Annotated in this window: 99 protein-coding genes, 1 pseudogene and 3 riboswitches (1 of these 103 only partly in view); of the genes and pseudogenes, 76 read left to right on the forward strand and 24 right to left on the reverse strand. The window is 50.5% G+C overall.

The annotated features are described in order from the left end of the window. Positions 1-179: 179 nt before the first annotated feature. From SY83_RS11915 to SY83_RS11945, 7 genes are all read left to right on the forward strand, one after another. Positions 180-947 carry a hypothetical protein gene (locus tag SY83_RS11915; protein ID WP_068606755.1) on the forward strand — a complete coding sequence of 256 codons (768 nt, stop codon included), beginning with the start codon at positions 180-182 and terminating at the stop codon, positions 945-947. A 316-nt stretch (positions 948-1,263) separates the two neighbouring features. Continuing rightward, complete coding sequence (locus SY83_RS11920) at positions 1,264-2,097, forward strand: helix-turn-helix transcriptional regulator (RefSeq protein WP_197479844.1); 834 nt, start codon at positions 1,264-1,266, stop codon at positions 2,095-2,097. A 94-nt stretch (positions 2,098-2,191) separates the two neighbouring features. Further along, positions 2,192-3,667 (forward strand): sugar ABC transporter ATP-binding protein, encoded by a 1,476-nt coding sequence (locus tag SY83_RS11925; RefSeq protein WP_068606759.1) that lies wholly within the window; start codon positions 2,192-2,194, stop codon positions 3,665-3,667. Between the two features lie 128 nt (positions 3,668-3,795). Next, a complete protein-coding gene (locus SY83_RS11930) occupies positions 3,796-4,758 on the forward strand; it encodes a substrate-binding domain-containing protein (protein WP_068606761.1) in 963 nt (320 codons plus the stop codon). Between the two features lie 3 nt (positions 4,759-4,761). Next, complete coding sequence (locus tag SY83_RS11935; protein ID WP_231891240.1) at positions 4,762-6,345, forward strand: sugar ABC transporter ATP-binding protein; 1,584 nt, start codon at positions 4,762-4,764, stop codon at positions 6,343-6,345. Beyond that, the gene (locus tag SY83_RS11940) at positions 6,342-7,307 is read left to right on the forward strand and encodes an ABC transporter permease (RefSeq protein ID WP_068606764.1); all 966 of its coding nucleotides are present in this window, start codon (positions 6,342-6,344) and stop codon (positions 7,305-7,307) included. Before SY83_RS11935 ends, SY83_RS11940 begins: the two co-directional genes overlap by 4 nt. 252 nt (positions 7,308-7,559) lie before the next feature. Next, the gene (locus tag SY83_RS11945) at positions 7,560-8,342 is read left to right on the forward strand and encodes an FkbM family methyltransferase (protein WP_068606766.1); all 783 of its coding nucleotides are present in this window, start codon (positions 7,560-7,562) and stop codon (positions 8,340-8,342) included. A 103-nt stretch (positions 8,343-8,445) separates the two neighbouring features. Here SY83_RS11945 and SY83_RS11950 read toward each other — a convergent pair whose 3' ends face one another. Continuing rightward, positions 8,446-9,339 (reverse strand): hypothetical protein, encoded by an 894-nt coding sequence (locus tag SY83_RS11950; protein ID WP_068606769.1) that lies wholly within the window; start codon positions 9,337-9,339, stop codon positions 8,446-8,448. A 223-nt stretch (positions 9,340-9,562) separates the two neighbouring features. Here SY83_RS11950 and SY83_RS11955 point away from each other — a divergent pair, with 223 nt between their 5' ends. The 6 genes from SY83_RS11955 to SY83_RS11980 all read left to right on the forward strand — a co-directional run bounded on the left by SY83_RS11955 (position 9,563) and on the right by SY83_RS11980 (position 13,049). Further along, positions 9,563-9,985, forward strand: a complete 423-nt coding sequence (locus SY83_RS11955; RefSeq protein WP_231891241.1) for a hypothetical protein — start codon at positions 9,563-9,565, stop codon at positions 9,983-9,985. Beyond that, positions 9,978-10,199: a type II toxin-antitoxin system HicA family toxin gene (locus SY83_RS11960; RefSeq protein ID WP_068606773.1), complete on the forward strand. Its 222-nt coding sequence runs from the start codon at positions 9,978-9,980 to the stop codon at positions 10,197-10,199. The genes SY83_RS11955 and SY83_RS11960 overlap by 8 nt, the downstream gene beginning before the upstream one ends. Before the next feature lie 102 nt (positions 10,200-10,301). After that, positions 10,302-10,673 carry an iron chaperone gene (locus SY83_RS11965; RefSeq protein WP_068606775.1) on the forward strand — a complete coding sequence of 124 codons (372 nt, stop codon included), beginning with the start codon at positions 10,302-10,304 and terminating at the stop codon, positions 10,671-10,673. A gap of 41 nt (positions 10,674-10,714) precedes the next feature. After that, positions 10,715-11,860, forward strand: a complete 1,146-nt coding sequence (locus SY83_RS11970; RefSeq protein WP_068606777.1) for an MFS transporter — start codon at positions 10,715-10,717, stop codon at positions 11,858-11,860. A gap of 111 nt (positions 11,861-11,971) precedes the next feature. After that, the gene (locus SY83_RS11975; protein ID WP_068606778.1) at positions 11,972-12,412 is read left to right on the forward strand and encodes a DoxX family protein; all 441 of its coding nucleotides are present in this window, start codon (positions 11,972-11,974) and stop codon (positions 12,410-12,412) included. A 40-nt stretch (positions 12,413-12,452) separates the two neighbouring features. Next, the gene (locus SY83_RS11980) at positions 12,453-13,049 is read left to right on the forward strand and encodes a TetR/AcrR family transcriptional regulator (RefSeq protein ID WP_068606781.1); all 597 of its coding nucleotides are present in this window, start codon (positions 12,453-12,455) and stop codon (positions 13,047-13,049) included. A 16-nt stretch (positions 13,050-13,065) separates the two neighbouring features. Here SY83_RS11980 and SY83_RS11985 read toward each other — a convergent pair whose 3' ends face one another. Next, positions 13,066-13,860 carry a M48 family metallopeptidase gene (locus SY83_RS11985; RefSeq protein WP_068606783.1) on the reverse strand — a complete coding sequence of 265 codons (795 nt, stop codon included), beginning with the start codon at positions 13,858-13,860 and terminating at the stop codon, positions 13,066-13,068. Positions 13,861-13,989: 129 nt separating this feature from the next. Between SY83_RS11985 and SY83_RS11990 the strand changes: the two genes are divergently transcribed. After that, positions 13,990-14,301 carry a hypothetical protein gene (locus tag SY83_RS11990; protein ID WP_068606785.1) on the forward strand — a complete coding sequence of 104 codons (312 nt, stop codon included), beginning with the start codon at positions 13,990-13,992 and terminating at the stop codon, positions 14,299-14,301. 43 nt (positions 14,302-14,344) lie between these two features. Here SY83_RS11990 and SY83_RS11995 read toward each other — a convergent pair whose 3' ends face one another. Next, positions 14,345-15,052 carry a DsbA family oxidoreductase gene (locus tag SY83_RS11995; RefSeq protein ID WP_068606787.1) on the reverse strand — a complete coding sequence of 236 codons (708 nt, stop codon included), beginning with the start codon at positions 15,050-15,052 and terminating at the stop codon, positions 14,345-14,347. Between the two features lie 21 nt (positions 15,053-15,073). Continuing rightward, a complete protein-coding gene (locus SY83_RS12000; RefSeq protein ID WP_068606789.1) occupies positions 15,074-15,715 on the reverse strand; it encodes an NAD(P)-dependent oxidoreductase in 642 nt (213 codons plus the stop codon). A 142-nt stretch (positions 15,716-15,857) separates the two neighbouring features. On the opposite strand from SY83_RS12000, the gene SY83_RS12005 reads away from it, so the two are divergent. Beyond that, positions 15,858-16,214: a winged helix-turn-helix transcriptional regulator gene (locus SY83_RS12005; RefSeq protein ID WP_068606791.1), complete on the forward strand. Its 357-nt coding sequence runs from the start codon at positions 15,858-15,860 to the stop codon at positions 16,212-16,214. Between the two features lie 157 nt (positions 16,215-16,371). Here SY83_RS12005 and SY83_RS12010 read toward each other — a convergent pair whose 3' ends face one another. From SY83_RS12010 to SY83_RS12020, 3 genes are all read right to left on the reverse strand, one after another. Next, positions 16,372-17,460 (reverse strand): cell adhesion domain-containing protein, encoded by a 1,089-nt coding sequence (locus SY83_RS12010; RefSeq protein WP_068606794.1) that lies wholly within the window; start codon positions 17,458-17,460, stop codon positions 16,372-16,374. 509 nt (positions 17,461-17,969) lie between these two features. After that, positions 17,970-19,241 carry a GTPase HflX gene (hflX, locus tag SY83_RS12015; RefSeq protein WP_068606795.1) on the reverse strand — a complete coding sequence of 424 codons (1,272 nt, stop codon included), beginning with the start codon at positions 19,239-19,241 and terminating at the stop codon, positions 17,970-17,972. Between the two features lie 374 nt (positions 19,242-19,615). Then, the gene (locus SY83_RS12020) at positions 19,616-20,065 is read right to left on the reverse strand and encodes an SRPBCC domain-containing protein (RefSeq protein WP_068606797.1); all 450 of its coding nucleotides are present in this window, start codon (positions 20,063-20,065) and stop codon (positions 19,616-19,618) included. Positions 20,066-20,202: 137 nt separating this feature from the next. Here SY83_RS12020 and SY83_RS12025 point away from each other — a divergent pair, with 137 nt between their 5' ends. The 13 genes from SY83_RS12025 (at position 20,203) to SY83_RS12085 (ending at position 33,476) form a co-directional block, all read left to right on the forward strand. Continuing rightward, positions 20,203-21,012: a helix-turn-helix domain-containing protein gene (locus tag SY83_RS12025; protein ID WP_068606799.1), complete on the forward strand. Its 810-nt coding sequence runs from the start codon at positions 20,203-20,205 to the stop codon at positions 21,010-21,012. Between the two features lie 168 nt (positions 21,013-21,180). Further along, positions 21,181-21,813, forward strand: a complete 633-nt coding sequence (locus SY83_RS12030; RefSeq protein ID WP_331709939.1) for a response regulator transcription factor — start codon at positions 21,181-21,183, stop codon at positions 21,811-21,813. Between the two features lie 337 nt (positions 21,814-22,150). Next, positions 22,151-23,089 carry a hypothetical protein gene (locus SY83_RS12035; protein WP_068606800.1) on the forward strand — a complete coding sequence of 313 codons (939 nt, stop codon included), beginning with the start codon at positions 22,151-22,153 and terminating at the stop codon, positions 23,087-23,089. Position 23,090: 1 nt separating this feature from the next. Then, a complete protein-coding gene (gene sipW / locus SY83_RS12040) occupies positions 23,091-23,708 on the forward strand; it encodes a signal peptidase I SipW (RefSeq protein ID WP_068606802.1) in 618 nt (205 codons plus the stop codon). A gap of 98 nt (positions 23,709-23,806) precedes the next feature. Then, positions 23,807-24,304, forward strand: coding sequence for a TasA family protein (locus SY83_RS12045; protein ID WP_068606804.1), 498 nt, complete (start codon positions 23,807-23,809; stop codon positions 24,302-24,304). Between the two features lie 59 nt (positions 24,305-24,363). Then, entirely contained in the window at positions 24,364-25,185 is an 822-nt protein-coding gene (locus SY83_RS12050; protein WP_068606806.1) for a TasA family protein, read from the forward strand. 165 nt (positions 25,186-25,350) lie between these two features. After that, a complete protein-coding gene (gene efeO / locus SY83_RS12055; protein WP_068606808.1) occupies positions 25,351-26,235 on the forward strand; it encodes an iron uptake system protein EfeO in 885 nt (294 codons plus the stop codon). A 5-nt stretch (positions 26,236-26,240) separates the two neighbouring features. Next, entirely contained in the window at positions 26,241-27,527 is a 1,287-nt protein-coding gene (gene efeB / locus SY83_RS12060) for an iron uptake transporter deferrochelatase/peroxidase subunit (RefSeq protein WP_082882490.1), read from the forward strand. Between the two features lie 18 nt (positions 27,528-27,545). Further along, the gene (locus tag SY83_RS12065; RefSeq protein WP_082882491.1) at positions 27,546-29,345 is read left to right on the forward strand and encodes an FTR1 family iron permease; all 1,800 of its coding nucleotides are present in this window, start codon (positions 27,546-27,548) and stop codon (positions 29,343-29,345) included. Between the two features lie 299 nt (positions 29,346-29,644). Next, positions 29,645-30,661: a sulfonate ABC transporter substrate-binding protein gene (locus SY83_RS12070; RefSeq protein ID WP_068606810.1), complete on the forward strand. Its 1,017-nt coding sequence runs from the start codon at positions 29,645-29,647 to the stop codon at positions 30,659-30,661. Positions 30,662-30,664: 3 nt separating this feature from the next. Next, entirely contained in the window at positions 30,665-31,813 is a 1,149-nt protein-coding gene (gene ssuD, locus SY83_RS12075) for an FMNH2-dependent alkanesulfonate monooxygenase (RefSeq protein ID WP_068606813.1), read from the forward strand. Positions 31,814-31,827: 14 nt separating this feature from the next. Beyond that, entirely contained in the window at positions 31,828-32,643 is an 816-nt protein-coding gene (gene ssuC / locus SY83_RS12080) for an aliphatic sulfonate ABC transporter permease SsuC (protein WP_068606814.1), read from the forward strand. A gap of 74 nt (positions 32,644-32,717) precedes the next feature. After that, positions 32,718-33,476: an ATP-binding cassette domain-containing protein gene (locus SY83_RS12085; protein WP_068611067.1), complete on the forward strand. Its 759-nt coding sequence runs from the start codon at positions 32,718-32,720 to the stop codon at positions 33,474-33,476. Between the two features lie 53 nt (positions 33,477-33,529). Here SY83_RS12085 and SY83_RS12090 read toward each other — a convergent pair whose 3' ends face one another. Continuing rightward, a complete protein-coding gene (locus tag SY83_RS12090; protein ID WP_068606816.1) occupies positions 33,530-33,733 on the reverse strand; it encodes a hypothetical protein in 204 nt (67 codons plus the stop codon). 183 nt (positions 33,734-33,916) lie between these two features. Here SY83_RS12090 and SY83_RS12095 point away from each other — a divergent pair, with 183 nt between their 5' ends. The 10 genes from SY83_RS12095 to SY83_RS12140 all read left to right on the forward strand — a co-directional run bounded on the left by SY83_RS12095 (position 33,917) and on the right by SY83_RS12140 (position 52,806). Further along, on the forward strand, positions 33,917-35,971 hold the full coding sequence (locus tag SY83_RS12095; protein WP_068606818.1) for a glycoside hydrolase family 65 protein: 2,055 nt from the start codon (positions 33,917-33,919) through the stop codon (positions 35,969-35,971). Positions 35,972-36,002: 31 nt separating this feature from the next. Then, entirely contained in the window at positions 36,003-36,827 is an 825-nt protein-coding gene (locus SY83_RS12100) for a helix-turn-helix domain-containing protein (protein WP_068606820.1), read from the forward strand. 73 nt (positions 36,828-36,900) lie between these two features. Further along, complete coding sequence (locus SY83_RS12105; RefSeq protein WP_068606822.1) at positions 36,901-37,782, forward strand: phytanoyl-CoA dioxygenase family protein; 882 nt, start codon at positions 36,901-36,903, stop codon at positions 37,780-37,782. Between the two features lie 154 nt (positions 37,783-37,936). Further along, positions 37,937-39,823 carry a glycoside hydrolase family 36 protein gene (locus tag SY83_RS12110; protein ID WP_068606824.1) on the forward strand — a complete coding sequence of 629 codons (1,887 nt, stop codon included), beginning with the start codon at positions 37,937-37,939 and terminating at the stop codon, positions 39,821-39,823. Positions 39,824-39,866: 43 nt separating this feature from the next. Further along, a complete protein-coding gene (locus SY83_RS12115; RefSeq protein ID WP_068606826.1) occupies positions 39,867-41,636 on the forward strand; it encodes a sensor histidine kinase in 1,770 nt (589 codons plus the stop codon). Between the two features lie 34 nt (positions 41,637-41,670). Further along, positions 41,671-43,284, forward strand: coding sequence for a response regulator (locus SY83_RS12120; protein WP_068606828.1), 1,614 nt, complete (start codon positions 41,671-41,673; stop codon positions 43,282-43,284). 199 nt (positions 43,285-43,483) lie between these two features. Then, on the forward strand, positions 43,484-49,015 hold the full coding sequence (locus SY83_RS23650) for a discoidin domain-containing protein (RefSeq protein WP_068606830.1): 5,532 nt from the start codon (positions 43,484-43,486) through the stop codon (positions 49,013-49,015). A 201-nt stretch (positions 49,016-49,216) separates the two neighbouring features. Next, positions 49,217-50,215, forward strand: a complete 999-nt coding sequence (locus SY83_RS12130) for an ABC transporter permease (protein WP_231891242.1) — start codon at positions 49,217-49,219, stop codon at positions 50,213-50,215. A 12-nt stretch (positions 50,216-50,227) separates the two neighbouring features. Beyond that, positions 50,228-51,148, forward strand: coding sequence for a carbohydrate ABC transporter permease (locus SY83_RS12135; protein ID WP_082882494.1), 921 nt, complete (start codon positions 50,228-50,230; stop codon positions 51,146-51,148). Between the two features lie 56 nt (positions 51,149-51,204). Beyond that, complete coding sequence (locus SY83_RS12140; protein WP_068606832.1) at positions 51,205-52,806, forward strand: ABC transporter substrate-binding protein; 1,602 nt, start codon at positions 51,205-51,207, stop codon at positions 52,804-52,806. A 369-nt stretch (positions 52,807-53,175) separates the two neighbouring features. Here SY83_RS12140 and SY83_RS12145 read toward each other — a convergent pair whose 3' ends face one another. Next, entirely contained in the window at positions 53,176-54,462 is a 1,287-nt protein-coding gene (locus SY83_RS12145) for a M14 family metallopeptidase (protein ID WP_068606833.1), read from the reverse strand. A gap of 133 nt (positions 54,463-54,595) precedes the next feature. Here SY83_RS12145 and SY83_RS12150 point away from each other — a divergent pair, with 133 nt between their 5' ends. The 17 genes and pseudogenes from SY83_RS12150 to SY83_RS12225 all read left to right on the forward strand — a co-directional run bounded on the left by SY83_RS12150 (position 54,596) and on the right by SY83_RS12225 (position 72,590). After that, on the forward strand, positions 54,596-56,113 hold the full coding sequence (locus tag SY83_RS12150; protein ID WP_068606835.1) for a methyl-accepting chemotaxis protein: 1,518 nt from the start codon (positions 54,596-54,598) through the stop codon (positions 56,111-56,113). Between the two features lie 136 nt (positions 56,114-56,249). Next, positions 56,250-56,486: a DUF6953 family protein gene (locus SY83_RS12155; RefSeq protein WP_068606837.1), complete on the forward strand. Its 237-nt coding sequence runs from the start codon at positions 56,250-56,252 to the stop codon at positions 56,484-56,486. Between the two features lie 193 nt (positions 56,487-56,679). Continuing rightward, positions 56,680-58,914 carry a YhgE/Pip family protein gene (locus SY83_RS12160; RefSeq protein ID WP_157279845.1) on the forward strand — a complete coding sequence of 745 codons (2,235 nt, stop codon included), beginning with the start codon at positions 56,680-56,682 and terminating at the stop codon, positions 58,912-58,914. A 764-nt stretch (positions 58,915-59,678) separates the two neighbouring features. Continuing rightward, the gene (locus tag SY83_RS12165) at positions 59,679-61,010 is read left to right on the forward strand and encodes a cytochrome P450 (protein ID WP_068606839.1); all 1,332 of its coding nucleotides are present in this window, start codon (positions 59,679-59,681) and stop codon (positions 61,008-61,010) included. 136 nt (positions 61,011-61,146) lie between these two features. Next, positions 61,147-62,292, forward strand: a complete 1,146-nt coding sequence (locus SY83_RS12170; protein ID WP_231891243.1) for a site-2 protease family protein — start codon at positions 61,147-61,149, stop codon at positions 62,290-62,292. Between the two features lie 198 nt (positions 62,293-62,490). Then, a complete protein-coding gene (locus SY83_RS12175; protein ID WP_068606842.1) occupies positions 62,491-63,093 on the forward strand; it encodes a TerD family protein in 603 nt (200 codons plus the stop codon). Between the two features lie 33 nt (positions 63,094-63,126). After that, the gene (locus SY83_RS12180; RefSeq protein ID WP_068606844.1) at positions 63,127-63,708 is read left to right on the forward strand and encodes a TerD family protein; all 582 of its coding nucleotides are present in this window, start codon (positions 63,127-63,129) and stop codon (positions 63,706-63,708) included. Positions 63,709-63,738: 30 nt separating this feature from the next. Next, positions 63,739-64,317 (forward strand): TerD family protein, encoded by a 579-nt coding sequence (locus tag SY83_RS12185; RefSeq protein WP_068606847.1) that lies wholly within the window; start codon positions 63,739-63,741, stop codon positions 64,315-64,317. A 77-nt stretch (positions 64,318-64,394) separates the two neighbouring features. Continuing rightward, positions 64,395-65,600, forward strand: a complete 1,206-nt coding sequence (locus tag SY83_RS12190) for an HpcH/HpaI aldolase/citrate lyase family protein (protein ID WP_269453448.1) — start codon at positions 64,395-64,397, stop codon at positions 65,598-65,600. A gap of 88 nt (positions 65,601-65,688) precedes the next feature. Next, positions 65,689-66,804 (forward strand): annotated as a pseudogene (locus SY83_RS23330) (phosphoribosyltransferase family protein); the annotation flags it as partial. Between the two features lie 42 nt (positions 66,805-66,846). After that, positions 66,847-68,067 (forward strand): cysteine protease StiP family protein, encoded by a 1,221-nt coding sequence (locus SY83_RS23560; protein ID WP_407944630.1) that lies wholly within the window; start codon positions 66,847-66,849, stop codon positions 68,065-68,067. Beyond that, entirely contained in the window at positions 68,064-68,873 is an 810-nt protein-coding gene (locus SY83_RS12200; protein ID WP_068606850.1) for an HAD family hydrolase, read from the forward strand. The genes SY83_RS23560 and SY83_RS12200 overlap by 4 nt, the downstream gene beginning before the upstream one ends. Before the next feature lie 38 nt (positions 68,874-68,911). Continuing rightward, positions 68,912-69,916 (forward strand): ATP-grasp domain-containing protein, encoded by a 1,005-nt coding sequence (locus tag SY83_RS12205; RefSeq protein WP_231891244.1) that lies wholly within the window; start codon positions 68,912-68,914, stop codon positions 69,914-69,916. A 19-nt stretch (positions 69,917-69,935) separates the two neighbouring features. Beyond that, positions 69,936-70,739, forward strand: coding sequence for a hypothetical protein (locus tag SY83_RS12210; protein WP_068606854.1), 804 nt, complete (start codon positions 69,936-69,938; stop codon positions 70,737-70,739). An 18-nt stretch (positions 70,740-70,757) separates the two neighbouring features. Further along, entirely contained in the window at positions 70,758-71,846 is a 1,089-nt protein-coding gene (locus SY83_RS12215; protein ID WP_068606856.1) for a toxic anion resistance protein, read from the forward strand. Positions 71,847-72,092: 246 nt separating this feature from the next. After that, a complete protein-coding gene (locus SY83_RS12220; RefSeq protein WP_068606857.1) occupies positions 72,093-72,293 on the forward strand; it encodes a cold-shock protein in 201 nt (66 codons plus the stop codon). Between the two features lie 81 nt (positions 72,294-72,374). Then, positions 72,375-72,590 carry a cold-shock protein gene (locus SY83_RS12225; protein ID WP_068606859.1) on the forward strand — a complete coding sequence of 72 codons (216 nt, stop codon included), beginning with the start codon at positions 72,375-72,377 and terminating at the stop codon, positions 72,588-72,590. A 78-nt stretch (positions 72,591-72,668) separates the two neighbouring features. Here SY83_RS12225 and SY83_RS12230 read toward each other — a convergent pair whose 3' ends face one another. From SY83_RS12230 to SY83_RS12250, 5 genes are all read right to left on the reverse strand, one after another. Next, positions 72,669-73,730, reverse strand: a complete 1,062-nt coding sequence (locus SY83_RS12230; protein WP_068611072.1) for a BtaManbiosPhlase — start codon at positions 73,728-73,730, stop codon at positions 72,669-72,671. A gap of 69 nt (positions 73,731-73,799) precedes the next feature. Next, positions 73,800-74,744, reverse strand: coding sequence for an MTP-1 family protein (locus tag SY83_RS12235; RefSeq protein ID WP_068606861.1), 945 nt, complete (start codon positions 74,742-74,744; stop codon positions 73,800-73,802). A 30-nt stretch (positions 74,745-74,774) separates the two neighbouring features. Next, complete coding sequence (locus tag SY83_RS12240; protein ID WP_068606863.1) at positions 74,775-75,614, reverse strand: carbohydrate ABC transporter permease; 840 nt, start codon at positions 75,612-75,614, stop codon at positions 74,775-74,777. Then, positions 75,601-76,476 carry a carbohydrate ABC transporter permease gene (locus tag SY83_RS12245; RefSeq protein ID WP_068606865.1) on the reverse strand — a complete coding sequence of 292 codons (876 nt, stop codon included), beginning with the start codon at positions 76,474-76,476 and terminating at the stop codon, positions 75,601-75,603. Before SY83_RS12245 ends, SY83_RS12240 begins: the two co-directional genes overlap by 14 nt. 15 nt (positions 76,477-76,491) lie before the next feature. Continuing rightward, positions 76,492-77,811 carry an ABC transporter substrate-binding protein gene (locus SY83_RS12250; RefSeq protein ID WP_068606867.1) on the reverse strand — a complete coding sequence of 440 codons (1,320 nt, stop codon included), beginning with the start codon at positions 77,809-77,811 and terminating at the stop codon, positions 76,492-76,494. 241 nt (positions 77,812-78,052) lie between these two features. On the opposite strand from SY83_RS12250, the gene SY83_RS12255 reads away from it, so the two are divergent. Then, positions 78,053-79,075 (forward strand): LacI family DNA-binding transcriptional regulator, encoded by a 1,023-nt coding sequence (locus tag SY83_RS12255; RefSeq protein ID WP_068606869.1) that lies wholly within the window; start codon positions 78,053-78,055, stop codon positions 79,073-79,075. 54 nt (positions 79,076-79,129) lie between these two features. Continuing rightward, positions 79,130-79,633 (forward strand): hypothetical protein, encoded by a 504-nt coding sequence (locus SY83_RS12260; protein ID WP_068606871.1) that lies wholly within the window; start codon positions 79,130-79,132, stop codon positions 79,631-79,633. Positions 79,634-80,132: 499 nt separating this feature from the next. Here the strand turns inward: SY83_RS12260 and SY83_RS12265 are convergent, their stop codons facing one another. Beyond that, complete coding sequence (locus tag SY83_RS12265; protein WP_068606873.1) at positions 80,133-81,044, reverse strand: transposase; 912 nt, start codon at positions 81,042-81,044, stop codon at positions 80,133-80,135. Positions 81,045-81,370: 326 nt separating this feature from the next. Here SY83_RS12265 and SY83_RS12270 point away from each other — a divergent pair, with 326 nt between their 5' ends. Both SY83_RS12270 and SY83_RS12275 read left to right on the forward strand, forming a co-directional pair. Next, complete coding sequence (locus SY83_RS12270) at positions 81,371-81,892, forward strand: ADP-heptose synthase (protein ID WP_068606875.1); 522 nt, start codon at positions 81,371-81,373, stop codon at positions 81,890-81,892. A 243-nt stretch (positions 81,893-82,135) separates the two neighbouring features. Then, positions 82,136-83,377, forward strand: coding sequence for a DUF445 domain-containing protein (locus tag SY83_RS12275; protein ID WP_082882496.1), 1,242 nt, complete (start codon positions 82,136-82,138; stop codon positions 83,375-83,377). A gap of 126 nt (positions 83,378-83,503) precedes the next feature. On the opposite strand, the gene SY83_RS12280 is transcribed toward SY83_RS12275, so the two are convergent. The 4 genes from SY83_RS12280 to SY83_RS12295 all read right to left on the reverse strand — a co-directional run bounded on the left by SY83_RS12280 (position 83,504) and on the right by SY83_RS12295 (position 88,683). Next, positions 83,504-83,716 (reverse strand): DUF378 domain-containing protein, encoded by a 213-nt coding sequence (locus SY83_RS12280; protein ID WP_068606877.1) that lies wholly within the window; start codon positions 83,714-83,716, stop codon positions 83,504-83,506. A gap of 177 nt (positions 83,717-83,893) precedes the next feature. Then, positions 83,894-85,156, reverse strand: coding sequence for a 2-oxoglutarate dehydrogenase complex dihydrolipoyllysine-residue succinyltransferase (gene odhB / locus SY83_RS12285; RefSeq protein ID WP_068606879.1), 1,263 nt, complete (start codon positions 85,154-85,156; stop codon positions 83,894-83,896). A 5-nt stretch (positions 85,157-85,161) separates the two neighbouring features. After that, on the reverse strand, positions 85,162-88,059 hold the full coding sequence (locus SY83_RS12290) for a 2-oxoglutarate dehydrogenase E1 component (protein ID WP_068606881.1): 2,898 nt from the start codon (positions 88,057-88,059) through the stop codon (positions 85,162-85,164). Between the two features lie 249 nt (positions 88,060-88,308). Next, the gene (locus SY83_RS12295) at positions 88,309-88,683 is read right to left on the reverse strand and encodes an antibiotic biosynthesis monooxygenase (RefSeq protein WP_068606883.1); all 375 of its coding nucleotides are present in this window, start codon (positions 88,681-88,683) and stop codon (positions 88,309-88,311) included. Positions 88,684-88,837: 154 nt separating this feature from the next. Between SY83_RS12295 and SY83_RS12300 the strand changes: the two genes are divergently transcribed. Beyond that, positions 88,838-89,308 carry an SRPBCC family protein gene (locus SY83_RS12300; RefSeq protein ID WP_068606885.1) on the forward strand — a complete coding sequence of 157 codons (471 nt, stop codon included), beginning with the start codon at positions 88,838-88,840 and terminating at the stop codon, positions 89,306-89,308. 208 nt (positions 89,309-89,516) lie between these two features. Continuing rightward, complete coding sequence (gene rnhA, locus SY83_RS12305) at positions 89,517-90,140, forward strand: ribonuclease H (RefSeq protein WP_068606887.1); 624 nt, start codon at positions 89,517-89,519, stop codon at positions 90,138-90,140. On the opposite strand, the gene SY83_RS12310 is transcribed toward rnhA, so the two are convergent. Continuing rightward, a complete protein-coding gene (locus tag SY83_RS12310; RefSeq protein WP_068606888.1) occupies positions 90,115-90,930 on the reverse strand; it encodes an alpha/beta fold hydrolase in 816 nt (271 codons plus the stop codon). The genes rnhA and SY83_RS12310 overlap by 26 nt on opposite strands. Before the next feature lie 303 nt (positions 90,931-91,233). Between SY83_RS12310 and SY83_RS12315 the strand changes: the two genes are divergently transcribed. Then, positions 91,234-93,105, forward strand: a complete 1,872-nt coding sequence (locus SY83_RS12315; protein WP_157279846.1) for an LTA synthase family protein — start codon at positions 91,234-91,236, stop codon at positions 93,103-93,105. Positions 93,106-93,184: 79 nt separating this feature from the next. On the opposite strand, the gene SY83_RS12320 is transcribed toward SY83_RS12315, so the two are convergent. Further along, positions 93,185-93,427: a hypothetical protein gene (locus SY83_RS12320; RefSeq protein WP_068606889.1), complete on the reverse strand. Its 243-nt coding sequence runs from the start codon at positions 93,425-93,427 to the stop codon at positions 93,185-93,187. Between the two features lie 191 nt (positions 93,428-93,618). On the opposite strand from SY83_RS12320, the gene fumC reads away from it, so the two are divergent. Then, positions 93,619-95,004 (forward strand): class II fumarate hydratase, encoded by a 1,386-nt coding sequence (fumC, locus tag SY83_RS12325; RefSeq protein WP_068606891.1) that lies wholly within the window; start codon positions 93,619-93,621, stop codon positions 95,002-95,004. Positions 95,005-95,145: 141 nt separating this feature from the next. Beyond that, entirely contained in the window at positions 95,146-97,077 is a 1,932-nt protein-coding gene (locus SY83_RS12330; RefSeq protein WP_082882497.1) for an ATP-binding response regulator, read from the forward strand. A 2-nt stretch (positions 97,078-97,079) separates the two neighbouring features. Here SY83_RS12330 and SY83_RS12340 read toward each other — a convergent pair whose 3' ends face one another. Next, positions 97,080-98,180 (reverse strand): nitric oxide synthase oxygenase, encoded by a 1,101-nt coding sequence (locus SY83_RS12340; RefSeq protein WP_068606894.1) that lies wholly within the window; start codon positions 98,178-98,180, stop codon positions 97,080-97,082. Positions 98,181-98,367: 187 nt separating this feature from the next. Between SY83_RS12340 and SY83_RS12345 the strand changes: the two genes are divergently transcribed. The 3 genes from SY83_RS12345 to SY83_RS12355 are packed head-to-tail and all read left to right on the forward strand — an operon-like array spanning position 98,368 to position 101,687. Further along, a complete protein-coding gene (locus tag SY83_RS12345; protein ID WP_068606896.1) occupies positions 98,368-99,828 on the forward strand; it encodes a circularly permuted type 2 ATP-grasp protein in 1,461 nt (486 codons plus the stop codon). A 42-nt stretch (positions 99,829-99,870) separates the two neighbouring features. After that, entirely contained in the window at positions 99,871-100,824 is a 954-nt protein-coding gene (locus SY83_RS12350) for an alpha-E domain-containing protein (protein ID WP_068606898.1), read from the forward strand. Then, positions 100,821-101,687: a transglutaminase family protein gene (locus SY83_RS12355; RefSeq protein ID WP_068606900.1), complete on the forward strand. Its 867-nt coding sequence runs from the start codon at positions 100,821-100,823 to the stop codon at positions 101,685-101,687. The genes SY83_RS12350 and SY83_RS12355 overlap by 4 nt, the downstream gene beginning before the upstream one ends. Before the next feature lie 456 nt (positions 101,688-102,143). On the opposite strand, the gene SY83_RS23090 is transcribed toward SY83_RS12355, so the two are convergent. Continuing rightward, a complete protein-coding gene (locus SY83_RS23090) occupies positions 102,144-102,404 on the reverse strand; it encodes a hypothetical protein (RefSeq protein ID WP_157279847.1) in 261 nt (86 codons plus the stop codon). After that, on the reverse strand, positions 102,389-102,661 hold the full coding sequence (locus SY83_RS12360) for a hypothetical protein (RefSeq protein ID WP_197479845.1): 273 nt from the start codon (positions 102,659-102,661) through the stop codon (positions 102,389-102,391). The genes SY83_RS23090 and SY83_RS12360 overlap by 16 nt, the downstream gene beginning before the upstream one ends. A 261-nt stretch (positions 102,662-102,922) precedes the next feature. Further along, positions 102,923-103,081, reverse strand: a riboswitch (cyclic di-AMP (ydaO/yuaA leader). A 408-nt stretch (positions 103,082-103,489) separates the two neighbouring features. Further along, a riboswitch (cyclic di-AMP (ydaO/yuaA leader) is annotated at positions 103,490-103,683 on the forward strand. A 171-nt stretch (positions 103,684-103,854) separates the two neighbouring features. Continuing rightward, positions 103,855-104,045: riboswitch (cyclic di-AMP (ydaO/yuaA leader) on the forward strand. Between the two features lie 310 nt (positions 104,046-104,355). Between SY83_RS12360 and kdpF the strand changes: the two genes are divergently transcribed. From kdpF to SY83_RS12400, 9 genes are all read left to right on the forward strand, one after another. Beyond that, a complete protein-coding gene (gene kdpF, locus SY83_RS23795) occupies positions 104,356-104,433 on the forward strand; it encodes a K(+)-transporting ATPase subunit F (RefSeq protein WP_082882753.1) in 78 nt (25 codons plus the stop codon). A gap of 33 nt (positions 104,434-104,466) precedes the next feature. Next, on the forward strand, positions 104,467-106,146 hold the full coding sequence (gene kdpA, locus SY83_RS12365; protein ID WP_068606904.1) for a potassium-transporting ATPase subunit KdpA: 1,680 nt from the start codon (positions 104,467-104,469) through the stop codon (positions 106,144-106,146). A gap of 18 nt (positions 106,147-106,164) precedes the next feature. Continuing rightward, on the forward strand, positions 106,165-108,210 hold the full coding sequence (kdpB, locus tag SY83_RS12370; protein ID WP_068606906.1) for a potassium-transporting ATPase subunit KdpB: 2,046 nt from the start codon (positions 106,165-106,167) through the stop codon (positions 108,208-108,210). Positions 108,211-108,236: 26 nt separating this feature from the next. Then, positions 108,237-108,839: a potassium-transporting ATPase subunit KdpC gene (kdpC, locus tag SY83_RS12375; RefSeq protein ID WP_068606908.1), complete on the forward strand. Its 603-nt coding sequence runs from the start codon at positions 108,237-108,239 to the stop codon at positions 108,837-108,839. 34 nt (positions 108,840-108,873) lie between these two features. After that, positions 108,874-111,237: a universal stress protein gene (locus tag SY83_RS12380; RefSeq protein WP_068606910.1), complete on the forward strand. Its 2,364-nt coding sequence runs from the start codon at positions 108,874-108,876 to the stop codon at positions 111,235-111,237. Between the two features lie 82 nt (positions 111,238-111,319). After that, entirely contained in the window at positions 111,320-111,829 is a 510-nt protein-coding gene (locus tag SY83_RS12385; RefSeq protein ID WP_068606912.1) for a general stress protein, read from the forward strand. 513 nt (positions 111,830-112,342) lie between these two features. Further along, entirely contained in the window at positions 112,343-113,743 is a 1,401-nt protein-coding gene (locus SY83_RS12390) for an extracellular solute-binding protein (protein WP_068606914.1), read from the forward strand. A 90-nt stretch (positions 113,744-113,833) separates the two neighbouring features. Next, positions 113,834-114,715, forward strand: coding sequence for a carbohydrate ABC transporter permease (locus SY83_RS12395; protein ID WP_068606916.1), 882 nt, complete (start codon positions 113,834-113,836; stop codon positions 114,713-114,715). Next, on the forward strand, positions 114,715-115,343 hold the 5' portion of the coding sequence (locus tag SY83_RS12400) for a carbohydrate ABC transporter permease (RefSeq protein ID WP_068606918.1). Its footprint extends 202 nt past the window's final position; 629 of the gene's 831 nt are visible here — the first part of the coding sequence; it begins with the start codon at positions 114,715-114,717; its stop codon lies beyond the right edge, outside the window. Before SY83_RS12395 ends, SY83_RS12400 begins: the two co-directional genes overlap by 1 nt.

Genomic DNA, 115,343 nt, shown 5'->3' on the forward strand with positions numbered 1-115,343 from the left:
AACACTTGTGCATAATCTAATCAATCAGAGTTGCAATAGATACCAAAGGCAAAAATGGGAGTCGTTTATTAGCCCTTTTTGTCTTTGGTATTTTTATTAGACTACAAAACTTAGAACTGCTCCTTTCGCCAACCGGATGGTACGATGGATGCAAGAGTTACAGAAGGAGTTGCATCAGCATGTTGACGAAATTACCAAGGTCCCGTCTAGCCGCCTATGCGGCATCCAAGCTGGGCGCTGCAGGAGTTGTGTTCTTAGGTTTCCTAATGATTATGAGCCGGTTCCAATTATACGAAATGTGGGAGCTGACGCGGCAGTTGCGGCTGTGGCTGTTTATCTATGTTTATGCGATTTTGTTCTCGGTCGCGGTGGACGTGCTACTCCGGAAGCGGAAGGCAGGGTCTTCACGGACGGCACGAATCATAATGTTATATACCCTAGGGGGGTATATCCCCTTCTTGATCTGGTTTCGCGAAGAATGGATTTGGGGTCTGTATGCCGGCTTTTTCGGGGTATGTTGCTCGCTAACCTTCCTCTGTGCGACAAGACTGTTCCGCGGGCGATGGCCTTACAGCGCAATTACTGCCATCCTCTTGCTTGCGGGTGCCGTATATGTCTCTGTCACTGATTTCACCGTGACGAAAGAGTGGACGGATCGCCGAACGACAGACGGATATGAGGCTGAATTCGTTTACTTCCATGGACATAGAACCATTCCGGTCAAGCTCGAAGCGGGTCAAACGTTATCGTATAGGATTGATTGGCAAATTAAGCATGGCGGATATGGGACTCACCTGGATGCGGAAGGCGGAGCGTATACGAACGTGAAGCGGGACGGGGAAGGGTGGATTGCCTATTCGGTTAACGCACCAACCACCGTTAACATTGTTGTAACGGGTAAACGGGCGCAAGGCGCGTTGGATGTTAGGTGGAATATTACCGAGTAGGTACAAATATGCAACTTCCGAAGAGCAGGCGGTGTTAGCCGTCCTGTATTTTTGGAGTAAGGATTGAGGTGTTTACGGGTTGTGAATTGGCTCTTTTTGGAATAAAATACTTTTGTAAGCATTTACATCTCGGAGCACAACCGCATCGCATGAGACCGGAATGGAGGGGAGTTCCCTGCACAATCTTGTTGATCTCATTCATGGCACCCCCACGCTCCTCGCTCTGGAACGTCTGCATGCCTGTGCCGATTTGCCCCATACAATGAACGTTGATGAAGGATACGCTTTACTGTATATCTATAATGGGCAGTGTAGCATGACAAGGAACCTGCTCCCCTATGAGCTGATGACCGGTCATGCCCTGTTCCTTCGACCCCCGGAGATCATTCGAATTGTAACGGGAACTTCGTCATTTCAAGGCATAATCCTCAGCTTCAATATTCAACTTCATGATTCTGTGAGAGTTAGCTTGGATCGCAATGTAACTTCAACGATTCAATTGTCGGAACCCGAGCGCCAACGTCTTGAATATGCTCTGGATGTCCTGCAACAAGAAGTTAAACACCCTCAATTAGGTTCAAAAGAAATGATCAGCAGCTATCTCCAAACCATTGTCATCATGTTACTACGCCAGATCCAGCAGACCGCACAATCAGCATATTCACCAGCATCGCATGCATCGGCATCACATCCAGTACCGCATTTATCCTCACCTCATACGTCATCCATACATAGTTCCTCACACGAGCCCAAGCCGATTATTTCCACGGACTACGCGCCGCCGTTATACGAATCTGCACATCCCCCTTGGCCAAATGTCGCCGCATCCTCCGAGCCAACGATCGGTCAACACATCCAAAAATACATTGAAGCCAACTTCGAGCGCGAGCTCTCCCTGGCGGATCTAGCGAGGCTGGTGCATGTCAGTCCGCATCACCTGGCGCACGTGTTCAAGGATGAGACGGGGATGGCCCCGATCCGTTACGTCATTCATTGCCGCATGGAGAAGGCGAAGAGCCTGCTGCTCGAAACGAACCTGAAAGTCTATGAAATCGCCGAGCGCATCGGCTATCCGAACCTGACCCATTTTAATCAGATTTTCAAAAAGCTTTCAGGCGTCTCCCCCGGAGAATACCGCAAAAAGCGATGAATCGAATCGCTAACCCGCTAACTTGTTGACTCGCTAACTTTCTAAATTACTAAGTCGCTAGCTTACCAATCGCTACATCGCGAAAGGAGTGCCCATGCTCAAACTTAACGCAATCCGCAAACGCTTCCTCAACGTTGTCGCACTCGACGGGGTCGATTTGGAACTCCGGCCGGGCGAGATTCACGCGCTGATCGGTCCGAACGGAGCCGGTAAATCGACGCTGATGCACATCCTGGCGGGACTGCTCCATCCTGATGAGGGCTCGATTGAGCTCGACGGAACGAATGTCCAATTCAAGTCCGTCCAGGACGCCGGCCGGCACGGCATCGCCATGCTGCATCAAGATCCGGTGCTCGTGCCGGATTTGAGCGTGTGCGAGAACATCTTCCTGGGAGCGGAGCCGACGATCGCCGGGTTTATCCCCCGCATCGGTTACATGAAGGCGGAGTCCCGGCGGTTGCTAAAGCAGCTAGGCTATGCCGTCCATCCGGACACGCCGGTCCGCAGTCTGACCTACAGTCAGCAATCCATTGTGGCGATTGCCAAAGCGTTGGCGCGCAAATCCCGCATTCTTATCATGGATGAGCCCACCTCCTACCTGTCCGGTGTGGAAAGCGCGCGCCTGTTCGACATCATGCGAAGACTGAGGGAGGAAGGCGTCACGATCGTATTCATCTCTCATCGGATGAAGGAAGTGATTGACATATGCGACCGGGTCACCGTCGTTCGGGACGGCAAGCATGTCCTGACCTCCGAAGTGGGCGCCGTCACACAGGAACAACTCATTCGCCACATGCTCGGACACAGTCCTCAGCATTGGTTCCCGCCGATCCTGAATTCGCCGGGGCGGGCGTTGTTCGAAGTCCGGGGACTAACGCAGCATCCGGACTTTCGTGATATTCACCTCAAGCTTCATGAGGGTGAAATTCTCGGCATTGCCGGGCTGGTCGGCTCTGGTAAATCGGAGCTGGCCCGCGCTCTGTTCGCTCAAGCCCGAGGCAACGGCGGGAGTCTAGGGAGTCTAGGAAGTCTAGGGAACCTGCTGAAATCGCGTAACGTGCGTGTCGGTCTGGTCCATTCCAATCGCGTGGAAGAGGGGTTGTTTATGGAACTTGGGGTGAAGTCGAACCTGACGATATCCTCCCTGGACGTCATGGAGCAGAGGCACTTGCTGAACGCGGAACGCGAGGTGGGCGCGGCTTTGGATACAGTAATGGATTTGGATATTAAAGTGGAACATTTAAATCAGGAGGTTCGCTTTTTAAGCGGAGGAAGTCAACAGAAGGTGGCACTGGGCAAATGGCTCGTGTCGAATTGCGATTTATTCCTGCTGGATGAGCCAACCCGGGGAATCGATCTCGGCAGCAAGGGTGAGATGTACGCGACAATGCATGAGTTGGTGGAACGGGGGAAGGGCATGATTGTGTTTTCCTCCGATGTATCGGAACTGCTGGGGCTGTGTACGCGAATCGCGGTCATGTACGAAGGAGCCATTGTGGCGGAGTTGCATCATTCGGAAGCGACTGAGGAGCGAATCTACGCGCTGGCGACAGGCTCGGAGATGGTGTAGAGAGAAGTGAAATCGCAAGAAACCATAATATTTTGCACAAAATACCGGATAGTATCCTCGCCCCATTTCATGGAAAATAGTAACTGTAAGCGCTTTATATCACTCAGAAACAATGGGGAGGGTGTTTAATGAAAGCATGGAGAAGAGGTTTTACCGCTTGTTTGGCTGTTGTGATGGTACTGGTGTTGGCCGCATGCAACACGAACAACGGCGAGGGCGGATCGAATGACGGCAAGAAGGTAATCGGCATGTCATTTCCGGCGGCGGACCATGGCTGGTTGGGCGCGATTATCAGTAATGCGGAGGACGAGGCGAAAGCGCAAGGTGTGGAGTATGTCATTACGACGGCGGACGACCCAAATAAGCAGACGAACGATATTGAGGATCTCATCTCCAAAAAAGTGGACGCCATCGTCATGCTGCCTATTGAAACCGACGCGATGACCCCGGTTGCCGCGAAGGTCAAGAAAGCGGATATTCCGCTTATTATCGTCGATCGGGAGATCAACAGCGACGACTTTACAGCCCTTATTAAAGGCGACAACAAGGGCATCGGACTCGGCGCCGGCGATTATCTGGCGGATGTGTTGGGCGGCAAAGGGAATATTGTCGAAATTATCGGTGTACCGGCCAGTGTAACGACTATGCGCAGCGAAGGTTTCAAGGAAGCGATTGGAAAGCATCCGGACATGAAGATCATCGCAAGCCAGGCGGGCGATTTCCAAAAGGAGAAATCGTTGACGGTCATGCAGAACATTCTGCAGGCGAATCCGCAGATTGACGCGGTCTACACGCATGACGACGAGATGGCGCTCGGCGTTCTGCAAGCCATCAAGGAAGCTAACCGCACGGATATTCAGGTGGTGACGGGCGCCGGCGGGAACAAGGAAGTGTATAAGTTAATCCAGGAGGGCAGCGGGTTGATGAAGGCGACGTTTGAATACTCCCCGCTGATGGTAAAGGCCGCGGTGAAGACGGCGGTAGACATTGTGAACGGCAAGGAACCTGCCGAGAAAGTGATTACATTGGACGCGAAGAGAGTGACGAAGGATAACGTAGGCGAGATGTATGATGAGAACGCCAATTATTAAGGAATGACAAGCTGCAAGCCGCGGAGGGGCGAAACCTTTGCGGCTTGCCATTACAGGTATAGAAGCGGGGAGAAGGGTATGGAGGGCTATGTGCTGCAAATGCAGGGAATCAACAAGGCGTTCAACCAGGTACCCGTGTTGAAGGGTGTGAATCTGCAAGTCCGTCCCGGCGAAATCCACGCACTGCTCGGGGAGAACGGAGCGGGTAAATCCACGCTGATGAATATCCTCGGCGGCGTCCATCGACCGGATGCGGGCGAGTTGACCGTAATGGGCGAGAGCGTCCGCTTCGACAGTCCTCGCTCTTCGAAAGCGAAGGGCATCTCGTTCATCCATCAGGAACTGAATGTGGTTACGGATCTAACGGTGTATGCGAATCTGTATCTTGGACGTGAAAAGACAAACCGATATGGTTTTTTGAATACGGCAATGATGTGTGAGGGAGCTTCGAACGTGTTGAACCGAATGGGCTTGGAACTTGACCCCCGGAGGTACGTCAGGGATCTTGGCCCTTCCTACAAGCAGATGGTGGAAATTGCCCGCGCCCTGATGGAGGACGCCAAAGTCATCATTATGGATGAGCCGACAACTTCGTTATCCGAGCATGAAGTCGAGCGATTGATGAGTCTGATGCGCACCTTGAAGGAAAGCGGGGTCAGCATCATCTACATCTCCCACAAGTTGAAGGAAGTGCTGCGGATCTGCGATCGGTACACCGTGCTTCGCGACGGTACGGTAGCGGGCAACGGGGAGGTGCGGGACACCGATGAAGAGCAATTGACGAAGCTGATGGTAGGCCGAAGTGTAAGCGGACTTTCCTATTATCGGACGAGACCGAAAGGCGATGAAGCGCTGGCGGTGAATTGCTTAAGCAGTGTGCCGTGGTTTCGCAATGTATCATTCTCCGTTCAGCGGGGGGAGATTGTGGGGTTCATCGGCTTAGCGGGCGACGGCAGAACCGAGCTGTTCGAGCACATCATCGGCTATCGCAAGGGCGCGAAGGGCGAGTTGAGAATTCACGGCATTCCAAAGCGCATCCGTGATACGAAGCAGGCGCTGGAAGAAGGGATCGGCTTCGTGCCGAAGGATCGGAAGGAGAACGGCATCTTCAGGGATATGAGCGTGCTGCAGAATATGAGCGTGTCTTCACTGGATTCTTTCACGCATCAGGGACTCCTTCGGAAGCGAAAGGAAGAGGCGAAATTCGCCGAGTATCGGGATCGGTTGAACATTAAAGCGCCCGATTCGAGCGTGCTAATTACCGCGCTCAGCGGAGGCAATCAACAGAAGGTCATTCTCGCCCGCTGGCTGGAGGTCGATCCGGACATTCTGGTGTTCGACAATCCGACGCAAGGCATTGATGTCGGGGCCAAGAGCGAAGTGTATCAATTGATTATGAATCTGGCGGAGCGGGGGAAGGCAATTATTCTCTTGTCCTCCGAGGTTTCCGAACTGCAGAAGCTATGCGACGAGGTGAACGTGATGTATCAAGGTGAGATTACGGCGCGGCTCGGCCGGGATGAGATTACAGAAGAAACCGTCATGTTGTACGCAACCGGCGCCAGAAGGGAGGAACGGGTATTATGAACCTGGAATGGGAAAGACGCTCGAATCGGCCCGCGCACGCGTTGGGCTGGTTATGGTCGGAGTACAGCGTCGTGTTTGCTTTTCTGGCGATTGTGCTGCTGGCGGTCATCGTGAATGGCGGCGATTTCGCATCCCCTACCAACTTCGTCAATATTCTCCGCCAAGTATCGATTATTGGAATTATCTCGCTGGGGATGTCGGTTGTGATGCTCTCGGGCGGGATCGACTTGTCAGTAGGCGCGGTGCTGGCGTTCGTAGGCGCAATTACCATTATTGTGCTGAACAACACGGGGAGTGTACTGATCGCACTAGTGACCGCCATTGGGTCGGGGGCTGTAATCGGCGGCTTAAACGGATTCATGATCACAAAGGGAAGAATCGCGTCCTTCATCGCCACGTTGGGAGTGATGGCGGCGGCCCGCTCACTGGCCCTCTACATCGCTGATGGCGGCAGTATCGCAGGGAAAGTCGAAGGGTATACGGCGATTGCGAACCATGAATTGTTGGGGCTCTCTTATCCCATCTGGATCTTCCTGGCAGTCACGGCTTTCATCTATGTGCTCATGCACAAGACGAAGTTCGGCCGTTATGTCTATGCGATTGGCAGTAATGAGAAAGCGGCTATTCTGTCCGCAATCCGCGTCGACCGGGTGAAGATCGGCGTGTACATGTTGTGCAGTATACTTGTCGGCTTGGCTGCCGTCATTGAGTCTTCCCGCCTGAACTCCATTTCCTCCGCGAGCTCCGGACTATCGTACGAGCTGGATGCGATCGCGGCGGTCATCATCGGCGGAACCCGGATGACAGGCGGGCGCGGCAAGGTAATCGGCACGTTCTTTGGGATCCTGATCCTTGGTGTGTTGAACAACACGATGAATCTCGTGGGAGTGTCGCCATATCTGCAGGGACTGGTGAAAGGATTAATTATTATTACTGCCGTGTTGCTGCAGAGGAAAGATTAAAGCTGCTGGCGAAATTTCTATTTCATCGTAAATAAGCAGTTAGAGTTGTTCTAGTAAATGCATCGTGCCTACAGGGTAAAGCCTCTGATTGGCTCGGTGTTTTTATTTTGTCAGGAAAATGGTTGCATAAACGATTACGTCTACCCAATCAAGCATAGGACTTGCGGAATAAATTAATCTATTACTCTAAAATACGAAACAACATGTTCCATAGAACATTACGAATTAAATTATTATAAGGAGATGAAAAAGATGGCTCATACAGTAACTACGGTCACCAAAAGAAATGCTGCGTTTGACGTGGTTTTGAGATCGCATAGTTCTAAAGTGTGGAGTCTAATTAATGAGAATCAGTGGGAAGAAGGAACATTTAATGTACTTGACCGTTTCCTTAACGAGAACTTCAGCTATCTTGATATAGGCGCTTGGATTGGACCTACCGTATTATATGGTTCCCACATCTCCAAACATGTGTATGCGTTGGAACCGGATGCGGTTGCTATTAAAGAACTAAGGAACAATCTAAAACTAAACCCCGCGATCGCAGCCAAAGTAACGGCCATTCATGCCGCATTATCCGAGAAGTCGGGTACAGCCAGTCTATATATGCGCAGTGCCTTCGGGGACTCCAGTTCGAGCCTCATTCAAACCGTCTCGGATCAATCCTGCAGCGTAAAATGCATGACCATTGAAAATTTGATAAACAAGCACAGAATCAAGGACTTGAATTTTGTCAAAATCGATATTGAAGGCAGCGAATACAGTCTTATTCCATCTATGAAACCATTTCTTGAATTGGTGAAACCGACGCTATATCTATCGCTGCACCCACCGTTCCTTATAGAGAACCTCCAGCGGCAATATCATTCAGAGGCTGAAGTTCAAGCTAGGTATAATCAGATCGTCGAAACGTTAATCGAGAGTCTACAGATGTATAAATACATTTATGACGCGGCCGGCACCCGGATTGATCAGCAAGTTGTGTTGCATGAGAGTAACTACAGAGAGTATCTGTTTACGAATGAAGTATGGTAAATTCAAAATAATACACTAGAAGGAGTAGCCTCACAAAACCCAAAAGATGAGAGCTTTTTTAAAGGTGCCCAGCTTTTGGGTTTGGAAACCTTACTGTGTCTTCCTAATATGGTAACTCGAGTAGATCAATAATTTTAACTTCATCATAAATGTTATTCACTAAAGAATTTATGTCTTCTATAAATATGGTTCGGTTTGCTACAAAATTAACTGCGATTATTGAGTATTCGGATATTTGATAATAATTAAGGTCAGAAATAATAATATTTGAAAATCCCATTTCATTTAAAGAAATCTGCAATCTTGAGATAAACGAATCCATTTTAAAATTTTCAGTTTGAGAATACTCAACATAGTAGTACTTTGAATTATTTACTGCTTGGGGAAGTGTAAAAACGTTCTTTTGTATCATATTTTTATTTTTACCTGCGCTCGGTAGCAGAATAGCTCTTTCTAAATCATTAATCTTATCAATAATATATTTATCTGCATCATTAACATGGTCACTTGGCTGGAATAGATTAGAGTCTATAACTCTATAAACAGGATTATCTATTTTTATATCATCAAGAGCCACTGGAATCATAGCACAAATTCTCGCGGATAACTCAACTACTCCATACATATCATTTTTATAAAAAACAGTTCTTTCCTCAATGATATCAAAGGGTAAATTAGTACCGTTATTTTCACATATTTGAATGACTGGTTTTCTCACACAATGTCTCAGAGCAAGTTCATACATAACATTAGCGTTTAATGAAGTTAGATTAGCAATAACTAAATCATCCTCTAAAACTCTTTGAATGACTTGTTTATTTATGGATCCAGTTTGTGGAAGCCTATGCGAGACTGTAATATTTTCTTGTTTAAAACCAAGATCAGTCAACAGTGGCACTATAACGGCGTCAATAACTCCTTCCGCTGCACGTCTGATATCACTCTCTTCAATACTTATAGGTGTGATGATAAAGCATTTTTTATTTTCAAAGTTCATAAGCAAAATCCTCTCAGATTATAGTTGTAATAGTATCCATAATATTAAACTATTCTTACTGATACCCTCTTAGTAATTAAACAAAAACTACAATAATAATGTCTTTGGGAAGTTTAAATTAATCCTGTTAATCTTCAGACTATAAGAATAAATTCAATTACTTAAGACTACAATACATAGTGTACATTATGTACATAAAATTGTAGAATAGGAGTGAGGAGGAATGAATATGCAAACTGTTCTAAATGCAACTGATGTAAGGGCTAATTTTGGTGGGTTTATTGATACTATTGTGCGAGAGAAACCTCAGGCCGTGAAACGGAACAGAGATGTCATCATGGCATTTTCCAAACAACAGATGCGCGAATTGCTTTCTATATATGAACTAACTTTTGAATACGAGCAAGATGAAGATGGACGGTATGCCGGATCTATTGAGCAGATCGAAGATATTGTAGCAGATGGTGAGTCAGTCAATGAATTGCGAATGGAATTAGCAAGACACCTGGTTGAATACGCAATTGATTATGAAAATAACTATTCCCGGTATTACAACACACCTAACCGTCATAAGCATGCCCCTTATATATTGCGTGTACTATTGGAAGATAATCTTGAGGCAGTTTCTCAAATGTTTCATGCCTAGTTGGAGTGATCTTGAGAACTTCTTAAAACGTGACGGATGGGTTTTGGTAAGACAGAATGGTAGAGATAAGTTATATGAAAAAACTCTACCTGACGGTGTGGTTCTGCGAACCGCGGTATCCAAAGGCACAGGAGAGATCGGCAAAGGTTTATTTAACAGGATTCTGAAACAACAATTAAGAACAAATAAGGAATATTTTAATTCCAAGAAATAAGTGCCTCGGACCTTTAAGCAGATATCATTGGCGGAGATGACTTATAAATATGGTGTTTTTTTTATGTATTATATATAAAAAATGTAACCAAGGAGGAAACACATGGAAGCTTTCACCGAATATCTAGATGCAATAGATCATCCGCAACATAGGGAACGCACCGAAGAAGTATTGGCTTGGGTAAATAAACAATTTCCAACTTTAATGCCCAAAATCGCGTGGAATCAGCCGATGTTTACCGATCACGACACCTATATTATCGGCTTTAGCGTGTCCAAGAAACATATGGCGGTTGCCCCAGAAAGGGCTGGAATAAATCAATTCACAGATGCCATTGCGCAGGCTGGCTATGATCATACCAAGGAACTGGTACGAATTCCGTGGACTAGTCCCGTTAACTACGCATTACTTGAGAAAATGATTGAGTTTAATATTGTGGATAAAGCAGAGTGCTCGACTTTTTGGCGCAAATAATCCTGTGCTAATGAAAACATCTAAGTAAAGGCTGGTACAGCATGTCTTCGAATGTATTACGGTTATTTAATTTTGTGTATTTCGCCATGTTGGCGATGTTTATTTCGTTCTTGCCGGTCTACTTGGACGGAGAAGGAATTTCGGCTAAGCAGATTGGACTCATTATCGGCACGGGCGGACTCGTTTCGGTGTTCTCGCAACCGTTCTGGGGCGTAGTCAGTGATAAGCGGAAGACGGTAAAGTTGATCATCCTGTTCATTCTGGGAATGGCGACGGTTACGGGGTTCTTCTTGTACAGGACGGATGAAGTGTGGTTGCTGTTAGGTTTAACGATGGTAATGTACTTCTTCCTGTTGCCGATTGACCCGCTCACGGAAAGCTTGAATTTCCGCATTGCCGAGGAGAATAAAGTCAGCTACGGCTCCATCCGTACCTTCGGGGCATTCGGATACGCGGTCATGTCCTTGATTGTGGGGATCGTGGTGGCGAAGTTCGGCTCGCCGTCCCTTGCGTGGTTGTTCGTGGGGCTGGGCGTGTTGGGACTTCTGTTGACGTTGATGCTGCCTGATGCGCCATCGACTTCAAAGCCTGTTACGTTGAGTGCGCTGAAAACCTTTTTTTCGAATCGCAAAACGTTAGGGTTTCTACTGCTCATCTTCATTACGGCGGTGCCGAACCGAATGAACGATCAATTCCTCGGTATCTACCTCCGGGAACTCGGAGGGACCGTTGATGGTGTGGGTCTGGCGTGGTTCCTGTCGGCCGGAGGCGAAATTATAGTATTCGCGCTTAGTTACTGGTGGCTGCGTAAAGGTCATGAGATCGGATTAATTCTGTTTGCTTCGATTTTCTACGTGTTAAGATTTGTGTTATCAGCGTGGGTGAAGGATCCTCAGATTCTCATCTATTTGCAACTATTACAAGCGTTATCGTTCCCCGTATTCTATTCCGCCGCAATCCAATACCTGTACCGCATTGTGCCCGAAGAGTGGCGCGCAACGGGGCAGACGGTGTTGGCTATTCTTTTTTTCGGGGTGTCGGGCATAGCGTCATCGTATTTGGGAGGCTGGTATTACGATTCATTCGGCGGCGAGTCCATGTATCTGTTGATGGCAGGCTTGTCAGCGGTAGGCCTCGGGTTTAGTTTGTTTTTGCGCCAGATGTACGAGAAAGCATGGAAGTCCTGACTTTAGGGTCAGGATGATTTGCATTCAATCATTAACCCTATATACAAACCGACAGTCTGTATATATAATAAAATTACTGGAAAACATAATCCTTCTGTTAGGAGGTTGGTCATGATCCCTTTAGTCGTTCTTGTAGGCTCATTCGTTCTAATTCGTTTGCTGGGGTGGGGTGGTTGGACCTATTTGGACCATGGGTATTCTGCTTTACAATTGTCCCTTTCCCTCATGTTTCTCCTGACGGCTTCCGCCCATTGGGGGAGTCGGCGCGCCGACTTGGTGCGTATGGTTCCTGCGTTCCTGCCCAAGCGAGAGTGGATCGTAACGGCTACGGGCTGGCTAGAGATTGTCGGAGCAGCAGCTCTTATGATCCCCGCATTTACTAAGATTGCTTCCTTGGGTTTAATTCTGTTACTGCTAGCCATGTTCCCGGCAAATGTTTATGCTGCAAGGCGGAAGCTGACGATCGGCGGAAGGCCTGTACCTGGATTGTTCGCGCGCACCTTGATGCAAATCATATTCATAACGGCGCTGCTAATCGTATTAATGGGTTAAATTTACAGATCAACAGAATGCTTGCAAAGGCGGTTAAATCATGAAGCAGGAAGAACGCAGACAACAAACGATTCAACAGTTACTGGACGCGACTAAACGATTAGTTCACGAGATCGGATGCCAGTCCATCACCATGAATCATATTATCGAGAAGTCCGGACTATCCAAAGGGGCTATCTTTCATTATGTCAAAAGCAAGGATGAGATCTTTGCCTGGGTATTGCAAGAGGGAGTGGAGAAGACGAATCTGCGGTTCATCGACGAGGTAGAGAAGGGGAAGAGGGACTTTGAAGGACCGATGCGGAAAATTGCTGAAGCTTTTTCAGCGCTCGATCAGGCGGATGATATGACGAACAAAGTGTTTGTTTATCTCCTGGGGAAAGAGCATGATCCGGCCATTGCCCAGGTGCTTCAGCAGTTTCATGACCGATCCGTTGCTTTGGCTCGCAACTGGATTGAAACGGGTCAGCGGAGCGGGGTCATCCCTGTAACAATGGATGTGAATCGGACCGCGGAGATGTTTGTCGTTCTCTCCCTGGGTCTTCGCGCCCGATCCTCCATCCCGGGAGTCACACCCGCATTCACCGCTCAGGATTTTACGAAGTTTGTGGTTCAGACTTTGAAGCCCAACCGATAACTATGAGTTGAGAGCCTTAGCTTTGTACTGAGGCTTCAAAACTCTTCGAAGTATAACCATAGTGTTGAGGATAAAGATGCATATTCTCTATTTTGCTTATTCGAACGGGTAACGGTGGATGCGTAGATACAATGTGGCTAAGCCATACAAAAAATCCGCGCTCTTTACTGCTTTCAAGCACATAATCAGATATATTCACATGTTTGTATAATGTACGCCCAATCGCTAAGATAACTAGTCCTTGAATGGCAGCGGGGGCATTTCCGATGTATGCGGCGGCTATGCGATCACAGGTGAATTCACAACCTCTGGAATATGCTTTTCCTAGGAAAGGAAACCAAAGCGCGGGTAAAATAAGCAGGTTTTTACTAATGTGATTTCTTTTGATATGAGCAAATTCATGCGCCAGTATAAATGAAAGTTCTTCCTCGTCCCCCGTCTCAATAAGTTCAAACAAGTTGGAGTATAACACTACATAATTCCGCCCCATAAAGCGAGTTGCAAAAGCGTTCAGCATACCGTCGGATTGTAGAACAAAAATATCTGGTAGACGGGATAAACCCATTTCTTTGCCAATACGATGAGCAGTATGATAAAAAGACGGGAATTGTTGTTCCGTAATCTTGATTCCGTTCGCCCGTATATGCCCCATCATTAAACCTTGTACGAATAGGGCTGCTATAATGCCAGCGATAATATAAATAATACCGATAATAGAGATAATCAGACTTACATAGACAACAATGCTAAAGAGTAGACAAAATATATAAAGCGATTTCTCATTATCATGAACTAAACGAGGATTAAGCATATTCTCCAACTTTCTATAGGTATTTTTGCATATCTATATATCGGTTTTACTTGCTTAATAATTAATATTGTTTAATTATTAAGACCATAGTAATATACATGTAGAATTTAACATGAAGGAGATAAGAATATGGTCGTACAACTAAAGAACCAGGTCGGGATGGTTAAACAGGCAAAAATCGGTTTTTCCTGGACAACATTTTTTTTCGGATTTTTCCCCGCACTATTCAGAGGTGATTGGAAATGGTGTATTATTCAATTATTAGCAGCCTCATTCACGCTAGGTCTTACAAATCTGGTGTTTAGCTTTATCTATAATAAATTATACATCAACGGACTTTTGGAAAACGGCTATGTACCTGCGGATTCACAATCTGAGGCGGCACTTGTTGCTAGTGGATTTATTGCTTCCGGCATGGTAACTACATCTTTGGCAAATTAGCACAACAAGAGGGAGACCACATGGTCTCCCTCTTGTTGTGAATTTATTTCCCCGGCACCGCGCAAGTACCGTCCGCACAAGCGTCGTCACTGGACGATTCAACAGCTTGTTCCGTCTGCTGATCGGCCCAAGCTTGCTGCAAAGCGTTCAGGAACATAGCATCGGATTGCGCGCCGGATAACGTATGTTTACGATCAATGACATAGTACGGCACGCCGCGAATCCCTAGACGGCTGCCTTCTTCTTCGTCACCGCGTACCTGATCGGCGAATTGCTCGCCCGCAAGCATGGTGAGCGCTTTTTCGCGATCCAATCCAGCTTCCGCGGCAATGTCCGCAAGGGTGCTGTGATCGCTCAAATTGCTGGAGTCCGTGAAGTATCCCCGGAACAACAACTCCGATACCTCGGCACTTTTGCCATTCTGGTCAGCCCAATGTTTAAGACGATGAGCATCGAACGTGTTCGTCAGCACCAACGTGTCGAATTGAAAATCAAGGCCTTCCGAAGCGGCTTGGCGACTCATGTTCTGATTCATGGCGATCGCCTCCTGACGACTCATGCCGTATCTGCCGGAGAGCATATCATAGACATCATGAGGGACTTGCTTGGGCGCATCAGGATCCAGCTCAAAACTGCGGTAGATGACCTGGACAGCATCCCGATGCGCAAATTGTTCCAGCGCTTTTTCAAAGCGGCGTTTGCCAATATAACAGAACGGGCATGCAAAGTCGGACCAAATTTCTACTTTCATCTAACTCACCTCACTCCTTGATTATTCCGCCTCACCAACAACGGTAAAGCGTGCGTTTACGTGTTGCGGCTGCTCAATCTCGTCCAATACTGCAATCGCGTAATCCGCGTAACTAATATAACTTTGACCTTTACTGTTCAGGATGACATGATCTTTTCCTGTTTGGTAAGAACCCGTTCTTTTGCCTTCCGGATCAAAAAAACCAGCAGGACTGATATAAGTCCATGTAATTGAATCTGCAGCTTGCAGTTCTTCGAGTTGTTTCCCCGCATTGGATGCCGTTGGATATACGAAATCCGGGAATTCCGGCGTATCCATGAGTTTCTGTGTCTTCGCTTCATCCACGAACAGGCTCCCGGCGCCGCCGACTACGATTAGCTTGGTATCTGGAGCATTTTTAAGCGCTTGTACTAACGCTCTTCCGGATTCGACATAGAGATGTTCTTCGCCGTCCGGAGCTTTAAACGTGTTGATCACAACATCAAATGATTTCAGATCCGAAGCGGTAAGATTAAAAATATCTTTCTCCAGAACGTTCACGTTGGATTCCGCGATTTTGGAGGCGTTTCTTACAATGGCTGTCACTTCATGGCCTCTGTCCTTAGCTTCTTTCATTACCAGTTGTCCAACCTTGCCGCTTGCGCCGATAATGCCGATGTTCATATTGAATTCCTCCAGTTTGTTTTGAATTCTGTTTTGCTTTAACCATAGTCTTATATTATTATATTGGTATATAAAATGTAAGTAGTCACTATTTTATAACATAGTCACATAAATAGAACCATGCGTAAGGAGAGGGATGCACGTGGCAAAAACATCATTTGAGGGCGAAATTCCCCAAGAGCAAATCGAGGTCTGCCCGGTAACGGAAACGCAAAATGTCATTGCTGGTAAATGGAAGATCATTATTTTGTGGCATTTGAGACAGACCCGAAGATTCGGCGAACTTCAAAGATTGGTGCCCGGCATATCCAAAGGTATACTGACCAGTCAACTGAGAGAATTAGAAAAGGATCAGATTGTCCACCGGAAAGTGTATCAAGAGGTGCCTCCGAAAGTGGAGTACTCCTTAACCGAATCCGGAGAGAATTTTATTCCAATATTGGAGAGTATGGGCGAGTGGGGCAGGAAATATGCGATGGGCAAAAAGAAAGCGGACTAATCTATGTAGAGCTGAAAAAATAGCGATTTCACAGCATCAGGAGCGCTAAGGTCGGTCATCGACAGACGTTGCCCATTGGAACAACATTAGAAGAAGGCTGTCCTTCAAGGTTTGGTGACCTCTAGTGACAGCCCTTTTAATGAATATAGATTGATATTTACCTAGCCTTTTTTTCAAAAGCATCATCAGTCGGATTCGCTGTTTCCCTGCCTTGGGTTTGCACCCATTCGTAACTCGGAGTCATCATTTGTAGAATTCGGGCATCGCTGGTTTTAGCGGAAGCAGCGCCATTGGATGTTGAGGAACCGCTTACAATTTCAAGGGGCGGAGCTGAAGCGTAGGAGTAAAAGTACCAGTTTGGTGCAGCAATGTGCTTATTAGCAATGGCTTGAGCAGGAATGTACCATGGTGCGAGCCTAGAGAAGGCCGTCATCTTCTCCAGCGCCGCATTCATATCACCAACGCCAACATCCGTTATTCCGGAAGATTTATATTGTTCAAAAATAATGCCTTTTGTTTTCAAGTGAGAAACATAGTTGCGTGTCTCTTCTCCTGTCCATTTGTTGTTGAGATAGGACTTCGGATCTTTGGACCAGAACGGATCGAGCAAGGCAACGCGCTTAGGTAACAGTTTAGAGTCTAACTGCCCCGCAGTAACTTTATCGCTGACTAGCTTCGTCAACCTCACAGCCATTTGATTTCCCAATGAATGGCCAGCGATCCTGATGTTTGAGCCTGTATAGTTGGACATTGCGGAAGCATAGGCATCATAGAATAGATCACCTGCTGATTTCGTCGGACCCGCAATATAAGTGCCGTCCTTCTTGCGCCAACGCATTGCCTTAGGACCCGTTGCCGTCCAGATTTTCGCCTCGGCATCCTTCACTTCGGCTTCATCCGCGAACTGATTCCAATAAAATATCCCAATGTTCCAGCCCGCGCTTACCCAGGCATCCGCTGTGTTCACGTTGACTCCATAGGAGGCATCGTTATGTAAGTAATTAAACGTTTCACGGAACGCCGTAGCGGTCGTATCCTTTTGCCAGCCATGCACATAAATGATTGTTGGTTTAGTTGGATTGTAATAAGGATTGCCAACCCCTGCGACCGCTTTCTGTGATACGTTGCCTGATCCATACCAATAAATGCCGTGATCCAGCGTAGTTCCGTCATACGCATTGGCAATGGGAAGAGCGGTAAAGAATAGGGCTGAAATCATAATCATTGAGAATAAACGCTTGATCATAAACTCTCTCCTTTGTAGTTTCTCTTGATGTAACCGTTTACATATTATCACGTTCTGCTAGAATTCACAATATAGCGAAGTCTGCTAATTTTCCGCACGCCTCTATGCGATCCAACTATATCAATCTATCATTGCGAAGCATACGATATGGTAGCTTTGAGAGGAGGATGCGAGTATGAGTTGTTGTAATCCTTGCCGTTGCAAGCGGCGTACAAAGAGAGTGGTACAACCTGTTAGACGTGCCAAAGGCCGGAAGAAAATCGGAACACGCCCTTCGGGTACAAATTCCCCGCTATACAACTACTTTGCGCGAACTTTTCCGCAGCACCTGAATTTATTCCCGGTTTATGCGAATCTGGTCGAGCGCGGGGCGAGTGTTTGCGAAGCGAATGAGATGATTCAATCAATGATTGTTCGAAATGGTACTTGCCAACACCGCTGCAGATAGGGATCGAACCGTAGAAAGCCGCAGTCACGTATGACTGCGGCTTTCTTTTGAATATCAGAAATTATAAGTTTGCCTGGTGGAGTAATTCCCGATACTGTTCCAAATCTGATGCGCGACATTCCATTTTCAACCGGGTGCCGTCCTCTTCGTAACTCGTTTCAGTGACATGGGCGTGTTCATTGAAGTAGGCAACGAGACGGCTTTGATCATAAGGGATGATCATCTCGCAATGTACATATTGTTGAAATACTTGATCGCGAATTACCTGGGCCATCTCATCTATTCCCCGATGTTCCCGGGCAGATAGGTAAACCGAGTCACCTTCGATTTGAGGGTAAGGATACTCCGTCAAATCCGCCTTATTATAAGCGATGATGACCGGTATTTCCGACGCTCCCAGCTCCTTCAACGTGTGCTTCGTAACTTCCATCTGCTTGGTGTACTCCGGACTTGACAGGTCCACAACGTGAATCAACAGATCGGCTTCGGCGACTTCCTCCAAGGTGGACCTAAAGGCTTTAACCAAATGGTGGGGCAACTGGCTGACAAAGCCGACAGTATCGGTGAGCAAGAACGATTTACGGTCGGGTAAGTTGATGTTTCGGACAGATGTCTCCAAGGTGGCGAACAACATGTCTTTGGCGAGTACTTGCTTGGTCGTTCCCCTGTTATATTGTTGCAAAATAGCATTCATCAAGCTGGATTTCCCCGCATTCGTATAGCCGACTAGACACACGACGGGAACTTCGTTCTTACGACGTTGCTTTCGTTGCGTTTGGCGCCGGGTTACGAGCATCTCCAGTTCGGCTTGCAACGCCGTAATTCGTTCTTCGATCCGGCGGCGGTCAAGCTCGCGTTTTGTTTCCCCGGAGCCTCGATTAATCATACCGGAACCGCCTCCTTGACGGCCCAATGACGTACGAAGTCCCACTAATCGGGGTAGCATATATTGAAGCTGAGCAATTTCTACTTGAAGTTGGGATTCCCTTGTTTGCGCGCGTTCCGCGAAAATTTCAAGAATCAGAACCGTGCGGTCTATAACTTTACAGTCAAGAGAAGATTCCAGATTGCGAATCTGGGAAGGGGTCAGCTCATCGTTACTGATGACGAGGGAAGCGCCCTTTTCTTCAATAAGCTCAGATAGCTCTTGAATCTTTCCCTTGCCGATATAAGTGGAGGGAACGATCCGCGTGACTTTCTGGGTGAGCTCGCCTGCCAACTCGATATGGCATGCTTCCGCAAGGTTGCTTAATTCTTCCATGGCATATGCAAAATCAGGCCGGTTCGCAAGGTGAACCCCCATGATTATCGCTTTCTCTTTAAGTTGTTCCATTCTTCATCATCCTCTTTATATAGATTTAAAACAAAATAAACAACACAAGCCTGAGCTTGTGTTGTCCGTGGTCGAGGACATGATCGATCCAGACGGTTGCAATAAAACAGAGCATGCCAGGAAACATGAGGAACATGCGCCTAGTTTCTAGCTGTTTGGTTGATTTCCGAATGGATGAACAATTCAGGGGTAGATATGGACAAACTTATCCTGAGTCCTCTGTACACGGACAGAGTCTTGAGCGCTAGATTAGCGACGCAAAAATCGAACTCGGATAAAATTGTACACACGTAGCCCCTCCGTTCCTTAAAGTAATTCGATCTTACCATGTTGAAACACCGCTCTGCATGTTGAAGAATCGTTATAATGATCTTTTACCAACCGAAATCTAACGTTTTTCCCGTTTCCACATAGGTCTTCAGATTGCTTAGAATCATCCACCAGCTCTTTTCCGTGCTCTCGCGAGAGGGATGGTTCTCCGTCCACTGATCGTTAATCAGCGTCAGCTTCGTACACTGGCCAACCGTCTCTAACATGAAGGTGATGCGGGATTGCAGCTCCTCGTGATTCTCCCTATAAGATGGACCCGGGTGCTCCAGTAAGCTAAGTTGTACATTCGGTTCATACGCAAGAATTGTGCCGTATACATGAACGGTATCTTCTCCTTCATTCCCGGGGCCAACATAAGCATACGAATCACCCACGTTGAAATCCGATTTCAGCACACTGCCGAATAGTAAAGCCTTCGTACCTTCCGTGGAAATCAGCGCGTGCCAGACGTCCTCCCGCGTTGCATTGATATAAAACTCGTATCTTAAATCCATGTTCATTGCCTCCTATTTTCATATCGTTGTAGGATTCCGCCTTATTTGATATGTTCGTATAAGAAGTATATTCATTATTTTCCAGATTGTATTGTAAAAACGCGACATCCCTTTCAGATGAGGAGCAGTGATAGAATATGGCGCAAGGAAACAAACCGAACATGGGGATCCTTCATAGGCAAGAGGGTGAACGAAATTTCCGGCTTATGCGATATACTCCCTCCGAAGAGGTCGGACGCTTTGTGATGCATTATTGGACCGTTAGCTGGAATTTAGAAGGGCAACCTCCTTATGAACAACATGTCGTGCCCAATCCATGTGTCAACTTGGTGGTGGAGCGCGGGAGAACAGCGGTGTATGGGCCGGGTAAAGAGAAGTTTGCCTATCATCTTGCCGGTCAAGGCCGAGTGTTCGGGGTGAAGTTTAAACCCGGCGGGTTCTACCCTTTCACGCGTAAATCAGTCAGTGGTCTATCGGATGAGCCCCAGTCTGTGAAGGAAGTACTCGGGATTGATGCCATAGATTTAGAACAAATTATTCTTAACGATCCGAGTGAAGAGAGCATGGTACGGAAAATGGAAAATCTGTTGATCCACAAGCTTCCGCCTTGGGACGAAACCGTGGAACACATCACCAACATCGTGGAAATAGTGGCCCGGAGCCGTGAAGTTACGAGAGTGGATACGCTGTGTGAAACAGTCCATATGAACGTGAGAACGTTGCAACGCCTCTTCGAGCAGTACGTCGGGGTTAGCCCGAAGTGGGTTATTCAACTTTATCGATTGCAAAATGCGGCAGAACAGCTAGAACGCGATGTGCTTATAGACTGGATCTCTGTTGCTGCGGATCTGGGATATTATGATCAGTCCCATTTCATTAAAGATTTCAGAACGGTAATCGGGCAAACGCCAGAGGAATATATGAGAGCGATAAATGTAAGTAAATAATAAACCCGTTAATGTTTCGACATTTTCTTACAAAAACAACGCATTATGACTTACAAATTATTACAAATTTTTCATCGGATTTATTGTACGATATGACTAAAGAGATACATACAAAGAACTACTTCGTGGAACTTTCTACATCATTTTGTCAAAAAACGGAGGGTTAACATGATAAAGGTTGTAGTCATTGATTCATATCCTTTAGTCAGACGGGGACTCATTGCAGTGTTATCGACGGAATCCGATATTGTATTGGCCGGTGAGGGAGAGACGGAAGAAGAAGCGTACAACTTGTTAGAGACCGCGAAGCCGGATATTTGTATCATGAACAACAAGCTTAATGATCGATGCGGATTACAGTTGATTAAAGAGTTCAAGGAACGCGGTATAACAACCAAGTTTATTTATCTGACATCCATGATGACAAGCGATCAACTGAGCGCGGCGGAACTGATTATGGTCGATGGATATGTGATGAAGGAAGCTTTACCGGAAGAGCTGTTATATGCGATTCGCTTGCTTCAGCGGGGGCGAAGATATTACGATCCGAGCCTGATGGAGATCAAGGTGAGAAAAGATATATATCCGTTCGAAGAGTTGACATTCAAGGAGAAGGAAGTGCTAGGCCTGCTGGGACTTGGTCTGAATAATAAGGAAATCGCGGTGAGACTGTTCGTCTCGGAATATACGGTCAAGAAGCACGTTAGCCAAGTATTGGCGAAGTTAAGATTGCCGGATCGTACACAAGCCGCCTTATATGCCAATTCCAAAGGCATCGTCAGATACGGAAGAATTTCATAGCATTACGAGTAGAGAGGAAACTGTCCGAGCGTCTTGATGACGAGCGGGCAGTTTTTTTGTTGTTTGAGGGGAGTTTGTATGGTACTAAAGTATACCCCAAGGTAGTCTATTGGCTACCCTTAAAGCTGCTACACGGAAAGTATATGACTCTTAAGTTCCAGAATAAGCGCGCGGTTTTAACACAAAAAGTAGCCACGAGAGGGACGCGAGTCTGAGTCGCAGTCGGTAGAATGAAACCATGAACACAAGGGAACACACGACCGAGAGTCGGATGCTCAGGGGGTACACGATTTTGAGAAAGTCGAGATGTTCACGTCACCAAAGGAACCATCATCGAATGATCCGGTCGATGACCTGTTTAACCATCGCAGCCGTAACGCTGAGTCCGTTGCCGCCGTCGACCTATGCGCTGCTAACATCCTCCGTGGAAGTGACAGGCAATCATTTCTCTTCCGCTTTCGTTTTCCCCCAGACGGTTAACGATCTCGCAGTAGCTTCCGAATTGTTCAGGGCGGATGCGGAGGCAAGGATCGGGCAAGCTACCGAGCTTTACGATCAATTGCTGCGAGCGGAGAGTTTAGAAGCCGGCGAGAACATATGGACGGAACTCAGCGAATTGTTAATGAAGGTAATCGAATCCGTTGCATCGACACGCGCAGACTTGCTTCTGCTCTCTGAGTATCATAATCAGGCCCAGGGGGAATTGAGTTCAGCGAAGTCGGATTATGAGGAACTTGTGAACCAGATCGGTGAGGAAGCTGATCTCTACGAGACTTCAGCGTTAACAAGCTTAGAGACGAAGATGCACTCAGCGGAGCGGGTTGCGGCATATGTAATGAGCGCCTATGAACGCGGGGAAATCAGTACAGGAAGTATAAATGAATCTGTGAACCATGCGGAACATCTGATGATACAAGCTGAACAACAGTTGGAAGAGCTTCGGGCCAACGAGGAAAAGCAAGCCGTCACTAAAGTAGATGGGGAGCAAGAAGTTGAAGAGAAGCACAAGGATGTTGCCTCTGGTCAAGTACCTGATGCAGATGCAAATAATGACGAGCAAGCTGCTCAACCTCAGGGTGAATCGCCGGAACAGCCGTCTGATGAAAACCCGGCACAACATCCGGAAGAAAAACCGGTACAGCCGTCTGGTGAAACACAGGTACCGCCCACAGGTGAACTACCGGTACAGCAGCCGGATGAAAAACCGCCGGAGGCAGCAGGACAACCTACTCAGGAACTTACTGAAAGTATGGAAAGTATGAAGGGAGCGGAATAACATGTCCGAGCTCGTACGGCATAGGAAAGAAAAGCCCGGTGTTTGGCGAAGGATTGCTAAAGTATTCAGCAATCTGATCACGATCCTCTTAGTGCTGCTGTTCACAGTTGTCATCGTATTCTCAGTTTCTTCCCGTATTTCCGGGGGAGCGCCTCAGTTGTTGGGATATGAAATCATGACCGTGCTGTCCGGTTCGATGGAACCCGGTATTCAAACAGGATCTGTCATTGCCTTGAAACCGGTGGAGAATGCGGAGGGTTTTAAATCAGGGGATGTCATTACTTTTAGATCACCGGAAGATCAGAACATCATCATTACCCATCGAATTCAGGAGGTACAGTCTGTCAACGGGGCGGTTCAATACATCACAAAGGGCGATAACAACGATGCCCAAGATGCGCAGCCGATCCCTTCTGACCATATTATTGCATCCTATGTGAATTTCACCATTCCATGGCTGGGATATCTCTTCACGTTTATTAAATCCACCGCGGGTGTGGTGCTTCTGATGATTGTCCCGGGAGCGTTGCTGATTCTTTGGCAGATGGCGAACCTGTACCGAACGATTTCCAGAATGGAAGATACCAAAGAGGCCGTTCCGGCCGTAGAAACCAAGTAATGTGTTTACCGATCTTCGTGGCTGGCAGTGCGACCTGTCAGCCATGAAGATTCAATATAAGATCCCTGTAAGGGACAAAATTCGAGGAGGAAATGAACATGAGTTTGAAAAAACAATTAGGTTTGGCTATGGTTACAACAGCATTGGGCGCAACACTGGTAGCAGGCGGATCTTTCGCACTGTTCACGAGCTCGGCTCAGAATACAGGCAACACGTTTGCATCCGGTACCGTCAAAGTGAGCTTGGACAAGCCTGAGGGTACGAAGTATTTTGACATTTCCAATATCGCACCGGGCGACAACGGGTCTACTCAACTTACCGTAACGAACGGCGGTTCCCTGGAATTGCGTTATGATCTGGCTCAGAACCTCACCGGCGATCTTGCATGGGGTACGGACGGAGTAAAGATTACGATTAAAGACAGCGCGGGCAATGTGATTGTTCCGGGCGACAACAACCGTGTGCTGGCACCTGCTGCAAGTGAAGTGCTGACTGTGAAGTGGGAGCTTCCGCTGGCCGCTGACGACAGATATCAGAACAAGACTGCACAACTGGGTCTGACCGTGAATGCCGAACAAACTAAAAACAACCAATAAACTACTAAAAACATAGAGGGCGGCTATAAGTCGTCCTCTTCTCTTGGGGGGATATCCGAATGAACAGAAAGAAGATGGCTTTGCTGGCAATGACAGGCGTAATGGCGGGTTCGCTTGCCATAGGCGGTGCAACTTATGCCTTATTTAAAAGTACGGCGACCAACACTATGAACACCTTTGCTTCAGGAACGCTGAAGATGAGCGCGAGCCGCCAGGACGTGCCGATGACGGGACCGATGTTTTACACCAATGATAATGTAGCGGCGGGCATGATGGGAACAGGGTTTTGGGCCCCGGGAGACACGCACACCAGAGCATTGTTTATTGATAACAATGGGACACTGGATGGCAAGTTAAAGTCTTTAAAAGCAGTGCCTGAGGGTAATGTGAGTGATGCAATGGAGTTTGCGAAGCAAGCCACAGTCACGATCGCAGTGTTTGAAGCCCCGGAGAATACTGAGTATGGTACGGAAGTATTGCAATACCTTAACAAACAGCAGAACGATCTGTTCAAGGAAAGACAGACGATCTGGTGGAACGCGATTAAAGCTCGATGGACCGGACTGACAATTGAGCAGCAAAAAGCCGCTTACTACGATTTCTTGGCTGAAATCAGAACCGTGTTGCTGGATACTATTTTTGAATATAAAACTACGCCATTCGCTGTAAAACAAGTGTTCACGGGTTCGTTGGAAGAGTTGTACAACAGCAACAACGGCGTTTCATCGGCACTGGCGCTCAAATTGGGTGCAGGCAAGACCATGTTTATGGGCTACACCGTCCATTTCATGAACTTGGCGCCGGAAGTCAATAATCTTGTACAGGGCAAAGAAGTGAAATTTACATTTCAATCCGATTTTGTACAGTCTAAAAATAACTAGTATGTTAATACAGGCCTCGGCCCCACAAACCATGTGGGATCGGGGTCTGTTTCATGCTGAAACGGGTATGGGTGGAGCCCCCCACAAACTAACACTTGACCCCCGAACCTTTTCCTTATATCATGAACATGATAATCATTCTCAACTATTGAAGGAGAGATCTACTTGTTTAATCCACGATTGAAACTGACGGCTATCATCCTTACCCTTGCTATATTTCTTGCGGCATGCGGAACGAACGAAAATGCGTCTGTGAACCAGACTACAGATAATGAAACCAACACCGCAACGCAAGAGCAGACAACGAACAGTTCCGCGAATAACGCGAACTTTCAAGCAGCTGTGGACACGTACCACCAATTCGTCATTGACCAAACGGATCAATTTGTCAAAGATACGCAAGCTTTTACAGATGCAGTAAAAGCCGGCGACATGGAAAAAGCCAAAGCGCTTTACGCGCCGTCCCGCATGTATTTTGAGCGGATTGAGCCTATAGCGGAATCGTTGGGTGATTTTGACCCTTGGATCGATGCTCGTGAAGGAGATGTGCCTGCGGCGGAATGGAAAGGGTTCCATCGTCTGGAGAAGGCGCTGTGGCAGGATAAATCGGTAGCCGGAATGGAGCCGGTGGCCGATGCCCTCTTGCAGGATGTGAAACAGCTTCGCGTAAAAGTTGAGAATGTTGAAATTGATACGGCCATGCTTGTGACCGGCGCGGTGGAGTTACTAAACGAAGTGTCTTCCAGCAAAGTGACCGGGGAAGAAGAGCGGTACTCGCATACGGATTTGTATGATTTTGCGGCGAATGTGGAAGGCTCTCATGAGATTTTTAAAGTGTTGCAACCTACTGTGGAAGCCAAGAACCCGGAGCTTTCGGCGGAGGTTACGAAACGGTTTGAAGAATTGGAGGCGACCTTGGCTCCATATCGCAAAGGGGAAGGATTCGTGCTGTATACGGAACTGAAACCGGAACAAGTGAAGAAGCTGAGCCAAGCGATTGACGCTTTAGCTGAACCTCTGTCACAAATCGGTACTGTAGTGGAGGGATAAGATCCGTGACACGCGAAGAAACGCAACATAATGACCAGATTAAAGGGAAGTCGACGCTTTCCAGACGTGATCTTCTGAAAACGGGAGCTGTCGGAGGTCTAGGATTACTTCTTGGTGCTGGCGGCATCAAGGGCTTGGGGATGCTCGGTGAGAGCAAGCAAACCGCTTCGGCGGCGGGGGATTCAGACGCCGTCATCCCTTTCCACGGCGCGCACCAAGCCGGGATTGTCACGCCCATGCAGGATTTTGTCTGCATGGGTGCCTTTAATTTAACGATTACCGACATTGCGGAGGTTCGTAAGCTCCTGAAAGCATGGACGGTGGCCTCCGCCAGGCTGGCCAATGGGGAAAGCGTGGGCGAAGAGAGCGACAACGCGCTTGTCCCGCCTGCGGATACCGGCGAAGTGATGGGCCTGCAAGCGATGCGTACCACGTTAACGTTCGGAGTCGGCCCTTCCTTCTTCGACAGCCGGTTCGGTCTCGCTGACAAGCGTCCTTCCAAGCTCGTCGACATCCCTGCTTTCAAAGGCGATGAGCTCGTGGACGAATGGTCCCGCGGCGATCTTATCGTTCAGGTGTGCGCGAATGATCCGCAAGTCGCGTTTCACGCTTTACGCAACCTGGCCCGAATCGCGAGGGGCAAAGCCGTTCTGCGATGGCTGCAGCAAGGCTTTCAGCGCACCGGCGCGGCCGATGCAAGCGGGTCCACACCGCGGAACTTGCTTGGCTTCAAGGACGGTACGGTGAACACGAACGTCGAAGACAAGCAAGCGGTGAAGGACATCGTCTGGGCCGAAGCGGGCGACGGCGCCTCCTGGATGGACGGAGGCAGCTACATGATTATGCGCCGCATCCGGATGCGCATTGAGGTCTGGGACCGCACCTCGCTCGGTGAGCAGGAGGCGACCTTCGGACGTCATCGTCAGTCAGGCGCGCCGTTAGGCGCGGCCAAGGAACATGACCTTGCCGACTACGCGAAGCAGGGCAAGAACGGCAAGCCGATGATCGGCGCCGATTCGCATATGGCTGTGGCCAGCATGGGCGGCAAAGTGAAAATTCACCGCCGCGGCTACTCTTACTCCAACGGCATTGACATCAAGACCGGCCAACTGGACGCGGGGCTGCTGTTCATCTGCTACAACCGCGATCCGTCGAGCCAATATATCCCGATGCAAGCGAAGATGTCGGAGGTTGACCGGTTGAACGAATATATCGAGCATGTGGGTAGCGGAATTTATGCTATGCTGCCAGGAGTGAACAAGGGCGGCTACATCGGAGATACTTTACTATAAAAGCTGGAGTGGAAACTTATGAAACGGATTGGACATATTCTAACGACTATACTCATGCTGGTGCTGGTGCTGCCCCTCGGATTTCCCTATGTGGCCGGGGCCCAGCCAACGACCGATACGCTTCATAAGCAATTGATTTCTTACTCCAGCGATGCTTTAATTAGCAGCGGCGACACGGATTGGGCGACTGTGCTCGAAGCTGTAACCGGCATCCGGGCAGCTTTACCGGTCTTAAGCGAAGAGAAATCGGAAGACTCGAAAGCGCTGCTTATGGCTTTACAAGGAGCCGAGAAAGCTTTGAAAACGGCGGACAGCGATCCGGACGGAGCGAAAAAAGCCGTCTCCCTGCTGGCTAAAGCAACGGATGCTTACGTATCGGCGGATGATCAAGGGAATGAGTCGGGGCAGATTCAATCCAACCTCAAAGCCTTACTTCCACTGCTGAAGGATACATTGAAAGCTGTGGAGAACGGGAACTTGCCAGCCGCCATAGAAATCTATAACCGCTTTATTACGGCCTGGGGTAAAGCGGAAACCGCGATTCGTCGGGAAGACGGTGAACTTTACGGCCGCATTGAAGTGAAGCTTAGCGGGGCCCGGATCGCTCTGACTGCGGAAATGCCTGACCCAGAGAAATCCGCCCAAAAGCTGCAAGAGCTGATAACAATAGCTGAGGATTACATCGCGGGTCGAACTACTTCCTCGTCCTCTTCTTCGGTCGATGGCGTGTCGATCCATTCCATAGCTGGACTAATTACGCTTGTGGAGCAAGTGAAATGGGATCTGGAAAAAAGTCAAGCCGAGGCCGCTTCTGCCAAAATGGAGACGTTCATTACCGCATGGCCCGAATTGGAAGGGGAGGTTCGCACCCGTTCGCAGCAGGCTTACAGGGACATTGAGAATGATATGATCTCTCTGTCGAGCGGTCTTCTTGCGGCGAAACCGGACTATGACAACGTGAGCCGTAAAGCGGACCAATTGATCATTAAGCTGGAGCCTTACGCGCAAGCCTCGGCTTATACGGCCTGGGATGCATTCGCTATCCTGTTCCGGGAGGGTGTGGAAGCGATTCTGATTGTGGCGTCGCTGCTTGCGCTGTTGAAGCGTTCCGGGCATGAGAATAAGCGCAAATGGATTTGGTCCGGTGCGGCCGCGGGGATTGCGGTATCGGTTATTTTGGCCTTGGTACTATCGGTATTCTTGTCCAATATGGCTACAGGCAGCTCACGGGAGTTCGTTGAGGGCATATCCAGCTTGATCGCCGTTCTGTTTATGGTGACGGTAGGAGCATGGTTACACGGGAAATCTAATGTGCACAATTGGAATCGTTTTATGGAGCGCACCATTGGGGCGTCTTTGGCCAAAGGAGCGTTGTGGTCGCTGTCTATCACGGCTTTCCTCACCGTCATGCGGGAGGGGGCTGAAACGATCATTTTCTACATCGGTATGGCTCCGTCTATCGCGGTGTCGGACATAATGCTCGGCATCGGGGCGGCGGTGGTTGTGCTGGCCGTGATTGCTTTTGCCGTTAAGAAGCTAAGTGCGCGAATTCCGGTGAGGCCTTTCTTCCGTGTTGCAGGTTTGCTCATGTATTACATGGCTTTCAAATTCCTCGGCGTGGGCATTCACGCGTTGCAGGTAGCCGGAACGCTTCCCGCGCATGCGACTACAGCCGTACCTGAAATTCCGTCGCTGGGCACTTATCAGAGCTGGGAAGTATTGATTCCACAAGGTTTGGTGTTGTTGTTTATCATGGTAACCATTCTGCGGGTGGAGCGGAGCAAGAAACCAACGGGGCAACCTGTGACGCCATTATAAAATAGAAAGCTGAGCCCGGTGAAAGCCGTGGTTTGGCTTTTTTTATGGTGGAGTTAAGGTTTCAGTGTTAGGTATTTGCGCATATTAATGCTCCAAGCGGGTAAAGAATATTCTGAATTTATCGTTGACACTATTCCTATCGGGTGATATTATCCTCTTATAACCAAGTTATCTTATCGGAATTAAATGTTTTAAGGTTGACCGGACCACCGGAGGCCTCCTGTTGCACCCTTTTTCAGGGTGTGTTCGGGGGGCCTTTCGACATTTTTATACCAGTATGAGATGGGGAGAGATAAGAGATGAAGTTGCGTAAAGGGATCATGTTACTTGTAAGTGTAGTGTTATTGAGCGGGATTCTGTCGGGGTGCAACACCAATACTAACGTGGAAACCGCCAATAACAAGGTGAATAATCAAACGGAAGCCAATGGCGAAAAGGCATCCAAAACGAAAGATATCACGGTTCGAATCGGATATCAGAAGTACGGAACGATTAATATTTTGAAAGCGGACGGGGCCTTGGACAAACGGCTTGAAGAAAGCAATATCAAGATTGAATGGACGGAATTCCCCGGCGGACCTCAATTATTAGAGGCGTTAAATGTAGGCAGTCTTGATATCGGTCATACGGGTGAAGCGCCGCCCATCTTTGCGCAAGCCGCAGGCGCGCCGTTAGTATACTTGGCGCATGAACCCGCCAGTCCGGCAAGCGAAGGCATTCTCGTTCATAAGGATTCCGCCATTGCTACAGTCGCCGATCTGAAAGGGAAGAAGGTTGCGCTGAATAAAGGTTCGAACGTTCATTACCTTCTGGTGAAGCAGTTGGAGAAGGCCGGCGTGGCTTACAAAGACATTCAAGTCGAGTTTCTGCCGCCCGCGGATGCCCGCGCGGCATTCGAGAAGGGCAGCGTGGATGCCTGGATCATTTGGGATCCGTTCCTGGCCGCGGCACAGACTGCGACAGGCGCCAAGATTCTGGCGGATGGCAAAGACGTGGTGAATAATCATGAATTTTACCTGGCGGAAAGATCGTTCGCGGAGAAATATCCGGATGTGATTGACGCGCTTCTGGAGGAAGCCGACAAGATTGATACCTGGTCCAAAGACCATCCTAAAGAATTGGCGGAGAAGTTAGCTCCCATTCTGGGTATTGACGTAGCTTCGTTGGAGCTGGCTGCCGGACGCAGACAGTACGGGGTACAGCCTATTGACGCCGAGTTGATCCAAGCCCAGCAACAGATTGCCGATACCTTCCGCTCCCTGGAACTAATTCCTAAAGATATTAAAGTTGAAGACGCAGTTCTTAAGGAGGAATAGTCTATGAATATATTCTGGTTTATTCCGACACACGGAGACGGCCGCTATTTGGGAACCGCTATTGGGGCGCGCGCCGTGGACGCGGTTTATATGAAACAAATTGCGCAGGCCGCGGATCGGTTGGGTTTTCAAGGGGTGTTGATCCCTACAGGAAGCTCGTGCGAGGATCCATGGATTACAGCCGCTTCATTAATCCATGAGACTACGAATCTGAAGTTTCTGGTTGCGGTTAGACCCGGATTAATGTCCCCTACGTTAGCCGCCCGGATGGCGGCGACATTCGACCGGTTATCCGGCGGGCGGTTGCTGATCAATGTCGTTGCCGGAGGAGATCCGGTGGAACTGGCCGGCGACGGATTGTTCCTCGATCATGATACCCGTTACGCATTAACCGATGAATTTCTTCACGTGTGGCGTAAGGTCCTGTCAGGCGAAACGGTGACCCACGAAGGAGAACAATTGCGAATTGAGGGAGGGAAGGTGCTCTATCCTCCGATCCAGCAACCTTACCCTCCGCTGTGGTTTGGCGGATCATCTCCGGCGGCGAGCGTTGTGGCCGCGGATCACGCGGATGTCTACCTCACATGGGGCGAGACGCCTCGTGAAGTCGGGGAAAAGATCGCTCGTATCCGCGAGCTTGCCGGAGAGCGGGGACGGACCTTGAAGTTTGGGATCCGTCTTCACGTCATCGTCCGTGAAACGGAGGAAGAGGCCTGGCAAGCGGCGGAAGACCTCATTCAACATGTGGATGATGCCACAGTGGAAGCTGCCCAAGCCATCTTTGCCCGGTTTGATTCCGTTGGGCAACAACGGATGTCCGTGCTGCACCGGGGGAGTCGCGCGGAGCTGGAAATCAGCCCGAATTTATGGGCCGGCATCGGTTTAGTGCGCGGAGGCGCGGGTACGGCTTTAGTAGGCGACCCCGTTACTGTGGCGGCCCGTATGCAAGAATATGCTGACTTGGGCATTGACACGTTCATCTTCTCAGGATACCCGCATCTGGAGGAGTCGTATCGGGTAGCTGAGTTACTGTTCCCTCATCTGCCGCTCAACCATCGCCCGCCCGCTGGGCCTTCTTCCATCAGTCCTTTCGGCGAGATGATCGCCAATGAAGTGAAGCCTAGCGAGCGTGTTGGGGCAACAACGGATTAGGAGGAGGGATAGGAATGAGCGCAGGAGGTAAACTCAAATTACAACATAGATGGGCAGATACAATTCTGCCTTGGATCATTCCTGCCGTAGTCGTGGCGTTGTGGCAACTGTTCGGCAGCATCGGATGGATATCGGACCGCGTGTTACCGACACCGTTGGCTGTGCTGAAAGCGGCTGTTACCCTGACCGCGAACGGAGACTTGGCCCGCGCGCTCAGCATCAGCGCGGGAAGAGCCTTTATAGGCTTCGCGATCGGAGCAACTATCGGATTCGTTATGGGACTACTGAACGGAGTCATTCCTCTGGCCGAGAAATTAACGGACGCTTCCCTCCAGATGATTCGGAACATCCCGCATCTGGCGCTGATCCCGTTAGTCATCGCATGGTTTGGAATTGATGAGGAAGCGAAGTTGTTCCTGGTCGCGCTCGGTGTTGTTTTTCCGATTTATTTAAATACGTTGCACGGCATCCGATCAGTAGACCCACAGCTGATTGAGATGGCCAAAGTGTATCGTTTAAGTCCGTGGGAACTGTATCGCAACGTTATTTTGCCGGGAGCCATGCCTTCCATTCTGGTAGGTTTTCGCTTCGCATTAGGCATTATGTGGCTCACACTGATTGTGGCGGAAACCATCTCCGCGAATGCCGGTATCGGCTATATGGCGATGAATGCAAGAGAGTTTTTTCAACTGGATATTGTCGTATTCAGCATTATTGTGTATGCCCTGTTAGGCAAGTTGTCGGATTCCGCGGCTAAAGGGCTGGAAAGGAGATGGTTGCAGTGGCATCCCCATTACGGCAAGCAGAGGAAAGTTTCGAGGATTACCTGAGGCGTGACGCCCAGGGAAAACGGGAAGCTTATCAACCTGTTGAGCCCAAGCGTGCAGAGAAGAAGTCGGAGGGGTTGGCTCTGCGGTTGTCTCAAGTAACCAAAGCGTTCGGCGCCAATCCTGTGCTGAACAATATAACCTTGTCTGTACGGGAGGGTGAATTTATCGCCATCGTAGGTCGCAGCGGTTGCGGGAAGAGCACATTGCTCCGCTTGGCAGCCGGTCTCGAGGAGGCAACGTCCGGAACCCTTACCCTTAATGAGAAAGTCATTAAGGGAATTCATCCGGAGACCCGTGTCATGTTCCAAGACGCCCGATTGTTACCCTGGCGAACCGTCTTGGATAATGTGAAGATCGGCGTTACGGGTCGTTCAGTTGCTGAAACTACGGATCGGGCGCTAGATGTGCTTCGGGCGGTAGGATTGCAAGACAAGGCGGGGGAATGGCCGTCTGTCTTGTCAGGGGGCCAACGTCAGCGTGTCGCCCTGGCCAGGGCTTTGGCCGGACAACCGAAGTTATTGTTGCTCGATGAGCCCTTGGGCGCTTTGGACGCTTTGACCCGCATCGAGATGCAACAGTTAATTGAATCGCTTTGGCAGGAGCGCGGATTTACTTCCGTTCTTGTCACGCATGACGTCAGCGAGGCTGTGGCTTTAGCAGACCGAGTGATCCTTATTGAACATGGCGAAGTTGCTTTGGATGTTCAGATTACTTTGGCTCGTCCTCGGGAGAAGGATAGCGGATTCCTTCATTTTGAAAAACAGATTCTGAATCGGGTCTTGTTGCCTGAGCAACAGCGGGAAACCCCAGGAAAAGTTCATTTTGAAATCTAATTTAATGCGCGATGTCTCTTGAGCACCGGTCACCAGATCGGTGTTTTGTTGCGTTAAGGCTGAGCTTGCTTCAGAAAAAGTAATTTATGAGCCAACTCTTTCGACTGGCATTCGGCATAAACCTCAAAGGTAATCTCGCGCTTACCGACAGTTAGAATACGGATATCCTTCTTCTCAATGCCCATCCATTCCATGGAATGCCATGTTTTGCGACATACCAAGTATCGATCTTGATGCTCGATGATTTTCCACCGCATATTTTCCCTCCGGGTAAGTGTCAAAAGCGCTAAAACAAATTATAGCATGATACGCGTTCATGAGGCGGGAAAAGACCGAGTTATATTGGTCACCAAATCCGAAGAAGAAGTCATAACAACCTGTCGAGGGGATGGACGACGGGCATTATGATAGTTATAGATTGTTAAGTCTGGAGGGGTCGTATGTCTATTCAAGAGGCATTAAAGGTTGGGGATATCCATCGAAAGCCGAACAAGGAATCATTAAATCTTTACATAGGTAACGGAAGGTGCGGTGTGAGGCTTGATGCTTACGGACTTATGGGACAGGAAGGATGGGTGCCGGGAAGGGGACGCACCGCGATCATGCACGCGGATCATTGGCATCGGGGCAAGTACGCGCAGGATATTTGGCTGCCGGTGGCGCGACTGGCATGGTCGGAAGCGGACCTTGAGCCGGCACTTATGGATATACATCAGCAAAGCTTGATGCTGCATGACGGCACGACCATAACGAACTTGGAAACACGGCTAGGTTCCATGACGATCAAGGCTTCATTTCATCCGGAGTTCCGAGACTACATGCTCTATGAGATCCATCATGAAGGTGTAGGGGAGGGCGCATTTCCCGCGCTTAAGTTCATTCCTGAAACTCTTGTGGAAACGTATCACGAGCAAAGGCTGGAGGGTACGCTTCGGGATGCCCAATTATCCGAGGATGAGAAACAATGGCATGGGGTGCTGTCCATGGGCACCGCAAACACGGTCATCGCCGTTCGGGTGCTATCGGAGGAAGGCGTCATGAAGATGAAATCCGACAGCACCGCGCCGGAGATCCGTGCGAACGGACTTCGGGGAAAGCACCTGCTTATCATCGGTATCGCTGCAGAAGCCCGGAAGGAAGAGATGCTTCGAGGACTACAGGGATTCGGTACGGATGCGATGCAACATACCCGGGAAGCGTGGCACCGAAGGTGGGGGAACGCGTACATATCGGTGCCTGATCCGCAAGCGCAGGCGATGTGGGCAAGGTCGCTCTTCTATGTCCTGGCCAGCTATGCGCCGGACTCGCGCTGCCCCGCGGCTCCGATGGGATGGTCGGGAAGCGGATGGCCGCTGTCATTTCCCCAGGATTTATCGTATATTCATCCCGCTTTGCTCCGATTAGGGCATCTGGACATCGCACGATCCTGGGTGGAATTCTACGCATCGCGTTGTGAGGAGATGCGGTTGCTTAGCGGAGAGATTTTTCATGCGGAAGGAACGGTGTGGGCTTGGGAATTTCCGATTGGTACGGCAACCAACTACCTCAGGGAGGGCAGTCCGAACTGGTATCAGTACCAGTTGCATAACAGCGCTTATCCCGCGCGAATGGCCTATGAAACAGCGCAGTATACGGGGGATGCAACGTGGGCCCTGGAGCACGCCTGGCCTGTTGTGTATGGTTCGGCGCAGTTCTACCGATCCATTGTTCACAAAGAAGCCGGTGATGAAGCTTGGAGCATTCATTGGACGCCTTCCATGGGGCAAGACGAGTTGGGCGGGGAGAACGCCAAGAACTACCTGTGCGCCTTATACAGCGCGCAATATTCATTCCAAACCGCGATTCGATTGGCGGACCAACTCCGATTGCACCCGGCGGAATACGAGCAATGGAAATCCATTCTGAAAGATGGCCTGGCTTTCGCCAAACTGTATGATGCGGAGCTTGGAATTTACACGACCTATGAAGGACGGGAAGCCAGGCAGTTCGGAGAGCAGAAACATCCCGTACAGCTGAATCCCCTTACGTTCCTCCCTCTCGGAGCTTTGGATACCGCAACGGAAACGGCCTATCACCGCAGAGCCGAATTGTGTTATGGTGCGGGGAACAGCTTCTATTACGGGTGGACGTTGGCGGATTACTTGCTGGCGGCTTCTCACATGGGTGACGAAGAAGGTCTCCTGGCTTCTCTGGAGGAGTTCATTCCCGCTAACTACACGGATTCGGAATGGATTCAGTTGTATGAATCTTCTAATCTCCTGGATGCGGCCTTTTATGTGACAAGTCACGGACTGTATTTACAGGCTTTAAATGATGCCGTTGTCTGCGACTACTGGGGAGATCTGAAGATCGGTCACGCCTCTCCGGCGGCATGGGAACAAATTCAGTTCGAAGGACTGCGTACGATGGACGGAAAGATATGGAGCGGATTAAAGGTTGAAGGGGAGTGGAAGGTGACGGAAGGGGGCTTGGCGAATGTAAAAAATGAGGCATAACGGATGTTGTGGACAAGTGAGGGGTCATTGGATGAGGAAGACGGAAGCCGGAACGGCTTTGGCCAGTTATGAAGCAGGCTGGGATATGGGTTTTCACGAACATCAAACCTGCGAACTCAGCACGGTGCTCGAAGGCTCCGGCGAGTTTGAAGCGAACGGTGAGCGGCATCGCATTCATCCGGGCAGTGTCATCTTCATTCCCCCGGGGGTGAACCATCGCTACAGTTCCGTGACGCCGATTCGATTCGCGGTCATTGAAGCGGGGGGACTGCCGAAGGAAGTGCAAGCCTGCTTTGATGGGATGACGCCTAAAGGCAAACCTGCCCTGCTGCGTCTGCCGTCCATGGAGTTGGAGCCGTTTACGGCTCTGTTTCGGCTCTGGATGCGCATGTTGTCAGGCGCCAGAGTACAACGGGAGCGCAAGATTGCGGCGTGGCTGGAAGTAATGATTTTGTTCATTCAGCAGCACGCCAAGGAGGATGCGGCCCCCCTCTCCATGATGGATGCGGGTGAAACGATTCGAACCCAACTTGGGGACGAATTGCGAATTAAAGAGTTGGCCGAGCGCAGCGGGATGTCTCCGGCTGCGTTTCGGCGAGGCTTTCAAGCGGTGTACGGCATGTCACCGAAGCAGTATCAGATGCAGGCGCGCATTGACGAGGCGAAGTGGCTGCTGCGGTCTACATCGAAAACCATCCAGTTTGTTGCGGAGCAATGCGGATTTTCCACGCTTCATTCGTTCAGCGCCTGGTTTCAACAGAATGAACGCGTCGCACCTTCAGTATGGCGTAAACGCCAGCAAGGGATCCTTGGGGACGATCCCGGCCATGGGGACACGAACTTTTTACACAAATGAAGGAGCGATTTCTATAAATCTTTCATACTGATCCTCCTGTATAGTCAAAGTAACTTGAAAGGAGAGATGATGTATGAAGACCGTTCGAATCGGCGAGCACGACTTGGAATTGGGGGGCCGGTATATGACGGAACTCCGGGATTCCAATGCGATCGCGGAAGATGCTGAAGCATTAAAAGCACGGATTGCGGAAGACGGGTATTTGCTGCTTAGGGGCTTTCATAATCGGGAAGACGTGCTGAACGCCAGGCGAAATCTGCTGGAGAAGATGCGAGTGATGGGAAGATTGGCTGAAGACACCCTATTGGATGAGGGGGTCATCGGACCGGAGAACAAGATGGCGATGTTCCAAGGACTGAATAACGACAATCCCGATCTGCTAAAGGTGGTGAACTCGAACAAGGTAATGGGTTTCTTCGACCGCTTTCTGGGCGGCCCCTCTCTGACCTATGATTTCAAATGGCTGCGTGCCGTCGGTAAAGGAGAGTTCACAGGCGCACATTACGATATCGTCTATATGGGCCGGGGCACTAAGAATCTCTACACGATGTGGACACCGCTCGGCGACGTATCCTATGACATGGGCGGGCTGGCCCTGTGTCTGGGTTCACAGCACTTTGAACGAATTAAGGCTACCTACGGGCAAATGGATGTGGACCGGGATAACGTGCAAGGCTGGTTTTCTAACGATCCGGTCGAGATTGTTGATAAATTTGGCGGCCAATGGGCCACAACGGAGTTTCAGGCGGGCGATGTGCTCATCTTCGGCATGTATATGATGCACGGTTCCCTGACCAATACGACCGATCGTTACCGCATTAGTGTGGATACGCGCTATCAGTTGGCATCGGAACCGGTGGATGACCGCTGGTACGGCGCCAACAAAGGTCATTATGCCTGGGGACAGGGGCAAACGGTGACGATGCAAGAAGCAAGAACGGCTTGGGGAATATAGAAGAAGCTGCGTCGGCGGGCAACCGTCGGCGCAGTTTTTGTGTTCACTTCAGTCACTATACAATAATAACCCGTCATGTAATCATAACCTCGCGGGCTCCATCACCTTTACAATAGATACTGTATCTATATATGCCGGAAAGGAAGCGAGCACGATGAGAATTACACTTCATGAGAACGGTTGTTTTGATATCAGAACAGATCGTATTTACATGCTGCAATGTTACCCCGGTTGGGATGGCGAATCCGTTCATCCTGTTCAGACGGCGGTGAAGGGTCAAACCATCGTTTACACCTTCCCTGAGGGCAGCTTGACGCTGCAGTTTAAGGAGACAGATGATGGAGTTACCCTTTCCACAAGCTTGAAAGACATGTCCGAATTCCCGCAGTGGGTTCACCCCATCTATCAAGGCCGGGTTCAGGGCGCCGATGGGTATTTCCGGCAAGGCTTCGGCATGGCGGGTCCCTCAGGTTACCAATCCTTAAGTTCTTTGGCAGGTAACAACAGCGCGGCATGTTCAGCCGAAAGCTATGGACTGACGGCATTCACACATGAGCATGGCTGCCTCGTTCTCTTTGCCGAAGAACATGATACCTATATGCATCGTTATGATTTGCAGTCCTCCGGATCAGATCTTACCATGAAGCTTACCTGCGGTTTCAGAACCGAGCGGACCCGTCTCCAGCCGACGTCCATTCCGGACATTCACATCCTTGAAACGCCCTCCTTGGAAGAAGGACTTACGGGCGCTGCCCGCCGCATGGCTTCCCGTATGCAAGCCCGCACGCACCAACCGCCCGCGTACCACTGGTGCTCCTGGTATTACAAGTACTATGAGTTCAGCCAGGAGGATCTTACAGACTATCTGCAAGGCTTCAGCGCAACCGGCACCCCCCTGCGATATGTCCAGATTGATGCGGGCTACTTCCCTTCGCTTGGAGATTGGCTCGAAATCAATCATCTGTGGCCGGACGGTCTTCAAGCGGCCTTTCGGAGAATCACGGAAGAAGGTTATACCCCAGGAATCTGGATCGGCCCCTTTATGGTCGGTAACCGAAGCCGGCTGTACCGCGAGCATCCGGACTGGGTGCTTCGGAAGAAGGACGGTACACCTGTAACCGAACTGCGTTGCTATGGTGAATTCAAGCTCTGGGGCTACAAGGATGAAGAATATTATGTGCTGGATACAAGCCACCCCGAAGCTATGGCTTATCTGTGTCAGGTGTTCAGAACGTTATATCAGTGGGGAGCGCGGTTATTTAAGACGGACTTCATGTTCTGGGGCGTGCAAGACAGCTCTGAGGTCAGCAGGCACACGCCAGGAAAAACAAGCATTGGTTATTTTCGTGATTTTCTGCAGGCGGTTCGTCAGGAGATTGGCGAGGAAAGCTACTGGCTTGGATGCATCGCACCATTTCACGCCTTCATCGGCTTTGCTGACGGCATGCGGATTGCCGGGGATTTGGGACCTGCGTGGATCGGGGACGGCCATGGACCCGTAAACATGATCCGGGAGACGATGGCGGTTAACTACATGAATCATATTTTCTGGCAAAATGATCCCGACGCCGTTATCCTCCGCGACTTTCACATCTCCCTGACCGACCGGGAAATCGAGTCTCTGGCGTTACTGCAAGCGGTGTCCGGAGGCGCTGTCTATACATCGGATCCGCTGCATGAAGTAAACCATGACCGCTTATCCCTGTTCCGGTTTATAGAACCGCACGGAAAGCAGAAGCCGATTCTTCCATACCTTCAGCAACGAGGTCCCGAACAAGTATTTGTTCATCGCTGGCCGGAGGAGGAGCGTTACTTAATTTACTTGTTCAATCCCACGGAGTTTACGGTCAGAGGACAGTATTCCATAGCCGAATTGACGGGTACGGAGCGGGTATTCACAAGGGTATGGCAGACCGGGGAATACACGGACCAGCCCCTATCCCAACTGATTGTGAGCATCGCGCCGCATCAGTGCCTGCTCTATTTTGCCAAGAAGAATAAAGTACTGAACGATCCAATCGATCACTTATGGGTGTGGTAAAATAATGAAGACAAGCATACTCCCCCAGGGATGAGGTTTCGGGATGCAGGTGTTGAATTCATTAAAGTTCAGAGTGACGGCTATCGTATTTATTATCGCCATTCCGTTGTTAGTGCTGCTGTATTACAATAACCATTATGCCACGGACATGGTCGTCCGGCAGGTATCCGAATCCAACCGCACTTTCTTAAGCAACCATACCGAGCAAGTCCACAAGACGTTGGGCGACATCCGGAATTATCTGGGCAAAGTGTTTCAGTATGAACCGGAATTTATTGAGCTTACGCTCCATCCTGAAGAAAGTTACGAGTATGTAACGGCCAAGAGCAAGGCTTTAAACAAGCTGACAATCGACCTTGGATATTACAATATTGTCGACACGTTCCTGATCTATAACGCCAGGGAAGATGATTTGAGCTTCGTTACGCTAACGAACTATTCCCGCATGGAAGAGCTCATTGTAACCCACAAGGAAAAGCTTCTCGAAGATTCCGATCAATATGTGGGGGGTCCCTGGGACGTTCTTCAAGCTTCGGGGAGCGTATACCTCTACAAGGTGATTACAACGGGGACGGATCTGTATTTAGGGGCGTTAATTTCCTTGGACGCGGTCATGAAACCATTCGACTTAACATCGGTAAGCAGGGATTGGGGCGTCTACATTACGAAGAATAACCGATTGTTGTATCAAAAAGAAAGCTTTACCGACACACCTCCGACCCCCTCATTTATCCGAACATGGCCTCAGGAAGAAAGTGTTGGCGTACTCAGGGACCCCGGAGGGGAACGGGCCAATTATTTATTAGTGCATGAGTATGTTCTGGAGGCCGACGTATGGGTCAGTGTGGTCATCCCGGAACGCAATTTGTTGCAAGGGCTTACATTCTTTCGGGTCGCCGTATATGTTATTCCGGTGGTGTTCCTGATCGTGGTGTTATTCTACTTCATGACCGTGCATCGTCTGTTGTTCAAGCCGATTGCGGAATCCGTTGCGGGAATGCGGAAGCTGGCCAGAGGGGATCTTTCCGTTCGGCTGAGAGACCAGCCCCTAAACGAATTGCATGTGATGAGCGACACGTTTAATCATATGGCCGCACAGATTGAGGATCTGAAAATTCATGTCTATGAAGAACAGATCAAAACGCAGCAGTCGGAGCTGATGAAGCTTCAGTTGCAGATTAATCCTCATTTCTATACCAATTCCCTTAACATCTTATATAGCTTGATTAATTTGCAGAAGAATGATCTTGCCCTCAAGATGGCTCAGCATCTCGCTCACTATTACCGGAACATCATGAAGTCCGATCAGACGGCGGTCATTCGTCTATCCGAGGAAGCGGAGCATATCGTGAATTATCTGGAGATTCAGCGGATGATCTATCCGAACCGGTTTACTTACCGCATTCGTATTCCGGAGCGCTATGGCTCCTGTGCCGTATTTCCGTTAACGCTCCAACCCGTGGTGGAAAATGCGATTGTACACGGGCTCATGAAAGGGCGCGGAGCATTTCATCTGGACATCGAAGCGGGGCCGGATCCGGAGGCGCCCCTTCACAGCTATTGCATTACGGTCCGCGACAACGGCAAGGGTTTCCCGCCGGAGAAGCTGGAACAGCTGAGCCGCGATCAACTGTTGTTGCCCGGAAGCGTGGACGGACGCGTCGGCATGCGGAATGTATACCACCGACTTAACAAGTATTTCGGAGACGAGGCAGCTCTCCGGTTCGAGAATGATCCGTCGGGCGGGGCTGTGGTGAAGTTGATATTGCCGGTCAAGGGCTGTAATCCATCGGGTGCAGCACTTCCCTCTTAACGCCGCTTTTCATTAATAACCGTGGGGTGAGATCATGTATTCCTTATTGGTGGTGGACGATGCGGTGTATGCCGTTGACGGAATCGCGGACAGTATCGCTTGGGAAGAGCTGCAGATCAGCCGGATTCTCAAAGCTTACGATGCCTTCGAGGCGATGAGTATATTGGAATCCGAAGCCATCGATCTTCTGATCTGCGATATTGAGATGCCGGAGAAATCAGGGTTGGAGCTTCTGGAGTGGATGACGGGCAACAAGATGGAAACAGAAACGATTATTCTCACGGGTCATGCCCACTTTCAATATGCGCGGCAAGTCATTCAGCTCGGCGGGCATAGTTACTTGCTGAAGCCGCCGGACTACGATGAGTTGAAGGGCATTGCGGGCGCGGCGCTGGAGAAACTGCGGAAAAAGCGGGAGTCGAAATTCCATGGGGAGGCCTATGGCAAATATGCGGGACTGTGGGAGAACCAGCTGCCTCTTCTGGTCGAGCGTTTATGGCAGGATATCCTTTCGGAGCGGGTGCTGTTTGATGAAAGCCGAATGAACGATACGTTCGCTCAATACGGGTTGCCGGTTTCCTATAGTGACCCGATAGTTCTTGTGCTGCTCAGCCTCGAACAATGGCGCGGGGAGCTCACTTCCAGGGATGAACAGATTATGGAGTTCGCTGTAAGGAATGCGGCATCCGAAGTTATTCTGAACGGGCTGCAAGGGGCGGTCATGCAGGACGGGAACGGGGATAATTATGCGTTAATCTATCCGCGTTCTGAGACCTCGCCGGAAGCGTTGGAACAACTGATTTCCACACAGTGCCGTACCTTCATCGACTCCTGTTATGAGCTGTTCGGTTGTCAACTCTCATGCTATATCAGCTCTCCCGTTACGGTTCGCGGTTTATCCGGCGCGGCCAAACGATTGCTCCAACAGGAGCGTAATCATGTTAACTCCAATCGGGAAGTGTATTCCCTTTCCCATGAAGTTCCCAGAACAGGAAACACACATATGGAACCTGTTTATTCGGATTGGGAGATGTTATTTGAACGGGGGAGAGCGGAAGAGTTAGGTGAAGCTGTGGACCGTTTTTTTGCTGAGATGGGCAGAGAGGTGGTTCATGTTGACGTGTTGGAAGCAGTGTATCACGGTGTTTTAAGAATGATTTATAACGTTATGCACAAGAAGAACATGATGATTAGGCGTGTGTATGATGCGGAAGAGCTGCTGGAAATCTCCTCGGCCACTCGATCATTACAGGCGCTTCGCCAGTGGGTGAAGGGTTCCGTAAGCAAGGGGATTACGGGTCTGAAAGAACAGAGTAAGCCGTCTTTGGAAGTGATCGAGAAGGCCAAACGGTACATGATGGATCATCTCAGTGAAGATTTCACACGGGAGGATGTGGCGAACCATGTGTATCTCAACGCCGCGTATCTATCCAGGTTGTTTAAGAGAGAAGAGCAAATCTCCCTATCTGAATATATTATCGGGCAAAGGCTGAATTGGGCCAAGCGTCTGTTAGAGACGACGGAGATGAAGGTGGGGCATGTGGCGGAGACGGTTGGCTACTCCCATATTCCTCATTTCACGAGTTTGTTCAAAAAGCAGATCGGCGTTTCGCCGCAACAATACCGCAAAGAAGTGAAATCTACTTAACGCTTTACATTACCTCGTAACTTGATGAATGCCTATTTCCCTTGGAGAACAGCGAATGTGCTGTATTCCGGGGGATTTTTGTCATCAGAACGCAAGGGTTCGTCACTTAAACATAATAGATTTGTGGCCGGGGAGTATAGAATGAAAGTGTCATTGCGATCGTGGCAAGGACTACAACAAATACGAAGGAGTGAAATTAATGAAAATTAAGAAAGCGCTTACGATCATGTTGTCGACAATGATGGTGCTTTCGCTGTTCGCGTATGTTCCAACAGCTGTGGAGGCTCAAGGAAATGAGAAGGATGTAACGATGGCGGATGACTTCTCAGGTGCAAGTGTTGATCCACTGAAATGGGCGACTACAGGGACACCCGTTTATCACGCCCCGGATCCTGCGACTCCGACGAATCAGGTGCTGTTCTTTCAAGGGGGGCCAAATGCTTACACGGAAATCTCAACGGCGCAGACGTACAAAGACTTTACATTGGAATTCCGCGCCAGATATGAAACGGAGTGGAACTCCTTCCCGAATCAGGACGGCATTCACTTTCCGTTCGCTTCTGTTGATGTCGGAGGTGCCGCACTGGAGCTATCCCATATCTGGAATCAGTTTATGCTCACGGAAGCGGGGGGCATCGGTATTCCCATTCGGGAGAATGAGTGGCATGATTACAAGCTCGTGAAGAACGGAAATCAGGTGCAAGTGTATTTGGACGGCGTAAAGAAATTTGATCACAGATATGCGAGTCTGCCCGCCCAAGCGATTAAATTCACAGCTATGCATGAATATTTCTGGGTGGACGATGTGAAGATTACCGCTCATCCGGAAGCATATCTCTACGACACGTTCTATAACGGTGTGCAGAGCAGTGTATGGTCAGGTACGGCCGGTTGGTCCGTCGTTAGCGAGCCTGACGGCAACAAAGCGCTGTACACGGATGCAAGAGGCGGGACCTCTGCTTTTCTTAGGACTGTGACTGCAACTTACAGTGATTACGTCCTGCGGTTTAAGGCTAAAGCATTGCGCAACGGTACGCAAAGCGGTCAATGGACCGCGGCCGCGCGAAGTTCCAGCGACACCCAGTGGTACGGTTTAAGGTCCAGGGCGGGTACGGATCTGGCATTGGGCTTACAATCGGGTGCCGCGTATACCCCAACCGGTACAGTCAGTGGCTTCGTACCCCCGGACAATACATGGACAGAATATGTCATTGTGGCATCCGGCGGAAGATATCAACTGTACGCGGGAGGGGTCAAGCGTCTGGATGTGAACAACGGCGGTATCGTCAGCGGTTTTGCCGGAATCCAAGTTCAGAATCAGCAGCTATGGCTGGATGATGTCCTGATTAAGCCTTTATACGATCCAATCTTCAACTATGATTTCATTCGGGCAGGCAACAATTATGAGCTGCCTGACACAAAGGGGTTACACCTGGATGTGTTGAACGAAGATTTCATGGCGCACGATTATGTGGTTGAATACAACGTCAAGAATGCCGGCGGCACAGTTATCGACATTAAAACGGACAGCTTCACCCTTCAACCGGGGACATCTGTGGTGAATCGTCCGCTCGTTGTGGAGGTACCGAATCGGGGCGTATACACCTTGGAAGCCGCGCTGAAATCAGACGGACGTACGGTGAGCACGTATACCAAGACGTTAACTGTTTTTGATACGATGGAGGCGCCGATGGCGTTCTATCCGTCCAAGTTCGGTTGGGCGATCTCCGCTTCGCAGGCTCCCGTTGCCAAATTCGCGGGGCTGCCTCTTTCCCGGGTGGGCGAGCTGGGCACCGCTACCAAGAACGGGGACGGCACGTGGAATTTCACCGAATTGGATAACGCCTACAATACGTTCAAGTCCAATGGCCTCATCATGAACAACACCTTCTTGAATCTGAACGGTTCACAGAATACCCTCCCTTCTAGAAGAAGTTACGCGGAGAAGCTGGGGGCCACGGCGGGACATCTGGCAGGTAAGAAAGATGTTCTGTACGAAATTTGGAATGAACCGAACCACGGCGCGTTCTGGCCGGACTCACCGGTGAAGATGACAGAGGTTACATCGTTGTTTAAAGCGGTATACAACAGCATGAAAAACGCCGATCCCAAGGCGGCCGTCGTTGCTCCGGGGTATTCCGGCGCTTCTGTCGGCGATCTGACGAAACAGCTGGAGAGCGGATTGTATGACTATATGGATGTATTGTCTTATCATCCTTATGAGTATCCGAATCCGCCGGAAACGATTATCGAGCCTCGTTATAAGCAAATGAAGGAGCTGATTGACGCGCGGGGAGGCTGGTTGGAGCATTTCATCACCGAGCAGGGATATACCACGTCCAACACCGGCAACGGCATCAGCGAGGAAGGGCAGGCGAAGAGTCTGCTGCGCACAGAACTGATCGGTAATTCGCTTGACGCCATGCGAGGGCTTATCATGTATACGCTGCAGGATACCGGCAACAATCCGAACGATGTGGAACACCGGTTCGGAGCCATCCGTACCGACGGCACATCCAAGCCTTCCTTTGTGGCGTTAGGGACGATGGCACGCAAGCTGGTCAACACCGACTTTGTGGGTGACCTGGATGCCAGCCCTTCGAAGTTTGTACATGTATACAAGAAGTATGACGGTTCCCTGGTTCTGGTCGCATGGGCAACTTCCGCTTCCAGTGTGACCATACCGGCTGGGTCAGGATCGGTCACAGTGACGGATATGTACGGAAACCCGGCAACGGTCAATACAAGCGGCGGCAACCTCAGTTTGAATCTGACGGACAGCCCGGTCTATGTGACTTCGGCGAACCTGTCCAAGTCGTTGTTGTTCTCGGCGGCTCAACAGTTCCGCGGGGAGAAGGCCGCTTTCATTAACGGCAAGTTGGGTGAGATTGCGAACAGCACAGCCAAATCAGCGCTGACAGCGGAATTCGCGGGCATAGACGCTGCTGTGTCCGGCATTCTGAGCTCATCCAACGCACTGACTCGATCTGCAGATGTAAAAACACAACTCAATAACCTTTATACGTTTGCGGGGAACGTTATTAATCGTTATGTCCAGGGACAGTTAACGGCGGTGCAAGAGCATATTATTACCGAAGGTGTCTACTACTACGCACACCTGCTTGCTAAACCGCTGGTCGCCATGCAGGAAGCATCGCCGCCGGCCGCCTCTAAGACAGCTGCGGCTGCAGCCATCAGCAACGCGGAAAGTGCAATCGCGGTGAAGCGCGGAACGAAAGGCCAATTGACCGTTCCGGAACGGGTGTTGGCGCGTGCCGTGCGCTACTTCGATCAAGGGGAAGCCAGCCTGGGCGTCAAGAACGCGATGGCCGACGTGTTTTATCTGCTCGCACAGAAGAATGCGGGTTTGGCGCAATCCATGAGCGCCGCGGATCCGGTCTTCTACCGGCAAACGGTGCTGGATGTGTACCCTAAGCTTGCGGAAGCGGGAACCGGAAAGACCCGTACGTTAACGATGACTCTAAGCAACGGGTTCGACACCGCGTTTAACGGAACCCTGAAGATCAATTACCCCGCCGGATGGAATCAAGCGCCGGTGACGTTGGCGAAGAGTCTGGCGGTCGGCGAGGAATGGGAAACGCCGATGACTCTCTCCGTACCGGAAACGGTGGCGGCGGGCGATTACCAGGTGAATGTTCAGGCGCTGCGAGGCACGGAAATAATTGGAACGATGGATATTCTCGTTCGGGTGCTGGAGCCGATTCGCATTGAGATGGAGCCGTTAACGCAGCCCGTGGACCAGACGGCAGCCGTACAGTTCAAGGTGACCAACTCCGGCATTGGAGCTGTTCAAGGTACACTGGACGTGCAAGGTCCGACGGGAACGCAATTAACTTCCTCCGACAAGGCATTCAATCTGGCGCAAGGCGCTTCCAAGTCGATTACGTTCAATTACGCACACGGAGGGAATATTCCTTTCCATGAGTATGTGTTCCATGCGGAGGGCAAGGATTCGGCCGGAGCCGCGCTGAAGGTGAAGGATTTCAAGGCAGACTTCCTTCTCACCGGCGTTACGCCTGTTGCCCCGACCATTGACGGGAACCTGAACGATTGGACGAACGCATACCCGATTCATCCCGCGAAGTACGGTTCCGCCGAGGCGGCAGGGGCGGGTGATGCGGAGATTACGATGTTCACCATGGCGGACAACGCAAAGCAATATTTCGCCGTGAAAGTAATCGACGATGTTCATTATCAGACTGAAATTCCGTCGAATATGTGGGCCAACGACTCCATTCAGATTACGGTGGACGGTCCGAATGTGAAGTTCCCATCTTATCAGGAAGCATCCACGGTGGAATTCGGCACGGCGCTTCATAACAACGGTACGAAGATGGCGACGGAGTGGTCCGGTCCCAACAACGGAGATATTTCGTCACTTATTCAGGTGCAGATTACGAGGAATGAAGCGCAGAAAACCACCGTATATGAAATTGCGATGCCGCTGAACATGCTTCCGGGATTGCAGTCTACAAACGGACATTCCTACGGAATGAACTTGTGTGTGAATGATCACGATGCGGGCGTTGGCGGCAGAGATGTTGTGCAGTTTACTTCGGGCATCTGCGACAGCAAGAACCCGTCGCTTTATCGGACGTTTAAGATGGTGCCGATTACGGCAACCGCTGCAGATACACAACCGCCGAGTGCGCCGACAGGGCTGCAATCTCCGGCGAAGACGGCGGCTACGGTGAATTTAACATGGGCTGCTTCGACGGATAATGTAGGAGTGAATGGATACGATGTGTACAATGGCACTGTCAAAGTAAACAGTGCACCGATCACGGGAACAAGTTATCAGGTGACAGGCTTAACGGCAAACACATCTTATACGTTCACGGTCAAAGCGGTTGATGCCGCCGGTAATGTTTCTGCATCAAGTCCGGCCGTAACCGTGACAACAGAGGCCGGGGCAGGGGAAGAAAGCGGTACGTTAAGCCGTGCTGGATGGACCGCCTCGTCCTCCCATAACAGCGCCGCGGCAGCGATGACACTTGACGGCAACGCGGCCACCCGGTGGGATACGGGCACGTTTCAAGCACCAGGCATATCCTTTACGGTGGACATGAAGGCCATGAAACGATTCGACCGAATCGTATTGGATGCAGGTGAGAGCTGGTTTGATTATCCTCGCGGCTATGAGATTTATGTTTCCGCCGACGGAACGAGCTGGGGGACTCCCGTGGCGACGGGCACAGGTTCTACTGCCGTCACCACCGTTAACTTTCCGCAACAGCATGCGCGTTATGTGAAAGTGATGCAGACGGGCACGGTCAACGACAAATATTGGGCTATCCATGAATTCCTTGTCGTGAACAGCCGGTTAAATCGCACAGGATGGACCGTTACCGCTTCCCATAACAACTCGTCGTCCCTCAACTTGCTGGACGGTAACCTCGCTACAAGATGGGATACGAACGCATTCCAGGTTCCGGGACAACATGTAATCGCAGACATGAAATCTACTCAGACGTTCAGCCGAGTGGTGCTGGATGCCGCAGCAAGCCTATATGACTATCCGGGTGGCTACGAAATCTATGTATCCGGCGACGGAATAACCTGGGGAACGCCGGTAGCCAGCGGATCCGGTGGTTCGGCAATCACCAACATTACGTTCCCGCAACAGACGGCAAGATATCTGAAAGTCGTACAGACAGGTACCGTAAACGATAAGTATTGGTCAATTCATGAACTTGATGTATATCAATAGGAATGTTGCAGTTGAAGGGGGAGTCCGACAGCGGACTCTCTCTTTCTGTTTTTAATAAGCAACATCTGAACGGTAACGTAAACGTAAATTCAAGTCACCATACGTTATTCAAGCCCTCTGAAAGCGGTTGTATAATAGATTTATACCAAGAAATATTCCTAGAGTTCCTATGAACGAAGGAAGTGAAAGAGGTGCGTACACGTGTTAGATGAAGGGCATTCAACCGCCGCGCATCGACAAAAAGCGAACCTGGCCCTGAGACCTTCTCCCGCCGCCGCCAAAGTCAGTACAAGGGGATGGTTCAGGTTCAAGCGCTACCGGATGTTGATGCTTATGATGGTGCCGACCATTGTGATTTTCATCATAAACGCTTACTTGCCGATGTTCGGATTGGCCATTGCGTTTAAACAAATCAATTATAGCGACGGTATTTGGGGTAGCCCTTGGGTTGGATTCAGTAATTTCGAGTTTCTGTTCAGCGGATCCGATGCGTGGCTGATCACTCGCAACACCGTCCTGTATAATCTTGTCTTTATTGTATCAGGTCTGCTCTTTGCGGTGACGATCGCCGTCCTCATGAACGAGATTCGGCAGAAGTGGTTCTCTACCGTATATCAAACGATTTTTATCATGCCGAACTTTATGTCCATGGTTATTCTCGCTTATATCGTCTATGCCTTCCTCAGTCCCACTTACGGTTATCTGAATGACTGGTTTGTGAACATGGGGTGGACCGTGCCAAACTTCTATGGAGAAACCAAGTGGTGGCCTTATATTCTTCCCTTAGCCAACCTATGGAAAGGACTGGGTATGAGCACGGTCGTTTACCTCGCGGCCATCGCCGGCATCTCGGAAGAATATTACGAAGCCGCGGTTATCGACGGCGCGAGTAAATGGCAGCAAATCAGACACATCACACTCCCCTTGTTAGCTCCGACCATGATTGTGTTGACGGTGCTGGCCGTAGGGAACATCTTCCGATCCGATTTCGGACTGTTCTATCAAGTGCCTATGAATTCATCCATTCTTTATCCGGTTACCGATACGATTGACACTTACGTGTACCGCTCGCTTATTCAGCTTAATGATCTAGGGATGTCTTCGGCCGCAACATTCTATCAATCCGCTGTCGGTCTCCTGATGGTCATCATTACAAACGGAATTATACGCAAGGTGAACAAAGATCATGCCTTGTTCTAAGGGGGAACGATAATGCAGCTTCAAACGGTCCGAACCTATAAGGTCAACGAGCTTTCCAAACCGTCCATGATCGCGGTGCACTGCCTGTTTATCCTGTTGTCCGCGGCATTTATACTGCCGGTGTTTCTGTTAATCGCCATTTCCCTTACGGACGAAGCAGCGGTATACGAACATGGATACCAATTCTGGCCCAGCCTATTCTCCTTCGACGCTTACAGCTTCCTGTTCGAAGATCCGACGATGGTGCTCACCGCCTATGGCGTGACATCCTTGGTGACCCTGCTCGGGACACTGGGGACGGTGATTCTTGTTACGATGTACGCCTATCCTTTGTCCAAAAGAGATCTGCCGTTCCGCAAAGCCTTCACCTGGTTTATCTTGTTTACCTTTCTGTTCAGCGGCGGGCTGGTTCCGTTCTACCTGGTGTACACGCAGTTGCTTCATGTGAAAGATACCATCTGGGCGCTTATTCTGCCTTTGATGTCGTCCCCTTTCTGGATAATCGTGGCAAGAACATACTTCAAGGACAATATCCCCGAAGAGATTGTGGAATCTGCCCGCATCGACGGGGCGGGGGAGATGCGCATATTTGTCCAGATTGTGTTGCCGCTGTCCTTACCGATGCTATCCACCATTGCCTTATTTACCAGCTTTACGTATTGGAATGACTGGTTTAACTCCCTCTTGTTTGTGGAGACGAACAAGGAGCTTTACTCCCTGCAATTTGTCATGCAAAGAGCGATTCGGGAGCTTGAGTTTATAAAGAGTCAATTGGGAGGACTCAATCTCGGAACCCAGGTCTACGCGAATGTGCCGAGCGAAACCGTGCGTATGGCGATGGTGATCGTTGCGATGGGTCCTCTCATGCTGGCGTATCCGTTCTTTCAGAAGTATTTTATCAAAGGACTTACCGTAGGCGCGGTGAAAGGCTAATCCCGGCGCAATCCGGATCAGCATATAGGAAAAAACAAATCATTGGAGGGGTTTCAGTGAATAAAACAAGAACAATTTCCCTTGTCATGCTTTCCTGCCTGCTTGTTGTGATGATGGTGCTGAGCGCTTGCAACAACAACGCCAACAATAAGGTGAATGAAGCTAAGCCGGCAACGGAAGAGAAGACAGAACCGGTCGTTACACCGACACCTGAGCCCGAACCTGAACCGGAGTTAGCGCCGGTAAAGCTGCGCTTGTTCCATCCGACGGGGAAAGACACGGACCCGGACCGAAAATTGGTGCAGGATGAGATCAACAAGTATCTGCAGGATAAAGGCTTGAACGCGGAACTGGAAATGAACGGAATCAACTGGAGCCAGTGGTTTGATAAAGCGCCGCTGATTCTGCAATCCGGCGAACAGGCGGACCTGATGTTTACGGGCAGCTGGCTGAACTACTTCAACTTTGCGAAGAACGGCGCTTTCCTGCCTCTGGATGAACTGTTGGAGCAGCACGGCCAGGGCATTAAAGAATCGCTGGATCCCCGCTTCCTGCAAGCGGCAGCTGTGAACGGCAAAGTTTACGCCGTACCGACGAATAAGGAAATCGCGGGGAATGGAGCTGTATTTTTCAAGAAAGAATTGGCCGATAAGCTGGGTATTGACATCGCCGCAGTGAAAACGGGTGAAGATCTGGACAAAGTGCTTGAAACGGTGAAAACGAAAGAACCGGGTGTTACCCCGTTGTTCCACACCGACAATTCGTATATAGGGGCATTTGTACTGAAGAACCATCCTAATTATCATGCAGAGTATGAGTCCATTTCAGGAGCGCCTAACTTTAACGGAATATCGCCTTTCCGCTATGAGACAAAGACCGGCAAAGTGGTCTATACCCCGGAACTGCCATACGAAATCGAACGATACAAGTTACTGAACAGCTGGTTCAAGAAAGGATATATTAATCGAGACGCGGCAACGACAAAGGCTCAGTCTACCGACTTGATTAAAGCCGGCAAAGCGTGGACCCGGTTCGGTTCCGCCAAACCAGACTCGGAGAAAGAGGCAGAGTCGGGGGACGGCATTCCTTATTACAAAATAGTGCTGGACCCGCCGATGGTCACAACGGAGACGGCTACCGGTTCCATGTTCGCGATTCCCAAGAAGACCGTGGACGCCGAACGCGCCATGATGGTGCTGAACTTGCTGCATACGGATCCGAAGCTCGTTAACTTGATTGTTTACGGCATTGAAGGTAAACATTATGAAAAAGTTTCAGAAGGGGTCATTAAACCGGCCAATGGCAAAAAGACGTTCAGCGAAAACGGATACTTCCCGGAGAATAACTGGATGATCGGGAATCAGCAACTGAATTACTTGTCCGAGGTCGAATCCGCGAATAAGTGGGAAATGTATGCTGATTATAACAAGAACGCGGGGCAAGCGCAGCTGCTGGGATTTCTGTTCAATGCGGATTCATTGAAGAATGAAATTTCGGCGCTGACGAACGCGTCGCAAGAGTTCAAGATTCTGGGCAGCGGTGCGGTGGATCCGGATGTTGTACTTCCGAAGATGAAGAAGAAGATGATGGATAACGGGCTGGAGAAAGTACAAGCGGAGCTGCAGAAGCAGATTGATGAGTGGAAGGCGAGTAAATAACGAACTTTTCCCCAGAAAGTCGCTGAGGTCATTTCAGCAGCAATAAACATGGAAGCACCGTGCTCGCGCAGGAACTCTGCGTAAGCACGGTGCTGTTTTTTTGCGTTGAGAAGGGGGGACTTAGATGTTAATGAATTGTCCCTGCTAGACAAATAGTGAAATACTACTTAATTTTGAAGAAAACCAAAATATTGAATTATTAAATAGTAAATCACTATTAAAATTCACGATCAGGGGCCAATTCAACTAAAACAGGCTCAATAAGTAGTGAAATACTACTTAATTCTGAAACAAACCTTCAAATATGAAATTTAAGTAGTGAAATGCTACTTCAAGCTTCAATTTTACTTCTACTCAACAAATGTACCTCTACTCCACGACGCCGCGATGACGCAATACGCCGCTCAACGCCAAACCGAAGTCCTCGGCGGCTTTCAGACGCCACTTCGTTTCCGAGGGATAGAACATCGCTTCGTATCGATTTTTCACAATCTTCTCCGTGGTTTCGCTGGCCGCACCGAACTGATACAACCGATTCTCGTCCACGGTGTTGCGCACCGATTGAATGGAATCCAGCATTCCGTTACCGAGCGTTCCGAATTCGAAGGCAACGGAGTACAGTTGCTTGTCCGGGAAATCCTTCTTCTTCAGCGCATAGAAATATTCCGAAATATCTCCGCTCGTCGCGTAGAACTCCTCCGAATCCGGTGTGAACACCAGCGGATAGTTGAAGGCGGCAACCGCTTCCTGCTCCTTCATCGTCTCGCTGAGCGTAGTAAAAATGCTCATCTGATAACGAGGTCCGTAACCTGTATGAACGTCGATGTGTGTAATATTCGCATAGGGGCTTTCGAGCGCATCACGAAATAAATTCTTCATGTAAGCCGTGGAGGGCTCATCCCCCTGACCGCCGTAATAGACGCCTTTCGGACTGCGGTATTGTCCTGATAACAAGGCGTCCGCCAAAACATCAATGCCGTCGGATACGGCCGTCGCGGCAAATCCCCCGAAGAATCCCAGTTCATGATGAGGCGCATACCCTAGCGCACCCTTAGGCTCCAGGAAGGCTTGCACCTTGGGGTAATCGGTATTGGAGTCTTTGTTGAAGCTCGGCCAATCCGGTATGAAATTTCGGTTCAAATCCACGTTATTCTCGTTGTATCTGCGCTTATGCTTCATTCCCCAAGGGTTAACGCTATGTACAAGCAGGAGTCCGGTATGTTCAGGGTCGAGTGATTTCAATTCATTTTGGACAAAAAGATCAAGCATCGCCGAGCCGACAAAGCCCTCAACTCCGTGGACGCCCGTGGTGATGACAAGAAGATGTTCAGGTGTGCCCGACGCATCGGCCCGAATCACATCCGTATACAAACCCTGCTCTCCGCCTATGGCCTCGGAAGTCATCGTGACATTGTTCCATTGTTTCTTCAACACATCAGGATAGGTAATAAACCGGGCTCGCGAGCTGTCATAATCCGCAGGGAAAGCCTCTAGAACCTTCGTGTCCGTCCGAACCGGGTCGGGCTTGGAGATCTGGAGCAACGCATAAGGCGCGATCAGTTCCAATAATACAACGATGATGAGCACAATAAGGCCGATTCGCATCCCCTTGCGGCGGGAGATCCGCTTAAATAAAGAAGTTTGAAGCATGTTCATGGTGATGAATTCCTCCTGGTATGTGATGTTCTTCTACTATTTTCGACATTTTCTTCATAGATCATTAGCGGTTACCGATATATACAGAAGATGTGTTGTTTATGCGGACTAAATGTCAGAAGAGGGGATCACTATGAGTAACGATATGTTTCTGAAGGAAAACGGAGAAATTGTAAGCAGGGTGCTCTACAAGTTGTTTGTGGCGGCGTCCGCCGTCATGATGCTGAACAATGTGATTCAAATCGCCATTTTCGGAATGCCGAAGTTTAATTTTATGGGCGTAGTCTATCAGTTATTGTTTCTGTTGTTTCTGATACCTGTCCTCTATTATAAATTCGGAAGTAGCAAAGAGAGATTCAAACCCTTATCGGTGGCGAGTATGTTGATCTTTGCCTTCTTGCTGCATACCGATTCTTGGGTGAATGTGCCGTTCGTCTGGTTATTTCCCATTGGGTTGGCCAGCCTTTACGCGGATTACGGCTTAATTAAGCGGACATTTTACTTTACCGTGCCGTTGCTGGTAATCTCTCAGTTTACACATTATTACATTGGCTCGCCGATGCTCATAGAGTCCTCGATGAATAGGTCTGTTTTGACGGCCATCTATTACGGGGTACAGTTCTTGTTTATCGGCGTAATCTTCCTGAACAGCACGAAACGTTCAAGCCAGATGTTAACGCAAAGCCAGAAACTTACGGACGATATGGGTACGGTGTTACAAACGATTCAATCCGCATCCGATGAGCTGAACGGCAATGTGGATGATTTAAATCAGAGCATCCAGACCGCGGACAAAACCGTTGCGAAGATCCATGGCTCGGCAGGAGCGATCGCTCAGGAATCCCAGTTGTTCTCTTCATCCATTCAGGGTGTGGAACAAGATATAGGCACGATGGTGGATGGAATGCATGAAGCTTCCGAGAAATCCAAGAACGCTGGTCAGTTCACTTTACAAGTGGTTCGTATGGCCGATCGGAACAAAGAGGAATTGCTGAACACGATTCGGAGTATAGAAGATATCCAGACGGCATCAGATAAATCCACCCAAGCGGTGAATGAATTAGCTGCAAAGACGGAAGAGATTCAGGATATACTGAACGTCATTCGCGGCATTGCGGAGCAGACCAATTTGCTGGCGTTGAACGCTTCCATTGAAGCCGCGCGTGCGGGCGAGCAAGGCAGAGGCTTCGCCGTCGTTGCCGGAGAAGTGCGCAAGCTTGCAGAACAGACGCAAACCTCATCATCCCATATCCAAGAGTTGCTGAGAGATGTGGAAACAACGAAAGACAACGTCGTGAAGTCGTTAAGAGGATCCGATGAGATGATTCAGCAAACGGTGAACTCCATCCAGACCAGCGCGTCGGACTACGGCAACTTGGTGGAGATGCAGTATGAGATGAGCCGGATGTTACAGGAAATTAACGATACGATGTACCGACTGGCGGAAGAGGGAAAATCTTCGGCGGCCTCCGTTGCCGTGCTGCGGGAAACCCATGCGGGCAATATGCAAGAGCTGTCCGTGATGGTAGGCGGAATGAGCGAGGTGACAAGTTCGTTCGGGCACATGGGAGCCGCGGTGCAACTGGTCAGCGGGCGCGCGGACGCGCTGGCATCCTTGAGCTCAGAGTCGAATGAGGAACGGAAGGCTTAAGTAAAGTTGGGGTGCAAAGCACCGTGCTTGCGGAGTAAGAACTCTGTGTAGCATGGTGCTTTTATATTCTGATTTTGTCCCCCGCCCCCGGGCAAGTATAATAAAGATTATCAGCATATAAGGAGATTACAGATCTATGAATTATACCGCACAAGAAGTCGCAGAATGGATGGTCAAGGAGATTCAGTTTAAAGGAACGCTTCAACAAGAAGAGGCTATCGCCTACGTAAAGACTCATTTCGGTGAGCAACATGTTTTTGTGAACGAAAGAGGGAATACGTCGCTGACTAAAGAAGTGAAGTCCGCGTTTAGGAAGCTGCATAGAGGAAAAGTGGCTTGGGATCGTGATGGTTTCTTTTGGGCGTGGACATAGGTTGATTATGGGTTGAGAACGTGGTAAACTAGTCAAGTGACTAAATGACTATAATTAATTTTTGGTCATAAAGCTGATACCGGGGTATAAATGCAATCCATGGACGTCCGTTTTTGAAACGGCGTTCTTTTTGACTCTTAAAATGACCGAATGAATGAAATGGTCATAAATAATTAATCAAGGAGTGGAGAAAATGAAGTTGAGAGGTTTACAGCAATTTGGGAAAGAATTGTTCGCCATCGGGCGCAACAAGAAAGTTCTGATTCCCGTGCTGGCCGTTTTGATGATTCCGGTGCTGTACAGTGCCATGTTTCTCGGCGCGTTCTGGGATCCCTATGAAAAGTTGAATGATCTGCCGGTAGCGGTGGTGAATTCGGACCAAGGCGCCAATTTTGAAGGAAAGAAGCTTGAGGTGGGGAAAGAGCTCGCGGAAACGTTGCAGGAGAAGAAGGATTTCCAGTGGCATTTTGTATCCAAAGAGGAAGCTGAGGCCGGTTTAAGTAACAACGAATATTACATGGCCATTGAGATTCCCCGAGATTTCTCGCAAAAAGTGACGACACTCACTTCCGAGCAGCCGACGACGGCGGAGATTCGCTTCTTGCCGAATGAGGGCTATAACTTCCTGGCCGCCCAGATTGGGAAAACGGCAATCGACAAAATCAAGACTGAAGTGTCCAAGAACGTAACCCAAGCTTATACAGAAACCGTATTTACGCAAGTAAACACCCTGGCGGACGGATTGGGCAAGGCGAGCGACGGCGCGGGCCAGATTGCGGACGGTACCCTGAAAGCCAAGAACGGCGCGGAATTGTTGCAAAAGAATTTAAATAAACTGGCGCAAGGAACGTTGACGTTGAAAACCGGCGTGAACGAATTGACCGCGGGCAGTCAGAAACTGGCCACGGGCAGCAGCACCTTGAGCACCGGCGCGCAGTCGCTGGCATCCGGACTGGGACAGCTCTCGGATGCGCAAGGGCAGCTGCAAGCAGGCGTGGCCAAGCTGGGCGCGGGCACGCAGCAGCTGAACAGCGGCGCGGCGAGCCTGGCCGGCGGGCTGGATCAGCTTGCAGCTGGCGCGAGTCAGCTGCAAGCGGGCGCGTCCGAGGCTAAGCAAGGCGCGGACAGCTTGTCCGGCGGCCTGCAAGCCTCGGCAGACGGCGCGGCGAAGCTGGAGTCCGGCGCGGCGCAGCTCGCGGCCGGATTGGAGCAGTACGCCAAGAACCCGGCCTTGGCGAATGACCCGAACTTCGCGAAATTGGTTGCGGCCAGCAAGCAAGTAGCGGATGGCGCGAAAGCGTCGTCCGGCGGGCAGCAGCAGCTGGCCGCGGGCGCGGCCAAGCTGCAGGAGGGCCAAGGCCGGCTGGCCGACGGCTTGACGACGCTGAGCGGCAAGCTGACGGAAGCCGGCAGCGGCGGCCGGAAGCTCGCCGCAGGCGCGGAGCAGCTGCTTGCGGGGCAATCGCAAGTGGCTGCGGGGATGCAGCAGTTCGGCACGAAGCTGCAAGAGGCCGGCGCGGGCGGCGCGAAGCTGGCGGCGGGCGCGCAGGACTTGTCCGGCGGCAGCCAGAAGCTGGCAGCGGGCTTGGGCACGTTGTCCAACGGCGTGACTACATTGTCGGACGGCTCCCTGAAGCTGGATCAAGGCGCTCGCCAAGTGACCAGCGGATTACTTCAACTGACTGATGGAACCGATGAGCTGGCGGGCAAGCTGGATGAAGCCGCAGTGAAAACTTCGGATATTCACGGGGACGACAAGCTGTATGATATGTTCGCTTCACCGGTATCCGTGACGGAAGATAAAGTAACCGAAGTACCTAACTATGGTACGGGTTTTGCGCCTTACTTCCTGTCCCTAGGTTTGTTCGTGGGCGCATTGCTTTTGTCCATCGTGTTCGCACTGAAAGAGCCTGCCGTGAAGCCGGCCAACGCCTGGAGCTGGTTCGTGGGTAAAGCGCTGACCTTAGTCGTGGTCGGTGTGATTCAGTCGCTGATTGCCGACGCCGTGATCCTTTACGGTTTGGGCCTGAAAGTGGACAATGTAGCCCTCTTTATCGTATTTAGCATCATTACAAGTATAACCTTTATGGCATTAATTCAATTCCTCGTTACGGCATTGCAGCATCCGGGCCGTTTCGTGGCGATCATCCTGTTGATCTTCCAATTGACGAGCAGCGCGGGTACGTTCCCGATGGAATTGATTCCTGGCTGGTTGCAAAAAGCGAGCTTCTGGTTACCGATGACCTATTCGGTAGCGGGTTTTAAAGCCGTGATCTCCAGCGGAGACATCTCGGTGATGTGGAACAATGCGGCGATTCTGGGCATCTTCATCGCAATTTTCGCGGCGGCGACCCTGTTGTACTTCGTCGTTTCGTATCGTCGCGAGTATGAAAATTCTGATTCTTCTGCTACGATCGCGGCGGTCTAAAAATCGTTCCAAGCCTACGTCCTGTTTACAGGGCGTGGGCTTTTTATATGATAAAAAGTATATAAAATATGGGTAATAACTAGGGTTTGCACTTCTTTAGGATTGTTGATACTTATTTGAACTGGAATGCTGGGTTATCCCCAAGGCTCAGTGGTGAATCGAAGAACTGGAATGCTGGGTTAACCCCAAGGCTCAGTGGTGTGATAAAAGACTGGAATGCTGGGTTATCCCAAACGCTCAGTGGTGGAACGAAGAACTGGATGCTGGGTTATCCCAAACGCTCAGGGGCATCGGTATCCGTTGGTCCACTTGGCTGAGATCAAGATTGGCAGACATGAAGCCTCATCATGATACTTACGTCTGATTGATCGAAAGTTACTTCAGTAATTGTCACAATCTTCACTCCCCATACGCATTACGGGAACAAATGTTCTTTAAAAGTAATATAATACCAAACGAATATTCCTATTACAAGTGTTTTTTTGAAAAGAACGGATAGTATTATAACCTGATTCTTCGGGATAACCCAGCATCGGAACTGAATTATTTCTAACTGTTTCTTGGGGATAACCGAGCATTGGAACTAAAATACGGTTTACCTGATTCTTCGGGATAACCCAGCATCGGCGCTGAAATGCATTGAATACGTGGCAGTTGACCAAGCAACATGATCCAGCCTCGTCCGCGAACTCTTTATTTTGGGATGGAAATAGCAAGTGGTATACTGAATGTAACAAAGCCCGCACGGAAGGAAGTTAAATCAGATGGCGACACGAGTGGTGGATATCCCTTCTTCAAGGATGGCGAATTTTCTCGGATTCCAACGGGATCCTTTGGGGTTTCTGGTGGACACTCTGCCTCTTGGCGAGGTGGTATCCCTGCGTACGAGCGCGTTTCGTCCAACCTTCATTGTAAACTCTCCCGACTTTGTGCAGGAGATTCTGGTTACGCAGGATGCGGCTTTCCGTAAAGGTCGCAGTACGAATGTGTTGCGCCGGACCATCGGGGAGGGCCTGTTAACTTCCGAGCACCACACGCACCGCCAACAAAAGCGCTACCTCATGCCGGTTTTCTATAAAGAGCGGATTCAGTCTTACGCTAATATTGTGGTCGAGGAGACGGAGAAGCTGGCGGATCAGCTGCGGGAAGATGTGCCCGTCCCGATGCATGAAACGATGATGCAGCTAACGCTGGGCATCATCGCGCGTACGATGTTTCACACTGAGCTGGCAGAGGAAAAGGCGGAGCTGGCCGAGGCGGTGGACGATACGATCCGGCAAACGGCGAAGACGTTGTTCTCGCCCTTGATCCTGCCCCTTGCCGTGCCTACGGCGGGGAACCGGAAACACAAGAAGGCGATCCGAACGCTGGAGCGCATGGTCTACGATGTTATCGCGAAAGCGAAGGAGCGTCCGGAGGTCTATACGGACAGCATGCTCGGCTTGCTCCTGGACACGAAAGACGAGTCCGGGGAGCCGTTGCCGGACGAAGAGATTCGCGACCAGATGATGACGATGCTGCTGGCCGGACACGAAACGACCGCGAATGCCATGGGGTGGGCATGGTACGGCCTGGAGCAGAATCCGGAGGCCGCGGAACGGCTGCGGGCGGAGCTGGCTTCTGTGGACGGGACGGGAGATGCGTCGGCCTACGACCTTTACCGCGAGCTCCCCTACGCCAAACAGGTGATTCAAGAGACGCTAAGGTTATATCCGCCGGCCTGGATGATCCTTCGGGAAACGGAGCAAGCGGTGGAGATGCTGGGCGAGTCTTTCCCGGCCAACAGCAGCTTCCTGATCAGCCCATACGCCATCCATCGGAATGAACATGTATTCGCTGATGCTGCGGCGTTCCGCCCTGAGCGCTTCGACCAAGGGCTGAATGCCTGGCCGCGATTTGCCTATTTTCCTTTCGGCGGAGGTTCACGTGGGTGCATCGGATCCCAGTTCGCCATGCTTGAGGCGGTGCTCATCCTGAGTACGCTTGCCCGGCGTTTCAAGTTCGTTTCCGTCGAAGGTCAGGGAACCGCCATCCCGGAACCGCTGGTTTCCCTGCGCATCAAGAACGGCCGGGAGATGGTACCGATTCGTCTGTGAGCATGCGCCGTAAACCATGCACTGCAAGTCACGCCGTAAACCAAACGCTGTAAGTCATACACCGGCAGCCTCCCGACGAAACCACGGAAGGTTTAAACCGTATAATAGTTCTGAACGAATGAAAGGAAGTGCTCTTGTGTCCAAAAACCGAAACCGCTCCTTTCTGGTTGCCATCGGCCTGTTTCTGCTGTCCAAGTTCAAGTGGGCGATTGCCCTCCTGAAGTTTACAAAGTTCGGCGGCACTCTGCTTACGATGGGAGCCAGCTTGGGCGTGTACGCCTGGGCCTATGGCTGGAAGTTTGCCGCGGCGATTGTATATTTGATTTTTGTCCATGAAATGGGCCATATTATAGCGGCCAAACGGAAGGGCATCGCCACCTCGCCGGCGTTCTTTATCCCTTTCGTCGGCGCGTTGATTTCATTGAAGGAGCAGCCGCGTGATGCCGCGACCGAAGCTTATCTGGCTTACGGCGGACCGCTCGCCGGCCTGATCTCATTCTTACCCGCCGTGGGGATCTATTATTTCACGGAGGAGCCTTTCTGGGCGTTGGTGATCTTTCTCGGGGCGCTCCTGAATCTGTTCAATCTGTTGCCGGTATCTCCTTTGGACGGGGGGCGAATTGTATCGGTGCTCTCCAGCAAAATCTGGTTTATCGGCTTATTAATTCTCGCAGGAATCCTGATTTTCTCACCTAGCTCAAGCCCCATCCTGTTTTTCATTTTGCTGATCGGGGTCTTCACCTGGTGGGGACGAATTCGTGAAGGTTACAAGAATAAGCTGCTTTCCTACGAGAAGGAGAAATTAAACGCCTTCCAGGCGGAGCTTAAGCAATGGCCAAGTTACTCCAGCACGATTGGTTTGAAAGAGTCGTTAAACCGGATAACCAAGGAAGCGAACGGCAAAGTAGCCACAGCCCGGAAGTGGTACATTCCGTTCCTGCATGATCAAGAGCGGGAAGCGCGGGACAAGGCGAAAGTCGACCTGGCCTATGCGGAAGAAGCCCGGATGTTAATCATGCAATGGGAGCACCAGCCGGTGTTCTACGTGGACAATGATCCGCAAAGACCGGAGGTTTCACCGTTGTTATCCGCCGTGCATGCCAAGCTGGATGAACGTCTGAGTATTGTCAACGAGCAACTCGAACGTCTGCGTACCTATTATGTCTCTACACCAGCGGTTAAGTGGAAGGTCCTGACCGCATATGTTGCTTTAGCTATTGTTCTGTCTTTATTCATGATCTACGGTCAACATCTGATGGAGCTTCATCAAGTAGATTTGTAAGTTATGGACCTGGACTATTTTGCCAAAAAGGTAATTTACTTATTCTGTAGAATATTGTAATGATAGTCTGAAGTGCAAGCGAAGGTTGGAACCAATTGTCCGGAACAATCGTAATGGTATATGATAAAACAAGCATAGGTTGAAGCAGCGATAGTTAACGCCTCAGCCTATCAGCATGACATGGGAGGTTTATTATTCATGGCTATATCTCTGGTAAAGGGTCAGAAGATTGATTTGACTAAAGGTAACGCAGGTTTATCCAAAGTGATCGTAGGTTTGGGCTGGGACCCGGCTGAAGTGGAATCCAAAGGATTCTTCGGTATGAAGAAGAAAGCGGCGGCGAATGTGGATTGCGATGCTTCCGCATTAATGTTGGATGCTAACGGTAAATTAACGAGCAAGACAAACCTGGTATGTTTCTATAATAAACAAAGCGCGGACGGATCGGTCATTCACTCCGGGGATAACCTTACAGGTGAAGGCGCCGGCGATGACGAGCAGATTTTCGTAGATTTGAACAAAGTACCGTCAAGCGTGGAGCGCATTCTTTGCGTCGTTAATATTTATGAATGCGAAGCCCGCCGTCAAGATTTCGGTATGATCCGTTCGGCGTACATTCGGATCGTGAATCCCGCGAACAACCAAGAGCTCATTCGCTTTAATCTGACGGATAACTATTCCGGCAAGACAGCGCTTGTTGTCGGAGAACTGTATCGGAACAACGGCGAATGGAAGTTTAACGCGATCGGCGAAGGAACGCATGCGCCGCATGTAGACAAGCTGGCTCTTCAATACACATAGACTAACCATCTATCATAGAAAAGAGGTAACTGCATGGCTATTTCGTTAACCAAAGGTCAGAAAATCGATCTCACCAAGACGAACCCGAATCTGACGAAAGTGATTGTAGGATTAGGATGGGATACGAACCGTTACGACGGCGGCAAGGACTTCGACCTGGATGCTTCGGTATTCTTGTTGAACGGTCAGGGCCAATGCGGCGCGGATACAGACTTTATTTTCTATAACAACCCGAAGAACGGTAACGGCTCCGTAGTTCATACCGGCGACAATCGGACGGGCGCGGGCGACGGGGACGATGAGCAGGTATCTGTAGACTTGTCCGCGGTACCGGCGAATGTGGAACGCATCGCTTTTGCCATTACGATTCATGAAGCAAGAGAGCGCAACCAGAATTTCGGTCAGGTGGCCAATGCCTTCGTGCGCATTTTGGATGAGCAGAGCGGTACGGAGCTGATCCGTTACGATCTGGGCGAGGATTTCTCCATTGAAACGGTGGTTGTGGTCGGTGAGTTGTATCGTCATTCAGGTGAATGGAAGTTTAACGCGATCGGCAGCGGCTATCAGGAAGACTTGGCAGGGTTGTTGGGCAAATACGGATTATCTACTTCATAAGAATCACACTATAATCTAGGAGGAAATGACATGGCGGTTAGTTTATCCAAAGGACAAAAGGTAGATTTAACAAAAACAAACCCAGGCATGACGAAAGTGGTTGTAGGTTTGGGCTGGGATGTAAACAAGTATGACGGCGGCAATGAATTCGACTTGGATGCGACGGCGTTCTGTCTGAACACCAACGGCAAAGTCAATGTGGAAACGGACTTCATGTACTACAACAACAAGAAGAACGCGAACGAATCCATCGTGCTTTCCGGTGACAACCGCAGCGGCGAAGGGGCAGGGGATGATGAGAGCATTCAGATCAACCTGGCGACCGTACCCGAGAATATTGCGAAAATCGCTTTCTGTATCACCATTCATGACGCTGCGGCGCGCTCCCAGAACTTCGGGCAGGTGGCTAACGCATACGTCAGAGTTCTCAATGAAGATACAGGCGCTGAACTGATTCGTTATGATCTGGGCGAAGATTTCTCGATTGAAACGGCGGTTGTCGTAGGCGAGTTGTACCGACATAACGGAGAATGGAAGTTCTCTGCAATCGGCGGCGGGTATCAAAATGGGCTCGAAGGGCTTTGCCGCGACTTCGGCGTTGACATCTAACATTTAAATAGTTAAATATCCCTCACGGCCAGTCCTAGAGGGATATTGTTATTTCTGGGGAAGAGGAGGAGTGGCACTTGAGATATTTCGACTATCTCACACCGGATCAGGAGCAAAGCTATTTCCACTTGCTGCCGGTGCAATTTGATAATCACGCCGATCAGGACGTGATTGCTCACGCGGTCGGTGCCGCGCTCTATATGCCTGCCACCCGGGAAACGATTGCGGAAGATCTGGTCTCCGCGAAGCATGACGGGTTGGTATCTATCGTGATTGATCTTGAAGATGCTGTAGGGGACAACCAGGTGCTTCAAGCGGAAGAAACGGTCAAGCAGACGCTCCTGAAGCTTGACAGGTATACGAATACGGGGCTTCTGCAGGCGGACAAGCTGCCCTTGCTGTTCATCCGCATCCGATCCTTGGATCAGTTAAAACGGCTTCTGTCCTTCATGGGCACAGGCATTGAATATATTACGGGCTTTGTTTTGCCTAAATTCAATGCGGTTACGGGTGAACACTATCTGCGTTTGATCGAAGAATACAACCAGCGAAAAAGCCCGCTTAGTCCGGTTCTGTATGCCATGCCGATTCTTGAGAGCAGAGAGATTATTTACCGCGAACATCGCTTTGATGCGCTGATGGCGATTGCGGAGCTCTTGAACAGATATAAGAACTATGTGCTGAATGTGCGCATCGGAGCGACGGATTTCTCCAGTCTGTTCGGACTCAGGCGCAGCCCGGATCATACGATTTATGATATTGGGGTCATTCGCGACTGCATGGCGGATATTGTGAACGTGTTCGGACGGGTGGACAATAACTTTGTGATTTCAGGTCCGGTCTGGGAATATTTCAAGAGCGACCGGATGTTTAAACCGCAGCTGCGGCAGACGCCTTTTGAAGAAACGATGGGAAAGAGCGGCCGGCTGCTTCGGATGTCCTACATTAACAAGTACGTCGACGGATTGATTCGCGAAGTGGCGATGGATAAAGAGAACGGCATTCTTGGCAAAACAATCATTCACCCCACCCACATTAACCCGGTGCAAGCGATGTATGTCGTCACGCATGAGGAGTATATGGACGCGCTGCATATTATCGAGAACAGTCAGGGCGAGCTGGGCGTAATGAAGAGCAAGTATTCGAACAAGATGAACGAGTTTAAACCTCATTTGACATGGGCTGACAAAATTATGATGAGATCACGAATTTACGGGGTGCTGCATGAAAACCAGAACTTTACCTGCCTGCTCGCCGAAGAGCTCGAACCTGCGATCGTATAGCATTATCGGCGATTTGGAAGTAACGATTGAAGTTACGGGAAACCCCTACGGGCTTCCGCTCGACGTCATGTTCAACATGGCCGCCCGCATGAACAAGAAGCGCGGCTTTCTGTTCGTAAGCAAGGTGCTTGGCAAGCATATCCCTGTCCCTCCGCAAGTTTCCCTGTTGTCTGGTGCGGCATTGGGTCTGTTGCTTCAGCAAGCGCTGAACCGACCGATTCCATTTCCGGTGGAAACTTTAACAAACGCCTTTGGTGATGCTGAGGCGTCGCGTTTCCTATACGATGAAGTGAAGAAGCAACGGATGTCCATGGACGAGCCGACACTGTTCATCGGGTTTGCGGAAACGGCGACCGCCTTGGCGCACAGCATGTTCGATGTGTTCAGCGATCAGGCGGTTTTCCTGCATACGACCCGCGAAGACATCGTATCCGAGACGTCATGTATTAACTTTGAAGAAGAACATTCGCATGCGACGGCGCACCGGTGTTACGCTTCCGACCCGTCCTTGTTTCATAGAGCACAACGAATTGTACTTGTGGACGACGAAATGACTACCGGACGAACGACGTTGAATATCATCAGCGATATCCACCGGAAATATGGACGCAAAGATTACATGGTGGCGAGTTTGCTGGATTGGCGCTCTGATGAGGATATGGCGAAGTTCGGAGCCATGGAAACGGAGCTTGGCATTCGAATCCAATGCTTATCGCTGCTTTCAGGGCGGATTCGGGTGGAGGGTTCTCCTATTGAGGAGACGCCTCAACCAGGGGGAACCATCAATCCGGGTGATGTGACCGCTCCGGTCGAACCGGAAATTCACGAGATGAACCTTGCCTCCTTTGCAGTACAGCCTTGCGCGGAAGGCGCATTTCCTTATTTAAAGCACACGGGAAGGTTCGGGATGACCTCGGAGGATTCTCTGAAGCTGCAGGAAGAAGTTCGCCAGGCCGCTTCAGCTTTGAGATCGTTGCGCAAGGGCTCTCGGTTACTCTGCATGGGTACGGGCGAGTTTATGTACATCCCGATGCGGATTGCAGCGGAATTGGGCGGAGAAGTCTGGTATCAATCCACCACCAGAAGTCCGATTCACCCTTATGCGGCAGATCACTACGCGGTTCAGAGCGCTTACGCTTATCCGTCTCCGGAGCACGACGGGGTTATGAACTATATGTATAACATTGAAGCGGGTCAATACGACGAGCTGATGCTCTTTATGGAACGGGAAATGAGCGCCGAATCGATGGCGGGTTTGAGGAGAGTCTTGGCATCCCTGGGCATTTCGCGAATCTATATCATTAACTGCGGTGTTAAGCGGTTAGCCGCGCCGGAGCCAATCGGGAGTTATCCTTCAGACGATGTAACTTTTCTGCTGAAAGATTTAAGTTCCATCGATTTGGAACGGCCGACTGAGAACCGCGAACGTGCGATTCAGGCAGGTGTTCATTATTCCGAAATGCTGCCGATGGAATTTCAGCCTACCGCGGAGTATCTGCGAATTTTCCACGAGACGCTTCACGCGTCAGGAATGAAGGTCGCGAAGGATGCGGGAACGGTTGCGGAGCTGATTGCCGCGCGTCGGGGAGAGAAGATCGTACTGGTATCCCTGGCCCGCGCGGGTACGCCGATCGGGGTTCTGATCAAGAGATACCTGAAGCAAACCTACGGATGGGACATTCCCCATTACAGCATTTCGATTCTTCGGGGCAAAGGAATGGATGAGAACGCACTGCTCTATATTCATCAGAATCATCCTGGAGCTCAAGTGCAATTCGTGGACGGCTGGACCGGGAAAGGCGCCATCACACGGGAATTAAAGAACGCTTGTGAGCGAATGAACCTTCGCTATGGTGTCGAGCTGAGTCCGGATTTGGCAGTTCTGGCGGATCCGGGGCACTGTTCTGCCACCTTCGGGACCAGGGAAGATTATCTCATTCCCAGCGCCTGCCTGAATTCGACCGTGTCGGGCTTGGTCAGCAGAACGGTGTTGCGAGACGATTTGATCGGACCGTCTGATTTTCACGGGGCCAAATATTACAAGGAATGGCAGGATCACGATGTATCCAACCTCTTTGTGGATACGATTGCCGGTCATTTTCTCGGCGTGACGGAGGCCGCAAAGGCCGAAGCGGAGAAGCGGTTAAAGGCTGAAGCTGCGATGCCATGGAATGAAATGGTCGATGGTGATTCGGCTGTGACTTGGCAAGGGATGGAGGATATCATCCGAATTCAGCAGCAGTACGTCATGGATAACATCAACCGGATTAAACCCGGTGTGGGCGAGACAACTCGAGTCCTTTTGCGCCGGGTACCTTGGAAGATTCTTGTGGATCGACTGGACAACCCGGAGCTGAAATCCATTCTGCAGTTGGCTAAAGAGCGGCATGTGCCGGTCGAGGTTTACCCCGAAATGACCTATGCCTGTTGCGGACTGATTCAAGGGATGGGAGGCGGGGCGGAATGATTTTTGCCAGTGATTTGGATCAGACTCTGATTTATTCCGTTCGCTCCAAAGGAGACACGCCGCTGGAATCGATGGTTCCCGTTGAACTGTATGAGGGCAGGCACATTTCCTATATGACGCCGGGAGCAATTGAGAAGCTTCATCTGTTGAAGCAGTGGGCTCATTTTGTCCCGGTTACGACGAGAACGCCTGAGCAATATCTGCGGATTTTCGGCATTCGGGAACGGTTCCAGCCCGCGTATGTGATTGTCAGCAACGGGGGAACGGTTCTTCATGAAGGAACGCCGGACAGAGTATGGAACGAGATGATTAGAAAGGCGGTAGGGAACGATTGCGCGCATGCTTCCGAGATTCAGGAGCTCTTTCAACAAATTGCGGAGCCCCATTGGGTGAAATCTTCAACGCTTTGTGACGAACTGTTCTATTCAATTGTGGTAGAACGGGATCAGGTACCGGCGTCGATGGATGAATGGAAGAAGCAACTGACAACGCTCGGTTGGAGCTACTCTCTTCAAGGCCGCAAGATTTATCTGGTACCGGAGCGGGTGAGTAAAGGGGCGGCTCTAGCCTATGTGAAAGAAAAGCTGGGTTCAACCTATGTGATGGCGGCCGGAGACAGTCTGCTCGATGAAAGCTTGCTATTGGTGGCTGATCAGGCTATAGCGCCGGCGCATGGGGAGTTAAGAAGAGCGTATGCGGCTCACAGCCACATTCAATTTACGCAACAAGCGGGGGCCGCGGCTTCCGAAGAGCTGTTAGACCGGTTCATCCAAGAGGCCGAGCGCCGGGCAGTATACATTCGATAATGCAAGAGAGGAATACCTAACCTATGACCAGAATTTATATGAACCGTTGGTTTTCCACAGCTTATCATTATATTAATATGATCCGGGACAACCCCGATGGTGAGTCCTTCGAGTTCTACGGAACGCATCCGAATCCGCAGCATATGTCTCTGATGGCGTCGGACCATGCGGAGACGGAGCCTGATTTGACAGGAAGGGCTTACGCGGAGTTTTGCGCGGAGTTCTGCAAGCGGCATGAGATCGACCTCTTTATTCCGAGACTGCATATGGAGGAGATTGCCCGTCACGCCTCATTGTTCGACGCGATCGGGACGAAGCTTCTGGTGTGCCGGGATTTGGACCTCCTGGACGCCATGGTCGAGAAAGACAAGTTCTATGAGATGCTGCAAGGCCGCGACCTGGTGACAATACCGGATTATGAGGTGGTCACGACCGCGGAAGCGTTTAAGTCGGCTTATGAGAAGCTGACGGCCAGAGGGCATAAGGTATGCTTTAAACCTACGAAGTCCGAGGGCGGTATGGGCTTTCGAATCATTAACGATGAGATTGATCCCCTGGAGGAGTTGTACGGTTATGTGACGTTATCAACTACCTTTGAGCGAGCGCATGAGGCATTTTCCGCCGTGGAGCGCTTTGAGGACATCATGGTGATGGAGCTGCTTGAGGGCACGGAATACAGCATCGATTGCCTCGCAACCGCGGAGGGAGAGCTGATTACCGCTGTGCCGCGCCGGAAGTCGGAGGGGCGCATCTATCTTTTGGAAGAGAATCAGGAATTGCTGGAGCTTTCCCGACGTATTGCCAACACCTTGCGTATCCCTTATGCTTTCAATATACAAGTACGATATAATCATGGTGTTCCGAAGTTACTTGAAATTAACCCGCGGATGTCCGGGGGACTTTACATCACTTGTCTATCCAGTGTTAATTTGCCTTACCTGGCGGTTCGCGCCGCTCTGGGAATGCCTATTACGCCGCCTGAACCGAAGTTCGGCATCACGGCAAGTTATATTGAACAAGCTGTACAGATCAACCAGGATTGAACAGAACGGAGGTGCGAAGATGAAAGACTGGATGAGAAACGGCTGGATCGAAGCCGCCGGAGGGTACATCGTCGGGCTGGGCGTATATACGCTGACGTCCTCCGCTATGCTGGCTTTGGCCGTTCCTACAGCCGTGATGGCTGTCGTACTGACGAAGCAACGGCGTCAGGCTGCGCAGCAGTTGCGGGAAGGGAACATGCTGCCTGCCGCTGCGGGTCAGGCAACCGGCCGCGGGCAATTCGGCGGCGGTGCAGGCGGTGCAGGCTTAGCAGGGGCAGGCAGTGCAGGCTCAGCAGGGATTGGCGGCTATGGCGGAACAGTAACAGGCGCTGCAGGTGCGATAGGTACAGGCGGAGCAGGCGGTACCGCAGCAGGCACTAGCGCAGCCGCGGTTGGCGGGACTCAGGTGCAGCCAGTGATCGCGGACCCGGAGCTGGCAGCGGCCATCGAGTATATCGGGATTCTCGAGGATATGATTCATTTGGAGGGCGAGAAGGGGACGCTGGATGACGAGATTGTCCAGAAGACCATCGCGCTCTTGTCCCGACTTCACCGCTTAATTCCGGATCTGGTCACATTGAATGACACTAATATCAATTACAACATTGTTCGCCTCATTCGGAGAGATCTTAACTCAACGATCAATCCGTTCTTGCGGCTGAGCGGCGATGCGAAGCGGCAGAACCGCAGGGTTTTGCTCGACGGGATCAAGGATATTAACTCGAAGCTGACATTTTACACCCAGACGATTGAACAAAAGGACCTGATGGAACTGCGCACCAAAGCGGATCTGATCCAACAAAGGTATCGCATGAACGATTAGATGAAGGAGGAATAGGAAATGGCACAACCGATCACGCAAATCAAGAATGAAGATCTGCAGAAGCTGGAGCAGGAAGCGCAGCTGACGATTCAGAAAGTGGCCTCAACCGATGTCCTGCAACTGGACACGCTGATGGATGAGATCGCGAAGCGGGGGCAGAAGACGCTGGAACGTTCAGGGCAGACGCTGGCGATGCTGGAGCGGCCGTTGAATGACCTGATGTCGGGCAAAAGAGGCGAAGTCGCCACCAACATGCTGAAGCTGCGCACTGAAGTGGAAGAACTCAGCCGCAGTAAGCAGTTATCGTTCGCTCAGAAGTTGCTGCGCAAAACCCCCATTAAACAATACGTCTACAAGTATCAGTCCGCCAAAACAAATGTCGGTGTCATCATCAACTCCCTGCGCCACGGCAAGGAGAACCTTGAAGAGAATGTCGTGCTCATGCGCAATCTGAAGCGCAGCAGTTTAGAGAATGTGTATGATCTGCAGCTCTTGATTGAGTACGGGAACCGTTTGAAAGCGTTGTTCGAGGAAGAGATCGCCAAGCCGGAGAACGAGTCGCGTAAAATTTACCTGGAACGCGGATTGCGCAAAGTGGTGACCAAGCTGCAAACTTACACCGAGATGATCATGCTCTACCAGCAGGCCATTGCCGGAACCGATATTATTAATGACACGAATGATAAATTAATGGATGCCGTCGACAGCGCGATCGATAAGACGCAGCATCTCATGAGTGTATCTGTGTTGATCGCCCAAGCAATTGATGATCAGCTGAAGGTGATTGATGCCGTTAACTCTACCAATGAGATGATCGGCAAGCAGTTCGCGGAGAATGCCCGTCTGTTGAACGAATCCACGGACAAGGCGTCGCAGGCGCTGATGAAACCGGCGATGAGCATGGAGATGGTGGACCGGGCGATGTCCGATCTGTTCTCCGCGATGGATAAGTACGAGAATTCGAATCGTCAGATTATCCAGACGGTATCGGATCAGACGGTGAAAATGACGCAGATTAACCAGAAGATCGGCGATCGGCTGGGCATCAAGCCGGGCAGCGCGCCTACGGTTGAAGCGCCAACCTCCGCCAAAGGATTCCTGGAATAGCACGGACTGGGCGACTGAGAGGGATAAGGTCAGGTCGCCCGAAATTCCGGCTTTGGACAAGGCAAATAAATTTTTATAGGGAAAAGGTTTGCATTTAGATTAGGGATATGTTATGATCTGATTATTGAAATTTGACCTAAATTCACATATTGTAGTGGGTTAAATGGACTTAAAGGTATTAACCCTTTACCATATGTGAATTTTTGTTTAAAAAATCATGTAAATTATTTTTGGAGGTAATTACCCATGGAACAAGGAACAGTAAAATGGTTTAACGCAGAAAAAGGATTTGGCTTTATCGAAGTTGAAGGCGGCAACGATGTATTCGTACATTTCTCCGCAATCGTAGGCGACGGTTTCAAATCTTTGGACGAAGGCCAACGCGTTGAGTTCAACGTAGTACAAGGCAACCGCGGTCCTCAAGCTGAGAACGTAGTAAAACTTTAATTAAACCAATGCCCCGAACATAACGTTTGGGGCTTTTGTTATATAATAGGATTACACTTCACTAGAGAAAGAGGGACGGTTATGTACAATTCGCGGAAAAAACCAATGGAAGAAATTCCAGAAGAAATGACAGCCGTATGGTCTTGCTCAAACGAAAATTGTAATTGTTGGATGAGAGACAATTTTGCTTTAGACACACAGCCAGATTGCCCTCAGTGTCAGTCCGCGATGGTTAAAGGCGAAAAAAAATTAGCCGTTGTCGCCAATACCAGTTTTAATCATAACAAAAGTGTTTAAAACATAATATCCCCCCTTATTAAATATAGAAATCAAGCTCGAACCTATGGTTCGAGCTTGATTTTATTTATAGGCTGCTTATACCGTCTCTAAGCTGTCGAGAATAGCTAGCAGGCTCAGCTCGCAAGCCGCCATGGATGTATCGGCTACGCCATAATACATCTTCACAACATCGCCTTCGACCAGCGTTCCGCAGGCGAACACCACGTCGCCGAAGAAGCCTTGCTTCTCATACGCGGCTTCCGGCTCCAGGATCGGATTGCGGGAGCGCGCGAGCACCTTGGACGGGTCGTCCAAGTCGAGAAGTACCGCGCCCATGCAATAGCGATGCTCCGGCGTTGCGCCGTGGTACAGCTCCAGCCAGCCGCGCTCTGTCTTGATCGGCACGCAGCCGCCGCCCATCCGGCCGCAGTCCCACATCCCCGCCCGCAAGCCGATGAGGTGCTTATGGTTTCCCCAGTACAACAGATTGTCAGACTCCGCAATCCACATTTCGGGATTACCGGTGCTTTTCGTTGTAGGGCGATGAAGCGCGTAATATTTGCCGTTCACTTTCTCCGGAAAAATCAACACATCCTTATTATCCGGCCCAAAAATCATGCCATGACGCGTAACCTCCACGAAATCCGTCGTGGATACCATCGATTCGCCAATGCCGACAGGGGACACCGCCGAGTAGTAAATATAATACGTATCGCCGATTTGCGTGATCCGCGGATCCTCAATGCCGAACGTTTCCAGGGATTCGGAAGGATACAAGAAAGGATCGGCATCCACCGTGAAGTTGTGACCGTCCCGCGAGCGGGCAATGCGTAAATAAGAGATGGAAGTTAAATATTGAAAAGAACCGGTTTGCGTTTTATTTCGTATGACACGGGGGTCGGAGAAATCATATCTTTCATCATCCAATCGTAACTCTATCAATGTTAAATCTCGCTGCTCCACATTATATACCGGTGCCAGTACACAGGCAGGGTCCGGGCTGATCGGCCGCTCCGCCACACGAAGCAGCATAATGACTTCGCCGTTGTAAGAGGCAATGCCTGCGTTGAAAGCGCCAATAACCTCGAAACCTTCCTTGTGCGGCGTGACATCCATAGGGGTAATCAGCGGATTTTTTTCGTATCGGTAAACTTCAATTGTCATTGTTGTATAACTCCCTTGCAGTATCGAATTAAGATAAATTTGGTATAGGTCCTGGTCAAGCGTTTATTCATATTGGTCAAAAGGATCCGCAATCACGATCCGCTGCGCTTCTGCATCGCTGATGCCGGCGTAGAGCACGGCGGTGCCGTCGTTATTCCGGACGAGTCCTCCGCTGAAGACAACGTCCTCCAGGTCCGGGCGCTTGGAGGGCCCGGGTAAGAACGCCGCGCGCACAGCGATGAGCGCCATGTCCGAGAAACGTTCCGTTTCCGGATCAAAGGCGAACGCCATCGGATAGTAATGGCGGTCTCCCTGGGCGTCGAAGCAGGCGATATGCCCGAGTACGCCGACAAGGCCGTTCCCGAGCAGGTGCGCCTCGTTCGCGCCGCCCCATTCGCCGTCGGCGAACTGGCCTTCGAGCAGCGGCGCGGCCTCGATGGCTTCGCACGTAAGCGCGTCAAGCGACGCGACGCGCAAATACCCGATCTTGCCGCGGCCTCCCTTGTCGCCTTGCGGCCGGGTAAACACGCCGATGGAGCCGTCGGCTAATTCGACCGGACGAATGTCTTTCATTCCGTCCGGTCCTTTAAAGAACGGCTTCAGCGAAGCGACGGTGGCGCCGCGATAGAAGGAGGTGCGCCATTTCAGAGCACCCCGCTGCTCCGGATGCGGGTAAATCTCCACACCGCCCAGCACAAGTTCCCCGGCAACCCGGGTGTAGAATGGATCCTGCAGGTGAAGGATCGGTGCGCCTTCGCGTACTCCCCAGCGGCCGCCACGCTGGATGAAGAACATAATGTCCGAATGCTCGCTGTCCCGGGCCTCGACACGTCCGGCGATGACAAGCTCTCCTTCGTCGAGGAATGGCGCGGTAATGTTATAGACATCTTTGCCTTCGACTTCGGTGAATACGATTTTTTGAACATCGCTTGTAGATCCTTGCGTATTCGCATATTGAAGTAATAATTCTTGACAGGTTTTCACTTCGGTTTTGATGAGTGATGTCATGATGGAAACGCTCCTCTCCGGTGTAAGGTGTTATTTGAGGTTAAACTGCATGCCTTCCTGAAACTTTTTGCCGAATATAAAGAACATCACGATAATCGGCAGCGTCAGCAACACGGAAGCGGCGTATAATGGCCCGGGATAAGTTTTGTAGGGCGCGAACATTTGGGACAAAAGCACATTTAACGTTAGTAATTCATCGCTGCGCACAACGATCATATCCCAGAGAAGCTCTGTCCAACGTTCCATCAGCAGGAACAGGAAAACCACAGTCGTGATCGACTTGGACATCGGCAGCATGATGCGGTACATGATTTTGAAATCGCTGGCTCCGTCCAGTTTAGCTGCTTCAATGAAGACGGTTGGAATGGCTTTGAAGAAATTCGTATACATGAAGATCGCCCATAAACTGACGGCTTTCGGGAGGATCATCCCCATATAGGAGTCGTACAATCCTGCATTCTGCACAATAAGGAACGTCGGAATGAGCAGAATAATCGCCGGGAAGAACATATGGAACAAGACAAAATTGTTAATGGTATCCCGGCCCCGAAAATTGAGTTTAGCCAGAGCGTACGCAACCATTACACCGGACACCATCATTAAGGCGGTGGAGGCTAAGGAAACGAACGCGCTGTTGAAAAAGGAATGAAGCCAAGGGCGCGGCGTGCCCGTCTCACCCCCGGCGAAAAGCCATTCGTAAGACTTGAGTGAGAAGGAGCTTGGCACCATCTTGCGGTCGACCTGACTCCAATCCGCGAAGGAATGGAGCACCATGTATAAATACGGATATACCATCACGAACAGCAGACCGTATGCGATTGTGTATCGTGCAGCGAGACGGCTTTTCTTGTTGCGTTTAGATCCAACCATTGCGTTTCCCCCACATTTCCAGCAGTTTTCGAATCCCGAAGATGGAGACAAAGGTAGCTACGGATGCAAGCAGCGCGACGGCTGAAGCATATCCGGCTTTCAGATTTCTGAAGGCTTGATTGAAAATCTCCATTTGCCAGGTATTCGTTGCGAAATTCGGTCCACCGCCCGTTAATTGATACACCTCGGTGAAGATGCTGAATGTTACCCCGAACGACAGAATCAAAGTTGTGTACAAAGCAGGATAGAGCAGCGGCAGCGTAATGCGCCAGAAGCGTTGCCGATCCGAGACGCCGTCAATCGCGGCTGCTTCATAAATTTCATTGTCGATGCTGGACAAACCCGACGTAAGGATTAAGGCGTAATAGCCGGTGAATTTCCATGCCAAAATGAGTCCGACAACAAACAGGGCTGCGATCGGGGTTCCCAGCCAATCCACCTGAATGCCAAGCTTGCGGAGCGAGGTGTTGAGTGGGCTTGTATACGAAAGAATCCCCTTCACGATCAGAGATGACACTACGCCTGAAGACAGATAAGGCAAGAAAAATCCGATAAGAAACAAGCTTTTTAATCTGGGTAAACTATGCACGATGACGGCGACCGCCATAGCCATAGCAGTAACAAGAGGGACGAAAATCATCATGAATTTATACGTCACCCAGAACGCCGCATGTACAGCCTTGGAACTCAAAGCATCCGCGAAGTTGCTGAAACCCACAAAATTATAAGAAGGAGCAATAAGATCCCAGTCGGTAAAAGAAAGATAGAAGGACCAAAGGAGCGGTCCGAAAAAAAAGAGGACTGAGTAGATCAAGTAAGGGCTGGTGAATAGCCAGCCTAATCGGTTATTGTTCTTTTCCATTAGAATAAACTCCCTTTATTGAAGAACGCCTTCGATAGCTTCCTTCATATTGGCCCATCCTTCTTCCGGGGTGATTTTTCCCCGTACCACTTTGTTGAATGCTTCTTGGCCGATTAACGTCTGCAAATCGACAAATTGGCCGTTATCCATAGGTGGAATGGCGTTAACCACGTTTTCGGCATAAGGTTTAAGCTCTGGGTTCTGTTCCAGCAGCGGTTTAAACGCCGGATTGGTCGTCATATCATCACGGGCAGGAGGAAGCTTAGTGGTTTCAAACCATTCCACGTCATTCTCGTCATTGGCATACACCCATTGAATGAATTCGAATGCGGCTTTCTGTTCAGCTTTCGAAGCCTGAGCATAGATGACCAAGCCTTTCGTATCTGCGAACGTCTTGCTGGTTGCCGGGTCCATTCCGTCGGGAACAGGAGGCATCGAAAGCGCGAAGGTTTCATTCAGTTTCAATTCGGGAAACTTTTCTTCCCACATCGAGAAAGTCCAGGGCCCAATATCCACAAAGGCGCCCACGCCTGTTTCGAAGGGCTCGACAACCGTTTGTGATAGAATCCCGTTCGCTTTTCTTAGGTCATCCATAAATGTGAGAGCTGTGATGCCTGCATGGTCATCCGCTACAAAGTCATCCCCTTCGATAAACTTGTTACCTTCAGAGGCGGCGTTATAAAGCATGAAAAAATCGAACCAACGCATATAGAAGGTAGGGTCGGCCAAATCCGGCTTGGCCCACATGTATTTATCCGGAAACTTCGCCTTCAGCTTCGTGGTTGCTTCGAGCATTTCACTGTAGGTTTGCGGGACCTTCGTTACGCCGGCTTCCTTCAAAATGTCAATACGCCAACCAAAGAGCATGGCATTCGAGTACACGGGCAGCACATATTGATTGCCGTCAGCAAATTTCCATGGGGCAACAGTGCCTGACATGTTTCGGTTTTTGATGATTTCATCAAAACCTTCTAAAGTGTTTAGAGGAACCAGAGCTTTACTGTTCGCTAACTGGGCGGCAAAACCCCGGTTCATATTCTCCGACATCGTAGGCGCCGCTTTGCCGACCAGGGCGGACTGGATACTGGCTTCCGATGTAGGTGACTCTTTAATCGGGCTCACTTCGATCTTTACTTTAGGATTTACTTTACCGTAAGCCGCGGCTAATTCTTTCCAGTAAGCCTGCTGGGGCGGATTTGGTGCTGCCCAGAATTCAATAGTTGTCACACCGTCCGAACGTTCCCCTGCGCTGTTACTGTTCTTATCCGTGGAACATGCAACTAAGGCGGTACAAGTAATGGCTGTTACGAGGAGTGCGGAAAGCAGCTTGTTCATGGAAGATCCTCCTTATGTCTGGTCATGCTATGTAACGTTACAAAATATATTGTAAGCGCTTATGAACTTTATTATGAATATTTTGTAATGCAAATGTCAAGTGATTATTAAGGTGAGTTATTGGGTGTCCGCTCTGTTAGGTAAGTGTCATGATTCCATTTACTTTTCATAAAAGTAACGTTACAATAATTTGAATATGACTTGATTAGCGTGAATTAGATAGGGAAAAGGAGGAATCGGCATGAAATCCAAAATAACGATGCAACGTATCGCAGATGAACTCAAGTTATCCAAAAACTCTGTATCCCAGGCGTTGTCAGGGAAAGACGGTGTAAGTGAAGAGACGCGCCGGTTAATTCTGGAGACCGCGGAACGGCTAGGTTATGAGTATACGAAATCGAAGAAGTTGCAGCATTCGGAAACCGCAAAGACGGGAACGATTGCTTTGATCGCTTCTGATTTTGCGTTTAGTATGCAAGGGTTTTTCGGTGAAATTTACTTAAGCATAGAAAGAGAAGCACGAGAGGAAGGGTATGAGGTCATCATCCAGTCCGTGGATGCGGAGTCTGCTGAGCAGAAGATTCTTCCTCCGTTTCTCCTGAATAAATCCGTGGACGGCGTGATTATACTTTCCCACATTACGACGGATTATATTAATGATGTCATTGCAACAGGTATTCCTGCGGTGTTGATTGATCACCATCATCCGCGCATTCAAGCGGACAGCATCCTAACGAATAACAGGTACGGCGCATATGATGCGGTTCGATATCTGATTGAGCTTGGGCATAGACGCATCGGATTTCTCGGCAACGTCCGGTTCTCTCCGAGCTATGCCGAGAGGATGGACGGCTTCCGAATGGCCATGGATGAAAGGGATTTACCGGTTATGAAGGAATGGATGCTGACGGAGGCCGTGGAAGAAAGTGCTTATGTTACACAACAAGTACAAGCCTTATCGGAGCAACCCACGGCCTGGTTCTGCGTCAACGACGGGTTGGGCTTCTTCTTGAACGCGGCGCTGCGGCAACAAGGTCTGCACATACCGGAGGACGTGTCGGTAGTTAGTTTCGATAACGGCTACCTCTCCCGGGTTTCCGCTCCACCCACAACGACCGTGGACGTGAACCTGAAGCTCTTCGCGGTAAAAGCCGTGGAACGGCTTATGGAACGGTTGCGTGAACCAGATGAGCCGTACACGGAGCTGTTGCTGCCAACCCGGTTATTGATACGTGAGTCTACGGGGCCTGTGAAAGGGGAATAAAGTTGTAACTATATCGCCTCAGGAAGCGTATTTATTCTAAAGGAGGCGAGGATCATGGATTTGTATTTTCGGGACAATTTCTTTAGCAGCGGGATGACGGAGATTCTCAACGAACAGGAACATGCTGTGGGTCAAGTGGATTTGAAGAGTGCCTTTGGCTCTGCAATTGATGTATATGGACCAGAGGGGCAGCTGCTATGTAAGGGAAGTTTTCCGTTCCTTTCGGGAAAATGGGAAATTACCGATGTGAACGATGAACGAATCGGTGTGTTAAAAGGTCGGTTTTCGTTATTTACCAAGAAATTCACCTATGAAACCGGTACACGGGGCAGTTATGAGATTCTCTCTCCGGCATTCTCTAAAGAATACGAGGTTATGGATGAATCAGGTGCGCGCATTACAAGGTTTGAACAAGTAAACGGTTGGTTCTCTTCAGGCGCATTTCTTCTGAGCAATCAGGGTGAGGTGCTGGATTCTTATGAACTTGTCGCTGTGATTATGGGAATGTACGCCATTCAAAAAAGACAACAAGCGGCGGCAAGCAACTCAACTATATAAGAGAATGGGATTAATGTAGTCATATGGTTTCGGCTCTCTATAACGTGAGGATAGGCTTATTCGTGGTCTAGTCGGAAGCAGTTAAGTACCTATAAATGAGGCAAAATAGCGATATCCCAATGGCTCAGTAGGAGTGGAAGGGTTCAAGAAGATTGGAAGGGGTAGTGGTGTCGGAGCAGTTATGCACTCAGTATCTCTAAAATATACAAAATAGCGATATCCCATTGGCTCAGGAGGAGCGGAAGCAGTGCCAGTAGTGCAAGTGCAGTAGTGCCAGTGCAGTGCAGTGCAGTGCCAGTGCAGTGCCAGTACAGTGCCAGTGCAGTGCCAGTACAGTGCCAGTGTAATGGCAGTACCAGTGTAGTACCAGTGTAGTGCCAATACCAGTGCGAATCCGCATACGGATGTAAATAGAGTTCGTTACAGCTGAGTAAGTTGATTATTATAAAAAGCTCTCAAAATTAGCTGAGTCAATTTACTTCAATAAATACTTTAAATTTTAAGCTGCAAATTGTACAGGTTCTGGCATCCGAGCAGGGGCAATTAATTGTTTATAGGTGATTGTGGCCGTGGTTGCGAGCATCTTGAATAGCCTGACAACGCCTCTGTTTGGACGAACCGAATTAATCGTGCGGAAACAAAGTTCATCCAGATAAGCTTGAAGATGCTTCGGACTTACGCCGAAATACCTGTCGTTGATGCTGTCGGTGACCATTTGGCAGAATAGGCGTAACGTTTCGGAGGCTCTAAAATCATTCTCGTATTTATAAACGTTTGGGTTTCTAACTTGAGAAGAAACATGCTCCATAATAAACCGGTCATAGTCGACATCAAGAGGCTCCCTTGATGTAGGGCGGGACGGGAGATGAACTTGCTTTAACTTAAAATAAGTCACCTCGCCAAAAAAGTTCGTAGTCGCACCGGCTATAAACGGTACTTGGTTTAGCTGAGGTTGAGAGGATTCCTTCCAATAATTCGTGTGATTATAATTGGAGAAAGTAATGTCAACTAACCCCGTCAGAAGCTGCTTCGCATCGGCGCAAGAGATGGCGTGGCGGATTTTGTGGAAGATGAGCCAGGCTGTTTTGTAAGTGACAGAGAGGATTTGGGTAAGTTGCACCGCGTTCGTGGAAGAGTCTGGATCCGCAAGCAGAAACAACGCTGGAAACCACTTATGCAGTGAAGTGCGGCTGCCTTCCATAACGGTTCCTTTAATGAGGGAGGTTTGGCGCCGACAGGCTTGGCATTGATACAAAGGAAGTCTCCGCGTCGTCATGACCGTAGCGCCGTTGTGCCCGCAATGAGAACAGTGAAACCCGTTACCCCACCGCAATGCAGCCAGTATATCCACACATGACTCTTCATCCCGATACTTCTTACAAAACTGCTCAACCGTAACGGCACCCGCCATAGACTACCCTCCTTAAATTAACCAATACATATAAATTTATAAACTCATTATACCAAACAAATGTTCTTATTTCAATATGAAATGTATATTTTTTCAAATTACTTCGCGTCTGGGACAAAGTGAGACCCGTAATCATCATCCAAAAATTTAGCTGAGTCAATGGGATATCGCTATTTTTGTGGTTTAGGAGATAGTTCAATGCAATTCCTGACTCGACACCAACACGGGATCATCCATATTATACTTGCCCCTTGACCGTCTTCCCCGAAGGTTGTATCGTTATGCTATCATATTACAATTCATAACAACCTGAAAGGAATACGCAAATGCAGACGCGTTTTGTCATAGAAGCTGTAATGCTCGCTATTTATGGGCATTTACTGTTGCCGGATAAGCCGGTGGAATATATCATCCCCTCCTCAACTGTAGGGGAGTTACATGAAATTGCAAACAGTGAAGATCCGGTGATGCCTGACCCGGAGGATGACCGACATGCCAAGGAATCGATTCGTGAGCTAATAAAATTCTTTGAACAGCCATTCTACGCGAAGCGAATCCGAAACAGCCTGGTCGCGCCGTGGCGCAAAAGTCCCGCTTTGCCCATTCATGAGAATGTGTCGCTTACCGTCATTTATGCTACAGAAAGCGCGCAATACGGCGAGAAGTTCGATCCGGTGGAGACGGAGCTGATGCTGACAGCCATTCACGAAAAGGCGCCACTGTTGACGGATCAAGTGGATATGATTGAACGGATGCTTGAGGCGGGTGTGCCCGTGTTGATCGTGGACATTGACGATTTTGAGTACGCGCTGGATGAAGGAATTGAACGTTACTATAGCGATTTATAAGGATTACATCGTTTATCTCATTAGCTAGCTCTGCCCTGCGGCAGGGCTTTTGTTTATTTTCTGATGAATTCCTATTTAATTAGGTTAAGAAGGAAATTCCATATCGCTGTGTGGCCGTAGTACGTTGGTTTTAAATCAGCGACAATCGGCCGACATTTGGAACCTCTTTGGATTGTGGTAGAATAAAGCCATAGGATCATCATTTTGGTAAATACTACAATACAGTCAAAAGAGGGGTTATGGATGGGACAAGCTAAACATGCGGCAACCGTCTCGCTCGTCGCCATGGGCGCGGGATTTCTGGCAACGTTACCGTTTCAGGACAATCATGTAGGGGAGCTGCTGCAAAGCGGCTTTGAGGCCGGATTAGTCGGCGGTTTGGCGGACTGGTTCGCCGTAACGGCGCTCTTCCGTCATCCGCTGGGCATTCCGATTCCGCATACCGCTCTGTTGCCGAAGAATCGGGATCGAGTGGTGGATTCTCTGATTAGCGCGATCGAGAATGATTTGCTGACGGAAGAAAGTCTGAAGGCGAAAGTGGCGGAGCTGCGTATTCATGAACGATTACTCAGCCTTGCTGAAGAGCGGCTGGCTGAAGGCTCGGCGGCGGTCGTTTCCATGGCCGAGTATGGGTTAAGACAGTTACAACCTGCTCAGGTGGTGGAATGGATTTATCCCATGCTGCGGTCACAGGCGGAGAGCTTTGATTTACGCTCCGTGCTAAACCGGGTGCAGCAAGAGATTATTCATCGGGGATACGATGAACAAGCGGTAAGTTTTCTTTTGGATAAGGCAGAGAACTTGGTGGGGGATCCGCATTTCCGGCAACAGGTCGGCGCTATGGCCGCAGAGGCATTATCGAAGCTTCAGGTCAACGGACTGATGCAGCTGGCGCTGAATGCCTTTATTGGGTACATGACAGAAGAAAAGCTGGGCACCATGATTCAGAATATGCTGTTGAACAATATCCAGGAGATGAAAGCAAACCAGGAGCATCCGCTTCGAATGCTGCTGTTGCTGGAAATCCGCCGGATGATTGTCAGTGCGGACGAGAATCCCAAGTTGTTGGAGGCATTGGAAGGCTGGCGCGCTTCGGTGCTGAATCATCCGGAAACACCGGAGAAGCTGGCCAAAATATTGGACGATTTAAGACATAAGGCGCTGCAGTTTATTTCGGGACCGGGGTTTGAGGAACAGTATGTTCAGCCGTTACTACGCAAAGTCGTGGATCATCTGAGGAACAGCCCCGATCTGATGGATAAGGTACAGATTTGGTTGCAGAGTCAGTTGTCCCGCCTAATTGAAGCCAACCATAGTAAAATCGGCCAACTTATACGGGAGAACGTGGATAAGTTCGACAACAAGATGCTGATTGAGATGATGGAGGACAAAATTGGTAAAGATCTGCAATGGATTCGCGTCAACGGGGCGGTTTGCGGGTTTTTGATCGGGATTATTCTTCAAGGCATTAAATTTATGGTATAGGTTCCCAGGTAACTTTAGATGGAGAGCTTATAGGTAATACCGGTGGTAAACCAAGGAGGTGACTCCTTGGTTTTTTGATTTTCAAGGGGGGATGCAGGGCAGTACGAAATGTTATGCTCCTTTGTGTTATCTGGATCGGCCGATATTACCCGCGTTGCTGAGGAACTTCAAGCAGTAAAGGGCGCAGATGCCCACAACAACATAAACAAATCTCGCGGCGAGAGTATCTTGGCCGCCGAAGATGGATGCCACCAGATCGTATTGAAATAATCCGATCAGTAACCAGTTTAAACCCCCTACAATTAGTAAGAGTAAGGCAATAGTATTGAGATTTCCCATATCCGTGTCCCTCCAATTGTTGGTATGTCATCTAATTAGCAGTATGAACCATGCAGCAGTTTCCTATTCTATTTTTATAAATTGAAGTGAGGAGGTGTCGGGAACTGGGGCAAAATAAAAAACTGGAAGCTGTCAGGATACCTGACGACTTCCAGTCTTCTATTAGAAATAATATGATTAACCTTCGAGTAAAAGAGCTTCTGGATCTTCCAGCAATTCTTTCACTTTCACCAAGAATTGTACCGCTTCCGCGCCGTCTACGATCCGGTGATCGTAGGAAAGGGCGATGTACATCATCGGACGATTCTCCATGCGTTCCGCATCAATCGCAATCGGACGAAGCTGAATTTTGTGCATACCCAGAATGCCGACTTGCGGGGCATTCAGAATTGGAGTAGACAGCAGGGAGCCGAACACGCCGCCGTTGGTAATGGTGAAAGTACCGCCGGTCAGGTCGTTCAGACCCAGAGCGTTCTTGCGGGCTTTGCCAGCCAACTCGCCGATCGTGCGTTCAATCTCCGCGAAGCCCAGACGATCCGCATCGCGGACGACAGGAACGACCAAGCCTTCTTTGGCCGCTACGGCAATACCGATATCGTAGAAGTGCTTTTCAATAATGTCTTCGCCGTCAATTTCGGCGTTCAGGAGCGGGAACTTCTTCAAGGCGCCGACTACGGCCTTCGTGAAGAAGGACATGAAGCCCAGGTTCACTTCGTTCTTCTCGAAGAACGCCTGCTTCCGGCGCTTGCGCACATCCAGAATCGCGGTCATGTCGACTTCGTTGAACGTCGTCAGCATCGCTGCGGTTTGCTGCGCTTCAACCAAGCGCTTCGCAATCGTCTGCCGGCGGCGAGACATCCGCTTGCGTTCAGCCGGCTTCGCCGGATTGAACTCCGCCGTGCCAGCCGCCGGCTTGTCTGCCGCAGGGCTCGCAGCAGGCGCTGCTTGTCCAGCCGCGGGGCGTGTGCCCGCGGACTGCACATCGCTAGGCGCTATGCGGCCCAGCGGATCCCGGGCATCGACCGAGTTCAGGTCGATGCCTTTCTCGCGCGCCAGCTTGCGCGCGGCCGGCGATGCCGCTGCGGATCCCGCTGCGGCAGCAGCCGGTTGGCTTGCGGCGGCCGGTGCCGCCGGCGCTACAGGCGCCACGGGCGCTGCAGGTGCCGGAGCTTCCGCCGCAGGCGTTGCCGGAGCTGCTGCGCTGTCCGCCGCTCCCAGGCGGCCCAGCACTTCACCGATGGAAACGGTGTCGCCTTCCTGACGGAGAATCTCCGTCACGACGCCGTCCGCTTCCGCGCTGATCTCAATGTTCACTTTATCCGTTTCCATCTCAAGTAGAACGTCTCCGTAGCTTACTTTATCTCCTGCTTTAACGACCCAGCGGTAAATCGTACCTTCGGTAATGGATTCACCCATGGCCGGAACTGTAATTTCGTACATCGTTGCTACCTCCCCGTCTTAACTGCGAACTTCTGTTGTTGAGTAAAAGATTTCGTGATGATGTTCCCTTGTTCCATAACGTGGACGACTTGATAGCCTGTTGCCGGGCTTGCGCGGTCCGGGCGGCCAATGTAACTGACATCGACTTGATCCGGCGCGAGTTCGCGAATCCGCGGCTCCATGAAGCTCCAGGAACCCATGTTGCGAGGCTCTTCCTGTACCCAGACAATTTCCTTCAGTTTCGGGAAGCGGGCGATAATCGCCTTGATTTCCTGAACCGGAAGCGGATAAAGCTGTTCCACGCGAACGATGTGCAACCAATCGGTGGAAGAAGCTTCTTTCTCCAGCGCGTCTTCCAGATCAATGGCCATCTTGCCTGTGCAGAGCAGCAAGCGTTCAACGGCTTCAGGCTTCTGTCCGAGTCCCGGTTGTTCCACAACGAGGCGGAACGAGCCTTCGCTAAGATCAGTAACGTCCGAAGTCGCGCGCGGGTTCCGAATCAGACTCTTCGGCGCCATAACAATTAACGGACGAGCTTCATCTGTCGCGGTTGTGGAAGCCTGACGGCGCAGCAAGTGGAAATATTGCGATGCGCTGGTCAGGTTGGCAACCGTCCAGTTCTCCTGTCCGCAAAGCTGCAGGAAGCGTTCCAAGCGACCGCTGGAATGCTCCGGACCTTGACCCTCAAAGCCGTGCGGCAGAAGCATGGTGATTCCGGATTTCTGCGACCACTTGGAGCGGCCAGCCGAGATGAACTGGTCAATCAGCACTTGCGCGCAGTTTACGAAATCGCCGTACTGGGCTTCCCAGATGACCATCGTCTCTGGAGAGAACACGTTATATCCGTATTCGAAACCAAGAACGCCGGCTTCGGACAAGGAGCTGTTGTGAATGGCGAAGGAAGCCTTGGCTTCCGGCAACACATGCAGCGGGCAGAACTTCTCGCCGGTAACGGAGTCGCTGAGCACCAGATTCCGGTGAGCGAACGTCGCGCGTTCCGCATCCTGTCCGGTAATCCGGATAGGACGGCCGTCGGCAAGGATCGAGGCGAATGCCAGCGTTTCCGCATGCCCCCAATCCACCTTCTGACCTTCATCCAGCGAGGATGCGCGGCGCTCCAGAATCCGCTTCAGCTTCGGATACACGTTGAACTTCTCCGGCCAACGAAGCAAGCCTTCATTAATGCGGCGAAGCGTATCGAGTGGTACGGCCGTGCCCTTCGGAGCGGACTCTTCATCGTTATGTCCGATCTTCGCGGGTTGCGTAGGATCTTCCTTGTCCTGCGCCTTCATTTCGTCGTAAGCCGTCTTCAGGCGATCCTGAACAGCCGCTTTCATGCTGTCGGTTTCTTCCGCGGTGAAGCCATGCTCACGAATCAGTTTTTCAGCATAAACTTTGCTGACGGTCGGGTGATTCCTCACCTTCTGATAGACCAGCGGTTGGGTTGTTTCCGGATCATCGGTTTCGTTGTGTCCGTAGCGGCGGTATCCGATCAAATCAATCAGGAAGTCCTTCTTGAATTTGGTGCGGTACTCGGAAGCCATACGGGCCGCGGCAATAACCGCTTCCGGATCATCCGCGTTCACATGGACGATTGGAATTTCGAAACCTTTGGCCAAGTCGCTGGCATAGTGGGTCGAACGGGAATCCCAGCTGTCGGTGGTGAAGCCGACGTTGTTATTTACAATAATGTGAATCGTGCCGCCCACCGAGAAGCCTCTCAGGTTGTTGAAGTTGAGCGTCTCGGCTACGATGCCTTCGCCGGAGAATGCGGCGTCGCCGTGCATAATGATGGAGGCTGCGGAATCCATCTGTTGCACCGGGTAGCCCGGCTTGCTCCGGTCTTCCTGAGCCGCGCGTGTGAAACCGCCGACAACGGGATTCACATACTCCAGATGGCTCGGGTTGTTCGCCAGTGTCAGGCGAGTCTCTGCCGTTTCACCGGTAGGGATGGAGCGGTTCGCACCCAAGTGATACTTCACGTCGCCGGTCCAGCCGTAATTGATGCCGGTGGAACCTTCGGACGGGATTAGATTCTTGTTCGGGGAGTGATGGAACTCCGAGAAAATCTTGCTGTATGGTTTGCCAAGCACATGCGCGAGCACGTTCAGGCGTCCGCGATGGGCCATACCCATCAGAATGTTCTTCGCGCCGTCATTGGCGAGCTCATGAACGATCTCATCCACGAGCGCCACGAGCACATCATTTCCTTCTATGGAGAAACGCTTCTGTCCGACGAATGTACGCTGCAGGAAATCCTCGAATTGTTCCGCTTCAAGCAAGCGGTTCAGCAATTTCACGCGCTCTTCGCGATCCAGAGCGGCATTCGGAATGACAGATTCCGCTTGCTGCGTAAGCCAACCGCGCTCCTGTTCGTTGTGCACATGGCTGAACTCATAGGCGATCGTGCCCGAATAGGCCGCGCGTAATTTATTGATGGCTTCCCATCCGTTCGCGAATGTTCCGGGAGCGTCTTCCCACACCCATTCGGCAGGCAAAGCGGCCAAATCTGCGGGGTTCAGCCCGTACGTCTCGGGTTCAATCAGGTTGGCGCTCGGTTTCTGAAGAATGCCAAGCGGATCGAGGTTCGCCGCAAGATGTCCGAAGGCGCGGATTTTTGTGGCCAGTTTACCGGCCGCAAACGCTTTCTTAATCAGGCTCGGATCCACACCGGAATTTGCGGATCCGGGTTGTGCTGAAGATGTATTTGCATTCGATGTGCCTTCATTAAAAGCGCCTTCCGTTTGCGGAGGTTCGCCGTAGCGGTCGAACAGCTCCCGATATTCCGGAATGACACTGTCTGCATCAGCTAAATAAAGATCATATTGTTCTTGGATGTAACCAAGATTGGGGCCAAGGTAAGCTTGCCATGGTCCATGCGGATGTGCACTATTGTTGGACATTAGTAGATCCCTCTGTCTTTCTGTGCTAGAGATTTGTTAACGCACTTAATTTTCATATAGAACCATTATAATACGATTCAATCCATAAAAAAAAATCATTATTTCAGATGATAATGATCTCGGAATTAGATTGATTAAACCTTCTCTCATCTAATTATACCCAAATCGCCACCGGATAAAGCTGCCTCACCGTATGGTACGCAAAAAAGCCCCGATGAAGGGGCTGCAATCATGGTCAATCCGCTTTAATTATTCTTCTCCGGCCTCGCGGGTCATCAATACTTCGTGCTTGGACAACTTCGCGCCGAGCATCACCGGTCCCTCTTCGGAAGCAGGGGGTTGCTTCGGCGCTTCGGCACCCGCATCGCCGGAAGGCTTTCCGCCGCCGCGGTTTCCGTGGGCTTGCTTAAAGGAATCGCTGTTAACCCAACCTTCAAATGCGTCATGCGACTCCCATAAGGTGCATACCTTCAACTCTTCGTATTCTTCGTTCTCTTTGGAAAGTAAAAGCTCCATCCGTTTAAAGCCGGGCATCAAATGAACCCCTTTGGAATTCTTGAAACGCTCCGCTACCGCTTCGCCATGTCCTTTACGAATCTGTATTGTATTGGTCACCATCAACATCAGTTATTCCTCCTCAAGGATCAAATGTACTTGTCCAGTGTAACAATTCTGCATGCGCCAAACAAACTTGGTCCGGATGAAGTCATTTTCCCATAGTTGGGTATTTACATTTATAGCAATGTTTACTCTACCAATATGACATGGGGGAACGGCCATGAGGCAATATACGTTTGTGACGGAATGGACTTTTGAAACGGAGATTGAACAGGTGTGGGAACTGCTATGCAATGCGGGGTTCAGCGAGGGTTGGGAAGGTCTCTCCATGCGGCAGTCCGCTAAAGGGATGAACAAGGACGGAAGCGGCGATGAATACGAGGCGGTGGTGAAAACCAAGCTGCCTTATACCCTCTCATTCACATCCACGGTAACCAGGAAGTTGAAGCCTCATGTTCTGGAAATTACCGTATCCGGGGAGCTGGAAGGCCGAGGGGTATGCAATCTCTCGCAAAATGGAAACTTCACGCACATTCGCTATCTATGGGAAGTCGACACGACCAAGCGATGGATGAGGTGGCTAGCTCCGGTGCTCAAGCCGGCTTTTGTATGGAATCACGATAAGGTTATGCATGACGGAGCACGTACCGTTTCCCGTTTGCTGGGAGCGCGAATGGTCCCGAATCTATAAAACGGCAAGAAAATTCGACAATTGCTCCAAAGTCCCATGAAAATAGTACGCGATACGCATCATTTACAGGCAGGGCATGGAAGCGGTTTCGATATCATAGCTATGTCTTTTGTTTGCGTCCATATAAAAATTAACATTCACGTTCGATATAGATTCTCATAAATGATAAAATGAGAAGAAACAGCAATCAAGGAGTTTACAGATCTTTATGGCAAAAAGTAAATTTTATGTCGTCTGGGCAGGCAGAGCCCCCGGCATCTATACCAGCTGGCCTGAATGCCAAAAGCAAATTCACGGCTATACCGGAGCGAAGTATAAATCCTACGAATCGGAAGCTGAAGCGAAGAAAGCCTATGCGGCCGGTGCGGGCGCATCGTTCAATAAAGGGAAAACGAAGGAAGCCGCCGGGCAATATTCTATGGATGATATTGATTACGACAGCTTGTCCGTGGATGTGGGCACCCGCGGGAACCCGGGACCTGTGGAGTATAAAGGGGTCGACACCCGAACCGGAGAAATTATATTCGCCAAGGGACCGATTGCCAAAGGCACCAATAATTTGGGTGAATTTCTGGCTATCGTGCATGGACTCGCCTACCTCAAGCAGATGGGAAGCAACAAGACGATTTACAGCGATTCCATGAACGCGCTCAAATGGGTGAAACAGAAGGCCGTGTCCACCACGCTGCCCCGCGACGAATCCACCCGGGAAATCTGGGATCTGGTCGACCGTGCGGAGCGTTGGCTGCAAACGAACACCTACACCAACAAAGTGTTGAAATGGCAAACGAAAAGCTGGGGCGAAATCAAGGCCGATTACGGTCGGAAATAAACTGCAGGAACGTCGCGTTGAAACGTTCCAATTCATCATAGAAGATGGCGTGACCGCTTTTCTCAAACGGGTAAAGCAGGGAGCCAGGGATTCCTTTATGCAGTTCCAGTGCGAACTCATAGGGACAAATCTGATCCAGCTTTCCGTGAAAGATGCCCGTAGGTACCCGCACCGCCGCTAAATCCGCACGCATATCCTCGTCACGCAAAGCCGCGGCTCCGCCTACAGTGCCGTGCAATGAAGCTTGTAGCCCGAGAGATTGAAACCATTGACGGAACGCGGGGGTGACGTCGGAAGCGAAGAACTTCTTGCCGAACTCCGCCAGCATCTTAGGTCGATCACGGAACGTTTGCTCAATCAGCTTGTTCACTTCTTCCGGTTTCATCCCGTAAGGGTAGCCCGGCTTCTGTGTGAAGGATGGAGCGGCCGCGGCGAGCAACGCGAGCTTGGAAATCCTTGAGCCTGCGTGACGCCTCATATACCTGAGGGCGACCGCTCCGCCCATGGAGAAGCCGGCTAAAGTCACTTCGTTTAACTGAAGACGTTCGATTACGTTCCGCACATCATCGGACATACGGTCATAGTTGTAACCTTGCCAAGGGTTGTCGGAATTACCGAAACCGCGGAAATCGATCGTGATACAACGAAATCCGTAATAGGGCAAGACACCGGTCTGGTACTCGAACTGGCGGCCGTTTAGCGGCCATCCGTGAAGAAATAAGACAGGCTTGCCCTCGCCTATATCTTCAAAATATAAGTTAACGCCGCTTTCTACGGTGATGTAGCCCATGCCAGATGCCTCCTCGTTGGATCAGGTATTTGCACATTTTCAGTTAAACATATGTGTCGGAAGGGCTGAACATGTGCGTTGTTTGTGCAATACGTTGCGGCAGGCGTGATGGTGCATCTTCTGGTATCCCGGACGAGGTCGCGCGCATAAGCTTATAAGCAACTTTTTTTACCGCAAAATCAGGATATGTTCACAGAATGATTCCCACTTTACTCCCATTTTCGTATATAATAGAGTCTATCGTTTGATTTTGTGTAAAGGTTTAATGAAGGCTCGTTTGGATTGGGGGAAGGACGGCAAATCATGTCAACGTATAACGCACGCTTGTTCGGCGCGAAACCTATCATATTTTTCTCGATTATCTTGCTGTTGAAGAGTTGTTTGGCTTATTTCGTCATCTTCGGCAACGGCTTATCCTTAACACCGTTAATTACCGAAATTCCTTCGGTGCTAATCATCTTTTGTCTGATTGAATGGTTCGCGTCCAAGCGCAAATTGATGCTCTATATGATTGTGAATTTGTTGCTGACGGCGATCTTTTTTGCGGCCATTATGTACTATAAATACTACGGCGTCATTGTGACCTACCATGCTCTGGAGCAAGTGAACCAAGTGACGGCTGTGTCGAATTCCGTGTTCTCCTTGCTGGATCCGTATTTCCTGTTTATCTTCACTGACATTATCGTGCTGGGGTACTATTTCTTCCGTGGCAAGAATGCGGTGTTGTGGAAGAAGAGGGGGGCTAAGCCCGAGCGGCGCGGCGTCGTTGCGGTATTGTTCTTTCTGTCGATCATTATTTGCATGGCGAATGTGTGGCCTAACCGCGCAAGTATGAATGAGCTTAAGAAAGCGTCCGAGATGGGAATTTTGAATTATGAGGCTTATACCATATTGAAAAAAGATGAGCTTCCGCCCGTCGATAAATCGCAGATTACGCAAGAGAAAGTTAATGCCCTTAAAGGCATTGAAACCCCGTTAAACCCGGCATTCGCGGGAAGTGCGAAGGGGAAGAATGTGATTATCATCCAGCTGGAATCGTTCCAGAATTTCCTGATCAACCTGAAGATGGACGGGGTGGAAGTCACGCCGAATCTGAACCGCCTCGTGAAGGAACACTTCTATTTCCCTAACTTTTATCAAAATGTGGGCCAAGGGAACACCTCGGACGCGGAATTCGTCGTGAATACGTCGTTCTATGTGCCGCCGATCGGCGCGTCGACGATGATCTACGCGGATAAAGCGGTGCCGAGCTTGCCGAAGCTCTTGAAACAGGAAGGGTATACTTCCGCTACGTTCCATACGAATGTGGTCGAATTCTGGAATCGCAAAGAGTTGTATAAGGCGGTCGGGTTTGATCATTATTATGACCGGGCATTTTTTGGGGATGAGGATAAAGTGTTCTTCGGCTCCTCGGATGAAGTGCTGTACCGCAAGACGGCTGAGAAACTGGATGACATGCAGGATACGGGCAACCCGTTCTATGCGCATGTGATTGCGATGACCTCGCATCATCCGTTCTCGACACCGCCGGAGAAGGATCAGATCGCGTTGCCGGAGCGGTTCAAGGATACGTTCGTCGGGGATTATATTCGCTCCCAGAGCTATACGGACTATGCGCTTGGTTTGTTTATCGAGGATTTGAAGGCGCGCGGCATTTGGCAGAATTCGCTGGTTGTGCTGTACGGAGATCATCTGGGGCTGCCGGTGTATTCGCTGGATAACAACGATAAAGAGCTGTTGAAGGAGATTTACGGTCACGAGTACAGCTACACCGAAATGATTAACATTCCGTTGATTGTGGCGGGCGACGGGATTACATCCGGTCGGGTATTTCCTCAGATGGGCGGACAAGTGGATTTATTGCCTACGATTGCGAATCTGACCGGCGCGTCTCTTGAAGGGCAGTTGCATTTCGGGCAGGATCTGCTCAACCAGACAGAGAACTTTATCCCGGAACGATATTATCTGCCTTCGGGCTCCGTGGTCAACAATAATTCTCTGCTAATCCCGGGGGACGGTTACGAAGACGGCACCTATTATCAGCTGAACGGCGGGGATGAGACTACCGATGTTAAGGGTAAGGTGACGAAGGAGCAGTATGATCATATGCTGGAGCTGATGAACCTGTCGGACAGCTATCTGCGCCAACTGCCGGAGCATAGCCCGGAGAAATAGATGAAGAAATGACCGGTGCCTTGGGGTGCCGGTTTTTTCGATATATAGAAATTATATCAAGTATGGGTGTTACTGATACTTATTTGAACTGGAATGCTGGGTTATCCCGAATGCTCAGTGGTGTAATCGAAGAAGGCAATGAAGTGTTATTTGGAAAATTTGGGTTAATATGTTTATAGAAGGAAGCGTGAAAATGTAAACTTTCACCTGACTCTTGGGGATAACCCAGCATCGGAAATAAAATAATGTTACCTGATTCTTCGGGATAACCCAGCATCGGCGCTGAAATGCTTTTAATACTTGGCAGTCGATCAAGCGACATGATCCAGCGGTCTCCCATCCTGAGAGGCCTTGATAGAGATTTTTTCGTGCGCCTTGGGGAAGGGGAAGGGGATGGTGATGGGGTGATGCGTGAAACGGGGCGTGTGCGTGATATGGAGCGGAAAAATCTCTTGCATGCGCCTTTGCGAAAAAGGGTATATAAGAGAAGACGGAAGAGGAGGATGAGGAACGATGGACTACAGAATCGAGAAAGATACGATGGGTGAAATCCGGGTACCCGCGGATAAACTATGGGGCGCGCAGACGCAGCGAAGCCGGGAGAATTTCAAGATCGGCGAGGAGCGCATGCCGCTCGAGGCCGTGCATGCGTTGGCGCTGCTCAAGAAATGCGCCGCCCAAGCCAATGCCCAGCTTGGCCAGCTCGACGCCGTCAAAGCGGAGGCGATTACGAAGGCCGCGGATGAAATTCTTGCAGACCGATGGAACGATGAGTTTCCGTTGGTCGTGTGGCAGACAGGCAGCGGGACGCAGACGAACATGAACGTCAACGAAGTTATCGCGCGCCTCGCGAACCATCGGCTGGAGCAGGAAGGCCGCGCGGAACGCGTGCATCCGAACGACGACGTGAACCGTTCGCAAAGCTCGAACGACACGTTCCCCACCGCGATGCACATCGCCGCTCTGCGCGCGATCCACGACCGCGCGCTTCCCGCGCTCGCGCGGCTGCGGGCGACCCTGCAGGAGAAGGCGAACGAATTTGATGATATCATCAAAATCGGCCGCACCCACCTGCAGGACGCCACCCCGCTCACCCTCGGCCAGGAGGTGAGCGGCTGGGTTCGCATGCTGGAGAAGAGCGACGCGATGCTCCGGCAAAGCTCGGCGATGCTGCAAGAGCTCGCGGTCGGCGGCACCGCCGTCGGCACCGGGCTCAACGCGCATCCCGCGTTCGGCGAAGCGGCGGCGCGCGCTATCGCCCAAGAGACAGGCCTGCCGTTCATCACGGCGGCCAACAAGTTCCACGCACTCACCAGCCATGATGAGCTGGTGTATGTGCACGGCGCGCTCAAGGCGCTCGCGGCCGATCTCACGAAAATCGCCAACGACGTGCGCTTGTTGGCGAGCGGACCCCGCAGCGGAATCGGAGAAATCACGATTCCGGAGAACGAACCCGGCAGCTCGATCATGCCGGGTAAGGTGAACCCGACGCAAAGCGAGGCGATGACGATGGTCGCTGCCCAGGTGATGGGCAACGACGCCACGATCGGCTTTGCGGCGAGTCAAGGGCACTTTCAGCTCAACGTGTTCAAACCGGTGATCATCTATAACTTCCTGCAGTCCGTTCGGCTGCTTTCGGACGCGATGAATTCGTTCAATGACCATTGTGCCGTCGGCATTGAACCGAACAGGGACATCATTGCGCTTAACGTGGAACGGTCGCTGATGCTGGTGACCGCGTTAAATCCGCACATCGGCTACGAGAACGCGGCCAAGATTGCAAAGCTGGCGCATAAGCAAGGGATCACCTTGAAGGATGCCGCTTTACAAACCGGACTGCTCACTTCCGACCAATTCGATCAATGGGTCCGGCCTTCCGATATGATAGCGCCGTCCTAATCAAGCGCCGACAGGCGCTTTTTTTCATGCGGCACATTTTAGACAATATTCGACTTTTCCGCATGTATCTAAGGTATAATAAGGGTTATTAACTCTGGATCTCCACAAGGAAGAAGGTACAAAACAATCAACGAATACGGAATGTACATCAAGACTTTTTTGGCCAATGTGAGCATTATGTTAACGATCTTATACTTGGCTTCGCTGGTATATAAATATATGGTATTCAGATTAACGCCGAAACAAAAGGAAGTGCTGTTTATCGCGCTTGCCATCGGTATAGGCTGGGTCACCATGCAATATGGATTTCGATTCTCGGAAACCGTGATCTTCGATTTAAGATATCTCGCCATTATTGTCGCGCCGATGTTCGTTCGCAGTCCTTGGTCCATCCCCGTTATAGGTTTGGGTATCGGGTTGGCTCGTCTGTCTTTTGGAATCAACCTTGCGGCGTTTGTGGGCTTTGCGAATGTCATTGTAATGAGTCTGCTTTGTGCCGCTTTAACCCTGTGGGCGAGGCGTAGGAAATGGTCTTTCTATCAAACGATGCTGTCGGTTATCTTCTGGATCAACACGCTCAATGTTCTGTTTATTGCTACGTTCGGTATTATCCCGGCGAATCGGTATCTATTGCAAATTGCTCCGATTACATACCTGCTGAGCTTGTCGTTGAGCTTGGTGTTTATGCTGGTCCTGAAAGACTTCATCAAAGAAGCTAAACGCCAGGAGCAGCTGCAACTCACGAATGAAACGCTTCAGGTGCTTTACCGGGATTCAGAAGAAAAGACGGAAAAGCTGCAAATCGCTACCAAGGAGCTGGAGGAGAGCAACCGACAGATTGTACGGGCTTCCCGTTATAAATCCGAATTTCTGGCCAATATGTCGCATGAGCTGCGCACGCCGCTGAACTCGATGCTGGTGCTTTCGCAAATGCTGGAGGAGAATGCGGACGAGCGGCTTTCGGAGGAAGAGGTTCGTTATGCGGGTTTAATCTACACGTCGGGCAAAGATTTATTGAGGCTCATAGATGACATTCTGGATTTGTCCAAAATTGAAGCAGGTCACATGACACTCCAACTGGAAAATTGCAATATCAGCGAGCTGTGTTTGCATATGGAACAATTTTATCGGCCGGTAGCGGAACTTAAAAAAATCGCATTGCGTGTGCAGGTTGAAAGTGATGTTCCCAAAATGATTAACACCGACCCTCAACGGTTGCAACAAATTCTAATGAACCTGTTGTCCAATGCCATTAAATTTACCGGGGACGGAATAGTGTTATTAACGGTATACAAGCTTTCTGACGGGACGGGAAACTCGGGTCGGAACCCGCAGTCAGGCCATTGGCTTGTCTTCTCCGTGCAAGATACCGGGATCGGCATCCCTGAGGAGGAGCAAGAGCTTGTGTTTCATTCGTTCTATCAGGCCGACGGAACAACCAGCCGTAAATATGGGGGAACAGGGCTGGGCTTGTCCATATCCAAACAATTTGCCGTATTGATGGGCGGGTTTATGGATGTCGAAAGCCGCGAGGGACTGGGTAGTCGATTTTCACTGTATCTGCCATGGGATTCCATCCTCACGGAAGATTCCGAAGTTGGCCGAGTGTCCTCGGAACTTAGCCCTGAATTCCCGGCAACCCGCATCATCTCCAAGATCGGAACGGGTGCGGCTCCTGCAGTCGCTTCTTCACAAGTAAGCTTAACGGAAGCGATACGTGTGTTGTTGGTTGACGATGACCCGAATAACAATTATGCCTTAGGGGCTGCTTTGGGACAAAAAGGGATTCAAGTGCTCTCCGCTCCCTCCGGAAAAGACGCTATCCGGCTTCTGGAAGAAGTGACGGGGATCGACGCGGTCCTGATGGATATCATGATGCCGGGTATGGACGGTTTAGAAACGATACGCAGAATCAGAAGCAACCCCCGCTTTGAACATCTGCCTATCATCGCGGTTACCGCCAAGGCGTTGGATCAGGACCGGGAAGACGGCCTGGCCGCGGGTGCCACCGATTATATGAAGAAGCCGATTGATGTTAAGGAGCTTCTGAAAAAGCTGCAACAATTGAAATAACTCTAACCGTGAGGATAAGGGCACCGCGCATGCCGATAATTAGGTTTCATGTCCGTCTCGGCGTAGGGTTTGTGCCACACTTGGGTGGTAGCCGGCGACATCGGCGGGATGAGCCAGGACCACCGCCCGTTCACTTCGCGCCCGCACGCGGCTTCTTTGCGTTCGAAGATCGCGAATTGCTCCGCGGCTGAATGGTGATCCACGATGCTGACGCCTTTGGACTTGTAAGAGTGGAGAACGGCGCGGTTGAGCTCAACTAACGCCTGATCCTTCCATAGTGACGTGTTCGTGGATGTATCGAGTCCGAAAATTTCCGCAACGGCCGGCAATTGATTGTAGCGGTCCTTGTCCGCAAGGTTTCGCGCCCCGATCTCTGTTCCCATATACCAACCGTTGAACGGCGCAGCCGTGTACTGCAGCCCGCCGAGATCCAGAGTCATATCGGAGATGAAGGGAACGGCATACCACCGGAGTCCCAGTTCAGCAAATTCCTCGTTTTCCGGATGGCTTAAAGGCACCTCAAGGACAAGCTCGTCCGGAATGGCAAACCACCGCGGCGTTCGGTCATTGATCTGGATTAACAATGGCAAAATATCGTAAGCCGTTCCGGCGCCGCGCCAGCCCAAATGCATACACAACTGGGTAAACGCAACGGACCCCGGATCACCTGTTACCCCTTCGGGCGCGGCGTAACCGGCATAACGTACTAACTGATGATTGAGAATTCGGATGACCCGGCCCTCTGCGGCAGGAGCAAAAACCGTAATCGCCGCACGTACTCTGCCCTCATTCGTTGCATAAGCCATATGAGCTAAAAGCGCTTCGGCTACGGCTTCCTCGGTGTCCGCTCCGCGGGCGTCGAACAGGTCCAGCCCTTCCCAGAATAACCTGCCGATGCATCTGCTGTTATTTCTCCATGCCATCCGCGACCCGTAGGTCAGTTCCTCCAAGGTATGGGTGTACGTACCTTCCCGATCCCATTCGCGCTCCACTTCTTCCAATCTTTGTTCCGTTTGTTCAGGGGATTTCCCTAACTCTTTATAACAAATACGGATAAAGGCCAATGCTTCTTCCTTGCTCCGCTCTTCATGCTCTGTAGTCATAATTACCTAGTTCCTCCATGCTGAAAATCCTACATACTCCATTATATAGAAGAGTACACTTAAATCCAAAATATCCATCTAATGTTACATATATTGACATACAACTCGAATCCCCTTATCATGATTCTTATATAGCGTTATGGTGTTATATTATTTAACATTATCCGAACATGGGAGGGGAGCGCCTATGCGCAAAATGGAACGAATCCAAAGCGCGCCCTATCCGCTGGAAGGCTTTTACGATGAGATGTTCTGTGAAGGCCCCGGAGTGCGTACCCATTATGACCAAGTCTATCAACGGTTTGCCGCAATTCATAAGGAAGAACTCTCCGCTAAGCAAAGGGCAACCGAGCGAAGAATGATGGAAGAAGGCATCACGTTCACGCTCTATAATCCGGATCAGATGCAGCCGTTGGAACGAACGATCCCTTTTGACCTCATCCCGAGAATCATCCCCAAGAATGAATGGCTTCGTCTGGAAGCCGGATTAATTCAACGGGTGAAGGCCTTGAACCGTTTTGTACACGATGTGTATCATGAACAACGGATCATTAAGGCGGGGATTGTGCCTCGCAAGATGATTGTGGCGAACTGCTACTTCCGTCCTGAAATGAAGGGGGTAGAGGTGCCCGGCGGCAATTATATTACAACATCCGGTATCGATTTAATTCGCGATCATCAGGGTGAATATTACGTGCTTGAAGATAATTTACGCTCCCCTTCCGGTTTCTCCTATCTGTTCAAAAGCCGCACCATGATGAACCGCTTGTTTCCGGAGCTTGCTTTCTCTTGTTCCATACGGGATGTGGAGCACAGCTTGAATCATTTCCTTACCGTACTCCGCAGTCTTTCTCCCAATCGCAACCGAGAGCCCGTCATCGCCTTGTTGACCCCCGGGCAATATAATTCCGCTTATTATGAACATACATTTCTGGCTCAGCAGATGGGAATCCATCTTGTGGAGGGCCGCGATTTAACCATTATGGATCACAAAGTGTATATGCGAGGTCTCAAAGGTTTGCGCCAAGTCGACGTCATCTACCGAAGGATCGACGATGAGTATCTGGATCCGCTCAGCTTTAGCCCGGATTCCATGCTGGGTCTGGCAGGCATTATGAACGCTTACCGCGCGGGGAATTTAGCCATCGCCAATGCGCCGGGTACGGGGGTCGCGGATGACAAAGCCATCTATATTTACGTGCCGGATATGATTCGCTTTTATTTGCAGGAAGAGCCGATTCTGAACAATGTGCCTACCTATTTGATGAGCGATGACGCCGATAGGGCTTTTGTATTGGAAAACCTGCAGGAGATGGTCGTGAAGGAAACTTCCTTATCCGGAGGATACGGCATGCTGATTGGGCCGGCGGCATCGGCGCAAGAGCTGAAGGATTTTGCCATGAATATTCGAAACTACCCCGGCCGCTATATCGCGCAGCCTACCGTCCAACTTTCCCGCGCCCCGGTTATGCAACAAGGCAGTATGGTGCCGAGACATGTGGATTTAAGAGCTTTTGTGCTGGCTGGTGCGAATGAGAGTTTTCATGTGGTTCCCGGGGGGCTCACCCGCGTGGCGATGACCGAAGGTTCGCTCGTTGTTAATTCTTCGCAAGGCGGAGGTTGCAAGGATACATGGGTGTTGAGTTAAAGCGCGAGTCCATTGCGGATGTGAAAAAAGGAGAGATGCGGCATGCTGAATCGGAATGCGGAAGCTCTGTTCTGGGTGGGAAGGTATATTGAACGGGCGGAAAACCATGCAAGATTAATCAATGTCCACTATCATATCCAGCATGAAGGGGATTTCGACAGCGAAGAGCATAAGTGGGCCCGGCTGATTGACGCGCTCGGTTTGCGTAAAGGGTATATGGAGCAGTTCACCTCGTTTACGGAACGCGACGTGCTTTCATTCATTACGCTGGATCGGGGCAACTCGAATTCTTTGTTTTCTTGTGTAAGTCAGGCCAGGAATAACCTGAGAACGCTGCGGGAGAAGTTGCCCAGTGAGCTGTGGGACATGATGAATTCCTTCTATTTATGGCTCGGGGAGAAGCAAGTGAACGATATTTTCAGAGAATCGCCGGATCCTTTCTACACGCAAATTAAAGAGAGAGCCGCCATGTTCTATGGAGCGGAACAATCGGTGATGCCCCGGGAGAATGAATGGCACTTCATGGAGAGCGGACGATTTCTGGAACGGGCGGAGAACACGGTTCGCATTGTCCATTCGGTCGCGGGTGCGATTAAGGAAGATCAGGCGCCTCCTTATCCGTATTTACTGGCGATATTGAAATCGGTGAGCGGCTATCAGGCCTTCCGCAAATATTACGCGGACGCGGTATCGATTGAGCCCATACTAGAATTTTTGCTGGTCAACACGAAATTCCCCCGATCCGTACACTATGCGTTCGCGATGATGGAGCAGCACCTGGAGGGCATCGAGTTGGAATCGCCGGAAACCTTGGTTCCGAGGCAACGGGCCATTCGGCAAGCAGGTAAAATTAAAGCGGACCTCGCCTATCTCGAAAGAGAAGATTTGAGATTGCCTTATGTATTGCCGATTCTGGACCATATGGCTCAAGCTTGTCAGAAACTGGGGGGTTCGATGGCGTCCGCCTTTTTTCAGATGGAGGGAGCTTCCGCATGAAGTTGCAAATTTACCACACCACACGTTACCTCTACGAGGAAGCCGTTACGGACAGCGTCAACGAGCTTCGGCTTACGCCGCGGACCAATGAAAGACAATCTTGTTATCATCATGAAGTCCTTGTGGAACCTGCGGCGTCTATGCTGACTTATGAAGATTATTTCGGCAACCGGGTGCATGCGTTCACAGTTAATCAGCCGCATAAAGAGCTGGTCATCCGTACCCGTGCAACGGTAGTTACGATGGACGGGTTGATTAAGGAATCCGCAAAGATGTCGCCGGTGGAAGAATGGGGACGATTGCGCGGCGAAGAGCTGCAAAACCGCTACATTGAATATCTGTTGCCGACGGCCTATACGGATCAGACTCAGGAAGTTCGTAATTATGCCAACCGCTATCCTTTTGATGGTAGCGGTGGTTTGGCCCTATGGACGCGGCGGCTTTCCTCCGGGATCCACGCGGATTTCACGTATGATCCGGAGGTATCCGACGTGCATACCACCGTTAGCCAGACGCTGCAGCTTCGCCGCGGCGTCTGCCAGGACTACGCACACCTGATGATATCGGTGTGCAAGGTGATGGGGATACCCGCGAGATACGTGAGCGGGTATCATTATGTGGGCGACCTGCAGGGCGGGAGCGCGGACTTCGAGCAGGCGTCTCACGCCTGGGTCGAAGTGTACGTGCCCGGCCCGGGCTGGGTCGGCCACGATCCGACCAACGACGCGGAGGTCGATTGGCGTTATGTGAAGTTGGGGCACGGCCGGGACTACAAGGACATCGTGCCCGTCAAGGGCGTCTACCGCGGCTCGGGCGCACAGCGCCTCGAGGTGAAGGTGGACGTGAGCCGGGTGGAGGGCTGACGCCTGGCTGGGGCGGGGGCTGCGCGAGGCTGCGCCCGCTAGCGGCGCGAAAGGCCGTTGGAGCGAGGGCTTGGCCGGCTAACGGCGCCAAAGGCCGTAAGAGCGCGAGGCTTCGCTCGCTAGCGGCGCAAAAGTCCGTTAGAGCGCGAGCCAAGTCCGCTAACGGCGCAAAAGGCCGTTAGAGCGCGAGCCCGGTCCGCTAACGGCGCCAAAGGCCGTAAGAGTGCGAACCAGGCCCGCTAACGGCGCAAAAGGCCATTGGAGCGCGAGCCCGGTCCGCTAACGGCGCCAAAGGCCGTAAGAGCGCGAGCCAAGCCCGCTAACGGCGCCAAAGGCCGTTAGAGCGCGAGCCCGGCCCGCTAACGGCGCCAAAGGCCGTTAGAGCGCGAGCTCGGTCCGCTAACGGCGCCAAAGGCCGTTAGAGCGCGAATCTGCACTAGCTAACGGCCCTCCCGCCTACAACACCGCGAAGTAGGCTCTCGATTTCTCCACCAGGGTAGCCGTATCCAGCTGAAAGCCGGTCCCGTAGAGCGATTCGCATGTAGTGCAGAGCGGTTGCGGCTCAGGGTATGCATCCTCTGTCAGCCAAGCTCCTTCCAAGCTCAGGGAGACCACTTGCATTGCCGTGCATCCCGGGCCAATTAGATAGTCTTTATGGAAGCTTAACGCGTATCCTTGTCTCCGCAGACGACTGGCTTGCTCTACCGTATCCAACAAAGAATGCTGAGCATTCTTTGTTGGATATGAAGAACGGGGACGCCATGCTCCGCATCGAATGGAACAGCGCCTGTCATGTGACCGAGGGTTGCCTGATTCGCGGAATACAGCCCTTCCATACCTCCGCCGACCGCAATTGGTATCATCTCTGTCCACTTCATATTCTGACGGCGCGCGACCACATCGAGTAAAGCCATCTTCACCAGCTCCGTGCGGACCGTTCCCCACATCCCCGCGTGTTCAATTACTCTGTTCAATGCTTCGGTTATTGTTAAATTCCTTAATTTCTGCAAGAAAGCGGCCCATTTCACTATGTCAAAAGAGGGCGCGTTAACGGCCATAATACATTCGCCCCATCCGGTCTGGCCTCCGCAACTGATCTTTAATACTCCGTATCGGCAATTTTCCAGCGTTTAGTGCGAGGAGGATACGGCATCAAAAAAGCCGCACAAAGAGAAGGTCTCTTCGCGCGGCTTCAAATCATGCGGCGATGCGCCGCAAACTTTAGTCCGAATGTAGGCCTCTCTCGAATACGCTTGCGAGGTTAGCTGCCGGATTCGGGCGTGAGAGTCGCCCTACGCGTCTTGACCTTAAACGGCCGTCCGCGATTCACCCCATCGGCGTGGGCCGAAGTGGGTTCCCCCGCTTCCCCTTAGGGAATTCAGCGATGATTAGTTTAAACAAAAACGATCATACACCCGTACTCATTCCCTTGTCTAACGGAATTAAACGCATTTCTGATTTGAATCCGGCAAAAATCGCTGATAAGGGCGATTTTTAAGGCCTAAATACAGGTTTATCTCATCGGGAAACGGTTCAGTCTCCTTCCGTCTCGTTATATTAAAATCCAGGAAGAAGATGGTTATTCATTCCTCCTAAACAGGCTTACACCATTCTTGAAACCCTTGATCGTATTTTAGTAAAACGAAGATATAATGAGATATTTGTATTTATGAAGAGTTCACAAGCTTTGTAAGCGCACCAACAATCTCTTTTGACCGAATTAGCCTCTACAAGCTACCCAGACTTCCTTTACAAACAAATTAGCGAGGCGTAAGATTTGATTCAGAATTTGAAATGAGTTTCCATTCGTAACGCTGAATTTTCTGGAATGGAAAACGGGGGAACCAATTGATTGCACTGTACCGATGTGAGAGTCGGTGCAGCCGCGATCCGGGGTGAATCCTGAAAGAAGCCGCCATGGATGCTTCTTTCGGGTAGGGCGACTCTCACCGCCCGAATCCGTCAGCTAACCTCGTAAGCGTCGTGAACCGCAGGTCAGCCCAACCCTGTTTTTTGGGAAGGTATGATCTGCTGTTAAATGGAGTGAAAGGATGATGGAGCTTGTGACCGGACCGGCCGCAGGTGAGTTTGAGACTGCGGTTTTTTTGTGCCTTCAATAGGCTGAACAGGACTGATCCTACATTGAATTTAAGGTTTAACAGCTAATATTTCATGATCGCTGAGTTCCTGCAACCCGCAGGAAACGGGGGAACCATCGAGTGCGTCTTCGCAAGAAGCGCGCTCAGGGGTGAATCCGGAAGCAGGCCGCGGAAACACGCAGCTTCACAAGCTTCTGGTAGGGCGACTCTCACGCCCGAATCCGACAGCTAACCTCGTAAGCGTCCCGAGAGAGGCAACGACCATCGTGTTCGACACAGTCTGTTTAGCTGTGCCAGAAGCCGCGAGAAGAGTTCCTCTTCCCAAGGCTTCTTTTTTGTTGCCTTTTTTCTCGGGAAAGTACCGGGGTGTGGAGAATATCGTAGTTGTGAATACTGAGGAAGGGATCATCGTTTCTTAGCTGCCAAATTAATATGAGTAGAAAACCATAGGAGGATAATTTCATGTTAGACGTGTATATGATATGCCTTTTGGCAGGAACATTTCTGTTCATTTACGGCTTTATGTCCTTCTGCGACAAAGTTATTAACGATACCGGAGGCGACAAGTTATGACCATTATTCTCATATTCACCGTGTTGATCTTCGTTTACCTGCTATATGCTCTGGTTAATCCGGAGAAATTCTAAGTCTTACAGGAATGTTAAGGAGGATAAGAAGCAATGGGAATTCTGCAAATCGCAATCGTCATCGGCATCATTATGCTGTTGGTGAAGCCTGTCGGCACCTATCTGTATCATGTGTTCTCCAATGAACCGAATCGTACGGATCAAGTGTTCGGGTGGGCGGAGCGAATCATCTATGCATTAATCGGATTGAGAAATAGAGCGGGTATGACCTGGAAGAAGTACGCGCTAAGCTTCCTGATCACGAATATCGTGCTGACTGCTGTCTCCTATCTGATTCTTCGGTTTCAAAACGGTTTGCCGTGGAACCCGAACGAGATCGGCAATATGGAACAGACTCTCACGTTGAATACGGTCATTTCGTTTATGACCAATACGAACTTGCAGCATTACAGCGGTGAATCCGCGTTGACTTACTTCTCGCAGATGGTCGTCATCACGATGATGATGTTCACCTCCGCGGCGACCGGGTTCTCGGTTGCGATCGCGTTCATTCGCGGTCTTACGAAGAAAGGCACGACCATCGGAAATTTCTTCGAAGATTTTGTGAAGGCGCACACGCGTATTTTCATCCCTTTGGCATTTATCGTCACGTTGGTGCTTGTCGCGCTGAAAGTACCGCAAACGCTGGATCCTACACTGGCTATTACAACATTGGAAGGCGCCGCGCAAAGTATCGCGATCGGACCTGTGGCCGCGCTCGAATCCATTAAACATCTGGGTACCAACGGCGGCGGTTTCTTCGGCGTCAACTCGGCGCATCCGTTCGAGAATCCATCACCTTTGACCAATGTAATTGAAATCTTGTCCATGTGGATGCTACCGGCGGCGCTTCCTTACACCTACGGCTTATTCGCCAAGAACCGCAAACAAGGTTGGGTTGTATTCAGCGCGATGATGGCGCTCTTCCTGGTGTTTGTATCCATTGCTTATACAGCGGAACTGCGCGGGAACCCGGCGATCAACGCTATAGGCATCGATGCTTCTCAAGGCAGTATGGAAGGCAAAGAAGTGCGATTCGGTATTCCGCAGTCGGCTTTGTTTACGACAGTAACCGCGGCGGCGACAACCGGTACCGTCAATAATATGCATGATACGCTGACCCCGCTGGGCGGACTTGTGCCGATGGCTGAAATGATGTTAAACAGCGTCTTCGGAGGTAAAGGCGTCGGGTTAATCAATATGCTGATGTATGCCATCCTGGGTGTGTTTATTGCAGGTTTAATGGTGGGACGGACACCGGAGTTTCTCGGCCGCAAAATAGAGCCAAGGGAAATGAAACTCGTTGCGATCGCCATTCTCTCGCATGCTTTCATAATCCTGGTGCCGACGGCAGCTGCATTCATGTCTGAGCTTGGGAAAGCGGCGATCACGAACCCCGGCTTCCACGGCATTTCGCAGGTGTTGTATGAGTACACTTCATCGGCTGCCAATAACGGCTCCGGTTTTGAAGGCCTTGGCGATAACACGCCGTTCTGGAACATTACAACAGGGATTGTCATGTTGCTGGGCCGTTACATTTCGATGATTGCTATGCTGGCTGTGGCCGGATCCCTTGTGCGCAAGCAGTGGGTGCCGGAAACGGTCGGAACATTTAGAACAGACAACGTGCTGTTCTGGGGCATTTTGATAGGATCCGTCGTCATTATCGGCGCCCTGACCTTCTTGCCTGCTGTCGTACTGGGACCGATTGCCGAGCACTTGACGCTCCGCTAAAGAAGAGGTGATGAGAAGATGAATACGAACGAGAATCGAAGCCGCCAAAGTTTACTGTCGTCGGCCATCATAGGAAACGCAGTGAAAGACAGTTTTATTAAATTAAATCCGGTGACTATGATGAAAAATCCGGTGATGTTTGTCGTAGAAGTCGGAACGCTTGTTGTGTTGTTGATGATTATGGCGCCGGGATATTTCGGTGTGGATGAAGGGAATATAGGCTTTAACATTACCGTGTTTCTGATCTTGCTCTTCACGCTGCTGTTCGCGAACTTCGCGGAAGCCTTGGCCGAGGGCCGGGGTAAAGCACAGGCGGATTCCCTGAAGAAAACAAAACAGGAAGTGATGGCCAACAAGCTTGCAGGCGGCGCGGTCCGAAGAGTGCCGTCCACAGAGCTCCGTAAAGGAGACATCGTCGTCATCTCGCAAGGCGAACTGGTTCCCGGGGACGGGGAGGTTATTGAAGGCCTGGCCTCTATCGACGAATCGGCCATTACGGGAGAATCCGCTCCCGTCATTAAAGAGGCGGGCGGCGATTTCAGCTCTGTAACAGGCGGCACACGGGTCGTCTCCGATGAAATCAAGGTTCGCATTACCAGCGATCCCGGTGAATCCTTCATCGACCGCATGATTTCACTGGTTGAAGGCGCGCAGCGTCAAAAAACGCCGAATGAAATCGCGTTGAACACCCTGTTAACGTCATTAACCATTATCTTTTTGATCGTTGTTGTTACGTTGGCGCCGATCGCCAAATATCTGAACATCGAATTGGATGTGCCGGTGCTGATTGCTTTGCTGGTATGTCTAATTCCGACGACCATCGGCGGATTGCTATCCGCGATCGGGATTGCCGGTATGGACCGGGTTACCCAGTTTAATGTGCTGGCGATGTCCGGTAAAGCGGTTGAAGCGGCCGGAGACATCAATACGATGATTCTGGACAAAACCGGTACGATTACGTACGGAAACCGGATGGCGAGCAGCTTTATTCCTGTAGGCGGCGCGACTGTTGCGGACTTGGCCGATTGGGCGGCAATCTCCTCCATGAAAGACGAGACGCCGGAAGGCCGTTCGGTGCTGGAGTTGATGAAGAAACAAGGCCTTACTTATAATGAAGGATTGGGTAACGGCGGCGAGTTTATCGGATTTACCGCGGAAACCCGTATGAGCGGCGTGGATTTACCGGACGGACGTAAAGTGCGTAAAGGCGCTGTGGATGCGGTGAAACGTTGGGTGTCCGGTCAAGGCGGAAGCATCCCTGGTGAACTGGATATTCAAGGCAATAAAGTGGCAACGGAAGGCGGAACCCCGCTGGCAGTCGCGGTCGATAACCAAATTTTCGGCGTCATTTACCTGAAGGATACGGTGAAACCGGGGATGCGGGAGCGGTTCGACCAGATGCGCGCGATGGGAATCAAGACCATTATGTGTACAGGCGATAATCCGTTGACCGCGGCTACGATTGCGCGCGAAGCGGGTGTGGATGACTTTATCGCGGAAAGCACGCCTGAAGACAAGATCGCTGTCATCCGCAGGGAACAAGCGGAAGGCAAGCTTGTGGCGATGACCGGTGACGGCACGAATGACGCGCCCGCCTTGGCCCAAGCGGATGTAGGGCTTGCGATGAACACCGGGACAGTGGCGGCTAAGGAAGCGGCCAACATGGTGGATCTGGACTCGGATCCATCGAAGATCATCGAAGTCGTTGCCATCGGCAAACAGCTTCTGATCACACGCGGAGCTTTAACAACATTCAGTATCGCGAATGATATCGCAAAGTATTTTGCCATTATCCCGGCGATGTTCATGGTTGCGATTCCCGAGATGGATGTGTTGAATGTGATGCAGCTGGGATCGCCGTTGTCAGCGATCTTATCGGCATTAATCTTTAATGCGGTTATCATTCCGCTGCTGATTCCCCTCGCTATGAAGGGTGTGGCGTACAAGCCGATGAGCGCGGTGCAATTGTTAAGCAGGAACATCTTCATCTATGGACTGGGCGGTGTGGTTGCTCCGTTTATCGGTATTAAGCTCATTGATTTAGTTGTGCATTTGTGGATTTAAATGGAATGAGAAGGGATGTTAACGATATGGATTCTAACGAACAGCATCAAGAATTTAAAGGCTCCTCGTTTGTGGTTGCGCTCCGCACCAGTCTGGTATTTATCGTATTATGCGGTATCCTGTATCCGTTGGTTTGTACCGGTATCGCGCAATGGGTCATGCCGGCTCAGGCGAATGGCAGTCTGATTAAAGATGCGTCAGGTAAAGTCGTGGGTTCCGAGTTAATCGGGCAAAATTTCACTGATCCCAAAACCTTTCAAGGACGTGTTTCTTCTATAGAGAATAACGGCGCGGGTTCCGGATCCAATAACTATGCTCCATCCAATCCGGATTTGTTGAAGCGAACGCAGGAGTCGATCAATGCCTGGAAGATTGCGAATCCGGGTGTGCCTGTGAGTCAACTGCCGATCGCGTTGATTACGAATTCCGGTTCAGGTCTGGATCCGCACATTACGCCGCAGTCGGCGGAAGTGCAAATTCCGAGGATCAGCAAGCTGACCGGTGTTCCGCAAGAGGAATTGCTGGAACTGGTGAAGAAGCATACCGAAAGTCGGGACTTGGGCGTGTTTGGCGAACCGCGGGTTAACGTACTGAAAGTAAACATTGATTTAAAAACGATGTTGAAATAAAGAGCTTTTGTCTTAGGTAGGGGGAGGGGATCGCATGGGTACGGAAGGGTTCAGGCGCCGAACGCCGGAGGAATTGCTGTTGTCGATCTCCAAGCTCCACCGGGGACGATTGAAAATTTATATCGGCGCCGTGAGCGGCTCCGGCAAGACGTATCATATGCTGCGGGAAGGCTGTGCCTTGCGCGAACGGGGCATTGATGTGGTGATCTGTGCCGTGTCGACCAGGCAGCGCGAACAAACCAAGCTGCAGCTGGGCTCTCTGGAACGGGTACCCAGCATTCATTGGTTTAATGAACAAGGTGAAGAGAAGAAGGATCTGAATGTGGATGCGTTAATTCAGCGTAATCCCGAAGTGGTTCTTGTGGACGGTCTCGCTCATCGGAATCGCGCGGAGGCTGCTTATCCTACACGGCTGGATGATATTAAGGTACTGCTGGAGCACGGAATCAGTGTGTTCACGACCGTGAATGTGTACGAGCTGGAAGGCGCGACGGAGCTCGCGATGAAGCTTACGGGCATTCAAGCGGAAGCAACCGTCCCGTCGGACACGATGGATCTGGCGGATGAAGTCCGCCTGATTGACGTCTCCCCGGAGACGATCCTGCAGCGCTTGTCGGACGGCAGCCTCGGCAGCCGCGCCGACAAGGAACAGCCCATGTTCCGCCGAGGCAACTTGGGCAAGCTGCGCGAGCTCTCGCTGCGGCTCGTTGCCGAAGGCGTGAACGAGTCGCTGGAGAAGTACCGGGAAGAGCAGGGACTGCTCGGACCCTCCGGTGCCGCGGAGCGCATTCTTGTATCGACCCAGTACCACTGGAACGGGTCGATTTATATCCGGCGCGGGCAACAAATTGCCAAGCGGCTGAACGGCGACCTGCGCGTGGTCACCTTCGTGAACCCGAAGCGGGAGCTGTCTAAAGAAGCGGCCGCGTTCAAGCGGTCGATGATGAAGTTGTCCGAGAAAGTCGGCGCGCCGTTCGAGGAGTTGCCCCTGCACGCGGTGCGCGGGTTGCCGCGCAAGCTGGTTTCTTATGCGGTCGAGCACAATGTGAGCAGGTTATTGCTGGGTCATTCGAAGCTGACCCCTTGGCAGGAGTTTTGGAGAGGTTCTGTCGTGAGCCGTATTCTGCAGTATACGCAGAACGTCGACATCTTCATCATTGCGGATCGCGCGGAACAGGACGGTGAACGAATCCTGCCGACCAAGAGTGATCCGGGCGGTATTGCGGATATGGAGCCTTATCGCCGGCTGAATTCAGAAGAGGTCAGGGAGAAGATCGGCCGGATGCGGCGCGGTAAGTTCAAGGTTTATATCGGTGCGGCCCCGGGTGTCGGCAAAACCTACACGATGCTGCGGGAAGGCAACGATCTGCTGGCGAAGGGCATTGATGCAGTCATCGGATTGCTGGAAACGCACAATCGGCAGGAAACCGCGGACCAAGAGGGCGCACTCCCTGTGATACCCCGTTCCCGAAACGAGTACAAAGGCACGGTGCTGGAGGAAATGGACACCGATGCCATCCTGAAGCGAAACCCGGAGGTCGTGCTGGTCGATGAACTTGCCCATAACAATGTGCCGGGCAGCAGGTATCGCAAGCGGTATGAAGATATTATGCGCATCCTGGAAGCGGGCATATCGGTCATTTCCACCGTGAACGTGCAGCATCTGGAGAGCTTAAACGACGCGGTGGAGCAAATCACCGGAGTTCGCGTTCGTGAAACGGTACCGGACAGCATCCTCCAGTCAGCGGATGAGATTCAACTCATTGACGTGGCGCCGGACTCCTTGCAGCAACGAATGCGGGAAGGCAAGATTTATGCCATGAACAAGGTCGAGCAGGCATTGGGCAACTTTTTCAAGAGAGGGAATCTGATTGCTCTGCGGGAACTGGCCTTAAGGGAGATCGCGGATGATGTGGATGAACGTTTAGAGTCTTATGAGCGGGAGAACTCCCTGCGGGGGCCATGGCGGCGGCGCGAAGTGATTGTCGTCAGTGTGACCACCAGCTTGAATGCCGAACGTCTCATCCGGCGCGGGTTTCGGATTGCCCATCGGTTGAAGGCGGACTGGTATGTCACCTATATTCATGACCTGCCGGAATTGAGCGAGGAGTTAAGCTTGCGGATTCGCAAGATGGAGGATATGACGGCGAAACTAGGCGGTAAATTCAAGCTTTGTCATACGCCCCACCGCCGTAAGCGCGCCATGAGACTCATCGCTTTGGCTGACGAAAATGCAGCGACCCAGATCATTGTCGGCCAATCGAAGCGGACGTTGTGGGAACGATGGACCCGCGGTTCGGTCGTCCAGGGCCTATTGCGGCATGCGAGGCATATGGACTTGTTGGTGGTAGCGGATTATGAACCTATACTTCAAGTGGAAAAAGGTGCGAGACCCTAACGTCATGATTGGCTGCTTCATGGTGCGGGTAATATCTCTTCATAAGAAGGTGTGGTTTTACATCTGAGAGGAGATCTATAATATGAAGAATCATATTGTCGGCGTATTTGAGAGTGAAGCTCAAGCAGTGGAAGGCATCGAAAGTTTAAAGCGTAACGGTATCCATACCGATCATATCTCGGTCATTGCCAAAGATGGCGACGTTTCAGCATCTGTTGAGGGTCAGACGGGAGCCGAGCACGTGGAACATCCGAAATCGGGCGCCGTACTGGGCGGTGTGATTGGCGGTGGTGCGGGGCTGTTCGCGAGCGTAAGCACCTTGGCGATTCCCGGCATCGGGCCGTTGCTGGTGGGAGGCGCGCTTGCCGCCACGGTAGCCGGCGCGTTCATTGGTTCCGCGGCGGGCGGTTCCGCAGGCAACCTGACGGAGCTTGGCATTCGGGAGGATGAGGCCAAGCATTATGACGCGGATTTACGGGCTGGCCGCATTCTCGTCATCGCCGAGGCGGCGGACAATCAGGAGGCGCGCGCGGTCAAAGCGCTGACGGATGCGAAGGCGGTCAACGCCGAGGCGTTGCAGGCGGCGCTGTAGTCTTCAAGAACCATTGTCTTTGGGCGATGGTTCTTTTTTTTTGCGTGCGGAGTAGCAGTCAATGTCATCAGAGGCAGGTCTCTAACACTTGAATCTTCTAAGGAACTCCAGTAACGCTAATGGCGGAAAATCAACACATTCTAGATTCTAAGGAACTCCAGTAGCGCTAAAGTGTTTGAAGGGATGTTGAATGGGTGAATTCGGTGGAATAGCGTGTCTGGGGTTCGTTAGCATGAAAAAATGGGCTAAATTGGAACAATAAGACCGCTGGAGTTCGTTAGAAAATTAGGGTAATTATAATCAGCAACCGGCAACAGGCATCCACATTTTGTCACAGAGAAGTATTCGTGTATGTTAATATCCTTATGTGGAGGCTTGTCTGCCCCGCAATCTAAAGTAGACGATTTTATCCCTCTTTTATCGAAATATGGACCTGCCGAACTATACAGCCAACTTCTATAATGAAGATGTAGCAAACAAATACTATGGTTAACCTGGGAGGGTACAGAAAGAATGAAAAAGAACCTACTTATGCTTCTAGTTCTGTTTCTGGCATGTTCCGTCGTGCTGGCGGGCTGCGGTAACGGCAACAACGGCGAGAACGCCAAGAACACGAATACCGCGAACGAGCCGAAAGCCGAAGAGCCGAAAACGGAAGAACCGAAAGCGGAAGAGCCTGCGGCCGTGGAGCCGTTCACCGTTTCCCTTCGCCACATCCAGATCGGGGATGCACAGAAGAATCGTAAAGCCATCCTGGACGATGTTGTAAAGAAAACCGAAGAAGAAGTGCCAGGTCTGAAATTCGAGCTTGACGGTGTGGAAGACAGCGTTAACCGCTTCACAAAGCTTCCTGCCGAGATGGCTGCCGGAAACCCTCCTAAGATTTTCGACTTGTTCGGCGGCGCGGGAGACGCTCTGAAATTCGCGAAAGCGGGACGCCTTCTGGATCTGACACCAATTATTGAAGAACTGGGCATTAAAGATAAATTCCTGAACCTGAACCAATTCACCTTGGACGGCAAAGTATACGGTCTTCCAATCGGCGGTTCCTCTGAAGGTTTCTACTACAATCAAGCGATGTTCGAAAAGTACGGCTTGAAGGTTCCAACAACTTGGGCTGAGCTTGAAACCGCAGCAGAAACACTGAAGAAGAACAACATTACTCCATTCGCGAGCGGTTCCAAAGCGGCGTGGGTACCGAATATGCTTGTAAACACACTGATTGGCCGCTATGCGGGACCTGAATCCATCGACGGTTTCGCGCAAGGCACAGCGAAGTGGAATTCCCCTGAAGTCGTAGCCGCTTATGCGAAATACGAAGAGTGGGTGAAGAAAGGCTATTTCACTAAAGGTGAGCTTGGCAAAGAGTACGCGGATCAAATGAACGAATTCGTTCAAGGTAAAGCGGGTATGCTGTTCGACGGATCCTGGAGATCCTCCGTATTTAAAGACGAGGCGCAAGCATTTGCTCTGACTAATAAAACAGGCTACTTCGCAATGCCGGCTGTTGACGGCGGCAAAGGCGACCAAACCTTTATCAACGGTAACTACTCCAACGGTTACGGCTTCTCCGCAGATCTGAAAGAGAACGAACTTACAGCGGTTAAAGCGTTCATCAAAAACTTGTTCAACGAAGAAATGCAATTACGCGGTTTGCTGGAAGACGGATTGCTTCCTTCCATCCAATTGTCTGATGCTGCTATGGGTCAAGCAACAGATCCAATCGTGAAGCAAGTGCTGGATACTTACAAAAATGCCAAGGGCGCATTCTCTCACTTTGACTCGACGATCCAATCCGATGTATACAAAGAGACTGAAGCTGAGCTTCAAAAGTTGATCGCAGGCAAAACAACGGCGCAAAAAGTCGGCGACGCAATCCAAAAAGCGCAAGACGCGGCAAACGCGAAGAAATAATCTCGGCAAAGCAAGCAGCAAACTTGATAAAGAAGCGCCGCCCTCCCGAGCGGGGGTGGCGCTTTCTCTATCCTGAAGGGAGTATACAATATGAAAAATACACTAAGAAATCCCTATGTTTATCTCATGTTCATCGTGCCGACATTGGTTCTGTACTTTCTGTTCTTTATCTACCCGATGCTGCAATCCGTATACTACGGCTTCACCGATTGGAATGGGTTGGACGAGAAAAACTTTGTAGGATTTGAAAACTTTGTTACCGCTTTTTCGGATGAAGTGTTCCGGCAATCCATCTGGAACAACGTCATCTTCATTCTGTTCTCCGTATTCATTCAAGTGCCGCTCATCATTTTCTTTGCGATCTTAATCAGTAACGTCACCAAGCTGCAAGGCTTGTACAAAACAACCGTGTTCATGCCCTCCATCTTGTCCACCTCGGTCATCGGGATCCTGTGGGGATTCTTGTACGAGCCGGAAGAAGGCATCATTAACGGCTTCCTGGGCCTGTTCGGCGTTCCGGATATTTATTGGTTGGCTGAGGAAAAATGGGCTATGCTCGCGATTCTGATTACAAATGCTTGGCAGTGGATGGGTTTCTTTATCGTGTTGATTTTGGCGGCCATTCTGGCGGTGCCCAGGGAAATTAACGAAGCGGCCGGCATCGACGGAGCAACCGCGTTCCAACGCGCCTGGTATTTAACCGTTCCGCTCATTAAACCGATTATCTCGGTCGTTGTGATGCTTTCTATTGCAGGGGCCATGAAAGTCGTGGATATCGTTCTGGTTATGACGGACGGCGGTCCGATCAACTCCACAGAGGTGATGGCCTCCTACATGGTGCATGAATCCATTTCAAATGGTAAATACGGCTATGGAACGGCTCTGTCCATTATCATCTTCGCGTTTGCTTTAGTTCTGACAGCCCTGTACCAGCTAACCATCGGAAGAAATCAGGAAAGGATTGAATACTAATGCCGACTGCGTTGAAAAAAACACTGCCTCACGTCGTACTGCTAACGTATGTGGCGCTCATTCTTATTCCTTTCTTATTTGTTCTGATTTCATCGTTTAAAGAAAGTAACTTGGAAATTGTTACGAATCCTTTTGGCCTGACGGGAAAATTATCTGTCGACAACTATGTGGAAGCCTGGACGAAGGCGAAGATTAATGTTTATTTCTTCAACAGCTTATATCTGTCAGTTTCCTCCTCCATCGTCGGGGTGTTATTGGCGGCAGGTACGGCATTCGCTTTAACCCGTATGAAATTCATTACCGCAAGCAAGTGGATTTACCAGTTCGTGCTGATCGGCATGCTGATTCCCGGCAATGTGTTATTTATTGCGCAATATATGCTGGTGCGGGATTTGAACATCCTCAACACCCACTGGTCTTTGTTCCTGCCTTACACGGCCGGAGCTTTACCGCTCAGCGTATTGCTGGTAGCCGCTTTTATGCGCGCGATTCCCAATGAACTTGAGGAAGCATCCATCATGGACGGATTGAGCGCGGTGGGTCTTTTTGTTAAGATTATTTTACCTTTAACGGTGCCTGCGTTGGTCACGGTGTTTATCATCAACTTCCTCGGCAACTGGAATGAATA

Source organism: Paenibacillus swuensis, assembly GCF_001644605.1.
Classification (GTDB): domain Bacteria; phylum Bacillota; class Bacilli; order Paenibacillales; family DY6; genus Paenibacillus_N; species Paenibacillus_N swuensis.

Bases quoted from the DNA above. Each gene is read 5' to 3' on its own strand.
- SY83_RS11915 (WP_068606755.1), top strand. From the start codon at position 180: ATGTTGACGAAATTACCAAGGTCCCGTCTAGCCGCCTATGCGGCATCC.
- SY83_RS11920 (WP_197479844.1), top strand. From the start codon at position 1,264: ATGACAAGGAACCTGCTCCCCTATGAGCTGATGACCGGTCATGCCCTG.
- SY83_RS11925 (WP_068606759.1), top strand. From the start codon at position 2,192: ATGCTCAAACTTAACGCAATCCGCAAACGCTTCCTCAACGTTGTCGCA.
- SY83_RS11930 (WP_068606761.1), top strand. From the start codon at position 3,796: ATGAAAGCATGGAGAAGAGGTTTTACCGCTTGTTTGGCTGTTGTGATG.
- SY83_RS11935 (WP_231891240.1), top strand. From the start codon at position 4,762: ATGACAAGCTGCAAGCCGCGGAGGGGCGAAACCTTTGCGGCTTGCCAT.
- SY83_RS11940 (WP_068606764.1), top strand. From the start codon at position 6,342: ATGAACCTGGAATGGGAAAGACGCTCGAATCGGCCCGCGCACGCGTTG.
- SY83_RS11945 (WP_068606766.1), top strand. From the start codon at position 7,560: ATGGCTCATACAGTAACTACGGTCACCAAAAGAAATGCTGCGTTTGAC.
- SY83_RS11950 (WP_068606769.1), bottom strand. From the start codon at position 9,339: ATGAACTTTGAAAATAAAAAATGCTTTATCATCACACCTATAAGTATT.
- SY83_RS11955 (WP_231891241.1), top strand. From the start codon at position 9,563: ATGAATATGCAAACTGTTCTAAATGCAACTGATGTAAGGGCTAATTTT.
- SY83_RS11960 (WP_068606773.1), top strand. From the start codon at position 9,978: ATGCCTAGTTGGAGTGATCTTGAGAACTTCTTAAAACGTGACGGATGG.
- SY83_RS11965 (WP_068606775.1), top strand. From the start codon at position 10,302: ATGGAAGCTTTCACCGAATATCTAGATGCAATAGATCATCCGCAACAT.
- SY83_RS11970 (WP_068606777.1), top strand. From the start codon at position 10,715: ATGTCTTCGAATGTATTACGGTTATTTAATTTTGTGTATTTCGCCATG.
- SY83_RS11975 (WP_068606778.1), top strand. From the start codon at position 11,972: ATGATCCCTTTAGTCGTTCTTGTAGGCTCATTCGTTCTAATTCGTTTG.
- SY83_RS11980 (WP_068606781.1), top strand. From the start codon at position 12,453: ATGAAGCAGGAAGAACGCAGACAACAAACGATTCAACAGTTACTGGAC.
- SY83_RS11985 (WP_068606783.1), bottom strand. From the start codon at position 13,860: ATGCTTAATCCTCGTTTAGTTCATGATAATGAGAAATCGCTTTATATA.
- SY83_RS11990 (WP_068606785.1), top strand. From the start codon at position 13,990: ATGGTCGTACAACTAAAGAACCAGGTCGGGATGGTTAAACAGGCAAAA.
- SY83_RS11995 (WP_068606787.1), bottom strand. From the start codon at position 15,052: ATGAAAGTAGAAATTTGGTCCGACTTTGCATGCCCGTTCTGTTATATT.
- SY83_RS12000 (WP_068606789.1), bottom strand. From the start codon at position 15,715: ATGAACATCGGCATTATCGGCGCAAGCGGCAAGGTTGGACAACTGGTA.
- SY83_RS12010 (WP_068606794.1), bottom strand. From the start codon at position 17,460: ATGATCAAGCGTTTATTCTCAATGATTATGATTTCAGCCCTATTCTTT.
- hflX (WP_068606795.1), bottom strand. From the start codon at position 19,241: ATGGAACAACTTAAAGAGAAAGCGATAATCATGGGGGTTCACCTTGCG.
- SY83_RS12020 (WP_068606797.1), bottom strand. From the start codon at position 20,065: ATGGATTTAAGATACGAGTTTTATATCAATGCAACGCGGGAGGACGTC.
- SY83_RS12025 (WP_068606799.1), top strand. From the start codon at position 20,203: ATGGCGCAAGGAAACAAACCGAACATGGGGATCCTTCATAGGCAAGAG.
- SY83_RS12030 (WP_331709939.1), top strand. From the start codon at position 21,181: ATGATAAAGGTTGTAGTCATTGATTCATATCCTTTAGTCAGACGGGGA.
- SY83_RS12035 (WP_068606800.1), top strand. From the start codon at position 22,151: ATGATCCGGTCGATGACCTGTTTAACCATCGCAGCCGTAACGCTGAGT.
- sipW (WP_068606802.1), top strand. From the start codon at position 23,091: ATGTCCGAGCTCGTACGGCATAGGAAAGAAAAGCCCGGTGTTTGGCGA.
- SY83_RS12045 (WP_068606804.1), top strand. From the start codon at position 23,807: ATGAGTTTGAAAAAACAATTAGGTTTGGCTATGGTTACAACAGCATTG.
- SY83_RS12050 (WP_068606806.1), top strand. From the start codon at position 24,364: ATGAACAGAAAGAAGATGGCTTTGCTGGCAATGACAGGCGTAATGGCG.
- SY83_RS12065 (WP_082882491.1), top strand. From the start codon at position 27,546: ATGAAACGGATTGGACATATTCTAACGACTATACTCATGCTGGTGCTG.
- SY83_RS12070 (WP_068606810.1), top strand. From the start codon at position 29,645: ATGAAGTTGCGTAAAGGGATCATGTTACTTGTAAGTGTAGTGTTATTG.
- ssuD (WP_068606813.1), top strand. From the start codon at position 30,665: ATGAATATATTCTGGTTTATTCCGACACACGGAGACGGCCGCTATTTG.
- ssuC (WP_068606814.1), top strand. From the start codon at position 31,828: ATGAGCGCAGGAGGTAAACTCAAATTACAACATAGATGGGCAGATACA.
- SY83_RS12090 (WP_068606816.1), bottom strand. From the start codon at position 33,733: ATGCGGTGGAAAATCATCGAGCATCAAGATCGATACTTGGTATGTCGC.
- SY83_RS12095 (WP_068606818.1), top strand. From the start codon at position 33,917: ATGTCTATTCAAGAGGCATTAAAGGTTGGGGATATCCATCGAAAGCCG.
- SY83_RS12100 (WP_068606820.1), top strand. From the start codon at position 36,003: ATGAGGAAGACGGAAGCCGGAACGGCTTTGGCCAGTTATGAAGCAGGC.
- SY83_RS12105 (WP_068606822.1), top strand. From the start codon at position 36,901: ATGAAGACCGTTCGAATCGGCGAGCACGACTTGGAATTGGGGGGCCGG.
- SY83_RS12110 (WP_068606824.1), top strand. From the start codon at position 37,937: ATGAGAATTACACTTCATGAGAACGGTTGTTTTGATATCAGAACAGAT.
- SY83_RS12115 (WP_068606826.1), top strand. From the start codon at position 39,867: ATGCAGGTGTTGAATTCATTAAAGTTCAGAGTGACGGCTATCGTATTT.
- SY83_RS12120 (WP_068606828.1), top strand. From the start codon at position 41,671: ATGTATTCCTTATTGGTGGTGGACGATGCGGTGTATGCCGTTGACGGA.
- SY83_RS23650 (WP_068606830.1), top strand. From the start codon at position 43,484: ATGAAAATTAAGAAAGCGCTTACGATCATGTTGTCGACAATGATGGTG.
- SY83_RS12135 (WP_082882494.1), top strand. From the start codon at position 50,228: ATGCAGCTTCAAACGGTCCGAACCTATAAGGTCAACGAGCTTTCCAAA.
- SY83_RS12145 (WP_068606833.1), bottom strand. From the start codon at position 54,462: ATGAACATGCTTCAAACTTCTTTATTTAAGCGGATCTCCCGCCGCAAG.
- SY83_RS12150 (WP_068606835.1), top strand. From the start codon at position 54,596: ATGAGTAACGATATGTTTCTGAAGGAAAACGGAGAAATTGTAAGCAGG.
- SY83_RS12155 (WP_068606837.1), top strand. From the start codon at position 56,250: ATGAATTATACCGCACAAGAAGTCGCAGAATGGATGGTCAAGGAGATT.
- SY83_RS12160 (WP_157279845.1), top strand. From the start codon at position 56,680: ATGAAGTTGAGAGGTTTACAGCAATTTGGGAAAGAATTGTTCGCCATC.
- SY83_RS12165 (WP_068606839.1), top strand. From the start codon at position 59,679: ATGGCGACACGAGTGGTGGATATCCCTTCTTCAAGGATGGCGAATTTT.
- SY83_RS12175 (WP_068606842.1), top strand. From the start codon at position 62,491: ATGGCTATATCTCTGGTAAAGGGTCAGAAGATTGATTTGACTAAAGGT.
- SY83_RS12180 (WP_068606844.1), top strand. From the start codon at position 63,127: ATGGCTATTTCGTTAACCAAAGGTCAGAAAATCGATCTCACCAAGACG.
- SY83_RS12185 (WP_068606847.1), top strand. From the start codon at position 63,739: ATGGCGGTTAGTTTATCCAAAGGACAAAAGGTAGATTTAACAAAAACA.
- SY83_RS23560 (WP_407944630.1), top strand. From the start codon at position 66,847: ATGGCGGGTTTGAGGAGAGTCTTGGCATCCCTGGGCATTTCGCGAATC.
- SY83_RS12200 (WP_068606850.1), top strand. From the start codon at position 68,064: ATGATTTTTGCCAGTGATTTGGATCAGACTCTGATTTATTCCGTTCGC.
- SY83_RS12205 (WP_231891244.1), top strand. From the start codon at position 68,912: ATGAACCGTTGGTTTTCCACAGCTTATCATTATATTAATATGATCCGG.
- SY83_RS12210 (WP_068606854.1), top strand. From the start codon at position 69,936: ATGAAAGACTGGATGAGAAACGGCTGGATCGAAGCCGCCGGAGGGTAC.
- SY83_RS12215 (WP_068606856.1), top strand. From the start codon at position 70,758: ATGGCACAACCGATCACGCAAATCAAGAATGAAGATCTGCAGAAGCTG.
- SY83_RS12220 (WP_068606857.1), top strand. From the start codon at position 72,093: ATGGAACAAGGAACAGTAAAATGGTTTAACGCAGAAAAAGGATTTGGC.
- SY83_RS12225 (WP_068606859.1), top strand. From the start codon at position 72,375: ATGTACAATTCGCGGAAAAAACCAATGGAAGAAATTCCAGAAGAAATG.
- SY83_RS12235 (WP_068606861.1), bottom strand. From the start codon at position 74,744: ATGACATCACTCATCAAAACCGAAGTGAAAACCTGTCAAGAATTATTA.
- SY83_RS12240 (WP_068606863.1), bottom strand. From the start codon at position 75,614: ATGGTTGGATCTAAACGCAACAAGAAAAGCCGTCTCGCTGCACGATAC.
- SY83_RS12245 (WP_068606865.1), bottom strand. From the start codon at position 76,476: ATGGAAAAGAACAATAACCGATTAGGCTGGCTATTCACCAGCCCTTAC.
- SY83_RS12250 (WP_068606867.1), bottom strand. From the start codon at position 77,811: ATGAACAAGCTGCTTTCCGCACTCCTCGTAACAGCCATTACTTGTACC.
- SY83_RS12255 (WP_068606869.1), top strand. From the start codon at position 78,053: ATGAAATCCAAAATAACGATGCAACGTATCGCAGATGAACTCAAGTTA.
- SY83_RS12260 (WP_068606871.1), top strand. From the start codon at position 79,130: ATGGATTTGTATTTTCGGGACAATTTCTTTAGCAGCGGGATGACGGAG.
- SY83_RS12265 (WP_068606873.1), bottom strand. From the start codon at position 81,044: ATGGCGGGTGCCGTTACGGTTGAGCAGTTTTGTAAGAAGTATCGGGAT.
- SY83_RS12270 (WP_068606875.1), top strand. From the start codon at position 81,371: ATGCAGACGCGTTTTGTCATAGAAGCTGTAATGCTCGCTATTTATGGG.
- SY83_RS12275 (WP_082882496.1), top strand. From the start codon at position 82,136: ATGGGACAAGCTAAACATGCGGCAACCGTCTCGCTCGTCGCCATGGGC.
- SY83_RS12280 (WP_068606877.1), bottom strand. From the start codon at position 83,716: ATGGGAAATCTCAATACTATTGCCTTACTCTTACTAATTGTAGGGGGT.
- odhB (WP_068606879.1), bottom strand. From the start codon at position 85,156: ATGTACGAAATTACAGTTCCGGCCATGGGTGAATCCATTACCGAAGGT.
- SY83_RS12290 (WP_068606881.1), bottom strand. From the start codon at position 88,059: ATGTCCAACAATAGTGCACATCCGCATGGACCATGGCAAGCTTACCTT.
- SY83_RS12295 (WP_068606883.1), bottom strand. From the start codon at position 88,683: ATGTTGATGGTGACCAATACAATACAGATTCGTAAAGGACATGGCGAA.
- SY83_RS12300 (WP_068606885.1), top strand. From the start codon at position 88,838: ATGAGGCAATATACGTTTGTGACGGAATGGACTTTTGAAACGGAGATT.
- rnhA (WP_068606887.1), top strand. From the start codon at position 89,517: ATGGCAAAAAGTAAATTTTATGTCGTCTGGGCAGGCAGAGCCCCCGGC.
- SY83_RS12310 (WP_068606888.1), bottom strand. From the start codon at position 90,930: ATGGGCTACATCACCGTAGAAAGCGGCGTTAACTTATATTTTGAAGAT.
- SY83_RS12315 (WP_157279846.1), top strand. From the start codon at position 91,234: ATGTCAACGTATAACGCACGCTTGTTCGGCGCGAAACCTATCATATTT.
- SY83_RS12320 (WP_068606889.1), bottom strand. From the start codon at position 93,427: ATGTCGCTTGATCGACTGCCAAGTATTAAAAGCATTTCAGCGCCGATG.
- fumC (WP_068606891.1), top strand. From the start codon at position 93,619: ATGGACTACAGAATCGAGAAAGATACGATGGGTGAAATCCGGGTACCC.
- SY83_RS12330 (WP_082882497.1), top strand. From the start codon at position 95,146: ATGTACATCAAGACTTTTTTGGCCAATGTGAGCATTATGTTAACGATC.
- SY83_RS12340 (WP_068606894.1), bottom strand. From the start codon at position 98,180: ATGACTACAGAGCATGAAGAGCGGAGCAAGGAAGAAGCATTGGCCTTT.
- SY83_RS12345 (WP_068606896.1), top strand. From the start codon at position 98,368: ATGCGCAAAATGGAACGAATCCAAAGCGCGCCCTATCCGCTGGAAGGC.
- SY83_RS12350 (WP_068606898.1), top strand. From the start codon at position 99,871: ATGCTGAATCGGAATGCGGAAGCTCTGTTCTGGGTGGGAAGGTATATT.
- SY83_RS12355 (WP_068606900.1), top strand. From the start codon at position 100,821: ATGAAGTTGCAAATTTACCACACCACACGTTACCTCTACGAGGAAGCC.
- kdpF (WP_082882753.1), top strand. From the start codon at position 104,356: ATGACCATTATTCTCATATTCACCGTGTTGATCTTCGTTTACCTGCTA.
- kdpA (WP_068606904.1), top strand. From the start codon at position 104,467: ATGGGAATTCTGCAAATCGCAATCGTCATCGGCATCATTATGCTGTTG.
- kdpB (WP_068606906.1), top strand. From the start codon at position 106,165: ATGAATACGAACGAGAATCGAAGCCGCCAAAGTTTACTGTCGTCGGCC.
- kdpC (WP_068606908.1), top strand. From the start codon at position 108,237: ATGGATTCTAACGAACAGCATCAAGAATTTAAAGGCTCCTCGTTTGTG.
- SY83_RS12380 (WP_068606910.1), top strand. From the start codon at position 108,874: ATGGGTACGGAAGGGTTCAGGCGCCGAACGCCGGAGGAATTGCTGTTG.
- SY83_RS12385 (WP_068606912.1), top strand. From the start codon at position 111,320: ATGAAGAATCATATTGTCGGCGTATTTGAGAGTGAAGCTCAAGCAGTG.
- SY83_RS12390 (WP_068606914.1), top strand. From the start codon at position 112,343: ATGAAAAAGAACCTACTTATGCTTCTAGTTCTGTTTCTGGCATGTTCC.
- SY83_RS12395 (WP_068606916.1), top strand. From the start codon at position 113,834: ATGAAAAATACACTAAGAAATCCCTATGTTTATCTCATGTTCATCGTG.